The 112,373-nt window shown below is 52.2% G+C and carries 104 protein-coding genes, 1 tRNA gene and 1 pseudogene (1 of these 106 cut by a window edge); 41 read left to right on the top strand and 65 right to left on the bottom strand.

The window, feature by feature from the left end:
* Window positions 1-63, top strand: a 63-nt coding sequence (locus tag OGX92_RS01420) for an IS1 family transposase (RefSeq protein WP_071603212.1), incomplete at its 5' end; no start/stop codon positions are given.
* A 15-nt stretch (window positions 64-78) separates the two neighbouring features.
* Here the strand turns inward: OGX92_RS01420 and OGX92_RS01415 are convergent.
* From OGX92_RS01415 to apbC, 5 genes and pseudogenes are all read right to left on the bottom strand, one after another.
* Window positions 79-1,170 (bottom strand): annotated as a pseudogene (locus OGX92_RS01415) (fimbria/pilus outer membrane usher protein); the annotation flags it as partial.
* A gap of 13 nt (window positions 1,171-1,183) precedes the next feature.
* Window positions 1,184-1,867, bottom strand: coding sequence for a fimbria/pilus periplasmic chaperone (locus tag OGX92_RS01410; RefSeq protein ID WP_286586155.1), 684 nt, complete (start codon window positions 1,865-1,867; stop codon window positions 1,184-1,186).
* Window positions 1,868-1,922: 55 nt separating this feature from the next.
* Complete coding sequence (gene yehD, locus OGX92_RS01405; RefSeq protein ID WP_149335153.1) at window positions 1,923-2,450, bottom strand: fimbrial protein YehD; 528 nt, start codon at window positions 2,448-2,450, stop codon at window positions 1,923-1,925.
* A 284-nt stretch (window positions 2,451-2,734) separates the two neighbouring features.
* The gene (locus tag OGX92_RS01400; RefSeq protein WP_286586153.1) at window positions 2,735-3,016 is read right to left on the bottom strand and encodes a DUF2574 family protein; all 282 of its coding nucleotides are present in this window, start codon (window positions 3,014-3,016) and stop codon (window positions 2,735-2,737) included.
* 265 nt (window positions 3,017-3,281) lie between these two features.
* Entirely contained in the window at window positions 3,282-4,391 is a 1,110-nt protein-coding gene (gene apbC, locus OGX92_RS01395) for an iron-sulfur cluster carrier protein ApbC (RefSeq protein WP_003027343.1), read from the bottom strand.
* A 164-nt stretch (window positions 4,392-4,555) separates the two neighbouring features.
* On the opposite strand from apbC, the gene metG reads away from it, so the two are divergent.
* Together metG and OGX92_RS01385 are read left to right on the top strand one after the other, a co-directional pair.
* Window positions 4,556-6,589, top strand: a complete 2,034-nt coding sequence (gene metG / locus OGX92_RS01390; protein WP_286586152.1) for a methionine--tRNA ligase — start codon at window positions 4,556-4,558, stop codon at window positions 6,587-6,589.
* A gap of 205 nt (window positions 6,590-6,794) precedes the next feature.
* On the top strand, window positions 6,795-7,253 hold the full coding sequence (locus OGX92_RS01385) for a YehR family lipoprotein (protein ID WP_286586151.1): 459 nt from the start codon (window positions 6,795-6,797) through the stop codon (window positions 7,251-7,253).
* Between the two features lie 43 nt (window positions 7,254-7,296).
* Here OGX92_RS01385 and OGX92_RS01380 read toward each other — a convergent pair whose 3' ends face one another.
* The 3 genes from OGX92_RS01380 to OGX92_RS01370 are packed head-to-tail and all read right to left on the bottom strand — an operon-like array spanning window position 7,297 to window position 10,215.
* Window positions 7,297-7,767, bottom strand: coding sequence for a YehS family protein (locus OGX92_RS01380; protein WP_003834454.1), 471 nt, complete (start codon window positions 7,765-7,767; stop codon window positions 7,297-7,299).
* Between the two features lie 46 nt (window positions 7,768-7,813).
* Window positions 7,814-8,533, bottom strand: a complete 720-nt coding sequence (gene btsR / locus OGX92_RS01375) for a two-component system response regulator BtsR (RefSeq protein WP_003834456.1) — start codon at window positions 8,531-8,533, stop codon at window positions 7,814-7,816.
* Window positions 8,530-10,215: a sensor histidine kinase gene (locus OGX92_RS01370; protein WP_003834458.1), complete on the bottom strand. Its 1,686-nt coding sequence runs from the start codon at window positions 10,213-10,215 to the stop codon at window positions 8,530-8,532. Before OGX92_RS01370 ends, btsR begins: the two co-directional genes overlap by 4 nt.
* 225 nt (window positions 10,216-10,440) lie before the next feature.
* Here OGX92_RS01370 and mlrA point away from each other — a divergent pair, with 225 nt between their 5' ends.
* Both mlrA and OGX92_RS01360 read left to right on the top strand, forming a co-directional pair.
* Window positions 10,441-11,172 carry an HTH-type transcriptional regulator MlrA gene (gene mlrA, locus OGX92_RS01365; protein ID WP_003027351.1) on the top strand — a complete coding sequence of 244 codons (732 nt, stop codon included), beginning with the start codon at window positions 10,441-10,443 and terminating at the stop codon, window positions 11,170-11,172.
* 258 nt (window positions 11,173-11,430) lie between these two features.
* Window positions 11,431-11,538, top strand: coding sequence for a protein YohO (locus OGX92_RS01360; RefSeq protein ID WP_003027354.1), 108 nt, complete (start codon window positions 11,431-11,433; stop codon window positions 11,536-11,538).
* On the opposite strand, the gene OGX92_RS01355 is transcribed toward OGX92_RS01360, so the two are convergent.
* The 5 genes from OGX92_RS01355 to bglX form a co-directional block, all read right to left on the bottom strand.
* The gene (locus OGX92_RS01355; protein ID WP_149335150.1) at window positions 11,519-12,250 is read right to left on the bottom strand and encodes an ABC transporter permease; all 732 of its coding nucleotides are present in this window, start codon (window positions 12,248-12,250) and stop codon (window positions 11,519-11,521) included. The two genes, OGX92_RS01360 and OGX92_RS01355, sit on opposite strands and share 20 nt — an antisense overlap.
* Complete coding sequence (locus OGX92_RS01350) at window positions 12,234-13,181, bottom strand: ABC transporter ATP-binding protein (RefSeq protein WP_149335149.1); 948 nt, start codon at window positions 13,179-13,181, stop codon at window positions 12,234-12,236. The genes OGX92_RS01355 and OGX92_RS01350 overlap by 17 nt, the downstream gene beginning before the upstream one ends.
* A complete protein-coding gene (locus tag OGX92_RS01345) occupies window positions 13,174-14,340 on the bottom strand; it encodes an ABC transporter permease (protein ID WP_274605767.1) in 1,167 nt (388 codons plus the stop codon). The genes OGX92_RS01350 and OGX92_RS01345 overlap by 8 nt, the downstream gene beginning before the upstream one ends.
* Before the next feature lie 15 nt (window positions 14,341-14,355).
* A complete protein-coding gene (osmF, locus tag OGX92_RS01340) occupies window positions 14,356-15,273 on the bottom strand; it encodes a glycine betaine ABC transporter substrate-binding protein OsmF (RefSeq protein ID WP_125112588.1) in 918 nt (305 codons plus the stop codon).
* A 232-nt stretch (window positions 15,274-15,505) separates the two neighbouring features.
* Window positions 15,506-17,803: a beta-glucosidase BglX gene (gene bglX, locus OGX92_RS01335; RefSeq protein WP_286586150.1), complete on the bottom strand. Its 2,298-nt coding sequence runs from the start codon at window positions 17,801-17,803 to the stop codon at window positions 15,506-15,508.
* 232 nt (window positions 17,804-18,035) lie between these two features.
* Between bglX and dld the strand changes: the two genes are divergently transcribed.
* Complete coding sequence (gene dld, locus OGX92_RS01330; RefSeq protein ID WP_286586149.1) at window positions 18,036-19,745, top strand: D-lactate dehydrogenase; 1,710 nt, start codon at window positions 18,036-18,038, stop codon at window positions 19,743-19,745.
* 102 nt (window positions 19,746-19,847) lie between these two features.
* On the opposite strand, the gene pbpG is transcribed toward dld, so the two are convergent.
* Together pbpG and OGX92_RS01320 are read right to left on the bottom strand one after the other, a co-directional pair.
* The gene (pbpG, locus tag OGX92_RS01325; RefSeq protein ID WP_003027363.1) at window positions 19,848-20,795 is read right to left on the bottom strand and encodes a D-alanyl-D-alanine endopeptidase; all 948 of its coding nucleotides are present in this window, start codon (window positions 20,793-20,795) and stop codon (window positions 19,848-19,850) included.
* 180 nt (window positions 20,796-20,975) lie between these two features.
* A complete protein-coding gene (locus tag OGX92_RS01320; protein ID WP_286586148.1) occupies window positions 20,976-21,563 on the bottom strand; it encodes a Yip1 family protein in 588 nt (195 codons plus the stop codon).
* A 239-nt stretch (window positions 21,564-21,802) separates the two neighbouring features.
* On the opposite strand from OGX92_RS01320, the gene OGX92_RS01315 reads away from it, so the two are divergent.
* Window positions 21,803-22,372, top strand: coding sequence for a DedA family protein (locus OGX92_RS01315; protein WP_003834476.1), 570 nt, complete (start codon window positions 21,803-21,805; stop codon window positions 22,370-22,372).
* A 37-nt stretch (window positions 22,373-22,409) separates the two neighbouring features.
* On the opposite strand, the gene mdtQ is transcribed toward OGX92_RS01315, so the two are convergent.
* Entirely contained in the window at window positions 22,410-23,849 is a 1,440-nt protein-coding gene (mdtQ, locus tag OGX92_RS01310) for a multidrug resistance outer membrane protein MdtQ (RefSeq protein WP_286586147.1), read from the bottom strand.
* Window positions 23,850-24,018: 169 nt separating this feature from the next.
* On the opposite strand from mdtQ, the gene OGX92_RS01305 reads away from it, so the two are divergent.
* Together OGX92_RS01305 and yohP are read left to right on the top strand one after the other, a co-directional pair.
* The gene (locus tag OGX92_RS01305; RefSeq protein ID WP_125112591.1) at window positions 24,019-24,753 is read left to right on the top strand and encodes a class I SAM-dependent DNA methyltransferase; all 735 of its coding nucleotides are present in this window, start codon (window positions 24,019-24,021) and stop codon (window positions 24,751-24,753) included.
* A 70-nt stretch (window positions 24,754-24,823) separates the two neighbouring features.
* Window positions 24,824-24,907 (top strand): small membrane protein YohP, encoded by an 84-nt coding sequence (yohP, locus tag OGX92_RS23540; protein ID WP_015572324.1) that lies wholly within the window; start codon window positions 24,824-24,826, stop codon window positions 24,905-24,907.
* A 103-nt stretch (window positions 24,908-25,010) separates the two neighbouring features.
* Here the strand turns inward: yohP and dusC are convergent, their stop codons facing one another.
* The 6 genes from dusC to mhbT form a co-directional block, all read right to left on the bottom strand.
* Window positions 25,011-25,955 carry a tRNA dihydrouridine(16) synthase DusC gene (dusC, locus tag OGX92_RS01300; RefSeq protein WP_003834483.1) on the bottom strand — a complete coding sequence of 315 codons (945 nt, stop codon included), beginning with the start codon at window positions 25,953-25,955 and terminating at the stop codon, window positions 25,011-25,013.
* A 61-nt stretch (window positions 25,956-26,016) separates the two neighbouring features.
* Window positions 26,017-27,210, bottom strand: coding sequence for a 3-hydroxybenzoate 6-monooxygenase (locus tag OGX92_RS01295; protein WP_286586146.1), 1,194 nt, complete (start codon window positions 27,208-27,210; stop codon window positions 26,017-26,019).
* A gap of 14 nt (window positions 27,211-27,224) precedes the next feature.
* Window positions 27,225-27,869 carry a maleylacetoacetate isomerase gene (gene maiA / locus OGX92_RS01290; protein ID WP_003834489.1) on the bottom strand — a complete coding sequence of 215 codons (645 nt, stop codon included), beginning with the start codon at window positions 27,867-27,869 and terminating at the stop codon, window positions 27,225-27,227.
* 8 nt (window positions 27,870-27,877) lie between these two features.
* Window positions 27,878-28,579, bottom strand: a complete 702-nt coding sequence (locus OGX92_RS01285) for a fumarylacetoacetate hydrolase family protein (protein ID WP_063940516.1) — start codon at window positions 28,577-28,579, stop codon at window positions 27,878-27,880.
* Between the two features lie 15 nt (window positions 28,580-28,594).
* Window positions 28,595-29,632, bottom strand: a complete 1,038-nt coding sequence (gtdA, locus tag OGX92_RS01280) for a gentisate 1,2-dioxygenase (RefSeq protein WP_286586145.1) — start codon at window positions 29,630-29,632, stop codon at window positions 28,595-28,597.
* A gap of 11 nt (window positions 29,633-29,643) precedes the next feature.
* Window positions 29,644-31,002 (bottom strand): 3-hydroxybenzoate transporter MhbT, encoded by a 1,359-nt coding sequence (gene mhbT, locus OGX92_RS01275; RefSeq protein ID WP_267389122.1) that lies wholly within the window; start codon window positions 31,000-31,002, stop codon window positions 29,644-29,646.
* A gap of 126 nt (window positions 31,003-31,128) precedes the next feature.
* Between mhbT and OGX92_RS01270 the strand changes: the two genes are divergently transcribed.
* The 6 genes from OGX92_RS01270 (at window position 31,129) to OGX92_RS01245 (ending at window position 35,423) form a co-directional block, all read left to right on the top strand.
* Complete coding sequence (locus OGX92_RS01270) at window positions 31,129-32,037, top strand: LysR substrate-binding domain-containing protein (protein WP_003834495.1); 909 nt, start codon at window positions 31,129-31,131, stop codon at window positions 32,035-32,037.
* Window positions 32,038-32,168: 131 nt separating this feature from the next.
* Window positions 32,169-32,573: a CidA/LrgA family protein gene (locus OGX92_RS01265; RefSeq protein WP_003834497.1), complete on the top strand. Its 405-nt coding sequence runs from the start codon at window positions 32,169-32,171 to the stop codon at window positions 32,571-32,573.
* Window positions 32,570-33,265: a CidB/LrgB family autolysis modulator gene (locus tag OGX92_RS01260; RefSeq protein ID WP_003027380.1), complete on the top strand. Its 696-nt coding sequence runs from the start codon at window positions 32,570-32,572 to the stop codon at window positions 33,263-33,265. Before OGX92_RS01265 ends, OGX92_RS01260 begins: the two co-directional genes overlap by 4 nt.
* Before the next feature lie 148 nt (window positions 33,266-33,413).
* Window positions 33,414-34,298: a cytidine deaminase gene (cdd, locus tag OGX92_RS01255; protein WP_003834500.1), complete on the top strand. Its 885-nt coding sequence runs from the start codon at window positions 33,414-33,416 to the stop codon at window positions 34,296-34,298.
* Between the two features lie 163 nt (window positions 34,299-34,461).
* Window positions 34,462-35,181, top strand: coding sequence for an outer membrane permeability protein SanA (gene sanA, locus OGX92_RS01250; protein WP_003027383.1), 720 nt, complete (start codon window positions 34,462-34,464; stop codon window positions 35,179-35,181).
* Window positions 35,182-35,183: 2 nt separating this feature from the next.
* The gene (locus OGX92_RS01245) at window positions 35,184-35,423 is read left to right on the top strand and encodes a DUF2542 family protein (RefSeq protein WP_003834502.1); all 240 of its coding nucleotides are present in this window, start codon (window positions 35,184-35,186) and stop codon (window positions 35,421-35,423) included.
* A 51-nt stretch (window positions 35,424-35,474) separates the two neighbouring features.
* On the opposite strand, the gene mglC is transcribed toward OGX92_RS01245, so the two are convergent.
* The 6 genes from mglC to folE form a co-directional block, all read right to left on the bottom strand.
* Complete coding sequence (mglC, locus tag OGX92_RS01240) at window positions 35,475-36,485, bottom strand: galactose/methyl galactoside ABC transporter permease MglC (protein ID WP_003027393.1); 1,011 nt, start codon at window positions 36,483-36,485, stop codon at window positions 35,475-35,477.
* Between the two features lie 15 nt (window positions 36,486-36,500).
* The gene (gene mglA, locus OGX92_RS01235; RefSeq protein ID WP_003027396.1) at window positions 36,501-38,021 is read right to left on the bottom strand and encodes a galactose/methyl galactoside ABC transporter ATP-binding protein MglA; all 1,521 of its coding nucleotides are present in this window, start codon (window positions 38,019-38,021) and stop codon (window positions 36,501-36,503) included.
* 71 nt (window positions 38,022-38,092) lie between these two features.
* On the bottom strand, window positions 38,093-39,091 hold the full coding sequence (gene mglB, locus OGX92_RS01230) for a galactose/glucose ABC transporter substrate-binding protein MglB (protein WP_003027399.1): 999 nt from the start codon (window positions 39,089-39,091) through the stop codon (window positions 38,093-38,095).
* Between the two features lie 293 nt (window positions 39,092-39,384).
* A complete protein-coding gene (galS, locus tag OGX92_RS01225) occupies window positions 39,385-40,410 on the bottom strand; it encodes an HTH-type transcriptional regulator GalS (protein ID WP_032943995.1) in 1,026 nt (341 codons plus the stop codon).
* 144 nt (window positions 40,411-40,554) lie between these two features.
* Window positions 40,555-41,712 (bottom strand): DUF418 domain-containing protein YeiB, encoded by a 1,158-nt coding sequence (gene yeiB / locus OGX92_RS01220; protein WP_063940519.1) that lies wholly within the window; start codon window positions 41,710-41,712, stop codon window positions 40,555-40,557.
* A 14-nt stretch (window positions 41,713-41,726) separates the two neighbouring features.
* Window positions 41,727-42,395 carry a GTP cyclohydrolase I FolE gene (folE, locus tag OGX92_RS01215; RefSeq protein WP_003027410.1) on the bottom strand — a complete coding sequence of 223 codons (669 nt, stop codon included), beginning with the start codon at window positions 42,393-42,395 and terminating at the stop codon, window positions 41,727-41,729.
* Window positions 42,396-42,717: 322 nt separating this feature from the next.
* Here folE and fghA point away from each other — a divergent pair, with 322 nt between their 5' ends.
* Window positions 42,718-43,554 carry an S-formylglutathione hydrolase gene (gene fghA / locus OGX92_RS01210; protein WP_063940520.1) on the top strand — a complete coding sequence of 279 codons (837 nt, stop codon included), beginning with the start codon at window positions 42,718-42,720 and terminating at the stop codon, window positions 43,552-43,554.
* Window positions 43,555-43,833: 279 nt separating this feature from the next.
* The gene (locus OGX92_RS01205) at window positions 43,834-45,819 is read left to right on the top strand and encodes a ligand-gated channel protein (RefSeq protein ID WP_003834514.1); all 1,986 of its coding nucleotides are present in this window, start codon (window positions 43,834-43,836) and stop codon (window positions 45,817-45,819) included.
* Between the two features lie 65 nt (window positions 45,820-45,884).
* On the opposite strand, the gene lysP is transcribed toward OGX92_RS01205, so the two are convergent.
* Both lysP and yieE read right to left on the bottom strand, forming a co-directional pair.
* Window positions 45,885-47,354: a lysine-specific permease gene (gene lysP, locus OGX92_RS01200; RefSeq protein ID WP_003834517.1), complete on the bottom strand. Its 1,470-nt coding sequence runs from the start codon at window positions 47,352-47,354 to the stop codon at window positions 45,885-45,887.
* Window positions 47,355-47,547: 193 nt separating this feature from the next.
* Window positions 47,548-48,429, bottom strand: coding sequence for a DNA-binding transcriptional regulator YeiE (gene yieE, locus OGX92_RS01195; RefSeq protein ID WP_003834519.1), 882 nt, complete (start codon window positions 48,427-48,429; stop codon window positions 47,548-47,550).
* A gap of 244 nt (window positions 48,430-48,673) precedes the next feature.
* Between yieE and OGX92_RS01190 the strand changes: the two genes are divergently transcribed.
* Together OGX92_RS01190 and nfo are read left to right on the top strand one after the other, a co-directional pair.
* Window positions 48,674-49,723, top strand: coding sequence for a YeiH family protein (locus OGX92_RS01190; RefSeq protein ID WP_043016967.1), 1,050 nt, complete (start codon window positions 48,674-48,676; stop codon window positions 49,721-49,723).
* Between the two features lie 71 nt (window positions 49,724-49,794).
* On the top strand, window positions 49,795-50,652 hold the full coding sequence (gene nfo / locus OGX92_RS01185) for a deoxyribonuclease IV (RefSeq protein ID WP_286586144.1): 858 nt from the start codon (window positions 49,795-49,797) through the stop codon (window positions 50,650-50,652).
* A 32-nt stretch (window positions 50,653-50,684) separates the two neighbouring features.
* On the opposite strand, the gene hypT is transcribed toward nfo, so the two are convergent.
* On the bottom strand, window positions 50,685-51,596 hold the full coding sequence (gene hypT, locus OGX92_RS01180) for a hypochlorite stress DNA-binding transcriptional regulator HypT (protein WP_020996669.1): 912 nt from the start codon (window positions 51,594-51,596) through the stop codon (window positions 50,685-50,687).
* Window positions 51,597-51,948: 352 nt separating this feature from the next.
* Between hypT and cuyB the strand changes: the two genes are divergently transcribed.
* Both cuyB and OGX92_RS01170 read left to right on the top strand, forming a co-directional pair.
* The gene (gene cuyB, locus OGX92_RS01175) at window positions 51,949-52,668 is read left to right on the top strand and encodes a cysteate racemase (RefSeq protein WP_003834537.1); all 720 of its coding nucleotides are present in this window, start codon (window positions 51,949-51,951) and stop codon (window positions 52,666-52,668) included.
* A 75-nt stretch (window positions 52,669-52,743) separates the two neighbouring features.
* Window positions 52,744-54,042 (top strand): anaerobic C4-dicarboxylate transporter, encoded by a 1,299-nt coding sequence (locus tag OGX92_RS01170; protein WP_286586143.1) that lies wholly within the window; start codon window positions 52,744-52,746, stop codon window positions 54,040-54,042.
* 106 nt (window positions 54,043-54,148) lie between these two features.
* Here the strand turns inward: OGX92_RS01170 and fruA are convergent, their stop codons facing one another.
* From fruA to fruB, 3 genes are read right to left on the bottom strand one after another with little or no spacing between them, the layout of a single operon-like run.
* Entirely contained in the window at window positions 54,149-55,837 is a 1,689-nt protein-coding gene (gene fruA, locus OGX92_RS01165) for a PTS fructose transporter subunit IIBC (RefSeq protein WP_148361737.1), read from the bottom strand.
* Between the two features lie 16 nt (window positions 55,838-55,853).
* Window positions 55,854-56,792: a 1-phosphofructokinase gene (fruK, locus tag OGX92_RS01160; protein ID WP_003834544.1), complete on the bottom strand. Its 939-nt coding sequence runs from the start codon at window positions 56,790-56,792 to the stop codon at window positions 55,854-55,856.
* Window positions 56,792-57,922, bottom strand: a complete 1,131-nt coding sequence (gene fruB / locus OGX92_RS01155) for a fused PTS fructose transporter subunit IIA/HPr protein (RefSeq protein ID WP_286586142.1) — start codon at window positions 57,920-57,922, stop codon at window positions 56,792-56,794. The genes fruK and fruB overlap by 1 nt, the downstream gene beginning before the upstream one ends.
* Window positions 57,923-58,290: 368 nt before the next feature.
* Between fruB and setB the strand changes: the two genes are divergently transcribed.
* Window positions 58,291-59,472 (top strand): sugar efflux transporter SetB, encoded by a 1,182-nt coding sequence (gene setB / locus OGX92_RS01150; protein WP_286586141.1) that lies wholly within the window; start codon window positions 58,291-58,293, stop codon window positions 59,470-59,472.
* Here setB and OGX92_RS01145 read toward each other — a convergent pair.
* Window positions 59,469-59,723 carry a YkgJ family cysteine cluster protein gene (locus tag OGX92_RS01145; RefSeq protein ID WP_149335141.1) on the bottom strand — a complete coding sequence of 85 codons (255 nt, stop codon included), beginning with the start codon at window positions 59,721-59,723 and terminating at the stop codon, window positions 59,469-59,471. The genes setB and OGX92_RS01145 overlap by 4 nt on opposite strands.
* 157 nt (window positions 59,724-59,880) lie before the next feature.
* On the opposite strand from OGX92_RS01145, the gene yeiP reads away from it, so the two are divergent.
* The gene (gene yeiP, locus OGX92_RS01140) at window positions 59,881-60,453 is read left to right on the top strand and encodes an elongation factor P-like protein YeiP (RefSeq protein ID WP_003027452.1); all 573 of its coding nucleotides are present in this window, start codon (window positions 59,881-59,883) and stop codon (window positions 60,451-60,453) included.
* A 55-nt stretch (window positions 60,454-60,508) separates the two neighbouring features.
* On the opposite strand, the gene torD is transcribed toward yeiP, so the two are convergent.
* From torD to torC, 3 genes are read right to left on the bottom strand one after another with little or no spacing between them, the layout of a single operon-like run.
* A complete protein-coding gene (gene torD, locus OGX92_RS01135; protein WP_286586140.1) occupies window positions 60,509-61,141 on the bottom strand; it encodes a molecular chaperone TorD in 633 nt (210 codons plus the stop codon).
* Window positions 61,131-63,629 (bottom strand): trimethylamine-N-oxide reductase TorA, encoded by a 2,499-nt coding sequence (gene torA / locus OGX92_RS01130; RefSeq protein ID WP_284962055.1) that lies wholly within the window; start codon window positions 63,627-63,629, stop codon window positions 61,131-61,133. Before torA ends, torD begins: the two co-directional genes overlap by 11 nt.
* 9 nt (window positions 63,630-63,638) lie before the next feature.
* Window positions 63,639-64,772, bottom strand: coding sequence for a pentaheme c-type cytochrome TorC (torC, locus tag OGX92_RS01125; RefSeq protein WP_149335138.1), 1,134 nt, complete (start codon window positions 64,770-64,772; stop codon window positions 63,639-63,641).
* Window positions 64,773-64,937: 165 nt separating this feature from the next.
* Here torC and pdxR point away from each other — a divergent pair, with 165 nt between their 5' ends.
* The gene (gene pdxR, locus OGX92_RS01120; RefSeq protein WP_286586139.1) at window positions 64,938-66,410 is read left to right on the top strand and encodes a MocR-like pyridoxine biosynthesis transcription factor PdxR; all 1,473 of its coding nucleotides are present in this window, start codon (window positions 64,938-64,940) and stop codon (window positions 66,408-66,410) included.
* A 45-nt stretch (window positions 66,411-66,455) separates the two neighbouring features.
* Here pdxR and uxuA read toward each other — a convergent pair whose 3' ends face one another.
* Window positions 66,456-67,646 carry a mannonate dehydratase gene (gene uxuA / locus OGX92_RS01115; RefSeq protein WP_063940532.1) on the bottom strand — a complete coding sequence of 397 codons (1,191 nt, stop codon included), beginning with the start codon at window positions 67,644-67,646 and terminating at the stop codon, window positions 66,456-66,458.
* A gap of 202 nt (window positions 67,647-67,848) precedes the next feature.
* On the opposite strand from uxuA, the gene OGX92_RS01110 reads away from it, so the two are divergent.
* The 9 genes from OGX92_RS01110 to yejF all read left to right on the top strand — a co-directional run bounded on the left by OGX92_RS01110 (window position 67,849) and on the right by yejF (window position 79,504).
* Complete coding sequence (locus tag OGX92_RS01110; protein WP_286586138.1) at window positions 67,849-69,315, top strand: mannitol dehydrogenase family protein; 1,467 nt, start codon at window positions 67,849-67,851, stop codon at window positions 69,313-69,315.
* Window positions 69,316-69,434: 119 nt separating this feature from the next.
* Window positions 69,435-70,421: a CobW family GTP-binding protein gene (locus OGX92_RS01105; protein WP_003834563.1), complete on the top strand. Its 987-nt coding sequence runs from the start codon at window positions 69,435-69,437 to the stop codon at window positions 70,419-70,421.
* 33 nt (window positions 70,422-70,454) lie between these two features.
* Window positions 70,455-71,168, top strand: a complete 714-nt coding sequence (locus tag OGX92_RS01100; RefSeq protein WP_063940535.1) for a phosphatase PAP2 family protein — start codon at window positions 70,455-70,457, stop codon at window positions 71,166-71,168.
* A 413-nt stretch (window positions 71,169-71,581) separates the two neighbouring features.
* Window positions 71,582-72,151, top strand: coding sequence for a bifunctional murein DD-endopeptidase/murein LD-carboxypeptidase (gene mepS / locus OGX92_RS01095; RefSeq protein ID WP_003834567.1), 570 nt, complete (start codon window positions 71,582-71,584; stop codon window positions 72,149-72,151).
* Window positions 72,152-72,318: 167 nt separating this feature from the next.
* Window positions 72,319-73,878, top strand: a complete 1,560-nt coding sequence (locus OGX92_RS01090) for a cyclic di-GMP phosphodiesterase (protein ID WP_286586137.1) — start codon at window positions 72,319-72,321, stop codon at window positions 73,876-73,878.
* A 100-nt stretch (window positions 73,879-73,978) separates the two neighbouring features.
* Window positions 73,979-75,793, top strand: a complete 1,815-nt coding sequence (locus OGX92_RS01085) for an extracellular solute-binding protein (RefSeq protein WP_149335134.1) — start codon at window positions 73,979-73,981, stop codon at window positions 75,791-75,793.
* Window positions 75,794-76,888: a microcin C ABC transporter permease YejB gene (locus OGX92_RS01080; protein WP_003834575.1), complete on the top strand. Its 1,095-nt coding sequence runs from the start codon at window positions 75,794-75,796 to the stop codon at window positions 76,886-76,888. It begins immediately after the preceding gene.
* A complete protein-coding gene (locus OGX92_RS01075; protein WP_003834577.1) occupies window positions 76,888-77,913 on the top strand; it encodes an ABC transporter permease in 1,026 nt (341 codons plus the stop codon). Before OGX92_RS01080 ends, OGX92_RS01075 begins: the two co-directional genes overlap by 1 nt.
* A gap of 1 nt (window position 77,914) precedes the next feature.
* Window positions 77,915-79,504 (top strand): microcin C ABC transporter ATP-binding protein YejF, encoded by a 1,590-nt coding sequence (yejF, locus tag OGX92_RS01070; protein WP_149335133.1) that lies wholly within the window; start codon window positions 77,915-77,917, stop codon window positions 79,502-79,504.
* 3 nt (window positions 79,505-79,507) lie between these two features.
* Here yejF and OGX92_RS01065 read toward each other — a convergent pair whose 3' ends face one another.
* The 3 genes from OGX92_RS01065 to rsuA all read right to left on the bottom strand — a co-directional run bounded on the left by OGX92_RS01065 (window position 79,508) and on the right by rsuA (window position 82,099).
* Window positions 79,508-79,852 (bottom strand): YejG family protein, encoded by a 345-nt coding sequence (locus OGX92_RS01065; RefSeq protein ID WP_085951589.1) that lies wholly within the window; start codon window positions 79,850-79,852, stop codon window positions 79,508-79,510.
* Between the two features lie 333 nt (window positions 79,853-80,185).
* Window positions 80,186-81,376, bottom strand: a complete 1,191-nt coding sequence (locus tag OGX92_RS01060) for a Bcr/CflA family multidrug efflux MFS transporter (RefSeq protein WP_286586136.1) — start codon at window positions 81,374-81,376, stop codon at window positions 80,186-80,188.
* Window positions 81,377-81,391: 15 nt separating this feature from the next.
* Entirely contained in the window at window positions 81,392-82,099 is a 708-nt protein-coding gene (gene rsuA, locus OGX92_RS01055; protein WP_003834586.1) for a 16S rRNA pseudouridine(516) synthase RsuA, read from the bottom strand.
* A gap of 151 nt (window positions 82,100-82,250) precedes the next feature.
* Between rsuA and radD the strand changes: the two genes are divergently transcribed.
* The gene (radD, locus tag OGX92_RS01050; protein ID WP_032934604.1) at window positions 82,251-84,011 is read left to right on the top strand and encodes a DNA repair helicase RadD; all 1,761 of its coding nucleotides are present in this window, start codon (window positions 82,251-82,253) and stop codon (window positions 84,009-84,011) included.
* 124 nt (window positions 84,012-84,135) lie between these two features.
* Window positions 84,136-84,420 carry a 50S ribosomal protein L25 gene (gene rplY, locus OGX92_RS01045; RefSeq protein ID WP_003027502.1) on the top strand — a complete coding sequence of 95 codons (285 nt, stop codon included), beginning with the start codon at window positions 84,136-84,138 and terminating at the stop codon, window positions 84,418-84,420.
* A gap of 119 nt (window positions 84,421-84,539) precedes the next feature.
* On the opposite strand, the gene yejK is transcribed toward rplY, so the two are convergent.
* Window positions 84,540-85,547: a nucleoid-associated protein YejK gene (gene yejK / locus OGX92_RS01040; protein ID WP_003027504.1), complete on the bottom strand. Its 1,008-nt coding sequence runs from the start codon at window positions 85,545-85,547 to the stop codon at window positions 84,540-84,542.
* A gap of 134 nt (window positions 85,548-85,681) precedes the next feature.
* Here yejK and OGX92_RS01035 point away from each other — a divergent pair, with 134 nt between their 5' ends.
* From OGX92_RS01035 to narP, 4 genes are all read left to right on the top strand, one after another.
* A complete protein-coding gene (locus tag OGX92_RS01035) occupies window positions 85,682-85,909 on the top strand; it encodes a YejL family protein (RefSeq protein ID WP_003027506.1) in 228 nt (75 codons plus the stop codon).
* 31 nt (window positions 85,910-85,940) lie between these two features.
* Complete coding sequence (gene yejM / locus OGX92_RS01030; protein ID WP_286586135.1) at window positions 85,941-87,701, top strand: LPS biosynthesis-modulating metalloenzyme YejM; 1,761 nt, start codon at window positions 85,941-85,943, stop codon at window positions 87,699-87,701.
* 74 nt (window positions 87,702-87,775) lie between these two features.
* Window positions 87,776-87,852, top strand: a tRNA-Pro gene (locus tag OGX92_RS01025).
* A 208-nt stretch (window positions 87,853-88,060) separates the two neighbouring features.
* Window positions 88,061-88,708 carry a nitrate/nitrite response regulator protein NarP gene (gene narP, locus OGX92_RS01020; protein WP_003834605.1) on the top strand — a complete coding sequence of 216 codons (648 nt, stop codon included), beginning with the start codon at window positions 88,061-88,063 and terminating at the stop codon, window positions 88,706-88,708.
* 96 nt (window positions 88,709-88,804) lie between these two features.
* On the opposite strand, the gene OGX92_RS01015 is transcribed toward narP, so the two are convergent.
* The 15 genes from OGX92_RS01015 to napF form a co-directional block, all read right to left on the bottom strand.
* Window positions 88,805-89,854 carry a cytochrome c-type biogenesis protein CcmH gene (locus tag OGX92_RS01015; protein ID WP_286586134.1) on the bottom strand — a complete coding sequence of 350 codons (1,050 nt, stop codon included), beginning with the start codon at window positions 89,852-89,854 and terminating at the stop codon, window positions 88,805-88,807.
* Window positions 89,851-90,408 (bottom strand): thiol:disulfide interchange protein DsbE, encoded by a 558-nt coding sequence (gene dsbE, locus OGX92_RS01010; protein WP_003834613.1) that lies wholly within the window; start codon window positions 90,406-90,408, stop codon window positions 89,851-89,853. Before dsbE ends, OGX92_RS01015 begins: the two co-directional genes overlap by 4 nt.
* Entirely contained in the window at window positions 90,405-92,360 is a 1,956-nt protein-coding gene (locus tag OGX92_RS01005) for a heme lyase CcmF/NrfE family subunit (protein ID WP_286586133.1), read from the bottom strand. Before OGX92_RS01005 ends, dsbE begins: the two co-directional genes overlap by 4 nt.
* The gene (gene ccmE / locus OGX92_RS01000) at window positions 92,357-92,836 is read right to left on the bottom strand and encodes a cytochrome c maturation protein CcmE (RefSeq protein WP_003834619.1); all 480 of its coding nucleotides are present in this window, start codon (window positions 92,834-92,836) and stop codon (window positions 92,357-92,359) included. The genes OGX92_RS01005 and ccmE overlap by 4 nt, the downstream gene beginning before the upstream one ends.
* On the bottom strand, window positions 92,833-93,045 hold the full coding sequence (gene ccmD, locus OGX92_RS00995; RefSeq protein ID WP_048215892.1) for a heme exporter protein CcmD: 213 nt from the start codon (window positions 93,043-93,045) through the stop codon (window positions 92,833-92,835). Before ccmD ends, ccmE begins: the two co-directional genes overlap by 4 nt.
* A complete protein-coding gene (locus tag OGX92_RS00990) occupies window positions 93,042-93,779 on the bottom strand; it encodes a heme ABC transporter permease (protein ID WP_003027538.1) in 738 nt (245 codons plus the stop codon). The genes ccmD and OGX92_RS00990 overlap by 4 nt, the downstream gene beginning before the upstream one ends.
* 76 nt (window positions 93,780-93,855) lie before the next feature.
* Window positions 93,856-94,515: a heme exporter protein CcmB gene (gene ccmB, locus OGX92_RS00985; protein WP_003027542.1), complete on the bottom strand. Its 660-nt coding sequence runs from the start codon at window positions 94,513-94,515 to the stop codon at window positions 93,856-93,858.
* Entirely contained in the window at window positions 94,512-95,132 is a 621-nt protein-coding gene (gene ccmA, locus OGX92_RS00980) for a cytochrome c biogenesis heme-transporting ATPase CcmA (RefSeq protein WP_003834625.1), read from the bottom strand. Before ccmA ends, ccmB begins: the two co-directional genes overlap by 4 nt.
* Before the next feature lie 20 nt (window positions 95,133-95,152).
* On the bottom strand, window positions 95,153-95,755 hold the full coding sequence (gene napC / locus OGX92_RS00975) for a cytochrome c-type protein NapC (protein WP_003027548.1): 603 nt from the start codon (window positions 95,753-95,755) through the stop codon (window positions 95,153-95,155).
* Between the two features lie 9 nt (window positions 95,756-95,764).
* Window positions 95,765-96,214, bottom strand: a complete 450-nt coding sequence (gene napB / locus OGX92_RS00970; RefSeq protein WP_003834627.1) for a nitrate reductase cytochrome c-type subunit — start codon at window positions 96,212-96,214, stop codon at window positions 95,765-95,767.
* Window positions 96,211-97,074, bottom strand: a complete 864-nt coding sequence (napH, locus tag OGX92_RS00965; RefSeq protein ID WP_003027552.1) for a quinol dehydrogenase ferredoxin subunit NapH — start codon at window positions 97,072-97,074, stop codon at window positions 96,211-96,213. Before napH ends, napB begins: the two co-directional genes overlap by 4 nt.
* Window positions 97,061-97,756, bottom strand: a complete 696-nt coding sequence (gene napG / locus OGX92_RS00960) for a ferredoxin-type protein NapG (protein ID WP_003834629.1) — start codon at window positions 97,754-97,756, stop codon at window positions 97,061-97,063. The genes napH and napG overlap by 14 nt, the downstream gene beginning before the upstream one ends.
* A 6-nt stretch (window positions 97,757-97,762) precedes the next feature.
* Entirely contained in the window at window positions 97,763-100,249 is a 2,487-nt protein-coding gene (napA, locus tag OGX92_RS00955; protein ID WP_286586132.1) for a nitrate reductase catalytic subunit NapA, read from the bottom strand.
* Window positions 100,246-100,509, bottom strand: a complete 264-nt coding sequence (gene napD, locus OGX92_RS00950) for a chaperone NapD (protein WP_003834633.1) — start codon at window positions 100,507-100,509, stop codon at window positions 100,246-100,248. Before napD ends, napA begins: the two co-directional genes overlap by 4 nt.
* Window positions 100,499-100,990 (bottom strand): ferredoxin-type protein NapF, encoded by a 492-nt coding sequence (napF, locus tag OGX92_RS00945; RefSeq protein WP_286586131.1) that lies wholly within the window; start codon window positions 100,988-100,990, stop codon window positions 100,499-100,501. The genes napD and napF overlap by 11 nt, the downstream gene beginning before the upstream one ends.
* A gap of 413 nt (window positions 100,991-101,403) precedes the next feature.
* Between napF and eco the strand changes: the two genes are divergently transcribed.
* Entirely contained in the window at window positions 101,404-101,901 is a 498-nt protein-coding gene (gene eco, locus OGX92_RS00940) for a serine protease inhibitor ecotin (RefSeq protein ID WP_032934607.1), read from the top strand.
* A 96-nt stretch (window positions 101,902-101,997) separates the two neighbouring features.
* On the opposite strand, the gene mqo is transcribed toward eco, so the two are convergent.
* Complete coding sequence (gene mqo / locus OGX92_RS00935; protein ID WP_003834639.1) at window positions 101,998-103,659, bottom strand: malate dehydrogenase (quinone); 1,662 nt, start codon at window positions 103,657-103,659, stop codon at window positions 101,998-102,000.
* A 278-nt stretch (window positions 103,660-103,937) separates the two neighbouring features.
* Between mqo and OGX92_RS00930 the strand changes: the two genes are divergently transcribed.
* On the top strand, window positions 103,938-105,185 hold the full coding sequence (locus OGX92_RS00930; protein WP_286586130.1) for a SulP family inorganic anion transporter: 1,248 nt from the start codon (window positions 103,938-103,940) through the stop codon (window positions 105,183-105,185).
* Here the strand turns inward: OGX92_RS00930 and mgtE are convergent.
* The 6 genes from mgtE to OGX92_RS00900 form a co-directional block, all read right to left on the bottom strand.
* A complete protein-coding gene (gene mgtE, locus OGX92_RS00925) occupies window positions 105,148-106,584 on the bottom strand; it encodes a magnesium transporter (RefSeq protein WP_125112618.1) in 1,437 nt (478 codons plus the stop codon). The two genes, OGX92_RS00930 and mgtE, sit on opposite strands and share 38 nt — an antisense overlap.
* 105 nt (window positions 106,585-106,689) lie before the next feature.
* Window positions 106,690-108,333: a multidrug ABC transporter permease/ATP-binding protein gene (locus OGX92_RS00920; protein WP_284962061.1), complete on the bottom strand. Its 1,644-nt coding sequence runs from the start codon at window positions 108,331-108,333 to the stop codon at window positions 106,690-106,692.
* Between the two features lie 75 nt (window positions 108,334-108,408).
* On the bottom strand, window positions 108,409-109,059 hold the full coding sequence (alkB, locus tag OGX92_RS00915) for a DNA oxidative demethylase AlkB (protein WP_003834647.1): 651 nt from the start codon (window positions 109,057-109,059) through the stop codon (window positions 108,409-108,411).
* The gene (gene ada / locus OGX92_RS00910; protein WP_286586129.1) at window positions 109,059-110,123 is read right to left on the bottom strand and encodes a bifunctional DNA-binding transcriptional regulator/O6-methylguanine-DNA methyltransferase Ada; all 1,065 of its coding nucleotides are present in this window, start codon (window positions 110,121-110,123) and stop codon (window positions 109,059-109,061) included. Before ada ends, alkB begins: the two co-directional genes overlap by 1 nt.
* Window positions 110,124-110,202: 79 nt before the next feature.
* Window positions 110,203-111,255: an FAD:protein FMN transferase ApbE gene (gene apbE / locus OGX92_RS00905; RefSeq protein WP_155848034.1), complete on the bottom strand. Its 1,053-nt coding sequence runs from the start codon at window positions 111,253-111,255 to the stop codon at window positions 110,203-110,205.
* A gap of 115 nt (window positions 111,256-111,370) precedes the next feature.
* Window positions 111,371-112,373, bottom strand: the 3' portion of a protein-coding gene (locus OGX92_RS00900) for a porin OmpC (RefSeq protein WP_286586128.1). It continues 122 nt past the right edge of the window; 1,003 of the gene's 1,125 nt are visible here — the last part of the coding sequence; its start codon lies off the right edge, out of view; its stop codon occupies window positions 111,371-111,373.

Here is a 112,373-nt window from a genome sequence, read left to right as displayed (position 1 = left end):
AAATCGGTGGAGCTGCATGACAAAGTCATCGGGCATTATCTGAACATAAAACACTATCAATAAGTTGGAGTCATTACCGCTTGCCTGGGCAAAATCAGACTGATCACTGGCACCTTCAATATGACTGCGTCCGGCAACAACATCATATTTTGACACGCCTGGCTGCAACATATTGGGTACTGAAGCATACGGCACCAGATACGTTGTAACCGATCCGTCCGCTTCTCGTACGGTCACATCAAGATCTGCGCCCCCGCCTGCAAGTTGCAAATCAGCAATAGAAAAGGGACCGGGTGGAACCTCTTTCTGGTAAACAATAAAGCCATTCTGTTCGATGGTCACTAGTGCATTGCTCTGGGCAATCCCCTGCACCAAAGGCGTAAAATTTTGCTTAGAGTTAGGTAGCATTTGCATATCACGGAACAAGCGTATGCCTGTAAACCTCACGGAATCGAAGACATCCGAAGAGGAATACATATTCCCGGCACGCAACGTTCCCAGAATTTGGGCAAAACCACGCTCCAGGTACAGTGTATTGCTTTTCCATTCTCCACGACTGTCATCAGTTTTATTGAAGCTGGTATCCGCATGCGCTTGCCAACCCAGTATGTTCAAGCCGCTGTTAAACCGCACGTAAGTACTTTTGTTATTACCCGCATCTTTATAATCACTATAATACTGGCTGGCATAATAGGATGTATAAAAAGCGTTGATCCCACGCTCCCAGTTTTCAGGCAATACGTATCCTGATTCCACCTCAGTAACATATGCCTGTGGAACGCTCAGATCCAGACGGAAAACACCGATATCAAAAACATAACTGCCACTTCTGACAACACTCTTTAGTGTAATACAATGCCCTGCTGCCAGTGATTTCAGGCCATCGACCAGTACACCAAGCTTGCGCAATACCTCATCAGATATACATGTATCATCGGGTTCATCGCCTACTGTTATTTCATATTTACCGCGCCACTGTTTATTAACATAAATATCCAGATCATATTGCCCAGGAATTGGTTTATTTTCATCAAGTTGAAAATTTGATAATTTTTGATCTTTCATTCCACCCATCATAAAATGAGTATCGAATGTTTCTACTGCTACAGCCTGAGTCTGATATGCAAGCAGAACCAATACAGCCGATGCAACAGGCGTCATTCTTGGCATAATCAGCTCCTGTTTATTTTACATTGGTTTTACTGCTAATATAATTCCCGTTATCATCGATAATCGTTAATTCATATTGTTTTTCAGCAGCAGGTTTCATATCTACGCTCAGAGTAGATAATGGTGCCAACATAATTGTTTTATCGTTTATTTTTACCTGACCTGCCTTTACATCCGTGACGGTAATCCAGTTAGCAGTATCATTTTTCATTACCACTGCTCTATTATTACGAAAAACAGTAATGTGCTGAAAACTGTTTTTATTGACAGCAGCAATGCTCTTGGGACGCCAGATCAACTTTATTCTGTTCTGCATCGCAAATTTCAGTACGTTTTTACCGGCACTTTCAGGATTGTTAGGTGGAATATCCAGAACGTTTAGATAGAAAAGACTCTCTTTGTTCTCCGGCAGAGCGTTGAACATTTTTTTAATTTTAATTTGCTGACCAGACTCACCGGCAACACGCACCACAGGTGGTGTCAACATAAATGGGACCTGAATTTTTTCTGGTGGTAACGAGGTATCACCATCATCAATCCAGGACTGCACCAGTGATGCACTCCCTCCTTGGTTCATTAATTGTACAACAACTTCTTTTTTCTCTGCCGGGTAAATCACACGCGTACCATAAATCACAATACCAGCATGCGAGGGAAGAATTATGGTAGATAATAATATTACAGCTAATCGTTTCATCATTACGCGGCCTTACTCAAAAATAACCGGCGGCGAATGCCGCCGGTGTAATACATCAGTCAGTGACAACAGTTAAGGTCAGAGTCGAATTAACGTCACCAGCTGCTACTTCCCCTGCTAAACGCGCATAGCGGGCGGAAAAATTGAGATCGTATAGGCCCTCTGAATTGGAATCTAATTCAACACCATCCTGTGGGTTAACTTTCTCAGTAGAATCACCATAATATACTGCAAAACCTACACCAGTGGCAGTTCCGTTATTATAGGTAATATTATTACTATCAAATTGAGTTGATGAAAATGTAATGCGGGGTACTTTATCTGGATCACATTTAATCTTCAGAGGGATTTGAGTGCTGTTCATTACATCTGTATAAACTGCACCTGCTTGCAGATCGGATAACTTATCTTTACCAATTTCGTTCAGGCTAATTTCAGCTGTATTGCTCCCGACAAACTGACAGGTCGTTCCTACAACTTTACCGTTAATTTTCAGAACACCAGAATCATAATCAACAGCAAAAGCCCCGGCACTCATAAATACAGAAGACAGCACAGCAGCAGAAATAATTGAACGTTTCATAGTATCTTCCTTAATTAAGTAATTTCTATTTATTAAGAGTTGTTATCTCTTGAAATTAAATTCGCACAACAAAAACGTTATCGCAATGTGAACACGTTGTTTTGTTGATTTAAAACAAGTTACTAATTGCAATATAATTGCAACAAATAAGTGAAGATAAACACTATTTATATATTTAATAAATTAGCGTTATTAATTGTCGTTTTTATTTGTTAGAGAAATAGAAAAGCACTCATCATTCATATAAATGATGAGTGCTTAATATAAACACTGAGATTCTTAGTTTAATCGTAACGGTTTAACACTATCTGTCGCAAAGAATCCCCTGGTACAGAAACGATCTCGGTCACGACGCCCCTCGCTGGAACAGAATCCACATGACTGACATTTGAAAGATGAAGAGATTGACCGCATTTCTGTTGAACGTTGTTATTCACGACGTCAGCACTACAGGTTGGTTCAACGACTCGCCCACTGATTGTTAAGGTCGCAGTATCGGAAGCAAAGGTAGGGGCGCTCATTCCATAAGTCAGAGCTATAATTCCCATCAGTAAACTTTTTTTCATTTTAATCGTTATTCCTGTGGTTAGCATCAAATAGCATACAGAGGACCTGTTCAGCAGATTATGGGCATAACACCCTATTTGAACCAATTGAAATTGTAGATTAATGAGATAGATTTGATCAATTATAATGATGCATCGAGGTGATTTATTCGGAAAAAGGCATGAATTATAAACGCAGAATGAACAATATCGTAAGATTTTTAAATTTAATATATTCACCGCATCAATAATACATTGATGCGGTGAATATCTGTAATGCTATAAATTACACCGCGCGGAAGGCAATCTCGCCCGGAATAACTTCTCCTTGCCAGTAGAGCTGTGCAGCCACTCGTCCTGCCAGGTCGCGGTAAATAGCAGTAAATTCGCTATCAGGACGGCTGATCACCGTCGGCGTACCACGATCGAGGTCTTCACGCAGAGAAATATGCAGCGGCATCTGTCCCAGCAGTTGGGTGTGATACTGTTCCGCCAACTTCTGTGCCCCACCGGTACCGAAGATCGGTTCATGGTGACCGCAGTTGCTGCAAATATGCATACTCATATTCTCAACAATACCCAGTACCGGCACTTCGACTTTTTCGAACATCACGATGCCCTTTTTCGCATCGATCAGCGCGATGTCCTGCGGCGTAGTGACAACAACCGCGCCCGTTACCGGAATGTTCTGCGCCAGCGTCAGCTGGATGTCACCGGTGCCCGGCGGCATATCCAGTACCAGATAATCAAGATCCGGCCATAAGGTTTCCTGCAACATCTGCAGCAGCGCTTTACTGGCCATCGGGCCGCGCCATACCATTGCGTTATCGTCAGTGACCAGATAACCAATGGAATTCGTTGCCAGACCATGAGACATGATCGGTGCCATGTGGGTACCATCTGGCGAGGTTGGACGCTGGTTTTCCGCGCCAAGCATTGTCGGGATAGACGGACCATAAATATCGGCGTCCAGAATCCCCACCTTCGCCCCTTCTGCAGCCAGCGCCAGCGCCAGGTTCACGGCGGTAGAGGATTTACCCACACCACCCTTACCTGAACTGACGGCGATGATGTTTTTCACACCATTAATACCCGGCTGGTTTTTCACGCGTTTCAGCGTCGCGATGTTATGCGACAGTTTCCAGTCGATCGCTTTCGCACCGGTAATACGCAGCAGATCGGCGCTACATTGCTCTTTTAAGTCCTCAAACGCGCTATGCCAGACAAACGGCATGACCAGCTCAACGTGCAACGTGTCATCCATCCAGGCGACGTGGTGCAACGCTTTAAGCGTCGTCAGATTATGCTTCAGGGTTGAATGCTGAAAATTCGCCAGCGTCCCGGCAACCATGGCGCGCAGGGTCTCTGGTGATTTGGCCTGGGATTGTGCGTTCATCCCGACTCCTTTTTGTTGTTCTGAATATACAATAGTCACCAGGTAGTTTACTCCAACCGCAACAATTATTCATTTACGGATAAATGCCCTTATCGCTTGGCGCAGTAATTACCATTTTGGTACTATCAAAGCCCTTTTCACTACAAAAGAAGTAATTGCCCACTATGACTCAAGTCGCGAAGAAAATTCTGGTAACGTGCGCGCTGCCGTACGCCAACGGCTCAATCCACCTCGGCCATATGCTGGAGCACATCCAGGCTGATGTCTGGGTCCGTTACCAGCGAATGCGCGGCCACCAGGTTAACTTCATCTGCGCGGACGACGCACACGGTACGCCAATCATGCTGAAAGCACAGCAGCTTGGGATCACGCCAGAGCAGATGATCGGTGAAATGAGTCAGGAGCATCAGACTGATTTTGCAGGTTTTGACATCAGCTACGACAACTACCACTCGACGCACAGCGAAGAGAACCGTGAGTTGTCTGAGCTGATTTATACTCGCCTGAAGGAGAACGGTTTTATTAAGAACCGCACAATCTCCCAGCTTTACGATCCGGAAAAAGGCATGTTCCTGCCGGACCGTTTCGTTAAAGGCACCTGCCCGAAATGTAAGTCTCCGGATCAGTACGGCGATAACTGTGAAGTCTGCGGCGCAACCTACAGCCCGACCGAACTTATCGAGCCGAAATCCGTCGTGTCTGGCGCAACGCCGGTGATGCGTGACTCCGAACACTTCTTCTTTGATCTGCCGTCATTCAGCGAAATGCTGCAGGCGTGGACACGCAGCGGCGCGTTACAGGAGCAGGTCGCCAACAAAATGCAGGAATGGTTCGAATCCGGCCTGCAACAGTGGGATATCTCTCGCGATTCCCCGTACTTCGGTTTTGAAATCCCGAATGCGCCTGGCAAGTACTTCTATGTCTGGCTGGACGCGCCAATTGGCTATATGGGTTCATTCAAAAACCTGTGCGATAAGCGCGGTGACACCACCAGTTTTGACGAATACTGGAAGAAAGATTCCGACGCCGAGCTATATCACTTCATCGGTAAAGATATCGTTTACTTCCACAGCCTGTTCTGGCCTGCCATGCTGGAAGGCAGCAACTTCCGTAAGCCGACCAACCTGTTTGTACACGGTTATGTGACGGTGAACGGCGCGAAGATGTCCAAATCTCGCGGCACCTTCATTAAGGCCAGCACCTGGCTGAAGCACTTCGATGCCGACAGCCTGCGCTACTACTACACCGCGAAGCTTTCTTCACGTATTGATGACATCGACCTAAACCTGGAAGACTTTGTCCAGCGCGTTAACGCCGATATCGTCAACAAAGTAGTCAACCTGGCATCCCGTAACGCCGGCTTTATTGCTAAGCGTTTTGACGGCGTTCTGGCGGCTGAGCTGGCCGACCCAGCGCTGTATAAAACCTTCACCGACGCCGCAGCGGTGATTGGCGAAGCATGGGAAAGCCGCGAATTTGGTAAAGCGATCCGTGAAATCATGGCGCTGGCCGACGTGGCAAACCGCTACGTTGACGAACAGGCACCGTGGGTCGTGGCCAAACAGGAAGGCCGCGATGCCGACCTGCAGGCGATCTGCTCTATGGGTATCAACCTGTTCCGCGTGCTGATGACCTACCTGAAACCGGTTCTGCCAACGCTTGCTGAACGTGTTGAAGCTTTCCTGAACAGCGAACTGAGCTGGGATGCCATTGAGCAGCCACTGCTCGGCCACAAGGTCAACACCTTTAAAGCGCTCTACAATCGTATCGACATGAAACACGTTGAAGCGCTGGTTGAAGCGTCGAAAGAAGAAGTGAAAGCAGCTGCTGCACCGGTTACCGGCCCGCTGGCGGATGACCCGATTCAGGAAACCATCACCTTTGACGATTTCGCCAAAGTTGACCTGCGCGTAGCGCTGATTGAAAACGCCGAGTTCGTGGAAGGTTCCGACAAACTGCTGCGTCTGACGCTGGATCTCGGTGGTGAGAAACGTAACGTCTTCTCTGGTATTCGTTCTGCGTATCCAGATCCGCAGGTCCTGATTGGCCGCCAGACCATTATGGTTGCCAACCTGGCTCCTCGTAAGATGCGCTTCGGCATTTCCGAAGGGATGGTGATGGCCGCAGGTCCTGGCGGGAAAGATATCTTCCTGTTAAGCCCGGATGAAGGTGCAAAACCAGGCCAACAGGTGAAGTAAATCAAACATCTCAAGCGCTGCAACTGCAGCGCTTTTTTTTGCTACGCAAGTGCTTCCTCTAATCTCAACCCCAGCTCCATTTTCGGACTGCTTCGTTGTTAATATTAGATTTATTCTATACTGCTCTGGTATCAAGATAGTCTGAGCTCACCAGATTCGTGGACGTTATTATTTAACATCCGATATTCATGAAATGGAGTTTTACATGAAAGCGTTACAAAAATTATTTTTTCTCGCCGTGGCATCGATTGTGGTTTTTTCCCTGGCGGGATGTGGTGATAAAGAAGAGACAAAAACATTCAATGCCAACCTTAATGGTTCTGATATCACCGTCTCTTACACCTATAAAGGTGATAAAGTCCTGAAGCAAATCTCCGAAAGTAAAATTAGCTATGCGTCAGTCGGTGCCAGCAATAAAGAGGAGGCAGCAAAAGTATTCGACGCATTAAGCGCCAAATATCAAAACATTACTGGCATAGAAGAAAAACTCACCTATTCAGATACCTACGCGCAAGAAAATGTCACTATCTATATGGAAAAAGTTGATATAAAAGCGTTGCAGGCTATTTCAGGGATGAAGCTATCTGAAAACGCCGATAAAAACATCAGCATGAAGCAAATGCAAACGGTAATGGAATCGGCGGGTTTTAAAGAAGTGAAGTAAACCATCGGCGACCCGATGTTAATCGGCGTCGCCCATTTTTTCTTTATGGCTTCGCGTTATGTACCCGTGATGTCAAACCACGCAGAAAATAACGCAGGAACTGATCGCCGCATTCGCGATAGTTCTTATGATCAGGTGCACGCATCATGGCGGTAATTTCCGGCATCGACACACGGAATTTCTGCTCGGTCATAATAGCCAGAATATCGTCGGTTTTCAGCGAAAAAGCGATACGCAGCTTTTTCAGCACCGTATTGTTATTAACACGACGCTCCAGCGCCAGTTCCGGTGCAGAATCATCTTTACCACGCAGATGATAAATCAGGCCGTTTAAAAAACCGGAGAGAATGATATCCGGGCAACGAACAAACCCTGCTTCATCTTCTTTTGTCATCCAGGTATCGAAACCTGCGGAGGTGGATTCCATGTCAGCAAGCGCAAGAATACGCACCATGTCGTTATTGTTCGCTTTTAGGGTGTAGCGCAGGCTACGAAGAATATCGTTACTTAGCATAGAGCCTTCAACTGTCGGTGATGCAATGGCGCGCAGTGTATCAGTTTTACAGTCCAATCGCCTCTTTTAGACTTTTAAGATAACGACGACTCACCGGAACGGTCAGTCCGTTACGCAAAATCAGTTCCGCCTGACCGTTGTCTTCCAGACGGATCTCCTGCAATTGCGCCATATTCACCAGATATTGCCGATGACAACGCAGCAGAGGAGTACGGCTCTCCAGCGTCCTGAGCGTCAACTCAGTGAAGCCTTCTTTACCATCGCTGCTCGTCACATACACACCACTCATGCGACTGCTGATAAACGCCACATCATCCATTTGCAGCAAATAAATCCGACTATGGCCGCTGCACGGAATAAACTTCAGTGCCTGCTGATTTTCTGGTAGCAGTGATACATCCTGCTTGGTGCGCTCCTGACGCAAACGGATTAGCGTTTTTTCCAGCCGTGTTTCTTCAATCGGCTTGAGCAGATAATCAAACGCATGTTCTTCGAAGGCTTTCACCGCATACTCATCAAAGGCGGTCAGAAAAACAATGTATGGACGATGCTCAGGATCAAGCATACCAACCATTTCCAGGCCGCTGATTCGCGGCATCTGAATATCAAGGAACAGAACATCCGGACGCAATTTATGCACCGCGCCAATGGCTTCCACCGCATTCGAACATTCACCGACAATCTCGATGTCGCTTTGCTCTTGCAACAGGATCCGCAGATTCTCCCGGGCTAACGGTTCGTCATCGACAATCAGCACTTTGATCATGCCAGTTCCTCCAGAGGAAGTCGTAAAGTGATTCGGGTAAAGCGGTCAGGTTCACACGCTACGCTGATGCCAAAATCATCGCCAAACCGCTCGCGCAGTCGTTTATCGACCAGATTCATACCCAGTCCACTGGCTTCTGAGGTTGGCTGATACAGCCCAGCATTGTCTTCAATATCCAGCATCAGATATTGCCCTTCTCGACGGGCGGTAATCGATACTTCACCGGTATCCAGTAACTGAGAAGTGCCGTGTTTGATGGCATTCTCCACGATGGGCTGCAGAGTAAAGGCGGGTAATTGCTGATGCGAAAGTTCTTCTGGCACCGTCAAGGTCACCTGAAGACGCGACTGGAATCGTGCCTTTTCAATTTGCAGATAAGCATTAACGTGTTCAATTTCATCGGCCAGCGTCACAATTTCCGACGGGCGTTTTAAATTTTTACGAAAGAACGTCGACAGATACTGCACCAGTTGGCTGGCCTGCTCGCTATCGCGTCGGATCACAGCTTTGATGGTGTTAAGTGCATTAAACAGAAAATGGGGATTGACCTGGGCGTGCAGGAGTTTTATTTCCGACTGCGTGAGCATCGCTTTTTGCCGCTCATACTGCCCGGCCAGAATCTGTGCCGAAAGCAGTTGGGCGATCCCTTCCCCCAGCGTACGGTTGATCGAACTAAAGAGACGGTTTTTGGCTTCATACAGTTTGATGGTCCCCATTACCCGCTGGTTTTCACCTCGCAGAGGGATCACCAGCGTCGAGCCTAATTTGCATTGCGGGTGCAAAGAGCAACGGTAAGGAACTTCATTCCCATCGGCATACACCACCTCTCCGGTTTCAATCGCGCGTTGGGTATATGACGATGAAATAGGTTTTCCGGGTAGATGGTGATCGTCGCCAATACCGGTAAATGCCAGCAGTTTCTCACGATCGGTAATCGCCACCGCACCGATATCCAGCTCTTCATACAGCACCTGAGCAACCTTCATGCTGTTAACCTCGTTGAACCCCTGGCGTAAAATACCTTCCGTTGAGGCGGCAACTTTGAGTGCTGTGGCGGAAAAAGCGGAGGTATATTTTTCAAACATCGCCCGTTTATCGAGCAAAATACGCATAAACAAGGCAGCGCCCACGGTATTGGTTACCATCATAGGCGCGGCAATATTGCTGACCAACCGAAACGCATCGTCAAACGGACGGGCAATTAGTAAGATGATCAGCATCTGCACCAGTTCGGCGACAAAGGTAATCGCCCCCGCAGTCAGCGGACTAAAGACTTTATCGGTACGACCACGACGGGTGAGCACGCTGTGCACCAGCCCGCCGAGCAACCCTTCCACAATGGTCGAGATCATGCAGCTAAGCGCTGTCATCCCACCCATAGAATAACGATGCAAACCGCCGGTAAGACCAACTAAGCCACCGACCACCGGGCCGCCAAGCAGCCCGCCCATCACCGCGCCAATAGCGCGAGTGTTAGCAATAGAGTCATCGATATGCAGCCCGAAATAGGTGCCTAAAATGCAGAAAATGGAAAAAGTAACATAGCAAAGCAGTTTATGCGGGAGTCGGATAGTCACCTGCATCAGCGGGATAAACAAACGCGTTTTGCTCATGAGCCACGCGATAACGAGGAACACACACATCTGCTGAAGCAGCAGCAACACCAGATTAAACTCGTACATACCCGCCAACCACACATCACTTAAAAGCGCGTAACATACATGGGCTGCGTGTAACTTTCTTTGAAGTGTTGCAAAAAAAGACGAATTTGTGAGAACGATCACTCGAAAGCGCGAGCATGGTTACAAATTCACCCATTCATAGATCAAAAAACAGACAAAACTACCTGGTTCGCAAAAGAGCGTCTAAAGTAAAACTGGGACCTCGCGAGCAAGAGTGAGACGACGATGGCGCTTTACACAATAGGTGAAGTGGCTTTGCTTTGTGATATCAACCCTGTCACTTTACGCGCGTGGCAGAGGCGTTACGGATTACTTAAACCGCAGCGGACAGACGGCGGGCATCGCCTGTTTAACGATGCGGATATTGACCGGATCCGCGAGATAAAACGCTGGATAAACAACGGTGTCCAGGTAAGTAAGGTTAAAATGTTGCTCAGCAATGAGAGCATTGATGTGCATAACGGTTGGCGTGAACAACAAGAGACGCTGTTGAGCTATTTGCAAAGTAATAATCTGCATAGCCTCAGACTATGGATCAAAGAGCGTGGCCAGGATTATCCCGCACAAACGCTCAACACCCATTTGTTCATTCCGTTACGCCGACGTCTGCAATGCCAACAGCCGATCCTGCAGGCGTTACTGGGGATCCTCGACGGCGTACTGATCAACTACATCGCGATTTGTCTGGCCTCAGCACGTAAGAAACAGGGGAAAGATGCTCTGGTGGTTGGCTGGAACATTCAGGATACGACCCGCTTATGGCTGGAAGGTTGGGTCGCCAGCCAGCAGGGATGGCGCATTGACGTCCTTGCCCATTCGCTGAACCAACTGCGACCGGAGCTGTTTGAAGGTCGCACCTTGCTTGTCTGGTGCGGCGAAAACCAAACGCCCGCTCAGCAGCAACAGCTGAATGAATGGCGCGCGTTAGGTCACGATATTTATCCACTCGGTATTTAGAGCCTATCCCATTAGGGCTATTTTGCTTGCCATTTCGAACCAGGGCAGTGCTCAGACAACACTCAGAGAGTTTTGAACGCCCTTTAGGGCGGCCGGAGGGTGAGCGTAGCGAATAATCCTCACGTACTACGTGTACGCTCCGGTTCTTCCGCGCTGGCCGTGTTCAAACTGTCTGCGCCAATAACACCTACTGGTCCAGGCTCTTAATATTCTATTAACAAACGTGTACAATCCTTGAATTCACATAAGGAGTGCATAATGAGCGCAGCTAAAATCGGTGTCATTACCCTCTTCCTGCTGATGGCCATCGGCGGTATCGGCGGTGTCATGCTGGCAGGCTATACCTTTATTTTACGTGCCGGGTAAGATGTCTCGCTAATTTCTCAAACCCGCGGTCAACAATTACCGCCGCCAGCGCGACCAGCAGCGCCCCCTGAATCACATAGGCGGTATTGAACCCACTCAGCCCGATAATAATCGGCGTACCCAGCGTGTTCGCCCCAACGGTTGAGGCGATGGTTGCGGTGCCGATATTAATAATCACCGACGTGCGAATCCCGGCCAGAATCACCGGGGCCGCCAGCGGCAACTCGACTTTACGCAGCCGCTGCCCCTGACTCATGCCCATTCCGCTGGCAATATCCATCACGCTGGGTGAAATTCCGCCGAGTCCCGCCAGCGTTGCCTGCAAGATCGGTAATACGCCATACAGGATCAACGCGATAATTGCCGGTTCAGGACCAAATCCCATCACCGGTACGGCGATCGCCAGCACAGCAACTGGCGGAAAGGTCTGTCCCACGGCGGCGATGGTTTCCACCATCGGCCTGAATTCCGCGCCCCAGGGCCGGGTTACAGCTATACCGGCCCCGGTGCCAATAAGTACGGCAATCAGGCTTGAAATCCCCACCAGGCCAAAATGGCTCAGTGCCAGCACCGCAAAACTTTCCTGCTGATACACGGGACGCGGTAGCGCCGGAAATAGCGCACTGAACAAGGCCTGACTATGAGACAACCCAACTAACAGGACCAGAAACAGGACAATAAGCCATAACAACGGATCAGCAAGACGTTTCACGGGTCGGCATCTCCGAAAGCAAATCACGAAAATGAAGCGTCCCGCAGGACACCCCCTGCGGGGTCACGACCGGCAAGACGTCGCAACCGCGCGCTACGAACACCGACAACGCATCACGCAGCGTCATTTCATCTACCAACGGTTCACCGGCGGTGTGTTCACCGCGACGGATAAAATCCCCTACCGTGCGAAGCGACAACAGACGTACGCCCAGTTCACTACGGCCAAAGAATGTTTGCACGAATTCGTTCGCCGGTGCAGTCAGCATCGACAGCGGCGTGCCTTGCTGTACTACCTTTCCTGCATCCATCAGAACCAGATGCTCCGCCAGCCTTAGCGCCTCGTCGATATCATGCGTCACCAGCACAATGGTACGCCCGAGCAGACGATGAATACGCGTCATCTCCTGCTGCAGCGCACCGCGGGTGACCGGATCCAGCGCGCCAAAAGGCTCATCCATCAGCAGTACCTGCGGATCTGCCGCCAAGGCACGCGCCACGCCGACCCGCTGCTGTTGCCCGCCAGACAGCTGATGCGGATAACGATGGCGCAAACTTTCCTCAAGACCCAGCAGCGCCATCAGTTCGTCTGTTCGGTCATCAATACGTGAACGCGACCACTTTTGTAGCTGCGGCACCGTGGCGATGTTCTGCGCGACGGTCCAGTGGGGAAACAAGCCAATAGACTGAATCGCGTATCCCATGCGCCGCCTTAACTCCAGCACCGGCAGGCTGCGGATCTCTTCCCCGGCAAAGCGAATCTGTCCGCTGTCATGTTCAACCAGCCGATTGATCATTTTCAGCGTGGTGGATTTCCCGGAACCTGACGTGCCAATTAACACCGAAAAGCTGCCCTCCCCCAACCGCAGATTAAGGTCGTCAACGGCTGTTTGCTGACCATAGGTTTTACTGACATGGCGAAATTCAATCATTGTTTGTTACCTTCAACAGCGCGAGCCCTAAATCAAACAGCGCATCAATCAATACCGCCAGTACCACAACCGGGATCACGCCCAGCAACACTAAATCGACGGCGCTACTGAGCAATCCCTGAAAGACCAGCGCGCCAAATCCCCCTGCGCCAATCAGCGCAGCGATTACCGCCATTCCCACCGTTTGCACCATCACCACCCGCAAACTGCGCAAGAAGACCGGCAGCGCCAGTGGAAACTGCACCGAGACAAATCGCTGGAAAGTGCTCATCCCCATCGCTCGGGCGCTTTCCAGCACATCGCGTGGAACCTGATGCAATCCAGCTACTACGCCGCGCACCAGCGGTAACAGCGCATACAGCACCAACGCAATAAGCGCAGGCGTCAGGCCGGTTCCGGCGACGCCGAGTGAACCCAGCAAGGGAAAATGCTTCACCAGCCCGGCAAGGGGCGCAATCAACAGGCCAAACAGCGCGACGGAGGGAATGGTTTGGATGATATTCAGTACCGCAAATACCGGTCCCTGACGGGCGACAGAGAAAGCACACCAGATGCCCAGCGGCACGCCAATCACGAGTGCGGGCACCACGGTAGCGAACAGAATTGTCAGATGTTGTGCCAAGGCGTCGTTGAAGACATCCTGACGGTTGGCATATTCTTTTAGCAGGGAAAGATCGTTAAATGTGCCGGAGAACAAAAGCACCAGCGGAAAAATAAACATTTGCGCGTGCAACAGCCAGCGCCATGACGCCTGTTCGGTGATGCGACGAATGGCGTCACTGGCGGCCAGCAGCATCAGTCCTAGCCCCAACCAGAACCCGCTGCCCAGGCTGGTTCTGGCCAGTGGACTTCCCGTCTTGGCCAGATACGTTGCTGTTGTTCCTGCGGTTACCAGCGCTGCTATAACCAGCAACTGGCTAATAACAAGCGTCAATATATTGCCGGGCTTTCCCGGTACAAAGCACAGAAGAAACAGCAGCAAACAGGCTACTGCCAATCCCCACGCCATGTCGGGCCGGATATCCCAGAGTTGGCGCCCCTCACCAGAGACCAGGCGATTAGGCGCATAGCTAATGAAAGGCAGCGCTGCCGCCGCGAAGGTAAGAAGTACCAGTAACAACAGCACCCGATTAACTGAAATCTTTGACAAAACACCCACCTGCTGCAAACTCCGTTACTTCACCCATCCTTTTTGCTTCAGGTAGTCTGCTGCAACTTTTTTCGCATCCAGCCCCTCCACGGCAATACTGGCATTCAACTTCTGCAACGTTTTTTCATCCAGGCTGGCAAAAACCGGTTGTAGCCATTCTCCCATTTGCGGGTAGTCTTTCAGCACCGATTCACGCACAACGGGTGCTGGCGCATAAATGGGCTGGACACCTTTTGGATCGCTTAAAGTTTGCAGACCGAGCGCCGCAACCGGGCCATCGGTGCCATAAGCCATCGCCGCATTGACGCCAGAAGTCTGCTGCGCCGCCGCTTTAATCGTCACCGCGGTATCCCCTCCTGCCAGCGACAACAGCTGGTTTTGATTCAGTTTGAAATCATAGGCTTTTTCAAACGCAGGCAGCGCGTCAGCCCGCTCAATAAATTCAGCAGAGGCGGCAAGTTTGAACGTTCCCCCGTCTTTCAGGTAACGGCCTAAATCAGCAAGGGACTCAAGCTTGTTCTTTTGCGCGATATCCTGGCGTACTGCAATGGTCCAGGTATTGTTGGCAGGAGCAGGCGTTAGCCAGACCAGCTTATTTTGCTCTGCGTCCAGCTTTTTCACTTTCTCGAATCCGGCCTGCGCATTTTTCCACGCGGGATCATTTTCATCTTTAAAAAAGAATGCACCATTACCAGTATATTCCGGATAAATATCCAGCTCACCGGAGGTGATTGCCCCACGCACCACTGGGGTGGTACCCAGCTGTACTTTATTGACGGTTTTCACGCCATGGCTTTCGAGCACCTGCAAAATAATGTTGCCGAGCAGCGCCCCTTCGGTATCGATTTTTGAACCGACCGTGACGGGTGACGCGGCCTGTAAGGGCAGGCTTATCGCGGCTAACAGCGCCAGCGAACCCACCGATACTTTTGAGATTATCATGCTGTACTCCTCATCCTTTTGCGGCCCTTTTCAGAGACTTGAGGAAAAAGCATAGTCGAAAAATCAAGCCTTAACCTGGCTATTGGGTGGTAACGCTGAGAGTTATTAGCGGTAAAGCGATAATAAAATAAAAAAAATCCGGCAAACCCAATGTGAATTTGCCGGATGATACGATTTAGTCGGCCTGATAAGCATTGCGCCATCAGGCCTGCTGCATGAATTTACTCGTCAATTAAAGCAGTTCGAATTCGCCCTGCTTCACTCTGGCGGAATCCACACCGATAAAGACGTTAAACTTGCCAGGCTCTGCATCGTATTTCATCTGCTGATTCCAGAATTTGAGCGCTTCAATATCAATCGGGAAGCTGACGGTCTGGGTTTCACCTGGCTTAAGATTCACTTTTTCAAAACCTTTCAGCTGTTTTACCGGACGACTCATGGAGGCGGTCACATCCTGTAAATACATCTGAATCACCGTTGCACCTTCGCGCTTGCCGGTGTTGGTCACCTGCACGCTGGCCGTCACGGTTCCGTCACGTTTCATCGTCGGAGAAGAGAGCTTCACATCAGAAACCGTAAACGTGGTGTAGCTCAGGCCATAACCAAAGGGATACAACGGACCATTGGCTTCATCAAAGTAGCGCGACGTGTACTTGTTCGGCTTCTCGGCGTTATACGGACGACCGGTATTGAGATGGCTGTAATAGACCGGGATCTGTCCAACAGAGCGCGGGAAAGACATCGGCAGCTTGCCTGACGGATTGTAATCACCAAACAGCACATCGGCGATGGCGTTACCGCCTTCCGTCCCGGCAAACCAGGTTTCGAGGATCGCATCGGCTTGTTGATCTTCCTTAACCAGCGCCAGCGGACGACCGTTCATCAACACCAGAACCAGAGGTTTACCCGTGGCTTTCAGCGCAGCAATCAGGTCACGCTGACTTTGCGGAATGGTGATATCGGTGCGGCTGGATGCTTCATGCGCCATGCCCTGCGCTTCACCGACTACCGCGACAACCACATCTGATTGCTTCGCGGCGTTAACGGCTTCATCGATCATCGCCTGCGGCGAACGCGGGTCAACCTTCACCGCTTCTTCATACAGGTTGAGGAAATCGACAATGCCTTTATCGTTGGTGATATTCGCCCCTTTGGCGTACAGCACTTTGCCCTGATCGCCGACGGCATTTTTAATCCCCGTCAGTACCGTTACCGACTGATCGGCAACACCAGCGGCGGACCAACTGCCCATCACATCACGCTTGCTGTCGGCCAGCGGACCGACAACCGCCACGGTGGCGGATTTTTTCAGCGGCAACGTTTCCAGACGGTTTTTCAGCAGCACCAGGCTTTCGCGTGCCACTTCACGCGCCTCTTTGCGATGCAAACGGCTTTCTGCGTTGGTGTCCTGTGGGTCAGATTCTTTGGCTCCCAGATGGCTGTACGGATCGTTAAACAGCCCCATATCATATTTCACGTTCAGCACGTGGCGCGCGGCGTCGTCCAGCTCCGCCATCGTCACTTTACCGGATTTAATCAAGCCCGGCAGATATTTGCTGTAATACTCATCGCTCATACTCATGTTGATGCCGGACTTGATCGCCACACGCACCGCATCCTCAGGATCGGAGGCGGTACCGTGCTTAATCAGTTCCTTAATCGCGCCGTGATCGGAAACGGTAATCCCCTTAAAGCCCCATTCATCTCGCAGCACGTCTTTTAACAGCCAGGCGTCTGAGGTTGCAGGCGTACCGTTTAGCGAATTAAGACCCACCATCACCGCACCGCTACCGGCGTCCAGCCCGGCTTTATACGGTGGCATATAGTCGTTGAACAGACGCTGTGGGCTCATATCGACGGTGTTATATTCCTTGCCACCTTCAACCGCGCCATAGGCGGCGAAGTGCTTGACGCTGGTCATCACCGAATAGCGATCCGCCGGGCTTTTCCCCTGCATCGCTTCCACCATGGTTTTACCCATCGTAGCCGTTAAATAGGTGTCTTCACCAAAACCTTCTGAAGCACGGCCCCAGCGCGGATCGCGAGAGACATCGACCATTGGGGCCCAGGTCATATTCAGACCATCATCGGCAGCTTCATACGCGGAAATACGGCCAACGGTTCTGACCGCATCGAGATTAAAAGAGGATGCCAGGCCGAGACTTATCGGGAACACGGTACGCTGGCCGTGCAATACGTCGTAGGCAAAAAAGAGAGGAATTTTCAGGCGGCTGAGTTCCATCACCTGATCCTGCATTTTGCGGATATCCTGGCGCGTGACGGTGTTAAAAATTGCCCCAACCTGCCCGTCTTTGATCATCTCGCGGATGGCTTCTTTCGGGTTATCAGGCCCGACGCTTATCAAGCGTAGTTGCCCAATTTTCTCATCCACGGTCATCTGTTTAAGTAAATCGGTAACGAATGCATCCCGCGCTTCTGGCGTCAGAGGATGGTTACCAAACAGCGTGTCCGCCAGCGCTGGTTGCAACGCCAGACTCACCGCGACACCTACAGAACATAGCCATTTCATGTTGATTCTCTCTTTATTTTTTCCCGACCAGGCAGCGAAAATATAACAAAAACCGCAGTTTGCCGTAAGACTAAACGGGAGTGATAAAGAAAGCTAAGGTTATTCTCCTAATTTTCAAAACCAGCGCGAATCAGTAGAAGACGAACCAGAGACAATATGAATGAGAAAGCGTATTGTCATACAAAGCGCTATGCTTGTTCCTGATATTGAGTCCCACCACAAGGAGTGGAGAATGTCTTCCATTACAACAGATAATAAAGCTTTTCTGAATGAACTGACCCGTCTGGTAGGTCATTCACACCTGCTCACAGACCCTGCTAAAACCTCCCGCTATCGCAAGGGATTCCGCTCCGGTCAGGGCGATGCACTCGCCGTGGTGTTCCCTGGCTCGCTTTTAGAACTGTGGCGCGTCCTCAACGCTTGCGTCGCCGCAGATAAAATTATCCTGATGCAGGCCGCCAACACTGGTCTGACCGAAGGCTCTACGCCGAGCGGTAATGATTACGATCGCGAGATTGTCATTATCAGCACCCTGCGCCTTGATAAGCTGCACGTCATCGGCAAAGGCGAACAGGTGCTGGCCTATCCCGGCACCACGCTTTATTCACTGGAAAAAGCGCTCAAACCGTTTGGCCGCGAGCCGCATTCGGTGATCGGATCTTCCTGTATCGGCGCTTCAGTGATTGGCGGTATTTGTAACAACTCCGGCGGCTCGCTGGTTCAGCGCGGTCCGGCATACACGGAGATGTCGCTGTTTGCGCGTATTGACGAGCAGGGTAAATTACAGCTGGTTAACCATCTGGGTATCGAACTGGGCCAGACCCCGGAACAGATCCTTAGCAAACTTGATGACGACCGTATCAAAGATGACGATGTGCGCCACGATGGACGTCATGCACACGATCACGACTACGTTACCCGCGTCAGAGATATTGAGGCGGACACGCCCGCTCGCTATAACGCCGATCCGGATCGGTTGTTTGAATCATCCGGTTGTGCAGGCAAGCTCGCGGTTTTTGCGGTGCGTCTGGACACCTTCGAAGCCGAAAAAAACCAGCAGGTCTTTTACATCGGTACCAACCAGCCAGAGGTGCTGACGGAGATCCGCCGTCATATTTTGGCAAAATTTGAGCATCTGCCGGTCGCCGGTGAATATATGCACCGCGATATTTATGACATCGCTGAGCAATACGGCAAAGATACGTTTCTGATGATCGACAAGCTCGGCACCGACAAAATGCCGTTCTTCTTCACCCTGAAAGGTCGCACCGATGCGATGCTGGAAAAAGTGAAAATTTTCCGTCCGCATTTCACCGATCGGGCAATGCAGAAATTTGGCCATTTGTTCCCCAGCCACTTACCCGCGCGCATGAAAAGCTGGCGCGATAAGTATGAACATCATCTGCTGTTAAAAATGGCCGGTGGCGGCGTGGCTGAAGCGCAAAACTGGCTAAGCGAGTTTTTCAAAACCGCTGAAGGCGACTTCTTTGCCTGTACGCCGGAAGAAGGCAGCAAGGCGTTTTTGCATCGCTTTGCGGCGGCTGGCGCGGCTATACGTTATCAGGCCGTGCATGCCGATGAAGTGGAAGATATTCTGGCGCTGGATATCGCGCTACGCCGTAACGATACCGAATGGTACGAGCATCTGCCTGCAGAGATCGACAGCCAACTGGTGCACAAACTCTATTACGGTCACTTTATGTGCTACGTCTTCCATCAGGATTACATTGTGAAAAAAGGCGTGGACGCGCATGCGCTGAAAGAGCAGATGCTGGAACTCCTGCGCGAGCGTGGGGCGCAGTATCCGGCAGAGCACAACGTCGGGCATCTGTATCAGGCGCCGGAAACCTTGACCCGTTTTTACCGTGAGAACGATCCCACCAACAGTATGAATCCGGGTATTGGGAAAACGAGTAAGCAGAAGTTCTGGAAAGAGTCGTAAACCAAAAAAAAGATAAGCGCCACCGGACATGTTGCCGGGGGCGCTTCGCTTGCCCGGCCTACAGCCACATTAGTTTTGTGCAGGCCGGATAAGACGTCTTGTTTAATCGTTCTGTGCGGTTTGCTCGCCCGTCGCCGAACCTGCCGCCGCCATCTGCGCGGCTTTTTGCTTTTTATAGCTCAGCGCCGCCGCCGGAACCGGCATCACCTTGCCCGTTTCGATCCAGGTACGTAAACGGCTGGCATCGGCAAAGTGGGTATATTTACCGAACGCATCCATCACCACCAGCGCCACCGGTTTGTTATTGATCACCGTGCGCATCACCAGACAGTGACCTGCCGCATTGGTAAACCCGGTTTTGGTTAACTGAATATTCCAGTTATCGCGGTATACCAGATGGTTGGTGTTACGGAATGGCAGCGTATAAGCCGGGTTGGCAAAGGTCGCCATATCTTCACGCGTGGTGCTTAACTGGCCAATCAGCGGATACTGCTTGCTGGCGATCAGCAGCTTAGTTAAATCACGAGCGGTCGATACGTTATGAATCGATAAGCCAGTTGGTTCCACAAAGCGAGTCTGAGTCATGCCGAGCGCTTTCGCTTTGGCATTCATGGCCTTAATAAACGCGTTATAACCGCCAGGGTAATGATGCGCCAGGCTCGCCGCCGCACGGTTTTCTGATGACATCAGCGCCAGCAGCAGCATGTCTTTACGGCTAATTTCACTGTTCAGTCGCACACGAGAGTAGATGCCTTTCATTTCCGGCGTCTGACTGATATCAACTTTCAGTTTCTCATCCAACGGCAGTCGTGCATCAAGCACCACCATCGCGGTCATTAATTTGGTAATCGACGCAATCGGACGCACAAGGTCCGGGTGGTTCGAATAGATAACTTTGTTGGTATTCAGATCAACAATCATCGCGCTACCGGACGCTATCTCAGGCTGAGAAGCTGCTGCGGTAGTTGCCGTTTTAGCCACGGCTTGGGGTGCAAAAGGAACGGCCAGCACCAGGGCAAGGCTTAATAATGAAACTCGGAATTTCAGCATGATGAGATTTCTGATAATGGTTCACGCACGTCACAACGCACACCGCCAGAGACTAAGTATTATCTCAAGCTAGCTCAGGCATCATAGCGATCCAGCAGGTTTGCCGCCACAGGAGAATCGTCTCGAAATGCTGCGTTGCTGACTTTTACGTCAACAACGCAGCGCAGACAGGTTTATCCGTCAGAATAACCGATAGCCGTAACCCCACAGGATTACCGTAATCGCCAGCAGAACTTCCAGTACCAGCACACCGATCGCCAGCGTCGAACTGGAAAAGCTCAGGCCTTCCTCTTTAGAGATATCCAGGAACGTCGGTATGCCGAGATAAAGTAAATAGCCGGTGTAAAATAGCGCGATCGTTCCTACTAATGCACACAGCCAGACCAGCGGATAAAGTGCGACCAATCCGCTTAAAAACAGCGGCGTCGCGACATATCCTGCAAAGACCATACAGTGGGCCAACGACGGACGCTGCGGGTAATTACGTGCCATCCACCAGATAACCCGGCCCATGACAGCGACGCCTGCCAGCATGACCCCGTAAAACAGAATTGCCATCGCAAATCCGGTCAACAGAGATAACTTCAGGATATTGCCATCGCCAAAATTCCAACCGATTTGCGTTGTACCGATAAACGCGCAAACAACCGGGATTGCCGCCATCAGCAGTACATGGTGGGTATAGTGATGCGAAACACTTTCGTTTTCGCTGTTGATCACGTGCATTTCACGATCGGGATGGGAAAACAGCCCCCAGACATGGTTCATACCGCCCCCTTCTTGTCAGCTCCGGACCTCAACACTTCAAGTATAATTCAGCTTTTGATTATTTATGTACACATGAAAAATACCGAAGCGCCGGGTAAAAAGTGTGTAAGCCGCAGGCTTGATAAGCGAAGCGCCATCAGGCATTAGGGAACTGAACGACGTTAAGCGCTACTATGCGTCTTTTCCGGCATCAAGTATTCATTGGGTGTATGCTATGACCAGTGGAGGTCATACAACGTATGGATATAACGCATTATGTTGCGCAATACGGCTATGCTGCGTTAATCATCGGCAGCCTGGCAGAAGGTGAAACCATTACCCTGTTAGGCGGCGTCGTGGCGCATCAGGGAGTCCTGAAATTCCCGCTGGTGGTGCTCTCGGTCGCGCTGGGTGGGATGATTGGCGATCAGTTGCTCTATTTACTCGGACGTCGTTTTGGCGGCAAAATTCTGCGTCGTTTCTCGCGCCATCAGGCGAAAATTCATTATGCGCAGAAAATGATCCAACGACGTCCTTACCTGTTTGTTGTCGGTACTCGCTTTATGTACGGCTTTCGCGTTATTGGTCCCTTACTGATTGGCGCCAGTCACCTGCCGCCGAAGATCTTTTTACCGCTGAATATTCTTGGCGCGTTTGTCTGGGCATTGCTATTTACCACCCTCGGCTACGTCGGTGGTGAAGTGATCGCGCCGTGGCTGCACAGCCTCGACCAGCATATCAAGCATGGCATCTGGCTGGTGCTGGTTATCGGGATAGTCGCGGGCGTCCGCTGGTGGATGAAACGTCGAAGCACGCGTAAAGCGCAATGAAGATGGCCCGACAGCGGAACACCGGCGGGCCGAACAATCAGGATGCGTGATAACCGCCACCCAGCGCGCTGGTCAACTGGATTGAGGCATCCAGCCACTGTCCTTGTAAAAGCAGACCGTTGCACTGCTCACGTAATGCCGGGATCTTTGCCTCGCTGACCCTGGAACCCGCAATAATACCTGCATTAAAGCGCGCCTGCGCCAGCCCCACTACGCGCTGAGCGTCATGTTCAATCTGCTGCTGATGCTGATTTTTCTGCGCCAGTGTTTCTACCTGCGATGCCGCACGTGCCACGTCATTCACCGCATCCACCACAGCTTTGTTGTAATTCGCCACCGTCAGGTTACTTTGCGCTTTCGTAATATCGAGATTCGCATTCAGTCTGCCGCTGTCAAAGATAGGCAGCGTCAGCCCGGCGGTTACACCCATTTGCTGCGCGGAATGGCGGAACAGGTCACTCAGATGTAACGCATCCTGTTGTAAAAATGCCATCAGATTCACATCGGGATAAAACGCCGCTTTCGCCGCATCAATGCTGCTCAGCGATGACTCAATGTACCAGTGTGCCGCCTGCAAATCTGGTCGACGGGCCAGAAGCGAGTAGCCCAATTGGGATGGGAGCTGACTTTCAACCACGGGCAGTTTGGTCGAATGGAGCTTCAGGGCAACGGACTGCGAGTTGCTCAACGCGCTTAGGCGCGCCTCAATCACCTTCATTTTACCGCTGACATCGTTCAGCTGCTGCTCTGTTTTGCTGGAATCGATATCGGTTTCAACACCTTCCACCGAAGAAGTAAGGCCGTTTTGATATAGCTGACGATCGACGGTTATCACATTTTGCTGCTCGCTTTCGATTTGCGTCAACACGGTTTTCAGCGCGGCCTGCGTTTGCCATTCCCAGTACAGTCGAGACACGCCGCTCGCCAGCAGCTGTCGGGTTTGCTCGCGCTCAGCCTCACGCGCCTTAACGGTCCCTATACGCGCAGTCACTTCGGCCCGATTCTTACCCCACAGATCCAGATTCCAGCCTGCAGTTAAACCAAAGGTACCGTTGGTGTACCACGGCCCCGTGGTTCCTGCTGCGGGATCGGTTATGGCGAAAGGTCCCATCAGCCCTTCGGCTGACATTTTCTGACGCTCAACGTCTGCGGAGAAGTCGATCTCCGGGCCATCCTGCGCTTCCACGGCCTTAGCCTGCGCCTCCGCCAGTTGAATGCGCTGTTCCGCGACCTGCATATCAGGAGAATTTCGCAACGTGCTGTCAATCAACGCATTAAGCTGGGGGTCGTGATATGCCTTCCACCACTGGCTGTCCGGCCAGCCATTTTTTAACGCGGCAGGCAATGTGGTATCGACATTTGCGGCAGGCGTCTGCTGTGACAGAGACTGGCGGTCATCATGCATCGGCGCGCAGCCAGACATCAGAACAAAAAGCGGCAACAATGCCATCGTGACAAACACAGAATTACGATTCATGGAGATATACAGGTAAGAAAAGATGTGCAGAGATTACGACTTGTCGCTGTTGCTTTTTTAGTTACGCGTGGCAATACATCTTTGGCAATAAAAATATATAATCAGAAAAATATACACCTCGTGAATAATATAGATTAAATAATTTTAATAATTAATGGATGGAGATGTTATGTCACAGAATATCTATGACGATCCTGAGTTCTTTGCCGGATATGCCACGCTGGATCGTTCAGTAAAGGGACTCGACGGTGCGCCAGAATGGCCGACAATACAAGCGATGCTCCCCTCTCTTCAAGGCAAAAACATTCTTGATTTGGGCTGTGGATATGGTTGGTTTTGCCGCTACGCGCGCGATAATCAGGCAGCCAGCGTAATGGGACTGGATATTTCACAAAAGATGTTAACCCAGGCACACAGTATGACTCAGGGTAATGGCATCGTTTATCAGCGTGAAGATCTCGAAACGCTAACCCTGTCCCCAAATTCTTTTGACCTGGTTTATAGCTCGCTTGCCCTGCACTATTTGCACGATATAGAACGATTATTCGTAACCATTTACCAGTCATTAACACCAGGCGGTATGTTAGTTTTCTCTGCCGAGCATCCAATTTATACCGCACCGCTCAATCAGGGCTGGATAAAAGATAAAACTGGGCAGCAGTCCTGGCCGGTTAATCATTATCAGCAGGAAGGTGAGCGCATCAGTAACTGGTTTGCTGAAGGCGTCAAAAAACAGCACCGTAAGCTGGCGACCTGGATTAATGCGCTGATTGCCGCCGGATTCGAGATCGTTTGTCTCGATGAATGGGGACCTTCCGGGCAACAGATTGCTGAAAACCCGGCTTTAGATGAAGAAAAAGAGCGGCCGATGGTGTTTCTGCTCAGCGCACGTAAACCAGCATAACAACGCCCCCAGGCAGAATGATTGATACTTTCCTATACTCAATCTGAACTTACCAAAAAAAGGAAAGTTAATGAAAATTCTGCTGTGGGTAATTCTGATTATTTTTCTGATTGGGCTATTGGTGGTAACAGGCGTGTTTAAGATGATTTTCTGATGTCGTCATTTCGCCCAGGCCTGATAGCAGAAATCTCAGGCTATTATTCTCTCTGATGCCGGATGGCGGCGTAAACGCCTTATCCGGCCTACTGGAGCTGAGATCAGGCAGTAATCTCGATAGCCTGAATCGCTCGTGCGATATCCGGCGAATTATTTAACGCACGAATTTCCTGAAACAGTTCTGTTGCCTCTGAATATTCTTTGCGCAAATACCCTAACCACTGCTTAATCCGCGCTACATGATACAGCCCGGTGTCCCCCTGCTTTTCAAGGCGGGTATATTTTTGCAACAGCGTCACGACTTCAGGCCACGGCATACGCGGCTCGTTGTATTTCACCACGCGGCTCAGGTTCGGAATATTTAATGCGCCACGTCCGATCATCACCGCATCGCATCCGCTGATGGCCATACAATCCTGGGCGCTCTGCCAGTCCCAGATTTCGCCATTCGCAATAACCGGAATGGTCAGCCGCTGGCGGATCTCGCCAATCGCCTGCCAGTTAATATGTTCGGCCTTGTAGCCCTGCTCTTTGGTTCGGCCATGCACCGCCAGTTCGCTGGCACCGGCCTGCTGGACGGCATCGGCAATTTCAAACTGCCGGTCGCTGTTGTCCCAGCCCAGACGAACTTTCACCGTCACCGGAAGATGAGCCGGGACCGCCTCACGCATAGCTTTTGCACCCCGGTAGATAAGCTCAGGATCTTTCAATAACGTTGCGCCACCGCCGCTACCGTTCACCAGCTTCGACGGACAGCCGCAGTTCAGATCGACACCGTACGAGCCCAGTTCTACCGCGCGTGCGGCATTCTCCGCCAGCCACTGCGGATACTGTCCTAACAGCTGAATGCGAACCAACGTGCCGGATGGCGTCCGGCTGTTATTATGCAGTTCCGGGCAGAGTCGATGAAATACTTTTGCCGGCAGGAGCTGATCCACCACGCGCACAAACTCGGTGATGCACAGATCGTAATCATTCACTTCAGTCAGCAGCTCGCGCACCAGTGAGTCGAGCACGCCTTCCATCGGCGCCAGTAAAACACGCATATCGTCACCCGCAAAAAAAGAGGCGCTATGGTAGCGCCTCCGTTCGGGAGATTAAAGAGGCTCAGCGCGGCAACAGGCAGTTATCTTCTTTCCAACCGTACAGCCATTCCATACCGCGATAAAACTCCGCCTGCGATTTGTCTTTCCACAGCAGATTACGCACCTGCCGCTCGACGCCTGCGGCATGGTAGACACGGCCCATTTCACGCGTTGACCAGACGATGCGTGCGGTACGCGGAATACGCACCGACTCATACAGCGCAAAGGCAGCAGCCGCATCGCCATCACACTGCTGTAGCGCTTTACCGAGCGTTACCGCGTCTTCCAACGCCATACAGGCACCCTGCGCCATATATTGCGCCACCGGGTGCGCGGCGTCTCCCACCAGCGTGATGCGGTCAGTTCCCCATTTTTCTACCGGCTCGCGGTCGGCGGTGGACCAGCGCCGCCATGATGTCGGTTTATCCAGCATCTGGCGCGGGCGCGGATGGATACCCGCAAAATAGGAGAGCACTTCCTCTTTGCTGCCATCCTTCACGCCCCACTCTTCCTGCTGACGACTGTGGAAGGTCACCACCAGGTTATACTGCTTACCTCCGCGCAGCGGATAGTGCACCAGGTGACAGTGTGGTCCGGCCCACAGCACCGGTGCGTTAATGCGTAAATCTTCCGGCATATCATCACAATCAATCACGGCGCGATAGACCACGTGTCCGGTAACCCGTGGCGCATCGCCAATCAGAGACTGACGAACGACCGATTTTACACCGTCACAGCCCACCAAAATATCCGCCGTCCAGCTGTTGCCGTGCTCATCAAATACCGTCACGTCATTCTCTGTCTGGCGAATATCAACCACGTTAGTTGAAGTGCGATACTCAACGTTAGGATGCACCAGCGCCGCTTCCCAAACGCTGGCGTGAATATCAACCCGATGGATAACCGCATAAGGACCGCCAAAGTGATCGCGGAACGCCTGCCCGGTTTCAATGCGCACAACCTCTTTTGCGTTTACCGCATCCATCATCGTGATGTGATCGGTAAAAACAGCACGCTGACGGGCGACTTCCCCCACGCCAAGGCTGTCCAGAGCAGAGAATGCATTCGGCCCGAGCTGAATACCCGCGCCAATTTCACCAATCTCGAGCGCTTTCTCCAGCAACATCACTTTAATGCCCTGACGGGCCAGCGATAGCGCGGTTGCCGCGCCGCCAATCCCGCCACCCACGATAATTGCGCGTGTCACTTTAGCCATTGTCGTTCTCCTTATCAGGCTGGAATTTTATCTTGTTGATTCTCGGGCGCGGCGGCGATAAACGCCGGAAGCTGAGTACAGGCATCATATACCGCCTTACAGCGCGGATATCCGCTCAGATCGCAGCCCATACGTAACGCGTTCGCCCACTGTGGGATCAGACAGCAATCCGCCAGCGTCGGCGCATCACCCACGCAGAACTTACCCGAATGACTCTGGCGCAGCATCTGTTCCACCGCGCTTAACCCTTGCTGGATCCAGTGTGCATACCAGCGTTTTTTATCTTCTTCACTGACCTTTAACTCTTCGCTCAGGTAGCGCAGTACCCGCATGTTATTCACCGGGTGGATATCACAGGCGATGGCATAGACAATTTCCAGCACCTTACTGCGCACCGGGAAGTCGGCAGGCAGCAGCGGCGTTTGCGGAAAGTGGCCATCCAGCCAGTCAATTATTGCCAGCGACTGCCCAAGTGATTCTCCGTCATCGGTCACCAGCGTCGGCACCAGTCCCACCGGGTTCATCCGTCGGTAGGCCAGTTCGTTCTGCTGACCAATGCGAATGTTGACGCCCACCGTCTGGTAATCCAGCCCCTTCAGCGCCAGCGCAATGCGCACCCGATATGACGCCGAGCTATTAAAGAAACTGTACAGCTTCATCATCCACCTCAGACAATCTTCACGGCGATGGGGGTTAAACCGTCTACGTTTCCGGTGATCACATCCCCTTTCACTACCGCCCCCACGCCTTCAGGGGTACCGGTGTAGATCAGATCGCCCGGCTGCAGTTCGAAGAAGCCAGACAGATAGCTGATGGTTTCATTCACAGACCAGATGAGGTGGCGAATATCGCTACGCTGATGATCGTCGCCGTTGACCTGCAACCAGATTGGCGCATGGTTAACATCCACACTTTCGCTGGCTTTATGCAGCGGCGCGATGGGCGCGGAGAGATCAAACGCTTTGCCAATTTCCCACGGACGCCCCATCTGGCGCATCTCCATCTGCCGATCACGGCGAGTCATATCCAGACCGGTGGCATAGCCCCAGATATATTCGTGCGCTTTTTCCAGCGGAATATCACTGCCCTTTTTGCCAATCGCCACCACCAGCTCTATCTCATAGTGATAGTTATCGGTTTGCGATGGGTACGGCAGTTCGAGGGTCTGACCAGCCGCCACCGGGACTACCGCATCGGCAGGTTTACAGAAAAAGAACGGCGGTTCGCGATCCGGATCAAAGCCCATTTCACGGGCATGAGCGGCATAGTTACGGCCCACACAGTAAACACGGCGCACAGGAAATTGTTCATCACAGCCAACAACCGGAACGGTAACAGGCGCTTGTGGTTCAAATACGTATTGCGTCATTTTCTCTCTCCCAAATTAATAACGTGCTTCGCGGAACAACCCCAGTGCTTCCTGAACCGGTCTGTCCGAAAAACTGAATAAGACGGTATCTTCGCGGGTCTGGAACGACACGCCGTGCCAGGTCGGCACCACAAAGACATCTTTTGGCGAAAAGTTGAAGGTCTCATTGCCGATGCTGACCTGCCCACTTCCTTCCACCACGTGGTAGATAGTGCTGTCGGTGGTACGCGCCATTCGTGAGGAAAAGCCCTGCGGCAACAGTTGCAGGAAGGTTCCCATTGAAGGCAGGGGATAACCGCCGGTTACCGGGTTGACGTAACGCATCTTGTAACCGTCCCATTCATCGGCGTCACCCATGCGGGTCAGGTCATGCAGTGCCTCACGGCTGCGATCGTAGCGATAGTTAAAAATCGGCGATGAGTTACCTTTCTGATGACGCAGCGGCAGCATATTGGCCGCGTAGCGCGGTAAATAATCCCCTTCCTTGCGCGTGACCGGCTGCTGATCTTCCGGGTAGTCTTCCGCAAAGCCACAGCCCAGCAGGTTCACCAACGGCAGGTCCAGACCGTCCAGCCACACCACCGGTTCACTGCCCGGATTGCCGTGATCGTGCCAGCGCCACTGCGGCGTCAGAATAAAATCGCCTTCATGCATCTGGGTGCGCTCGCCATCCACGGCGGTAAATGCCCCTTTCCCTTCGACAATAAAGCGCAGCGCAGACTGGTTGTGGCGGTGACTCGGCGCAACCTCGCCCGGCATAATTAACTGCAATCCCGCGTACAGCGTTGGGGTGATTGAAGACTGTCCGCGCAGCATTGGGTTTTCCAGCACCAGCACGCGACGAATCGCCTCTTTCGCGCCAATCAGATTGCCACTTTCTAACAGTAGTGGACGGATCTCCTGATAGTTCCAGTACGCTGGCGCGCAATGTGCGTTCGGAGTTGGCGGCACCAGACGATGCAGCGACTCCCACAGCGGGGTCAGATTCTGCCCGGAAATATGCTGGTAAAACTGCTGACGGCTGTTCTTAACATCCTGATTCAGTTCAGACATAGGGATTCTCCTTATTCATTCACAACACCTGCGCGAGGCAGAGTATTCGAGGCAGAGGCCGACTGGCGGATAACAACCGTCAGCAGCGTAAGCATCACCGCGCTGATGGCCGCCGGGACGGCAATAATGAAAAACAGGTTATCGAATGAGAAATTCATCGCCATCATCACGCCGCCGGAAAGCGAGCCGACAATCGCGCCGCAGCGTCCCACCGCATTAGACCAGCTGACGCCCGTCGCCCGGCTTTGTGTCGGATAAAGCGTGGCGGTTAACGCATTAAGACCAACCTGAGAACCGCTGATACCAATGCCGGTGCCAAAAATGGCCAGCGCCATCAGCCACAGGCCGTTCTCACTCAGACCAATCATGACGATGCATACCGCGCCCAGCGCATAGCTCACGGCCAGCACGCGGAAAGGATTGTATTTATCCATCAGCACGCCCAGCGCCAGCGCGCCAAGCGTACCGCCAATCTGGAAGGCAGCGGTCACCCAGGAGGCATGCTGCAGATCAATTCCACGGTGGTTTAACAGCGTTGGCATCCAGCTGGAGAGCAGATAAATAATCAGCAAGCTCATAAAGAACACTACCCATAGCATCAGGGTAATGGGCAGCTGTCGCCCGACGAACAGCTGGCGAATGCTGCCTTTAGCAATTGCGGCGCCCTCGTTGAGATAAAAATGGGTATTGTCATAACGTTCCCGGGTGATGGCGCTAACGGTTCTGGCAATCACGTTTTGCGGCAGCTGACGACGAACCTGCCAGCGTGGGGATTCCGGTAGCGCAAACAGCAGGGCCACAAACAGCATCAGCGGTAGAACGCCTCCCAGCACCAGGATGCCGTGCCAGCCAATCACCGGCACCAGCTGCGCGCTGACGATGCCGCCCATTGCCGATCCCAGGGTGAATCCGCAGAACATCATGGTGACCAGTGCCCCACGCCGACGCGCTGGCAGGTATTCAGACGTCATGGTGATGGTATTTGGCATCGCGCCGCCCAGACCTAAACCGGTCAGGAAGCGCAAAATAACCAGCGTTTGTAGATCGGGTGAAAAAGCCGAGATCAGACTTAGCGCACCGAACAATACCACGCAGAGTTCTATCACCCTTTTACGGCCAAAACGGTCGGACAGCGGGCCACAGAGCAGCGCGCCAGCGGTCAGTCCCAGCAGACCTGCGCCAAACAGCGGGGCCAGATCGCCGGCAGTCAGCTGCCAGTGAGTGCGAATGTCGGGTGCGATAAAACCAATCGCCGCGGTATCAAATCCGTCGAGCATCACAACCAGAAAACAGCAGATGATAACGCGCCACTGGGTCTTACCGACGGGGGCGGAATCGATCAGCGCTTGTAGATCACGTTGTTGAGTCATAGTGAATGCCTCAGTGCAGGTAGAGTAGATGTCTGTTTTGTTTTAGGTATGTTGCGACTTTGTATGTTTGGAGATGAAATGTACAATGGCTTTTCATGCAGAGGTATAACCTGGAGGTTATAGCAAATGGCAAACTGGGCGCAGAAACTGAAGTTGCACCACCTGCAAACGCTTATTGCACTGGGCGAACAGGGAAATCTGACTCACGTCGCCCGGATGATGAATATCACCCAGCCCGCGTTGTCGAAATGGTTATCACAACTCGAAGATGAGATTGGCATCACGCTCTTTGAACGTCATAGCAAAGGCTTGCGTCCTTCCGAAGGCGGCAAACTGCTACTGCAGCATGCCCAACGCCTAATCAATGATATGGAACGTTCGCAGTATGAGATCGCCCGTTTTAAGCAAGGCGGCCTTGTAGGGAGTCTGAAGATTGGCTGCTCGCCAGTAGCGACCGACTGTGTTTCTCAGGCAATACTGGGGTTGCTTAAAGAGTTACCAACCCTGCATCTTAATATTGAAGAGAAAGTGATGACCCCGCTGCTGCACGATCTGCTCGCGGGTTCGGTGGATGTCGTCGTCGGTCGCGTCGGTGGCCGGGCGCTTCAGTTGCCGCTCAATTACCAGGTGCTGTATACCGAGCCGGTCTGTTTCGTCGCCCGTCCCGATCATCCCCTGGCAAAATATCCCCTGCTCACCTGGCACGATCTGGCGAACTGGCGCTGGATTGTCTGGCCGACAGGAACCCCTATCCGGATAAGCATTGATAACGCGCTGGTTGATAACGGTGTCATGTTGCCGGAAAACATCATTGAATCGGCATCGATCAACGTCAGCACCAATCTGCTGCAAAGTAGCGACATGATCTCTATTCTTTCTTTGCGTCTGGCACAAAGGTATGCCGCCCAGGGACAGCTGGCTATCCTGAATCTGCCGAAGATTGAACAAAAAGGCAGCGTCGGCGTATTCTGGCGCAACAACGAAACGCCGACTACCGCCCTGAATCGTTTTTTGTATTATCTGGCACAGGTTTAGCGCGGAGAGTTAGGGCCATCGCCCGATGTTCCAGATATCTATTTCCTCTATGCTTAGAATTCATGATGTGATCGGTAGCACGTTTTTAAGTTTAATTGTATGATGAATGAGTCTCGTCAAGGGTTTCAACTATGAGCAAAGCACTGAACGTTATCTGGCAATATTTGCGCGCATTCGTCCTGATTTATGCCTGCCTCTATGCAGGTATTTTTCTTGCATCGCTACTCCCTATCACCATTCCGGGCAGCATTATCGGCATGCTGATCCTATTTGTCTTACTGGCTTTGCAGGTGTTACCGGCAAAATGGGTTAACCCTGGCTGCTACGTGCTGATTCGTTATATGGCCCTGTTGTTTGTCCCGATTGGCGTGGGGATCATGCAGTACTTTGACCTGCTCCGCGCACAATTTGGTCCGGTAGTGGTGTCTTGTACCATCAGTACGCTGGTCGTTTTCCTGGTGGTGAGCTGGAGCTCGCACATTGTGCACGGTGAGCGCAAAATCGTTGGGCAAAAAGAGGCTAAAGCAAAAAAATGATGTCGTATATCTGGTGGTCGTTACCTCTTACGCTGGCGGTATTTTTTGGCGCACGTAAGCTGGCAGCTCGCTTTAAAATGCCTTTGCTGAACCCTCTGCTGGTGGCCATGGTGGTAATTATTCCCATTCTGCTGCTGACCGGTATTCCCTATGATCACTATTTCAAAGGCAGCGAAGTGCTGAACGATTTGCTGCAACCTGCCGTGGTCGCGCTGGCCTATCCGTTATACGAACAGTTGCACCAGATTCGCGCCCGCTGGAAATCAATCATTGCTATCTGTTTTGCCGGCAGCGTTGTGGCGATGGTTACAGGTACAACAATCGCCTTGTTGATGGGCGCATCGCCGCAAATTGCCGCGTCAATCATGCCAAAATCGGTCACCACGCCTATCGCTATGGCCGTGGGAGGCAGTATTGGCGGCATTCCGGCGATCAGCGCCGTATGCGTCATTTTTGTCGGTATTCTCGGGGCGGTATTTGGTCATACGTTACTCAATGCCATGCGTATTCGCACCAAGGCCGCTCGTGGGCTGGCAATGGGCACCGCGTCGCACGCCCTGGGCACCGCACGCTGTGCGGAACTGGACTATCAGGAAGGTGCGTTTAGCTCACTGGCGCTGGTCATTTGCGGCATTATTACCTCGCTGGTAGCCCCGTTCCTGTTCCCGATTATTCTGGCAGTGGTGGGTTAACCTTCATTTTTTAGCTATTTATTTGCGATGCGTTGCACATTTTTCATTTAAGTTTCATAAGTTGCATACACAATGAGATTTGGATCACATATAAAGCCATAACAGGCCCGTAAACTACGATTCCATTACATTGTTATGAGGCATCGCCATGCATCCACGTTTTCAAACTGCTTTTGCCCAACTCGCGGATAACTTGCAATCAGCCCTGGCCCCTGTTCTGGCGGATGCACATTTCCCCGCCATGCTGACTGCTGAGCAGGTCTCTTTGCTGAAACGCGAATCGGGACTGGACGAAGACGCGCTGGCATTCGCTCTGCTGCCGCTGGCTGCGGCCTGCGCACGTACTCCGCTATCCAACTTCAACGTTGGGGCAATTTCTCGCGGCATCAGCGGCAACTGGTACTTCGGTGGGAACATGGAGTTCCTGGGCGCGACCATGCAGCAAACCGTTCATGCCGAGCAAAGCGCCATCAGCCACGCCTGGCTGCGCGGTGAAAAAGGGCTCGCTGCCATCACCGTCAACTACACGCCGTGCGGCCATTGTCGCCAGTTTATGAACGAACTGAACAGCGGACTGGATTTACGTATTCATCTGCCGGGACGTGCACCACACGTGCTGCGCGACTACCTGCCAGATGCCTTCGGCCCGAAAGATCTGGAGATTAAAACGCTGCTGATGGACGATCAGGATCACGGCTTCGCGCTGCAGGGCGATACGTTGACTCAGGCGGCAATCACCGCTGCCAACAGATGCCATATGCCGTACAGCAAATCCCCAAGCGGCGTGGCGCTGGAGTGTAAAGATGGTCGTATTTTTAGCGGCAGCTATGCTGAAAATGCCGCCTTTAACCCGACCCTGCCACCGCTGCAGGGCGCGTTAAACCTGTTGAATCTCAACGGTTATGATTATCCAGATATCCAACGTGCTGTACTGGCTGAAAAAGCCGACGCGCCATTGATTCAGTGGGATGCAACCTCCGCCACGCTGAAAGCACTGGGCTGCGACAATATAGAGCGCGTACTTCTGGGTTAATCGACTCAATAACGCCAGTTCGTAGGCCGGATAAGGTGTTTACACCGCTATCCGGCACTATGCGCAATGCCTAAAATCCCCTCAATCAGACTGCTGTTTCTTGCGCTACGTCTTCCGGTACAGTAGCCTGATTGAAATTCCATCCAAATAACGAGTTTTCTGCATGTTAAAGCGCGTGTTTTACAGCCTGTTAGTCCTGCTAGGCTTGCTGCTTTTGACTGTGCTTGGACTCGATCGCTGGATGAGCTGGAAGACGGCTCCCTACATTTACGACGAACTGCAGGATTTACCCTACCGCCAGGTAGGTGTGGTTCTGGGCACGGCGAAGTATTACCGCACCGGCGTCATCAACCAATATTACCGTTACCGCATTCAGGGCGCATTGAACGCCTATAACAGCGGGAAGGTAAACTATCTGCTGTTAAGCGGCGATAATGCCCAGCAAAGCTACAACGAACCCATGACGATGCGTAAGGATCTGATTGCCGCAGGCGTCGATCCCGCTGACATCGTGCTTGATTACGCAGGGTTCCGGACACTCGACTCCATCGTGCGTACCCGCAAGGTCTTTGATACCAACGATTTCATCATTATTACTCAACGATTCCACTGTGAGCGCGCCTTGTTTATTGCGCTGCATATGGGTATTCAGGCCCAGTGCTACGCCGTACCTTCGCCAAAAGATATGCTCACCGTGCGGGTACGTGAATTTGGCGCCCGTTTTGGCGCACTCGCCGATCTCTACATTTTCAAACGTGAGCCCCGTTTTTTAGGCCCACTGGTGCCCATCCCTACCATGCATCAGGTACCGGACGATGCGCAGGGGTATCCGGCGGTCACGCCTGAACAATTACTCGAATTACAAAAGAAACAAGGAAAATAAGCATGGAAGGAAAAACGATCTTTATCGTTATTGGCGTACTGATGATTGTTCTCTGGACGTGCAGAGAAGGCCTGAAGGGACTGCGTTCCGGTATCGTCGAGAAAACAGTGAAAGGTTCGCAGACGCCAATGATCATTTCTCGCGCTAAAGAACCCAGCACTTACTGGAGCTATATCATCGTTTATTTCGGTATGGCCATTGGTGCACTGTTCACTGGTATCTGGTTACTCTTTATCAAATAAAAAAACCGATGCAGAACGCCTCTGCACCGGTTTTATTTTTCTCTTCCCAGATTACTTCTTACGCGCGTACTTCAGTGAGTCCAGCGCGACCGCGAAGATAATAATGCCGCCCTTGATAATATACTGCCAGTAAGGGTTCACGCCGATGTAGGTCAAACCGTAGTTGATGACGGTGAAGATGATCACACCGGTTACTACGCCAAACACGGTACCTACCCCGCCGCTGAACGACACGCCGCCAACCACGCACGCCGCAATCGCATCCAGCTCATACATAAAGCCGAGGTTGTTGGTCGCCGAGCCGATACGCCCGGCTTCGAGCAAACCGCCGAAGGCATAGAACACGCCAGACAACGCATAGATAATCAGCAGGTTCAGCGCAACGTTTACCCCGGACACTTTCGCAGCTTCCGGGTTTCCGCCGATGGCGAAAATGTTTTTACCGAAGCGGGTCTTGTTCCACAGCACCCACACAAAAGCCACCGCAATCAGCGCATAGAAAGTGATGTAGGAGAGTCGGAAACTGCCCAGTGCAATAAAGCCCTGCGCAAAGGTTGAGAATCCGCTGTCAAAGCCAGAAATTGGCGATGCGCCGACGAAGTCGTAGTACAGGGAGTTGATCCCGTAAACGATAATCATCGTACCCAGTGTGGTAATAAACGGTGTTACGTTCAGATAAGCAATGATAATACCGTTCACCAGACCGATAATGGCGCCAATCACGCAAACAATCAGCACCACTACAATGATTGGCATCGTCGCCATTTCCGGGAATACCTTGTTGGCATTCTCCATCGACTGCAACAGAGTTGCCGCCACCACTGCCGCCAGGCCAACCTGACGCCCCGCCGACAGGTCGGTCCCTTGGGTAACAATCAGTCCAGCCACACCCAATGCGATAATAATACGCACCGAGGATTGCGTGAGAATATTACTCAGGTTCAGTAAGCTTAAGAAAGTGGGATCCTGGAAAATAATAATCGCCAGCAAAACCAAAAGAACAACGTAAATTCCGCCTTCTTTCAGGTAAGTAAGAAAACTTTTCTTATTTAACGCACTCATGAGGAGCCCCTAATCTTAAAGGTGCAAAGACGCAAGACGGAGGATTTCGTTTTGCGTTGTTGTTTTAGTGTCAACAATTCCAGCAACGAGACCATTGCTCATCACCAGAATACGATCGGTAATACCCAGCAGCTCCGGCATTTCAGAGGAAATAATAATAATCCCCTTATCCTTTTTCGCGAGTTCGGCAATCAACTGATAAATTTCAAATTTCGCGCCAACATCGATTCCACGCGTCGGTTCATCCAGCATCAGAATTTCTGGCTGGGTTAATAACCAACGACCAATAACCACCTTTTGCTGATTACCGCCAGAAAGTGAACCGATTTGCGTACGATGACCCGGTGTTTTTACCCTCATGGAGTCAATTACCCACTGGGTATCACTCTTCATGCGGGAATTATCCAACAGACCAACTTTGTTTTTATAGTTTTGGATATTGGAGATTAACGAGTTAAAACCAATGTCCAGATATGCATAAATACCGGTTGAGCGGCGCTCTTCCGTGACCAGTGCAAAACCATGGTTGATGGCTTCATTTGCACTGTGGTTATTAATTTTTTTGCCGTGTAGCGTAATCGTACCTGATGATTTCTCACGAATACCAAAAAGCGTTTCAACGATATCCGTGCGTTTTGCGCCTACCAGACCTGCAATCCCAAGAATCTCCCCTTTGTGCAAATCAAACGAGATATCACGAATCGACGGCTGGCGCAGCGAGGTCAGGTTACGCACTTGCAGAATGACTTCACCAGGTTTGTTTTCTTTATCCGGAAAACGTTGGTTCAGTGAACGTCCGACCATCATGGCGATGATCTTATCCATATCCAACCCTTCCAGCGGCTGGGTCGCAATCCACTGACCGTCGCGTAGTACGGTAATTTCATCGCACAGCTGGAAGATTTCTTCCATTTTGTGAGAGATATAAACAATACCGCATCCACGCTCTTTTAGCTTACGGATGATGGTGAACAGATGGTTAACTTCTTTTTCAGTTAACGATGAAGTTGGTTCATCCATGATGACGATTTTGGCGTCATAGGAGAATGCTTTCGCAATTTCAATCATCTGCATTTGTGAAACGGATAATGTACCGACGCGCGCACGCGGATCGATATCAATATCCAGTTCATCAAATATCGCTTTGGTATCGCGGTACATTTTTTCCTGATCGACAAACATGCCTTTGGTGGGATAGCGTCCCAGCCACATGTTGTCCATCACAGAACGTTGTAATACCAGGTTTAATTCCTGGTGTACCATCGAAATACCATTTTCAAGCGCTTCTTTAGCAGAATGAAAATCGATTTCTTTACCCTGAAATAAAATACTGCCGGAATCTTTTTGATAGATGCCGAAAAGACATTTCAATAATGTTGATTTCCCCGCTCCATTCTCTCCCATTAGGGCGTGAATAGAATGCGGGCGAACTTTTAAATTGACATTATCAAGCGCCTTAACGCCGGGGAAGGACTTGTTGATGCCGGTCATTTCCAACAAGTATTCGCCTGACGACTGAGTATGTGTGCTGACCATAATTATACCTTGTTGGCCTTGCAGAGTGCATTATTAAGGGCGCAATGAAATTGCGCCCACATACGGAGTATTTATTTGTTGGTGAACTCTGCCAGATTATCTTTATCGACACCTACGTACGGAACGCGAACAATCTTGTTCTCAATTTTCCAGTTAGTGCCATCTGCCGCACCTTTGCCGTCAGCCAGGTTTTTCGCCAGATCGAAGGTGGCTTTCGCCTGGTTGTTGGCATCGTTCAGGACGGTACCGGCCATGGCGCCAGATTTCACCAGAGCCAGCGCTTCAGGCAGCGCATCCACACCAAATACCGGTACGCTGGTTTTGTTGTGCGCTTTCAGCGCTTCAACTGCACCCATTGCCATCGCATCGTTGTTAGCGATAACCACTTCAATTTTGTTCGCATTTGGACCAGACATCCACGCATCCATCTTATCTTTCGCCTGAGCGGTATCCCACATTGCAGTATCTAACTGCAGCTGCTCAGTTTTAATGCCCTTGTCGTTCAGCTCTTTAATCACGTAAGTGGTACGTGCTTCAGCATCCGGGTGTCCCGGTTCGCCTTTCAGCAGAACAAACTGAATTTTGCCGTCTTTGTTCAGGTCCCAGTTCGGGTTAGCTGCCCAGTGTTTGGCAATCAAATCACCCTGAATAATGCCGGACTCTTTAGAGTCGGTACCGACGTAATACGCTTTGTCATAGCTGTCCAGCGCTTTACGAGAAGGTTCTTTGTTGAAGAACACGATCGGTACGTTCTGTCCGCGTGCTTTTTCAATGACCGTGCCAGCAGCTGCCGGGTCAACCAGGTTAATCGCCAGTGCTTTAACGCCTTTTGCCAGTAGCACGTCGATCTGATCGTTTTGTTTGGACTGGTCGTTCTGCGAGTCGTTCATCAGCAGCTGTACATCTGGTGCCGCTTTGGCATCTTTTTCAATAGCCTTACGTACTACAGACATAAAGTTATCGTCATACTTATAGATAGTCACACCAATGCGGGTATCAGCAGCGTGCGCAGCCGCGCCGAATAACATGCTTGCCATTACAGCAGACAGGGTCAACACCTTCTTATTCATGGTATCTCCGGTTTTATTATGCAGGGTAGTACTTGAGATAAATGCTCGGCAGGCAGAACGTTACTGAAGTGTTACTGAACGCCGAAGCTCACTTTTAAAAAATATTTCTTCCGTGTCTGGCAACGCTCCAAAAACAGGCTTTAATTTTTGTTTAAGGCACCTATACCTCGATGAAAGTGATTATTCACCGTTACATAGTAGTTACAGCGCAACAAACAGTGTCATCATAGCTATCGCATTGTTAATATACTGTGAATTTACTCACATATTGAAAGCGGTTACATCGCGCAACGTTATGAGTTAGTGATCGGTGCCGCATTCTGCCGCAGCGCTACTGAATGGCGACGCACCAGCGTTGGCATAAAACAATGCGACGCCTGCGGATCCAACGTGCCAGCCGCCCCCTGTAGCGCAAGCTCCGTCGCCATTTTTGCCATTGAAGCAATGGGATAGCGCACAGTGGTTAGCTGCGGATCGGTGTAACGTGCGATGGGAATATCATCGAAGCCAATGATAGAAAGGTGTAATGGAATAGCGATGCCGTTATCTTTTAGCGCGGTCAGCGCGCCGGCTGCCATATTGTCGTTATAAGCGAAGACCGCCGTCAGTTGTAAGTTACGCCCCAGCAGTTCCACCATCGCGGACTCTCCGCCCTGCATATCGGGCGAACCGGTGCCGACCCAGCTTTCTGCCGCAACAATCCCCTGCTCTTTCAGAGCAGTTAACCACCCTTCTTTGCGCATGGCGTCATCTTCAATGCGGTGGCTTGATGCCAGATAACCGATGCGTTGATGACCATTATTTAGCAGCATTCGGGTAGCCATTTTGGCACCGCTGATGTTATCCAGGCAGACGCAACGGTGGGCGTAGCCAGGAACAAGGCGGTTGATCAGTACCATGCCGGGGATTTGATCCATAAACTCGGCCAGTTCCCGATCGCTCAGCGCTTTAGAGTGTACAATCAGCGCGTTACAGCGTTGGCGAATCAACACCTCAATGGCATGACGTTCTTTTTCCGCCTCATGGTAGCTGTTGCCAATCAGGACATACTTCTGATGCTGCTGAGCAACCATATCCACGGCTTTTACCAGCGCGCCAAAAAACGCATCTGATACATCCATGACGACAACACCAATCGTGTCGCTTACCTGCGTCGCCAGCGCTTGTGCGTTGGCATTAGGTCGATAGCCAAGCTGAGTGACTGCCTTCATTACCGCTTCACGCGTATCGGGACTCACCAGCGCACTGTTGTTCAGTACGCGGGAAACGGTCGCTACAGAAACGCCAGACTGCCGTGCCACATCACGAATGGTTACCATATTCACTGCCCTGTTTTAGATTGCGGCTGCCCGCAGACACCCCAGGCTGGGTATTTTGTCAGCACAATGAAACGGACTGCGTGAGTGATGTCACAGGAATGAAAGCGCTTACATCCATTTTGTTAATGAATGTGATCCAGATCGTTATCTGGATGTTCGTGGTAATGATGTCCCCGAAGCACGCAGGGTTAATTGACGCCACAGCCATTCCACCGGGCCCTGCCGGTAGAAACGCAGCCATATGACAGAGAAAAGTAAGTTAATCGCCCAGACCGGGATGACGAAAAGCAGCAGCTCCAGCCGGTCAAATTTCATAAATAAACCGGCCTGATAAAACAACGTGGTGCAGATTAAGGTCTGTAACAGATAGTTGGTTAATGCCATGCGACCCACACAGGCGACGGCAATGACCCATTTTAAGCGACTAAGCTGTGGCCAGAAACCAAACATCAGCGCGGCATAACCAATGGTCTGCAACGGCGCCCCCAGTTCTCGCGGAGCTTGCAACAGGAAGGCACACCAGCGGTAGGCCCAGTCCAGTTGCCACTGGGCGATGATAGCAGGCAGGTTAATCGCCATGCCGATAATAACCAGCAGAACGCCAGTGCGTCGATAATGCTGCAAACTGTACTGCCCTTTTAGCCAGCCGCTACGCATTAATGCCGCGCCGAGCAGCATCATCCCCGCCAGTTGCCAGCCATATTGCGCACCTAACGCCAGCAAGCTATTGGACATCATATCCACGCGATTACTGATTGCTTCCATTCCGCCGTTCACTTTCCAGTATTTTTCATACAGCAACGCTGAAGCATCCGGCGTCCAGGCCCGGCTGGTTTCGCTCCCGGAGATCACACCCAACAGCAGCAATACACCAACGCCCGCCAAATAAAGCACCACGCCGGTGTTAAACAAGCTTTTCACCGACGGCGCATCCCGGATCAGCCGCCAGCAAATCAGGCCGATCAAGCCATATGCCAGCAGGATATCGCCATCCCAGAAGAGTAAACCGTGAATGAATCCCAATAGCACCAGCAACGTAAGCCGCGACTGGATCCAGCGTTTACCACGCGGGAGCAGCATTTGCAGACCAGCACCAAACAGCAGAGCAAACAGGGTAAGGAATTTTACCTGCGCAAAGAGATCGAGCAGCGCCCAGGTCCAGGCGTCAGATAAGGTAATGTCGCCATACCAGGCGGGATTGAGGTATGCCGCCTTCGGCAGGCCAAAGGCGCTAATATTGAGAAGCAGGATACCAAGAATGGCAACGCCACGAATAAAATCCAGCGTGACATTACGCTCCATGGTTCCTGCCCTAATCAGTTGTGATGACGTACTGCGCGCAGGAATTCCTGACGCGTGTTCTGGCTGGACTTAAACAATCCGCCAAGAGACGTGGTGGTGGTCGCACTGGTCGCATCGCGAATGCCGCGCGCTTTCACACAGTAATGCACCGCATCAATCGATACCGCCACATTATTCGTCCCGAGCAGCGTTTGCAGCGCGGTGAGAATTTGCTGGGTCAGACGTTCCTGTACCTGCGGACGCTGTGCAAAGAACTGCACAATGCGGTTAATCTTCGACAGACCAATGACCGAATCTTTCGGAATATACGCCACCGTCGCTTTGCCATCGATAGTGACAAAGTGGTGTTCGCAGGTGCTGGTCAGCGTGATATCGCGGACCGTGACCATCTCGTCCACCTTCATTTTGTTTTCAATGACGGTGATTTTCGGGAAGTTGGCGTAATCGAGACCAGAGAAAATCTCATCGACATACATTTTCGCAATGCGATGCGGAGTTTCCATCAGACTGTCATCGCTCAAATCGAGATTGAGCAATTGCATAATCTCGGTCATATGGCCAGAGATAAGACGTTTGCGTGTTTCGTTATCCATCTCTTGCACAGGCGGGCGCAGCGGGGTTTCGAGACCACGCGCAACCAGCGCTTCATGAACCAGTGCCGCTTCTTTACTGAGTGATGACATTTCTTCTTCTCCTGCAGGTGGGGCGCCTCTGCCCTGCATGGGGCAAAGTTTTTAGGCTGTGTCACAGCCAGAACATTGTGCGTGAGGCGGCGCACATAATCCAGTATTCACCGTGATAATTATTGAAATTGGCACAGCCTTTCAGCGTCGCTGATTTCACTTGTCTTTCAGCCCGGTGACGTCGAGTGTTAATGTAAAGTTATATAGATGATGAAGTATGTTTGCTCAATGCGGAAGTGAAAGTTACTCACAGTGCTATGAATAATCTGTATTATGATGAGTTCGCAAACACATTCAGGTTCAACACAACAAGGAGCCACGCATGGAAATGCTTGAAGAGCACCGCTGTTTTGAAGGCTGGCAGCAACGCTGGCGTCACGACTCCACCACGTTAAATTGCGCCACGACCTTCAGTATTTTTCTTCCACCACCCCGTGATAACGCCGCGCCTCCGGTGCTGTACTGGCTGTCGGGCCTGACCTGTAATGATGAAAACTTCACCACCAAAGCAGGCGCGCAGCGCATCGCGGCTGAGCTGGGTATTGTTCTCGTGATGCCGGACACCAGCCCGCGCGGCGAGCAGGTTGCCAACGATGATGGCTACGATTTAGGTCAAGGGGCAGGATTTTACCTCAATGCCACCCAGCAGCCGTGGGCAACGCATTTTCGTATGTATGACTATCTGCGTGATGAGCTTCCGGCACTGATTCAGTCGCAGTTTAACGTCAGCGATCGCTGCGCCATCAGCGGACACTCCATGGGCGGCCACGGCGCATTGATTATGGCGCTGAAAAATCCCGGGAGATACACCAGCGTTTCCGCCTTTGCGCCGATCGTAAACCCTTGTCGTGTTCCGTGGGGTGAGAAGGCTTTTAGCGCTTATCTGGGCGAAGATAAAACACAGTGGGCAGAGTGGGATAGCTGCGCGTTGATGCTGGCCAGCAAACCCGCAGACGCGATCCCGACGCTAATCGATCAGGGAGACAGCGATCAGTTTCTTGCCGATCAGTTGCAGCCCGCGGTACTAGCCGAAACTGCCCGTCAGACCGCTTGGCCAATGACGCTACGCATCCAGCCTGGTTACGACCATAGCTATTACTTTATTGCGTCGTTTATTGAGGATCACCTGCGCTTCCACGCCCAGTATTTGCTGAAGTAATTTCTTAGTTGAGGGCGGAAGCCCTCTTCATTTCTCCATCATTCCTTCACTTTTTCTCCTTTTTTCTTCCCCCACTATCTTATTGATTAAAAAAGTATTTCACCCCAAACCATATCAAACACAAATGATTTCTATTATCATTTGTGTTTACAAATATTCATACTTTTGTACAATCCCCCCGCTTCTTTACTGAAAAGAGTCCTTAAAAGACAAATACATACAATTGTCATGGCCTTTCACATGACGCGCAGTTTGATTCATTTAAATGGAATGATACAAATGACTATACCTCACGTTAAGGCTGTAGCTGCCGCAGTATGCGTCGCCTGCCTCCCATCACTCGGCCATGCCGCTGAACAAGACACCGTGGTCGTTACCGCTACCGGTTTCGAGCAGAAAATTCAGGATGCCCCGGCTTCAATATCTGTTATTACCAAGCAGCAGATTGAGGACAAAGCCTATCGAGATGTCACCGATGCGCTAAAAGATGTCCCTGGCGTCGTCGTCACTGGCGGGGGGAGCAGTAGCGATATCAGTATTCGCGGTATGGCTTCACAATACACACTCTTCCTGGTCAACGGTAAACGCATCAGCACCCGCGGTACACGTCCTAACAGCGACAACTCAGGTATTGAGCAAGGTTGGCTGCCGCCGCTGGAATCCATCGAGCGTATCGAGGTAATCCGCGGCCCGATGTCATCCCTCTACGGCTCCGATGCGATGGGCGGCGTCATTAACGTCATCACCAAAAAAGTGTCGAATACTAAAGCCTGGACCGGCTCTTTGCACGGCGATGCCACTTTCCAGGAAGACAGAGACTCCGGCGATATTTACCAGACCAACGCCTATGCGTCTGGACCACTGATTGACGGATTACTTGGCGCGAAGGTGACCGGATTATTCTCCCACCGCGCGGAAGATGAAATCGTAAATGGCTACAATGAACAGCGTATGCGTAGCGGGGGATTAACCCTGAACTTTACGCCAGATGATAAAAACGACATCGATTTCGATTACGCACGTGAATTGCAGGATCGCGACAGTACGCCGGGCAAATCCATGGCCGAGGAAAACTGCCGCAACGGAAGCTGTAAGCCCAACAGTAAAAGCGAAAACAAGTATGTGCACACCACGTACTCAATAACCCACAGCGGTTATTACGACGACTTCAACTCCACCAGCTATGTCCAGCAGGAAGAGACCGACAACCCCGGTCGCCAGATGAAGTCCTACAACACGATTTTCAATAACCAGAACCAGGTATTCCTTGGGGCGCACACCCTGACGTTGGGCGGGCAATACCGTTATGAAAAACTGCGCGATAATGGCAACCAGCTGCAAGCGGCTGATGGACTGAACAAACTGACTCGCTGGAGCTGGGCGCTGTTTGCTGAAGATGAATGGGCCGTTACCGATACCTTCACGCTGACCGGCGGTCTGCGTATGGATAAGGATGAAAACTACGGTGACAACTGGACGCCGCGCGGCTATGGCGTATGGCATCTGAGCGATCAGTGGACCTTAAAAGGCGGCGTTTCCGCGGGCTATCGCGCACCGGATCTGCGCCAGTCTTCTGCCAGTTGGGGACAGGTCACCGGCGGCGGTCGTCTGAACGGAATCATTGTCGGCAACCCAGACCTGAAACCGGAGAAAAGCCTCAGCGAAGAGATCGGTTTACTGTGGGATAACGGCAACGACCTCAACGCAGGCGTTACGTTGTTCAATACCGACTTTAAAAACAAAATCACCGAAGTTCGCCGTTGTAACAGCAGTTCCGATCCGGCCTGCACCATCGGCGGCACCCATTATGACTTCGTCAGCGATCGCGTTAACGTCGATAAAGCCAATATGCGCGGCGTAGAATCCACCTTCGGCTGGAAAATAACCTCTGACGTCAACTGGACCGCGAACTACACCTACACAGAATCTGAGCAGAAAAGCGGTCAGTTCTCAGGCCAACCGTTGAACAAAATGCCGAAGCATATGTTTAACACGACACTGGACTGGCAGGCTACGCAGGATCTCGGTTTCTGGAGCCGTCTGAATCTGCGCGGGAAAACGTCTGAATACCTGAGCCGTACCTCCATGGCACAGGGCACCCCGTCCTATACTCAGGTCGACGTTGGTTTACGTTACTATGCTACCAAGGATCTGTTGATGACCGCTGGCGTGTATAACGTGCTGGATAAACAAATCGATTACGATACCTACGACACCGTCCTTGATGGACGTCGTTACACGGTTGGCATGACTTACAGCTTCTAAGTTAGGCGCAATAAAAAACCCCGGCACTCATCATGCCGGGGTTTTTGTTATGCTTTTTTATACTGTTACTTCTTTACGCGGCCCGGGAATTTCATTTCGCTGTAGCGAACAAAACGGGTTCCTTTGGTCAGCTTATAGCCAAACCAGATAATCAGGAACAGCGGGATACCGATATAGGTAGCCATCACGCCGCCCCAGTCAATGCTGTCTTTCAGGAACGCTTCGTAGTTCTGACCCAGGGTGATAATCAGGCACAGCACAAAGGCGAAGATCGGACCCAGCGGGAAGAAGCCAGAACGGTACGGCAGATCCTTCACATCGTGCCCCTGCAGTACATAACCGCGACGGAAGCGATAGTGGCTAATAGCAATCCCCAGCCAGGCGATAAAGCCCGTCATCCCGGAAGTATTCAGCAGCCACAGGTACACGGTCTGGTTGCCAAACATTGAAGTCAGGAAGCACAGCCCCGCCACCACGGTGGTCGCATACAGCGCGTTACGCGGTACGCCGCCACGAGACAGTTTGCCGAAAATACGCGGCGCTTTACCGTCACATGCCAGGGTGTAAAGCATACGCGTGGAGGCGTACATCCCGGAGTTACCTGCGGACAGCACCGCCGTCAGGATAACTGCGTTCATCACCGCTGCCGCAGACAGCAGACCCGCATGCTGGAATACCAGCGTGAACGGGCTAACGCTGATGTCTTTTACATCGTTACGCAGCAGGCTTGGATCGGTATACGGAATGATCAGGCTGATAATCAAAATTGCGAACACATAGAACAGCAGGATTCGCCAGAATACCTGACGTACCGCACGTGGAATGTTCTTTTCAGGATCTTCAGATTCGCCAGCCGCGATACCGATAAGCTCTGTCCCCTGGAAGGAGAAGCCGACTATCATCGCCACGCCAATCATCGCAGCAAAACCACCGGCAAACGGTGCATCGCCGGTCGTCCAGTTGCTCCAGCCCACCGGCTGAGCGCCTTTGAAGATACCGAAAATCATCATCACACCAACCACGATGAAGATAATGACGGTGGTAACTTTGATCAGTGAGAACCAATATTCCGCTTCACCAAACCCGCGAACGGAAATGTAGTTCAGCAGGAAGATAACGCCGAGGAACAGCGCACTCCAGATCCAGCCCGGCGTGTCCGGGAACCACCAGCTCATCACCAGCTGTGCGGCCACCAGGTCAACAGCAATCGTTACCGCCCAGTTGTACCAGTAGTTCCAGCCCAGCGCGAAGCCAAAGCCTTCTTCTACGTAGTTCTGACCGTAGGTGGAAAACGAGCCGGAAACCGGCATATAGGCAGCCAGTTCACCGAGGCTGGTCATCAGGAAGTACACCATCAGACCGATCAGAATATAAGAGAACAACGCGCCGCCTGGACCCGCTGCAGAAATAGTTGCACCAGATGCAACGAAAAGACCTGTACCGATGGAACCTCCAATGGCAATCATCGTCAGGTGACGCGCCTTCAGTTCACGACGTAGCGTGGGCGCTTCTGTGGTTTTAGTTTCGGAAACCATGTGAAAATGCTATCCATCCAAAAAATGAGGCGCGATTGTAGCAGACGAAATGGCATTCTTCCGGCACAAATACGCTGTTATAAGAGACCTTCATGACTGGCCGCGGATTATAAGTAAAGCAGAAAATATGCGGTGTAAGGCGGTTAAGTTATAACCGCCGTTCTACAGAGGTGACATTACGACAGTAAGCGCCCTATTCGCCCAGCTCGACCTGATCGCTGTAATGTAAAAAACGCGTAATGGCATTGGAGATGTGTTTTTGCCTGTGATGCACGCGCCAGAGAGTACGGACTAAACGCGGCAGCGGCACGGGAACTTCGCTCAGCGTTCCCGCCTGCAACTGCTCCGCAATAACCCGACGCGACAAGCAGCTGATCCCGAGACCATGACGCACCGCATGCTTAATGGCCTCGGAGTTACCCAACTCCATTGCCATCTGAAATCTCGGCAGATGAGACAGCAGCAGGTAATCCACCAGTTCGCGCGTACCCGATCCTCGTTCACGCAGGATCCACGGCGAAGCAGCCAGCTGTTCCAGCGTAACAGGCCCCTTTGTGAGCGGTGACGACGGTGCGGCAAACACCACCAGCTCGTCTTCCAGCCACGGTTCAGAAATAATTTCAGTACTGTGACAAGGCCCTTCGATCAGTCCGATATCTACCCTAAAATCCAGCACCGCATTAATCACATCCTGACTGTTACCCACGCTCAGCTCGAGCGGCAAATCAGGAAAATCCTGCCGATAGCGGGCGATCATAGCAGGCAAGATATAGTTACCAATGGTGCTACTGGCATAGACCCGAATGGCACCATTATCTTCGCGAAAAAGCTGTTCGATTTCGGTTGTTTGCTCAAGTAACGCCAACGCTCGTGGGTAGAGCAAACGCCCGTGCTCGTTGACCACCAGTCGTTTACCGACACGGTCAAACAGTTGCACGCCGAGTTGCCCTTCCAGATCGGTAAGTGCCGCACTCACCGCCGACTGCGACAATGCCAGCATGACAGACGCCTGGGTCGTTGAACCGCTTTTTAGTACCTCAGCAAACACTTCAAGTTGTCGCAGGGTGATATGCATAGTCGTTTTCCACCGGATATCCGTTACTTATACCCTAAATAATTCGAGTTGCAGGAAGGCGGCAAGAGAGTGCATCCCCGGGAGCGTACTTAAGTACGTGACTGGGGTGAACGAGCGCAGCCAACGCACATGCAACTTGAAGTATGACGGATATACCACTTATATAGATTAATTATAAATATATAATCAATTTTATTTTTAAACCACTTCGCCGTACTCTTTTACCCAGATAAAGGAGAAGGATATGACAGAACTCACCTTGCAGACTCATCGTCGTACAGCGTGGCATTTTATTCCGGGGCTTGCCCTGAGTGCAGTTATCACTGGGGTTGCCTTATGGGGTGGATCTATTCCCGCCGTCGCAGGTGCCGGGTTCAGCGCCCTCACCTTAGCAATCTTGTTGGGGATGGTCCTCGGCAACACCGTCTATCCGCACATCTGGAAAAGCTGTGACGGCGGCGTGCTGTTTGCTAAACAACATCTATTACGTCTGGGGATCATCCTCTACGGCTTCCGCCTCACCTTCGCGCAAATTGCTGACGTCGGCGTCAGCGGTATCGTGATTGATGTGTTAACGCTGAGCAGTACCTTTATGATTGCCTGTTTCCTAGGGCAAAAAGTGTTTGGTCTGGACCGCCACACCAGCTGGCTGATTGGCGCGGGGAGCAGCATTTGCGGTGCCGCCGCCGTGCTGGCAACCGAGCCGGTAGTGAAAGCGGAAGCCAGTAAGGTAACCGTCGCTGTCGCCACCGTGGTGATCTTCGGTACCATCGCTATCTTCCTGTACCCGGCAATGTATCCGCTGCTGGCACACTGGTTTAGCCCAGAAACCTACGGCATTTACATTGGTTCCACCATGCATGAAGTGGCGCAGGTAGTGGCTGCCGGGCACGCCATTAACCCGGATGCAGAAAACGCCGCGGTTATTGCCAAAATGCTGCGCGTCATGATGCTGGCACCGTTCCTCATCCTGCTGGCAGCTCGCGTTAAACAACTGTCTCCGGCTACGGGTGGTGAGAAAAGCAAAATCACTATTCCATGGTTTGCCATCCTGTTCATTGTGGTCGCGATTTTTAACTCGTTCCACCTGCTGCCGCAGTCGGTTGTGAACATGCTGGTAACGCTGGACACCATTTTGCTGGCAATGGCAATGGCTGCACTGGGGTTAACCACTCACGTTAGCGCACTGAAAAAAGCCGGTGCCAAACCGTTACTGATGGCCCTGCTGCTGTTTGTCTGGTTGATTGTCGGTGGTGCTGCGATTAACGTCGCTGTCCACGCCCTGATGGCATAAACGATCACGACTCACCTCCATTAACCCGCTATACTCTCCCTTTTTGTATTTGAGTATGGCGGGTTAAATTTATGAAATACATCGGAGCGCACGTAAGCGCCGCTGGCGGTCTGGCTAACGCCGCTATTCGAGCCGCAGAAATCGAAGCGGCCGCATTCGCCCTGTTCACCAAGAATCAGCGCCAGTGGCGTGCCGCGCCGCTGACCACCGAAATCATTGATGATTTCAAATCTGCCTGTGAGAAGTACCACTACACCTCTGCACAAATCCTGCCTCACGACAGTTACCTGATTAACCTCGGTCACCCGGTCAGCGATGCGCTGGAAAAATCGCGTGATGCGTTTCTTGATGAAATGCAACGCTGTGAACTGCTTGGCTTATCCCTGCTGAACTTTCACCCTGGCAGCCATTTGATGCAGATCCCGGAAGATGAATGTCTGGCGCGCATTGCCGAATCCATCAACATCGTCCTCGCTCAGACCCAGGGCGTTACGGCAGTTATCGAAAATACCGCCGGGCAAGGTAGTAATCTGGGATTCAAGTTTGAGCACCTGGCCGCCATAATTGACGGCGTCGAAGATAAGTCCCGCGTCGGCGTCTGCATTGATACCTGCCACGCTTTCGCGGCGGGTTACGATTTGCGTTCCGCAGAAGAGTGCGAAAAAACGTTTGCGGAATTTGAACGTATTGTCGGTTTCAAGTATCTACGCGGTATGCACCTGAACGACGCCAAGAGCGCGTTTGGCAGTCGCGTTGACCGTCATCACAGCCTGGGTGAAGGCAATATTGGCCATGATGCCTTCCGTTGGATTATGCAGGATAATCGTTTTGACGGTATTCCAATGGTGCTGGAAACCATTAATCCGGATATCTGGGCCGAAGAGATCGCCTGGCTGAAAGCCCAGCAAACAGAAAAAGCAGTGGCGTAACGATCTCCGCGCGCCAGACAAGCTGGCGCGTATCAAGTGAGCGTAACCAGATCCTCTGGCATATGGTTGTACAAAATCCGCCAGAAATGCTCAGCCGTTTTATTCAAACGGGTATCCATTCGGTAAATATAGGCCTGAATTGGCACCATCAACTCCGGCGTGTCCAGACAAACCAGGCGCTTATCGCGCAATTCGTTCACGATCGTCCACGCTGGCAGCCAGGCGATACCATGACCATCTAATGCCATATTCTTCAATAGCTCACTCATCGAAGACATAAACAGCGTACGCGCCGAAATACTGCCCACCTCCGCCAGGTGACGGTTAACCAATCTTCCCATGTAGGATGTGCTGGTGTAGTTCAGAATCGGCACCTGCGGCTGATAGATATCAAACAACGCCTTACCCTGTGCATCCGCAGCACAGACGGGATACAGTTCAGACTCAAAAACCTTCAAGCCGCAGAAAGGTGACTGCATTAAGTCTTCATCGCGAAAGGAGATAATAAAATCACTTTTCCCCTCGCGTAGCGTATTCACCGCCTGGACTACGTCAATCGCTTCGACGTGGTAAACAAACTCCTCGCCCCATGCCGACATTGAATGTACCAATCTGGGCAACATCGTCAGCGACAGAGAATGCGCTGCCGCTATTTTGATATTGGGAACGCCAAGCAGGTTGTGACCACTTAGCTCATCTAAATTGCATTCCAGTTGTTGCAGCAGGCTACGGGTTTGCGAATGGAACAACTTACCCTCCTCTGTCAGCTGCAGTGGACTCGTCGTACGGTCAAACAGCAGCACCCCAACGGCGGATTCGAGCGCCTTGATCCGCCGGCTAAATGCCGGTTGGGATAGGTTGCGCTCCTCTGCGGCCTGGGAAAAATGACGGCACGCTTCCAGCGTCAGAAAGTCATATAACCATTTGGTCTCGATATTTTTCATACCTGTCACGCGGATGTTTAAATATGTCGATTAGTCTTAAGCATCATGCCTGAATATTCCCGGAGATGATATTCAACATCAGTATCTGGTGATTCGTTTTTTGCATAACGCCTTCGTTTTTGACATTAACATGTTTCTTTACTCATCGACCACGACCGCTCACCCACCGCGTAACGTCGGGCCTCTGGCTGATTGCCGGCCAGCTGAGGTGGTAAAAGACATCACACTCATGCGTTTTTTGCATTGAACCAAACATTATTGCATTTCTCCTCACGACACTCTGCTGTTAAACATAAGCACCAGATAGACACCAGCTCTGAATATTAAATATCGGTAAATAGAGGTATATATCGTGAAAGGTTTAATTGGCGTACTTGGTGGTATGGGGCCTGCTGCAACCGTCGATCTTTTTAATAAATTCGTCACCTTTACCGCAGCGCAACGCGATCAGGAACATATTCCATTAATTATTTCATCCATCCCTGATATTCCAGACCGAACTGATGCGTTAATGCATCATGGTCATTCCCCACTTCCGGCAATGCGTGATTATATGCACAAACTGGAAGATGCTGGTGCGGAGTGTATTGTGATCCCCTGTAATACCGCCCATTTTTGGTTTAATGAATTAAAAGAGTGCTGTCATACAGAGTTACTCAGTATCGTTGAAACAACCATGAATGAGGTCAAAAACTGCGGAAAATCACGTATCGGTTTACTTGCTACTAACGCCACCCTTTACATGGGACTCTACCAAAAAGGCATAGAATCTCTTGGTTTAACCTGCATCAGTCCTGATTCATCCGATCAGGAAAAGGTCATGGAAAGTATTTATTGCTTAAAAGCCGGCGACCTTAAGCGGGCACAAACGCTGATGAATGAACAGGCTGAAGTGCTCTTCTCACGCGGCGCACAAATCATTGTACTGGGATGTACTGAAGTCCCCGTCATTCTTGCCGACGCAGTCAGAAAGTCTCCAGATAAATATATTGACTCAACCGGATCATTAGTTCGCGCCGGTATTAAATGGTACGAAAAACGAGTTGGAAAACATCATCTTCTGGCGCAATAACAGCCATTACCAGATAAATAAAGCATTAAACAACCACTTATTTTAATAACAAATTATTCTCTGGCGGAGGCCATTATGGTTTGGTTAGAAATTATCGTCGTGTTGGGTGCAATATTTTTTGGTATCCGCCTCGGCGGAATAGGTATCGGTTTATGCGGTGGTCTGGGGCTGGCTATTTTAACGTTGGGATTTGATCTGCAAATTGGCTCGCCACCCGTTGACGTTATCCTTATTATTATGACAGTTGTCGTGGCAGCATCGGCGCTACAGGCCGCAGGAGGTATGGATTATCTGGTTCGTGTTGCCGGTAATGTCATGCGGCGTAACCCTAAATATATCAATATTATTGCACCGATTATCACCTGGTCGATGACCATAATGGCCGGAACAGGGTTCATTGTATTTTCTACCCTGCCAGTGATTGCCGAAGTCGCCAAAGAGTCCGGTATCCGCCCTTCTCGTACGCTCGCCGGATCCGTAGTCGCCTCCCAGGTGGCGATATCCGGTTCGCCGATCAGTGCCGCAATGGCGGCGATGCTGACCATTATGGAGGGCAACGGTATCACCTTTATTCAGGTCATGGCGGTATGTCTACCAGCTTCGTTTGTCGCCGCGATGGTTGCCGCTTTTATCGCCTCACGTCAGGGATGCGAGCTTCAGGATGATGAAGTCTATCTGGAACGCCTGCAAAAAGGATTAGTGCGTAAATATGAAGGGCAAAACAGCACCACGCCGGGTGCCAAACTCTCGGTCGCCCTGTTTATGCTGGCAACGGTCGTCATCGTTATTCTTGCCGCCTGCCCGCAGCTACGCCCTGGATTCGATGCAGGCAACCCAATGAATACCCGGGATATCATCATTATCTGTATGTTGGCTGCCGCTTGCCTGATGGTGGTGTTATGCAAAACATCAACCGATGCTATTGTCCTGACATCCACGTTTAGATCAGGGATGAGTTCACTGGCGGTCATTCTCGGGATTGTTACACTGGGAACGACCTTCATTGATGCCCACTTAGCGGAGATTAAGGATATCGCAGGCGATATTCTACGGGCTTATCCCATGCTGTTGGCACTGGTGCTGTTTGGTACCTGTGCACTTCTCTACTCGCAAGGCGCCACCACGCCGCTGATCATCCCTCTGGCCGTTGCGCTCGGCGTGCCTACATGGGCAATTCTGGCCTCCTATGTGGCGGTAACCGGGGTGTTTGTTCTACCAACATACCCGACTTCGCTGGCGGCAATGGAGTTCGACACCACAGGGACAACGCGCGTGGGCAAGTATGTCTTAAACCATCCGTTTATGCTGCCAGGACTGGGTGGGATCATTGCTGGCGTTGCCTTTGGTTTTATCATCGCGCCAATGATTACCTGACCCGTTTTATTAAGGCTGGATGGATTATTGTGGCGATGCTGCAACGGTATAGGTAAAAGCATAAAAAAGGGGCAGAGAATTCTCTGCCCCTGGTATTGACGTTAAATCAGGCCGCCTTTGCCACAACCTCAGCTTCCGGGCGCTTCAGCACCGCGTAGGAGAGACCGGCTACCAGCGTACCGGCAATAATTGCCAGCAGGTATCCCAACACCGGCGTGATTGCACCTGGGATTAACAGGACAAACAGCCCGCCGTGTGGCGCCATCAGCTTCGCACCCACCGCCATCGAGATAGCCCCGGTAATCGCACCACCAACGATACAGCAAGGCAGAACGCGCATTGGGTCACGGGCAGCGAACGGGATTGCCCCTTCGGTGATAAAGCACAGACCCAGTACCAGCGCAGCTTTTCCGCCTTCCTGCTGCGCTTTGTCGAACTTACGACGCGCAACCAGCGTTGCCAGACCCAGAGCCAGCGGAGGTACCATACCCGCAGCCATGATGGCCGCCATCGGCGCATAAGTTTGTGTACTCAGCAGACCCACACCGAAAGCATACGCCGCCTTGTTAACCGGACCACCCATGTCGGTACACATCATGCCGCCAAGAATCGCGCCAAGCAGCACCGCATTGGCCGTACCCATGGTTTGCAGCCAGTGAGTCAAACCTTCCAGAATACCCGCCACCGGTTTGCCGATCAGGTAAATCATGGCCAGGCCAACCACCAGGCTTGAGAACAGCGGAATGATCAGGATCGGTTTCAGCGCTTCCATACTCTGCGGGAGTTTCAGCTTCGTGCTGATAAGCTTCGCCACATAACCGGCAAGGAAACCAGCAATAATCCCGCCAATAAAGCCGGAACCGGTGCTTACCGCCAGCATACCGCCGATAAGACCCGGCGTCAGACCCGGACGGTCAGCGATGGAAAACGCGATATAACCTGCCAGTACCGGCACCATCAGCGCGAAGGCTGAACCACCGCCAATCTGCATCAGCGCCGCCGCCAGCGTACCCTGCTCTTTAAACGCTTCGATACCAAAAGCGAACGAGAGTGCAATACACAGGCCGCCAGCAACTACCATCGGCAGCATATAAGAGACGCCCGTCAGCAGGTGACGATACGCCCCCGCGCTCTCTTTCTTACTTTCGGTTGCTGAAGTCTGCGCTTTACCGGTTGGCTGGTACGGTGTTGCTTCTTCCAGCGCTTTGTCCAGCTCCTGCTTTGTTTTCTTCAACGCAAGACCGGTAGAGGTGCGATACATCGGTTTGCCGGCAAACTTCGCCAGATCAACTTCAATGTCAGCTGCCACAATCACCAGATCAGCCTGAGCCACCTCTTCCGGCGTAATAGCGTTACCTGCGCCAACAGAACCTCGGGTTTCAACCTTCACCCACCAGCCACGTTTTTTCGCTTCAGTTTCAATCGCTTCAGCGGCCATAAACGTATGAGCAACACCGGTCGGACAAGCCGTCACCGCCACCACGCGTTTTGGACCACTGCTGGCCACAGCTGCTGTTGCAACCGGGGCACTGTAAGGTTTTGCATGGCCTTTAGCTTCGCTGAGGAAGAGTTCAGGATGCGCAACCGCACGACCAATGTCGCCCAGCCAGACTTTTTTGCCATTCAGCGAACTGTCGGCAGGAAGCGTATCGCCCAGAACAATTGCCAGTTCGGCATCATTCGGATTATCAATAATTTCCAGATGTGCTTTCTGTGCCGCCGCTCCAAGCAGGGTTTTCGCCATGTAAGCGCGAGCCTGGCCGAGATTAGCGTCAATAATCAGCAGCGTTTTCATTATGCCTCTCCTGCTGTCAGTTAAACGGTTTTAAGTCGACACGCGCCATCATTGCGGCCAACTGAGGACGATCGGTAATGCCTACATTACTTTGGCTTACCGCCAGGGCGGCAACAGCCGTCGCCAGACGCAGGGTATGTTCGCTGGACTCACGCATCAGCAGGCCGTAAATCAGACCGCCAACCATTGAATCACCCGCACCGACGGTGCTGACCACCTCAACTGACGGCGGTTTAGCAATCCACTCTCCTGAGGCGTTAACCCACAGCGCACCTTCCGCGCCGAGTGAAATCACCACATGAGCGATCCCCTGCTCGCGAAGCGCATGCGCCGCTTCAATCACATCTTTCATTTCCGGCAGCTTACGACCGGCCCAGATTTCCAGTTCGCGACGGTTTGGCTTCACCAGCCATGGCGCCGCTTTCAGACCTGCTACCAACGCTTCACGACTACTATCAAAGATAATGCAAGGACACTGACTACGCAGGCGCGTCATCCAGTCGGTGAAGGCTTCCGGGCTCACGCCGGTTGGCAAACTGCCGCTGACGCACACCATGTCGAACTGGCCCAGCCAGCTCAGCGAATCATTTACAAAGCGTTCCCAGTCAGCCGGGGTGACTTCAAAGCCGGAGAAGTTGAAGTCAGATACTTCACCGTCTTTTTCGGTCAGCTTGACGTTAATACGGGTACGGCCCTGCACGACCTGAAAACGGTTGGCAATGCCCAGCTCGCTGAACAACTGCTGAAAACCATCCTGGTTGTCTTTACCCAGGAAGCCACCCACAGTGACATCGATACCTAAATCCTTCAAAACCTTAGCGACGTTGATCCCTTTCCCTGCCGCATGCAGACCGGTGGTTTTAACCAGGTTCACTTCACCGCGTTCAATTTCCGGGCAGAAACCCACCAGGTCGTAGGCCGGGTTAAGGGTGATAGTAGCAACACGTCTGCTCATTACGCGCCCTCCCCAAGACCTGCTGCGATGGCTTCGCCAATCGCCTTCAGCGCCTGTTCAGCATCTTCGCCCTGTGCAGTAAAGCGCAGGTGATGTCCTTTCTTCACGCCTAACGCCACAACTTTCATCAGACTGCGTCCATTCGCCGGCTTGCCGGTTCCATCAAGATTTGTCACGGTAATTTCACTGTTAAATTGTTTAATCGTATTCACCAGCATGGTGCCCGGGCGGGCATGTAAACCATGCTCATTGCGCACAATAAATTCGGCGCTCAGTACATCATCAGTTAAGGCGTCATCGCTGGTCAGCAGCGCCAGCACCGTTGCCGCATCAGCTTTCAACAAACGGTCAGCTTTATTATTCAGCAGCAGATCGCCAAGGCGCTTCAGTACCGCAACCGGTTGATCGTCATTCATGGCGACGGTCACCAGCAAGGCTGCCGCTTCACCTTGTACATCGAACGCTGTTGCTGCACGACTAACCGCAACGGCGCTACGCACGTTACCTTCAGCACAGTCATTCAGCCAGATCCCCTGACCGAGATTCATCGGTTGCTCATTGATTGCTCTGGCCACAAAGGTGGCGTCAACCGCACCGACTTCTTTCAGCCGTGCCGCGTTGAGTGCCTGCAGCGTCACCAGCGAGTTGGCCACGACATCCAGCGACAGCGTTTCGTTATCAAGCTTCAGCTGTTCACTTTGCTTTTCACCCATCAGCAGCGCACGCAGTTCTTCCGCCGTGGTCGCAGATTTCAGCCGTTCAGCGACGGAGTCATCGCTCAGCACGTGTGTCAGCTGACGCAGTAAACCGAGGTGTTCATCAGAACTTGCGGCGATGCCGATTGCCACATAAGCAACCTGCCCTTCGCCCCAGGCCACGCCCTGCGGAAACTGAAATACCTGCACACCGGTTTTCAGTACCTGATCGCGCGTGTCCGTCGTACCGTGAGGAATCGCAATACCGTTGCCGAGGAACGTGGACGTCTGTTGTTCGCGCGCCAGCATGCCATCGACGTAGCCTTCCGCGACGTTACCCGCCTGCACTAAGGCAGCGGCAACCTGGCGAATAGCCTCTTCTTTATTCCCGGCCTGTTCGCCCGGGTGAATATCCTGAACAGATAACTGGAACATGATTCTCCTCTCCCGCTGAATTGAAACGATTCAGCCAACATGAGAAAAAAGGCGTCACCCGACTCCATCAGTTAAGGCAAGATGACGCTGAAACGTTTCAAGAAGTCTTGCTCTTTTTTCTTCAGCACACAAGTAAAGTTGACAAATTACTTGCTGAATTTAGAGATAACGCACATTTTCTCTGCGGAGGAGAAAAAATTGCTGACGCAAAAACGCCGTCAGCTTGTCAGATTCAGCAACGTCAGCAAGCAGCATTCTTTGACTGAAATGCTATTTTGATTTTTGATGCCGATTTTGATTTGGCTCCCTGTTTATTTTCTGACAAGCGGCGTAAACTCCGCGTCTCTTCACATCATTGATATCAAAACATGCATAACACCCCCGTAGCCGCCACACCCAAGGCGTTTGATTTAACGTCTTCGGCGTTCCTGCTTGTCGCATTTCTGACGGGTATCGCCGGTGCGTTGCAGACGCCAACGCTCAGCCTTTTTCTGACGGATGAAGTCCACGCCCGTCCCGGCATGGTCGGGTTCTTTTTTACCGGTAGCGCTGTGATCGGTATTCTGGTAAGTCAGTTTCTGGCCGGACGTTCAGATAGAAAAGGCGATCGCAAGAACCTGATTGTGTTTTGCTGCGTGCTGGGGATGCTGGCCTGCGTGCTATTTGCCTGGAATCGTAATTATTTTATCTTGCTGTTTGTCGGGGTATTCCTCAGCAGCTTTGGATCGACCGCCAACCCGCAAATGTTTGCTCTCGCCCGTGAACACGCCGACCGCACAGGTCGGGAAGCCGTCATGTTCAGCTCAATATTACGTGCACAGGTTTCGCTAGCCTGGGTAATTGGCCCGCCGCTGGCCTACGCGCTGGCCATGGGATTCAGCTTTACAGTGATGTATCTCAGCGCGGCGGTGGCGTTTGTTGTCTGCGGCGTAATGGTCTGGCTGTTTTTACCCTCAATGAGTAAAAACGTGCTTCTCGCGACAGGCGCAGTTGAGGCCCCGCGCCGCAATCGACGCGACACGTTGCTGCTGTTTGTTATCTGCACATTAATGTGGGGAACCAATAGTCTCTATATCATTAATATGCCGCTGTTTATCATCAACGAACTGCATCTGCCGGAAAAACTGGCTGGCATCATGATGGGCACCGCAGCCGGTCTGGAAATCCCGACCATGTTGATTGCTGGCTATTTTGCAAAGCGTCTGGGTAAACGTCTGTTGATGAGAATTGCCGTCGTTGCCGGATTCTTCTTTTATGCCGGTATGCTGCTGGCTCACTCTCCGGCGATATTGCTTGGCTTACAGCTGCTGAACGCGATTTACATCGGTATTCTCGGCGGGATTGGTATGCTCTATTTCCAGGACCTGATGCCGGGACAGGCGGGTTCAGCCACCACCCTCTATACGAATACCATTCGCGTGGGCTGGATTATTGCCGGATCGCTGGCGGGAATTGCCGCTGAAATTTGGAACTATCACGCGGTGTTCTGGTTTGCACTGGTGATGATCGTCGCCACCGTCGCGTGCCTGGCGCGCATCAAGGACGTTTAAGGCGCGGTTAGCGCTTCAAGCTCGATGAGATAAACCATGGCCTGGTGCGTCGTCCGCCCGCACATTTCCGCACTGGGCTGTAAACCGGCGCACACCTTTGGTCGTAGCGGCGACACAAAAATTTTGCAACGCAGGGATTCATCCAACTGAACGCAGGGCGTATTAGCGGGCTTGCCATCAGGCATACCGGGGATGGGACTGGAGATTGAAGGCGCGGTGCAGCATGCACCACAATCCGGACGGCATTCCATACAGTACTCTCTTTATCGTAAACCATCGGATTGTGCGGGAAGGGCACAGTACCACCTTTTTTGCACCAGCAAAAGCATGAATTCCGCTTGCCTGAATGCCCCGGCGCGAGTAGTTTTACGCGATATTTTAGACACTCCTCACTACAGGATTTTTTCGATGCCAAGAGCGAACGAAATTAAAAAAGGTATGGTACTGAACTACAACGGCAAACTGCTGATTGTAAAAGATATCGATATTCAATCACCGTCCGCACGTGGTGCTGCCACGCTGTACAAAATGCGTTTTTCTGATGTGCGTACCGGTCTGAAAGTTGAAGAGCGCTTCAAAGGCGACGATATCGTGGATACCGTCACTCTGAGCCGTCGTGGCGTTGATTTCTCCTACGTCGATGGCAACGAATACATCTTTATGGATAAAGAAGACTATACCCCATATACCTTCACCAAAGACCAGATTGAAGAAGAGCTGCTGTTCATGCCGGAAGGCGGTATGCCGGACATGCAGGTACTGACCTGGGACGGCCAACTGCTGGCGCTTGAACTGCCGCAGACTGTAGACCTGGAAATCGTTGAAACCTCACCGGGTATTAAAGGCGCTTCAGCGAGCGCGCGCAACAAGCCAGCAACCCTGAGCACCGGTCTGGTGATCCAGGTTCCTGAGTACCTAAGTGCGGGTGAAAAAATCCGTATTCATATCGAAGAACGTCGCTATATGGGCCGTGCAGATTAATTTTCTGCTGCGCAGTGACGGCAAGGGACAGCGCAGGCTGTCCCTTTTTTCATTTTCAGCACTGGCTGCTGAGATAAAAATCATCCATCAGCAATGACTCCAGATACTGTTCATCCTCTTGCATAAAACGCTCTATCAGATTAACCGCCTGAGGATAAAACCCCTCGTTATCCCGCACCAGACAAGCGTCGCGAAATAACGGTGCCCAGCACAGAATATGATGATGCAAAAAGTAATATTGCGCCGATAGCCTCTCCTCTTTAGCAACCATCCTCGCCATTAATGCCAACTGCACGGCAATATGATCGGAGGGCTCATTCTCTCTCGCTGCCAGACCTTGCTCAATCAGCAACACATTCATTTGCCGACGTTCTTCTGCCGCTGTCGTGTGTGGATAGTGCCCTGCATAGGGAGAAACACTAGCCGGCGGGGCCAGCAGAAACAGCGAGGCAAAATCTGCTGCCAGCTCCAGCTGTCGGGAGTCGCGCCGCAAAACCCGGCCCAGGCTACGCTCAAAACATTTAACCTCGGCAGATACTCCAGGAACCGCCGCCAGTGAGGCAATCCAAGCCTGGCTATCGCCGTTTTCCAGACTGGCGAGCTGTTTTTCATCCAGCTCACGAAATAACAGTTGCGAAAACCACTGGTACACAGCCGCCCGCTGCTGATGAATTTGCTTATGCTGCACTGGTCCCCTCCTCTTTCACAATCTGCGGACCACCGAAAGCCGTCACTTGCGGGGCTTTCTGCTGATAACGCTCGACCTCCACCAGCACGGTATGCGCTGAAGGCCCCTGGGCCAATTGTGAAGTACCTATATCCGCGCTCAGCACGTTCGGGTCGCCATAGGTGCATAATGTCCCGGCTTTCCCCCCTTCCTGCGGGGAATACCACGCGCCTTCATGAATACGAATCACGCCAGGGGAAAAATCCGGACTGACAACCACGCCAGCCAGTACCTGACCACGAGCGTTATAAACGCGGGCGATATCACCGGCTTTTAAGCCACGAGCGGTGGCATCCTGTTCACTGATATAAAGCGGCTCTCTTCCGGCAACCGCATAGGTGTTGCGAAACGCCTCGCTAGAGCACAGTTGGGAATGCAGACGTTTATCCGGATGGCAGGATTGCAGATGCAGCGGGTATTTATCTTTTTTGCCGCTATGGGTACGCTCAAAGGGTTCCATCCACACGGGATGCCCTGGACAATCCTCATAGGCAAAGCCCGCGATGGTTTTGCTGTAGATTTCAATCAGACCTGACGGCGTTCCCAGCGGATTCAGGTCTGGCTGGTCGCGAAACTCACCGTGCCGTACCCACGGCTGACCCGGCGGATATTCAATATATCCGTCACCCTGCCAGAACGTTGTGAAATCCGGTAATGAGACACCGAGCGACGCTCCCATCTTCACGCCTTCATCATAAAGCACCTGTATCCACTGCATTTCATCACGGTTTTCGCGGTACACCGCTTCCTTGTCAAAGCGCTTACACAGCCCGGCAAACACATCAAAATCATGTCGCGCTTCATATTGCGGTTTGACGATCTGATGCAACGCCATCAACCCTTTATTCGAATGCGTACCGAACTGCTCAATATCGTTACGTTCAAAGCGGGTGGTAACGGGCAGGACGATATCGGCGAATCGGCACGACGCGGTCCATTGATGATCCAACACCACCACGGTTTCCAGCTTCTTCCACGCGTCGATCATGCGATTCCTGTCCTGCTGCGCATGAAATGGATTTGCCGCACTGTAGATCGCCATTTTGATGTCAGGCCATGTTAACGTCTCGCCGTTAAAGGCAACTTTTTTGCCCGGCTCAAGCAGGCAGTCAACGATACGTGAAGTGGGGATATGCTCCGATGCGCCGCGAAAATCCGCGTTGTACTTTGCCTGCGGGGGATTCGTGATCCCTCCCAGTCCAGAGAGCACAGGCCCGGCGGATGTTACCGTACCTCCACCGTTGTAGTGCCAGCCAAATCCTACCCCGCCGCCGGGCAAACCAATTTGACCGACCATGCTGGCCAGCACCACCAGCATCCACGGATACTGCTCACCATGGTGCATGCGTTGTACGCACCAACCGCCCATAAACTGTGTCCTGCCTTTCACCAACAGGCGGGCGAAGTCTCGAATCTGCTCTGCCGTCAGGCCGCAGATTTCTGCCGCCCATTCGGCATTTTTCGGCTGTTTATCGGCTTCGCCCAGCAGATACGGCAAAAACTGCTCAAAGCCGACGGTGTAATCGGTAATAAACGCCGTGTCGTACAATTTTTCTTCGTACAAGGTATGCGCCAGCGCCAACATTAACGCCACATCGGTTTGTGGCCGCAACGCCAACTGCTCGCAGTCAAGAAAGTTTTGCGACTTGCTACGCACCGGATCGACACTGATAACGCGCATCTTACCCTGCGCTACCGCCTCTTTAATCTGCTGCCAGTAGCCAAACGCATCGTGATCGGGAACCAAAAACTCGATCTGCAGGTTCTTGATCGGATCGCAGCCCCACAGCACGATGGTATTGCTGTTTTCAATCACCAGCGGAAGCGACGTCTGCTGCTCATAAACTTCCAGCGAACCAATCACATGCGGTAAAATGACTTGTGCCGCTGCCGCAGAATAGTCGCCGACGGTTGTCACATAGCTACCATGCAGGCCAAGTCCCCGGTCCATCGCCCCGCCCGCTTTATGGTATTTGCCCACCATCTGCCAATCGGCAAGCCCGGTAAATACGCCTGATGAGCCATAGGTTTTTTGCACCCGCTCCAGCTCTTCGTAAAACAAATCCAGCGCCTGATCCCAACTAACCCGCACAAAACGGTTATCTCCGCGCTGGCTGCGATCCGACTTCTCACGCTTACGCAACCAGTCCAGACGCACCATTGGGTAGCGCACCCGCGACGGGTTGTAAACCACTTCACGCACCGCGTTCAGCATATCGCAGGGGTATTTGTCATGTTTGAACGGACGGGTTTCGGTCCACTCACCGTTGACCACTTTGGCTTCAAAAGCGCCATAGTGCGAACCAGATTGGATCCACTGTTCGGGATTTTCCCCCGCCGCCCACACTTTTGATATCAGCGGATTAGGCGCCAGTGCGCTGGCAGCCCCCACCGCCAGCATTCCGTTGAGAAAACGGCGGCGGGACGGATTAAAGTCATGAATATCCATACATTATCCTTACTTTTTGTTGGTTTCAGACACATCGCTGGCGTGGGTCTGGAGGTATTTCAACAACGTACGTTCCTCCACCGGATTAAGCCGGTAATAGGTCGACATGGCTTTCAGTCCGGCGATCCAGCCGTTAGCGGTATATCGGGTTGTAGGAGGAGTGCTATGACAGGCGCTACAGGTGGATTGCAGCATTTGATCTGAGTACTCCCAGATTGGCGCGAGCGTGTTGATAAAGTCCTGATCGGTGGTCCAGGCGGTGACGCTCACCTGCTGCCATTCCTGATGTGAGTCAGGATCGACCTGAGTTTGTAGCACTTTTACGTTCACCATCAGGGGCTCATCGAGAACGGCGGAGAAAACGCGTTTCCCCATATACTGGGTGATCACCCGTCCGCGTCCTTTGCTTTCACGCCAGCCCGTGATTTCGAGCTGCACGTTACGGCCTTCTTTTTTCAGCACCTTGACCTCGGTGGCGGGAAATAACAGCGCCTTCCCGACCGGACTCTCTGCCGTTGCCGCCAGTGATTTTTCGCTTAATGAGAACAGCGTGGTCGCATCCGTTGGCGTATCTCCTTGACGCTGTAGTTGCTTATAGCGATCGCGAAAACCGCTGCTCATATCGGGTTTGTGATGGGCAATTCCTTTGTGACAATCGATACAGTTACTGTCTTTTGCTGCCGCTGCGGTCATTTGCGCCGCCGCATTTGCCGATTGCTTGCCATGATCCATTGCCTCATAGCTATGGCAGGATTTACACGCCGCTGAATTATTCGCGCTCATGCGCGCCCACTCCCGCTGGGCCAGCTCCGGGCGTTTGGCAGCAAACTTTTCAGGAGTATCGATAGAAGGAGAAATAAAGGTGTGATAGAGGTCGTTTAAGGCTTCAGTTTTACGAATAAGCGTTGGAATAACGCCCGGTGGAATATGACAATCCTTACACTCAGCCCGCACGCCAGATGCGTTGCGAAAATGCACGCTGGTTTTATATTCCTCTCCAGCCGTGCGCATCGAGTGACACGATAAACAAAATTCGGTGGTACTGGTGTAATGAACGCCTTGCCACGTTCCCCAAATAGCCAGGGCCATTGCCACCGCCCCAGCCAATACGCACCACAATGCGTTCTTTCTTATCCACGACATGCTTGCCTCCATTTTTTTAATAGCGACACGCTAAGGGATAATAAAAACCAAAAATAGAGACAGCGATAGCAAGTTATAGGAACAGCCACTACTCCATGAGGTGTATCAAATAGTAAAAACGAGAAATTCGTAATATAGTGGCCATATATTAATAAGGAATTCCTCATGCTTACATTAACGCTCAATAGAGAACTCAGCACTCCGCTGCAATTACAAATTTTTCAATTTTATTTCCAGGCTATTCAGCGGGGAGATTTGCTTTGTGGCGATAAGCTTCCCTCTATTCGCGAGCAGGCTCAGGTATTGAACGTAGCCAAAATAACGGTAGTGATGGCCTATGATAAGCTTATGGCTGCAGGGTTAATCAAGAGCCGACACGGTATTGGCTATGAAGTGATATTCACAACGCCTGTACGTATAACACCAACACTTGTGCCCGTTACCCAGGGTTCTCCGCCCACAAAACCTAAAGCTGCCGGGGTCTCTACCGATGTTTACGCCGAGCCTGGACGAGAGTGCTACTGCCGGATGGGCGTCCCCGACCCCAACGCTTTTCCCTGGTCAAGCTGGCGGAAATGGAATAATGCTCCAAGCATACTTAAAGAACAATTATTTACCCGATATCATTCACCAAATGGATTATTTTCATTGCGTGAGCAATTGGTCAGATACCTTAATTTATCCCGCGGAATTAATACCCGAGCAGAGAACATCATCATTACCAACGGGATTCAGGAGGGATTATCACTGCTCAGCCAAATATTTATTATTCATCATGCTGTCAGTCAGCAAAAAAAGTGCCATATTGTGACCGAATCCCCTTGTTATTCTGGCGCATGGCATCTTTTCAATTATTACGGTGCAGACATTACGTCAATCGCCGTAGATAACCTCGGGCTGCAAACAGATAATTTACCCGAGTATGAAACCCAGCTTTGTTATGTTACTCCAGCGCATCAGTATCCGATGGGAGGTGTACTTTCGCTGGAGCGCCGTCAGTCATTATTAACGTGGGCGCAACGCGTCGGCGCTTACATCATTGAAGATGATTACGATGCCGTTTTTACCTATGGGGAAAATCCCCTTCCCGCGCTGAAAGCCATGGATTATCACAACCGGGTTATCTACATGGGGACATTTTCTAAAACGCTGGGGCCAGGCGCACGGCTTGGCTATCTAATTTGCCCTGATGAACTGCTTCCGGCGGTACAGAATATGAAAGCGCTCAATAACAACGGCAGTCAGTGGTTGTTGCAGCAATTTTTAGCCGAACTGATGCAAAATCAGGTGTTTTATACGCATATCAGCAAGCTGGCCTGCAGCTATGCGACGCGCCTCGCCCTGTTACGCGATGGCCTTTCCACTCTGTTTCCCGAAGGGAAAATCGCTGGCGCAACGGCAGGTCTGCACCTCTCGTTACGCATTGCCAGACATACCGAATTCATCGCCAGGCTGCAACAAAGCTGCCTGTTGGCCGGGATCCGTTTCGACACTCAGCCGGATATAGAAAATGGATCAGAAGCCGCATGGCGCAAAGAGAACAGCGATGCTGTTATGTTTTTTGGATTTGGTGGATTGCAGATACAGCAGATCAATAAAGTGCTGACAGTGCTGGAGCAGGCGCTTGCGCAGCCTTGATGAATAACAGGGATCGCGCCTGTCGCGCAATCCCTGTGGTTAGACTTACAGCAGGTCGCGGAACTGCGTTTGTTTCAGCGCCAGCTCAACGCCGCGGACTTCTGCCAGGCCTTTCAGGCGACCAATCGCAGAGTAGCCCGGATTAGTTTTCTTGTGCAGATCGTCAAGCATCTGGTGTCCATGATCCGGACGCATCGGGATAGGACGCAGGTCGCCCGCCTTTTTACGCCGCTGCTCTTCGCTCAAAATGGCAGCCACCACCGATACCATATCCACATCGCCCTGCAGGTGCGCACCTTCATGGAAGGTTTTCGGGTTATCTTCACGACAGGTTGAGCGCAGGTGTGTGAAGTGGATTCGATCGCCAAAGGTTTCGATCATTTTCACCAGATCGTTATCAGCGCGCACGCCGTAAGAACCGGTGCACATGGTAAAACCGTTATTAATGCTATCGACCGTTTCTTTCAGCCACTGCATATCTTCGATAGTCGAAACGATACGCGGCAGGCCGAGGATCGGGCGCGGCGGATCGTCAGGATGCACGGCCAGACGCACGCCGACTTCTTCTGCCACTGGCACAATCGCCCGCAGGAATACCGCCATATTATCGCGCAGATCGTCCTTGCTGATGCCGTCATATTCAGCGAGACGCGCACGGAACTGATCCAGCGTATAGCCCTCTTCTGCACCTGGCAGCCCAGCAATGATATTGCGGGTCAGCTTTTCAATTTCTGCATCACTCATGGCATTGAAGTAGTCCAGCGCCTGGCGTTGTTCTTCGGCGGTATAATCCGCTTCAGCTCCCGGGCGTTGCAGAATGTGAAGTTCGAAGGCCGCAAAAGCAATCTGGTCAAAACGCAGCGCTTTGGAACCATCCGGCAGCTGATATTCGAGGTCGGTACGCGTCCAGTCGAGGATCGGCATGAAGTTATAGCACACCGTATCGATACCACAGGTCGCCAGATTACGGATACTCTGCTGATAGTTGGCAATCCACGTTTGAAATTGACCTGAACGCGTTTTGATATCTTCGTGGACAGGGATACTTTCCACCACCGACCAGGTCAGCCCTTTTTCAGCCAGAATGGCCTGACGCTGTTGAATTTCTTCTACCGGCCACACTTCACCGTTAGGAATATGGTGCAAGGCGGTCACAACACCCGTTGCGCCAGCCTGACGCACATCATCAAGCGATACCGGATCGTTAGGTCCGTACCAACGCCAGGTTTGTTCCATTGTTTCACCTCACAAGTTGTTATACCAAATTAAATCATCTTAATGACGACTACCATACAGGCATCCGTCAACCGATCAACACATTGCCGATGATTGGTTGATCAAGCTCACATTCCCCGGATAAATGAGGCACACCAATTCAATTTGTTGTCATATAACTTTATACTGCCATTGTTAATTTATGGTTAATCAGGTGTATTAAATGAAAACTATTGCCTCAGCGCCACTGGCGGAAAATGTCATGATGCCGCAATACGACCGCCAGCAATTAAAAACGCGGATTGTGCATTTTGGTTTCGGTGCTTTTCACCGCGCCCATCAGGCGTTACTAACCGACAGGGTGCTGAATGCGCAGGGTGGAGACTGGGGTATTTGTGAGATCAGTCTGTTCAGCGGCGATCGACTGATGAGCCAACTGCGCGAACAGGATCATTTATTTACCGTGCTGGAAAAAGGGGCCAACGGCAACCAGCCAATTGTTATCGGCGCCGTCAACGAATGTCTCAACGCCAGGCTGGATTCGCTGGCGGCCATTATCGAAAAATTCTGCGAACCTCAGGTGGCTATTGTCTCGCTAACCATCACAGAAAAAGGCTACTGCATCGATCCGGCGACAGGCTCGTTAGACCTCAGTAATCCACGTATTGCTCACGATCTGCAAACACCGACTGAACCGCACTCTGCCCCCGGAATTATTGTTGAAGCCCTACACCGCCGACGTGAACGCGGGCTACAGCCGTTTACCGTCCTCTCTTGCGATAACATCCCGGACAATGGTCATGTGGTAAAAAACGCCGTCCTTGGAATGGCGGAGAAACGTTCACCATTACTGGCAACCTGGATTCAGGAACATGTCAGTTTCCCAGGCACCATGGTCGACCGCATTGTCCCTGCCGCCACTGAAGAGTCACTGGCCGAAATTGCCCGCGAGCTGGGGGTTGCCGATCCTTGCGCAATCAGCTGCGAACCGTTTATCCAGTGGGTGATTGAAGATAATTTTGTGTGTGGCCGCCCACAATGGGAAACGGCGGGCGTCCAGATGGTCGAAAATGTGTTGCCGTGGGAACAAATGAAACTGCGGATGCTGAACGGCAGTCATTCGTTTCTTGCTTATCTCGGCTATCTGGCCGGGTTTCAGCACATCAGCGACTGTATGCAGGACAGCGCTTTTCGTGAAGCCGCTTACCGCCTGATGCTCAACGAACAGGCACCTACGCTGCAAATTACCGATGTGGATTTAGACCAGTATGCCCTAAGCCTGTTGGAGCGTTTTGCCAACCCAGCGTTGAAACATAAAACCTGGCAAATCGCGATGGACGGTAGCCAGAAATTACCCCAGCGCATGTTGGAAGGGATCCGCCTACATTTAGCCCGCCAAAGTGAGTGGCCACTGCTGGCGCTCGGCGTCGCAGGCTGGATGCGTTATGTGAGCGGCGTGGATGATTCAGGCACCGCTATTGATGTTCGTGACCCGTTGAGTGAGAAAATTGCCGCTCTGGTTAAACAGAGCACAGAGTCAGAACGCGTCAACGCCCTGCTTTCGCTGCGCGAGATTTTCGCCACCGATCTCGTACAGAATCCGCAGTTTGTCGCGGCCATTCAGCAGGCCTGGCAACGCATTGCCCAATACGGTGCGCATCAGGCTGTCATTGAGACGTTAAAAAGTTAACGATTTCTGCCATTAAGCAGGACGAAGCGCCTCTTCGTCCTCTCCCCCCTTCTCTTTTTCCCCGTTTTTCGCCAGGATTGTTAAATGCCATTACGGTAATTTATGATTCTGGAGTAAATGTGACTAAAACCAATCTCATCACCGGTTTTCTCGGCAGTGGCAAAACCACCTCTATTCTTCATTTATTGGCAAACAAAGATCCTGCTGAGAAGTGGGCCGTGCTGGTTAATGAGTTTGGCGAAGTTGGCATTGATGGCGCGTTGCTGGCCGACAGCGGTGCGCTGCTAAAAGAGATCCCCGGCGGCTGTATGTGCTGTGTTAACGGCCTGCCAATGCAGGTTGGCCTCAATACGCTGCTGCGTCAGGGAAAACCCGACCGTCTGCTGATTGAACCCACTGGCCTCGGGCATCCCAAACAGATTCTGGATTTACTCACTGCACCGGTTTATGAGCCGTGGATCGATCTGCGCGCAACCCTCTGTATCCTTGATCCTCGCCTGTTACTGGATGAGAAAAGCGTCGCCAATGACAATTTCCGCGATCAGCTGGCCGCCGCTGATATCATTGTTGCCAACAAAACCGACCGTGCCACGACGGAAAGCGAAAACGCCCTGCAAAGCTGGTGGCAACACTACGGCGGTAATCGCCAGTTAGTTCATGCCGACCATGGGCAAATTGACGGACAGCTACTGGATTTGCCCCGACTAAACCTGGCGGAGCTTCCTGCAAGCGCGGAGCACGCCCATAGCCATGCCAACAAAAAGGGGCTGGCAGCGTTGAGCTTACCCGCACAGCAGCGCTGGCGTCGTAGCCTGAACAGCGGTCAGGGCCATCAGGCCTGCGGTTGGATTTTTGACGCCGATACAGTGTTCGATACCATCGGTCTGCTGGAATGGTCGCGTCTTGCTCCTGTTGGACGCGTGAAGGGGGTAATGCGTATTAAAGAAGGACTGGTACGCATTAACCGCCAGGGAGACGACTGGCATATAGAGACGCAAAACGTCGCACCACCCGATAGCCGTATTGAACTCATCGCCGATACCGAGACCGACTGGAATGCGTTACAGAGCGCGTTGTTGAGACTTCGTTTAGACGCTAGCGCGTAAGGTTGCCTTCGTTTTTAGCAATGGTAAACGACGATGAAAACCCGATACCCTTCAATCCTCCTGCTAAATATTGCGGGTCTGGCACTGTTTATGTCCTGGTATATTCCAGTCGGGCATGGGTTATGGTCTTCACTGGATACGGGCGTTTTCCGCTTCTTTAATCATAAACTGGTGGAAAGCCCACTGTTCTTATGGGTTGTTGCTATTACCAATAATCGGGCATTTGATGGCTGCTCATTGCTGGCTATGGGCGCATTGATGCTGCACTTTTGGCTCAAAGAGACGTCGGAAGGTCGCCGACGTATTGTGGCTATCGGTTTGGTTATGCTGCTCACCGCAGTGGTATTAAATCAGCTGGGCCAGGCGCTTATTCCCGTTAAACGCGCCAGCCCGACCCTGATGCTGGATAATATTTATCGCGTCAGCGAACTGCTGCATATTCCGACCAAAGATGCGTCGAGAGACAGTTTTCCTGGCGATCACGGCATGATGCTGCTTATTTTTTCCGCATTTATGCTGCGTTATTTCGGAAAAGTCGCAGGAATAATCGGCCTTATTATTGCTGTGGTTTTTGCCTTTCCACGCGTAATGATTGGCGCTCACTGGCTCACTGATATCGTGGTTGGTTCCATGACTGTGGTCTTGATTGGCCTTCCCTGGTGGCTAATGACGCCATTAAGTGACCGATTAGTCACTCTGTTCGTGAATTATCTCCCCGGCAAAAACAAACAATTTTTAAACAAATAACGCAGAGTAATTAACATCATCAGGGATACTTCTGATTCCCTGATGATGCCGGGCAATATTTCATCATTCTGATTGTCATTCCCTTGTCATCTTATTCATGTTTAAAATGAGTAGGTTGCGTATTTTTTACCCTGATTGTTCTTAATTTAGACAATGCCGTTTATTCACTTTCTGTATCAATTTTTCTTATAAGAAATCACGTAAAATCACTCGCATTGGCCGGAACGATCGGGTAATCTCGAACTCGTTTTGCCTCGCGGGATAATTATTCCCTTTCAGAATAAATTTGTGCGTTCTGCCACAGATTTGACCTTAAGGAATTGTCTCATCGTGCGATGGTAATTAGTCTCGTCACGTTTGGCATTTTTTATAACGATATTTATCGTTAAGGACTTCAAGGGAAAACAAACAAAATGGTCAAATCTCAACCGATTTTGAGATATATCTTGCGGGGCATACCCGCGATAGCAGTTGCGGTTCTGCTTTCTGCATGTAGCACAACGAACACCGCCAAGAATATGCATTCTGAGACGCATGCTGTGGGCAATGGAGATAACTCTTCACTGCAAGCCTCTCAGGATGAATTTGAAAATATGGTACGTAATATCGATGTTAAATCACGTATTATGGACCAGTATGCTGACTGGAAAGGCGTGCGTTACCGCCTTGGCGGCAGCACCAAAAAAGGTATTGATTGCTCAAGCTTCGTGCAGCGTACATTCCGCGAGCAATTTGGTTTAGAGCTTCCGCGCTCAACCTATGAACAGCAGGAAACGGGAAAATCCGTTTCGCGCACTAATCTGCGCACAGGCGATCTGGTTCTGTTCCGTGCTGGCTCTACCGGCCGTCACGTCGGTATTTATATCGGTAACAACCAGTTTGTACATGCCTCGACCAGCAGTGGCGTTATCATTTCCAGCATGAACGAGCCTTACTGGAAAAAACGCTACAACGAAGCTCGCCGGGTTCTGAGCCGCAGTTAGTTTCGTTTGGCAGCTATCCCTTGGCTATCCTGATGAGACATTCCAAAAGCACTGCTTCGGCGGTGCTTTTTTGTTTCCCCCTGCGACTAAGAAAAATCTCACAACATGAGTCATTTCAGGTTATATTCATACAGAGTAAGCGGTTAAATCAGGTAAAATAAGGATCTATGTTCAGACGCTCTTCTTCATCCGGTCGGAAAATCCTGCTTTCCTGTATGTTAACGGGGCTTATCGTCGCAATACTCGTGAGTACCCTGCAGTTTTTCGTCACCTGGCATAAACGAGAAGTTAAGTACGACACGCTCCTTGCCGATATCCAGAATTACGTCAGCAGCTACTTCACCGACCTCAAAACCACCACCGATGCCCTTCAGCCGCTGGTTGCCAACAGTTGCCAACAAGTCAGCGCTAAACTGACCTCCAGTGCAGCCTTTAGCCTGAACGTTCGCGCTTTCTTACTGGTAAAAGACGGCATCGCTTTCTGCTCTTCCGCAACAGGTTCCATGTTCACTCCGATTTTAGATTTGATCCCGAACCTCGATATCAGCAGAAATATTGATGTGGAATTACTTCCCGGTACGCCCATGATGCCGGACAAACCAGCGATCATGATTTGGCACCGAAACGCGTCGTTCAATGATAGCGGCGTATTTACCTCACTGAATATCAATCTGGCGCCTTACCTACTCTATACCGCCCGGCAGGATGATTTTGACGGTATTGCTATTATCGTCGGTAATACCGCAATTTCGACATTCTCATCGCGAATCATCGATGTCTCCGCTCTTCCTCATACCTCCTGGCGGCAGGCCACTCTTGAAGGGATCCCGCTTAAAATTCGCTTATACGCACAAGAGTGGAACTATACTGACGTCTGGTATTCTATTTTGTTGGGATGTATGGCCGGGATTATTGCCGCCCTTCTCCTCTGGTACTACATCTACAGCATCCGTTTACGCCCAGGCAAAGATATCCTCAACGCCATCAAACATAACCAGTTTTATGTGGTGTACCAGCCCGTCGTAGAGATGCAAACGCTGGAAGTGAAAGGCGTCGAGGTCCTGTTACGTTGGAATCACCCAACAACGGGCGAGATCCCACCGGATGCCTTTATTCATTACGCTGAATCACAGAAAATGATCGTCCCACTGACTCAGCATCTCTTTAAGTTGATCGCCCAGGATGCCCCGACACTGCAAAAAGTGTTACCCGCTGGGGCAAAATTAGGGATCAATATCGCGCCATCGCATCTGCATGGCGAGACGTTTAAAGACGACATTCGCCACCTACAGGCCTCGCTTCCCGCAAACTATTTTCAGATAGTACAGGAAATCACAGAACGAGATATGCTCAATCAGCACGAGGCCACAAAGCTATTTGAATGGCTGCATTCCGCAGGTTTTGAAATTGCGATTGATGATTTTGGCACCGGCCATAGCGCGCTTATTTATCTGGAACGCTTTACCGTTGACTACCTGAAAATCGATCGCGGATTTATTAACGCCATTGGGACGGAAACACTGACTTCTCCGGTACTGGACGCCGTGTTGACACTTTCTAAACGTCTTAATATGCTGACGGTTGCGGAAGGGGTAGAAACTCCTGAGCAAGCCCGTTGGCTGCGCGATCGTGGGGTGCATTTTTTCCAGGGGTACTGGATTAGCCGACCATTACAGCTTGCTGATTTTGTGCGTTGGATGGCACAGCCCAATAAGCCGACGTGGTGATCGCAGTATGCGATTCATATACTCTCACTCGCCGCTACATCCCTTATCTTTCAGGCATGATGCCCGTCGGGTTGTGGCAGGAAAAGGAAATCGCTTTTATATGATCCCTCGCGTACTGCTACTGTTTATTACCCTCATCGGGTTTAGCGCCCAGGCGCAATCCATCAAAGAAAGCTATGCTTTTGCCGTACTGGGTGAGCCGAAGTACGCATTTAACTTTAATCACTTCGATTATGTTAATCCCGCAGCCCCTAAAGGTGGTCAAATCACCCTGTCCGCCATTGGCACATTTGACAACTTCAACCGCTATGCGATGCGCGGTAACCCCGGCGCACGTACCGAAACGCTTTACGATACGCTGTTTACCACCTCTGACGATGAACCTGGTAGCTATTACCCGCTCATTGCCGACAGCGCACGCTATGCTGACGACTATTCCTGGGTAGAAATTGCCATTAATCCACGCGCGCGTTTTCACGATGGCTCACCTATTACCGCCCGCGACGTCGCATTCACCTTCCACAAATTTATGACTGAAGGCGTGCCGCAGTTTCGTCTGGTCTACAAGGGAACAACGGTAAAAGCCATCGCGCCATTAACCGTACGCATTGAATTAGCCAAACCGGGTAAAGAGGACATGCTCAGCCTGTTTTCATTACCCGTGATGCCAGAGAAGTACTGGAAAGATCATAAGCTCAGCGATCCCTTATCATCGCCACCGCTCGCCAGCGGCCCTTATCGCATTACCAAATGGAAGATGGGCCAGTATATTGTCTATTCGCGCGTCAAAGATTATTGGGCCGCTAATCTGCCCGTCAATCGTGGACGCTGGAACTTTGATACCATCCGCTACGACTACTATCTGGATGATAACGTCGCCTTTGAAGCGTTTAAGGCCGGTGCGTTTGATCTGCGCCTTGAAAATGATGCCAAAAACTGGGCGACGCGTTATACCGGGAAAAATTTCGCGAATCATTACATCATCAAAGATGAGCAAAAAAACGAGTCCGCGCAGGATACCCGCTGGCTGGCATTTAATATTCAGCGTCCGGTATTCAGCGACCGACGGGTGCGGGAAGCCATCACGCTGGCCTTTGATTTTGAATGGATGAATAAAGCGCTGTTCTATAACGCCTGGAGCCGGACCAACACCTATTTTCAGAATACCGAATATGCCGCGACAAAATACCCTGACGCGGATGAGTTGGTGATACTCGCGCCCTTGAAAAAGGATCTCCCCCCTGAGGTCTTTAGCCAAATCTATCAGCCGCCAAAATCAAGAGGCGATGGCTACGATCGCGACAATCTGTTGAAAGCCGATACCCTACTGGAACAGGCCGGGTGGGTACTAAAGGGTCAGCAGCGCGTAAATAGCGCCAACGGTAAGCCCCTGAGCTTTGAACTGTTGCTCCCGGCAGGCAGCAACAGTCAGTGGGTGCTGCCGTTCCAGCACAACCTGCAACGCTTAGGTATTACCATGAATATCCGCCAGGTGGATAACTCACAAATCACGAACCGCCTGCGCAGTCGCGACTATGACATGATGCCGAGGTTGTATCGTGCGATGCCGTGGCCGAGTTCGGACCTGCAAATTCTGTGGGCCTCTCAATATATTGATTCCAGCTACAACGCCCCCGGCGTACAAAGCCCGGTGATTGATAAACTGATCGACCAAATCATCGCGGCGCAAGGCGATAAAGCCAAATTGATCCCACTGGGCCGGGTGCTGGACAGGGTATTAACCTGGAACTACTACATGTTGCCTATGTGGTTTATGGCAGAGGATCGCATTGCATGGTGGGATAAATTTTCACATCCTGCTATTCGCCCAATTTATACTATTGGCCTCGACAACTGGTGGTATGACGTCAACAAAGCGGCGAAGCTGCCCGCAGCCAGGCGGCAGGGAGAATAAATGGGCGCTTATCTGATTCGACGTCTGCTGCTGGTGATCCCAACGCTTTGGGCCATCATCACCATCAACTTTTTTATCGTGCAGATAGCCCCCGGCGGTCCAGTTGAACAGGCCGTCGCCGCCATTGAGTTCGGGCAAAGCGGGGCATTACCCGGCGCGGGTAGCGAAGGCGTTCGTGCCAGCCACGCGCAAACCGGCGTGGGTAACATCAGCGACAGTAATTATCGAGGCGGCCGGGGTCTGGACCCGGAAGTGATCGCCGAAATCACTCGCCGCTATGGGTTCGATAAGCCCATTCATGAGCGTTACTTCAAAATGCTCTGGGATTACATTCGTTTCGATTTCGGTGACAGCCTGTTTCGTAGCGCCTCGGTGCTGACGCTTATCAAAGACAGCCTGCCTGTTTCCGTCACGCTGGGGCTGTGGAGTACGCTCATCATCTACCTGGTGTCGATACCGCTTGGGATCCGCAAAGCGGTGCATAACGGCAGCCGGTTTGATGTCTGGAGCAGCGCATTTATTATTATCGGCTATGCCATACCGGCCTTTCTGTTTGCCATTTTGCTGATCGTCTTTTTTGCCGGGGGAAGCTACTACGACCTGTTCCCGCTTCGCGGGCTGGTTTCCGCCAATTTTGACTCCCTGCCCTGGTATCAGAAAGTAACCGACTACCTTTGGCATATTACCCTGCCGGTGCTGGCGACGGTGGTTGGTGGGTTTGCCGCGCTGACTATGTTGACCAAGAACTCATTTCTGGATGAGGTGCGCAAACAATATGTCGTCACCGCACGCGCTAAAGGGGTCAGCGAGAAAAATATTCTGTGGAAACATGTGTTTCGCAATGCCATGTTGCTGGTGATCGCCGGCTTCCCGGCAACGTTTATCAGCATGTTTTTTACCGGCTCACTGCTGATTGAAGTGATGTTCTCACTTAACGGTCTGGGATTGCTGGGTTATGAATCCACCGTATCACGCGACTACCCGGTAATGTTTGGCACGCTTTATATCTTCACCCTGATCGGTCTGCTGCTGAATATCCTCAGCGACATCAGCTATACGCTGGTCGATCCTCGTATTGATTTTGAGGGACGCTAATGTCGCGATTAAGCCCCGTCAATCAGGCCCGTTGGGCGCGCTTTCGCCACAACCGTCGCGGCTACTGGTCGCTGTGGATTTTTCTGGTGCTGTTCGGCCTTAGCCTGTGTTCAGAACTGATTGCCAATGATAAGCCGCTACTGGTGCGCTACGACAATAGCTGGTATTTCCCCCTGTTCAAAAACTACAGTGAAAGCGACTTCGGCGGACCGCTGGCGACTCAGGCTGATTATCAGGACCCGTGGCTACAACAGCGCCTGGAAAACCAGGGCTGGATCCTGTGGGCACCAATACGCTTTGGGGCCACCAGCATTAACTTTGCCACCGATAAGCCCTTCCCTTCCCCGCCTTCCGCACAAAACTGGTTGGGAACAGACGCTAACGGCGGTGATGTACTGGCACGCATCCTCTACGGCACACGTATTTCTGTCTTGTTTGGTCTAATGCTCACCCTCTGTTCGAGCGTGATGGGCATTATGGCTGGCGCAATTCAGGGCTATTATGGCGGCAAGGTGGATCTGTGGGGGCAACGATTCATTGAAGTTTGGTCAGGAATGCCAACGCTGTTTCTCATCATTCTATTGTCGAGTGTGGTCCAGCCTAACTTCTGGTGGCTGCTGGGCATTACCGTATTGTTTGGATGGATGAGCCTGGTTGGCGTGGTGCGCGCGGAATTTTTACGTACCCGAAACTTTGATTACATTCGAGCCGCTCAAGCGCTAGGCGTAAGCGATCGCAGTATTATTCTGCGTCATATGCTGCCCAACGCGATGGTCGCGGCCCTGACTTTTTTACCGTTTATTTTATGCGCCTCGATAACTACTCTGACCTCACTGGATTTTCTTGGGTTCGGTTTACCGCTTGGCTCGCCATCACTGGGAGAACTCCTGTTGCAGGGTAAAAACAACCTGCAGGCACCGTGGCTTGGCATCACCGCGTTCATCTCCGTTGCCCTGCTACTATCGCTACTGATCTTTATTGGTGAAGCGGTACGCGATGCGTTTGATCCCAACAAGGCGATTTAAAATGACACAACCTCTGTTAGCCATTGAGAATTTATCGGTAGGTTTTCGTCAACAAGAGACCGTGCGCACCGTAGTCAATACCCTCTCACTACGGGTTGATGCCGGACAAACGCTGGCGCTGGTGGGTGAATCTGGCTCGGGTAAAAGCGTGACCGCGCTTTCTATCCTACGGTTGTTACCGTCCCCTCCGGTAGTTTACCCTTCCGGGGACATCCGTTTTCATGGTGAATCATTACTTCACGCCAACGAGCAGACGCTTCGCGGCGTACGGGGGAATAAAATCGCCATGATTTTCCAGGAGCCGATGGTGTCACTGAACCCGCTCCACAATCTGGAAAAACAGCTTTATGAAGTGCTGTCGCTGCATAGGGGAATGCGTCGGGAGGCGGCGCGGGCAGAAATCCTGACCTGCCTGGATCGCGTTGGCATCCGTCAGGCAGCCAAACGTCTCGCAGATTACCCGCACCAGCTGTCCGGCGGTGAACGCCAGCGCGTGATGATCGCCATGGCGTTGCTAACACGACCGGAGTTGCTTATTGCCGATGAACCGACCACCGCGCTGGACGTTTCCGTCCAGGCACAGATCCTGCAACTGCTGAGAGAACTACAGCGCGAGCTGAACATGGGATTACTGTTCATCACCCACAACCTGAGCATTGTGAAAAAGCTGGCCGATACCGTGGCGGTCATGCAAAACGGCCAGTGCGTTGAGCAAAATCGAGCAGCACAGCTGTTGGCTGCTCCAACGCATCCCTACACGCAGAAATTGTTAAACAGCGAACCTTCCGGCGATCCGGTGCCTGTACCTACTGGGCAAGCTCCGCTGCTGGAGGTAGAAAAACTCCGCGTCGCCTTTCCTATCCGCAAAGGCATCCTGAAACGCGTGGTGGACCACAACGTCGTCGTTAACGACGTCAGTTTTTCCCTCCGGCCCGGTGAAACGCTGGGGCTGGTTGGAGAGTCAGGCTCCGGAAAAAGCACTACCGGACTGGCGCTTCTGCGGCTAATCACCTCGCAGGGAAGCATTGTGTTCGATGGTCTGGCACTGCATACCTTAAATCGACGCCAGCTGTTGCCGGTCCGTCACCGTATTCAGGTGGTATTTCAGGATCCCAACTCCTCGCTAAACCCACGCCTGAGCGTGCTACAGATTATCGAGGAGGGGTTGCGCGTTCATCAGCCTACCCTGTCAGCCGAACAACGCGAGGCACAGGTGAAAGCGGTGATGGCGGAAGTGGGATTGGATAGCGAAACGCGACATCGTTATCCTGCGGAGTTTTCTGGTGGGCAACGCCAACGCATTGCTATTGCCAGAGCATTGATTCTCAAACCTTCCCTGATCATTCTGGATGAACCAACATCGTCGCTCGACAGGACCGTACAGGCGCAAATCCTGACGTTGTTAAAGTCCTTACAGGAAAAGCATCGGCTAGCTTATATTTTTATCAGCCATGATTTGCACGTAGTACGCGCGTTATGCCATCAGGTTATTGTGCTACGTCAGGGAGAGGTCGTGGAGCAAGGGCAATGCGAGCACGTATTTAACGCGCCACAGCAAGCCTATACGCGTCAGCTGCTCGCGCTAAGCTGACGCTCAAAAAGGATTGTTGTTTGAAAACGGTTCTGCGATAGCCACGCCGAAGTTTTTCAGTCTGCAGGTCGCGGCAAATTCGTCCTGGCGATTCACAAACAGGCACGGCTCCCCTTCACATTCCAGTACGGAACAAGGAACCTCGATATCACTGAGGGCCTGGCTGAGCTTATGCATGACTGACCACGCGCTGTCACCATCAGGGCTGAGCAATTTGAGTGCCACCAGGCTGTTCTCATTACTCTGACCGTTTTGCGGAATCGGTTCAACTTTCGAACCTGCGAAACCCACCGACCAACGATAGCTCTGCGGCAGACGATGAACGATTGAGAGTTGTAATGTCATCACTTTCTTTCCCTGGAAGCACAATCACTTCACAATTATTTTACATCAATATTAACACATCATTGACAATACGTCTTTAGACAGTTGGTAAACGTTTACATCCAGTACTTATGCTGCTTACAGAACCCAGTAATTAAATTTATTCAACGGTTCTGGCATATTTCCGGGCTATATGTACTCGTTTCTGCGATCTAACTCAACCTTTTTAACTACAATGATGTGACTTTTTACATAAATTGATTTTACATAAAATAAACATAAGCAGGGAAAATGATAGATTTGCGGTTGATGTACATCAACTCTGGAGACCTTATGGCCCCCAGGTTGTGTAATAGATCACCGTTTTTGAGCGCGACTGGCGTAAAGATAGAAGATAATTGAGCAGGTAGCGCAAAATGCGATCGACCATATCATTGGCCAGGCCGAGTTAAAGGTCGCCAGAGACAACAGGGCCCCGACAATGGCGCCAATGCCGAAGCGGAATGTCCCAGCCAGCGATGACGCCGTTCCCGCCATATGCGGAAATTCATCCAGGATAACCGCCATAGCGTTTGATGACACCATCGATACACAGCCAACAAACGCCGCAACGCCAACGACCAGAGCCCAGAACCCCAGCCCAAACAGTGCGCTAAAGACCATCCATCCCGCCATCACGAACTGGATCCACAGACCAGTACGGAACATATTCAATGCCCCAACCCGACGCACAAAGCGGCTGTTGATGATAGTCATCACGAACAGGAATACGATGTTAAGTGCGAAGTAATAACCGAAATGCTGCGGTGAAACGTGGTTAATCTCAATGTAAACAAAGGGTCCGGCGCTCAGAAACGAGAACATCCCGGCAAAGCTGAACCCGCTGGCCAGCATATAGCTCAGCACTCGTTTATGACGAAACAGCGAGGCAAAGTTGCCAATAGTGGTACGCAGGCGAAACGGCTGGCGACGCTCTACAGGCAGGGTCTCTTTGATTAGCGTAAAGATCATCACCGACGCCAGAACAGCCGCCATGGCGAGGATCCAAAAGATATAGTGCCAGCTAAGCCATACCAGCACCCAACCACCCACGATAGGTGCCAACAAAGGCGCAATTGTGGTCACCAACATGACGAATGACATCATGCGCGAGAACTCTTCCTTCGGATAGATATCGCGCATCAGGGCGTTGATAACCACGCTCGCCGCCGCGGCAGCCAGACCGTGGAAGAAACGCATCACGATCAGTTGATCGATAGTTTGCGCCAGGGCGCAGGCCACTGCCGCCGCCGCAAACACCAGCGTTCCGCCCAGAATCACCGGCTTGCGCCCAATGCTGTCAGCCATTGGGCCATAGAGCAACTGCCCCACTGCAAACCCCAGAATATAGGTACTGAGGGTCATCTGCGCGCTACCCGCAGGCACACCAAACTGTTCTGAGATAACAGGTAGCGCCGGAAGATACATATCAATCGACAACGGCATCAGCATGGCTAACAAGCCAAGGATAAAGACTATGGCAATTGATGAGTTCTGCCGGGTGGTCACATTTAGCTCCTGAAATTAACGCGGGGTTAAGTTAACGCTGGCGATTTCTTCTTCGGTCAATGGACGGTATTCACCCGGCTCCAGATCGTCATCAAGCCTGATGTCACCAATTCGTTCACGGTGCAGTTCCACAACGTGGTTACCCACCGCGGCAAACATACGTTTTACCTGATGATAGCGCCCTTCGCTGATGGTCAATCGCACCTGAGTTGGCGTAATGACCTCCAGAACAGCCGGTTTGGTCAGGTCTTTTTCATTATGCAACTGTACGCCACGGGCAAACTGCTCGGCGGTATCGTCTGCCACTGGCGACTCCAGCGTCACCAGATAGGTTTTCTCACAATGGTGACGAGGAGAGGTGATACGATGCGACCACTGTCCGTCATCGGTCATCAGTACCAGTCCGGTGGTGTCGATATCCAGACGCCCTGCCGCATGCAGTTTGTAGGCAACCGGTTCATCAAGGAAATAGAGCACCGTCGGATGATCCGGGTCATCCGTTGAGCAAACATAACCCTGAGGCTTATTCAGCATAAAATAGCGCGGGCCATTTTGTTGAACCAGGGAATTACCGTCATATTCGACGTCGTGTTCTGGTAGCAGCTTAAAGGCACTGTTTTTAACGATTTCACCGTCGACGGTAACGCGGTTAGCACGGATCTCACGCCCGGCAATAGCGCGGCTGACGCCGAGTTGCTGAGCGATAAATTTATCAAGTCGCATGAGTGTGATTTTTGCCTGTAAAAATACGAGAAGCGGGTTTACGCCCGAAAAGTGGGACTGTTATCCGCCCAGTATAGCGGTGTTACACCATCCCTCAAGGGAAATGATTCATGGCATACTATACATTGTTGCTGTTTACCTTAATGAGCTCATGATTTTTACTCTTCGCCCGTACCAAAAAGAAGCCGTGGACGCCACGCTCAACCATTTTCGCCACCACCGCACGCCAGCGGTTATCGTCCTGCCAACCGGCGCGGGCAAAAGTCTGGTGATTGCAGAACTGGCCCGCGTGGCACGTGGTCGCGTACTGGTACTGGCGCACGTCAAAGAACTGGTCGCACAAAACCATGCCAAATATTGTGCGCTGGGGCTGGAAGCCGATATTTTTGCCGCAGGCCTGAAGCGTAAAGAGAGCCACGGGAAAGTAGTCTTTGGCAGCGTACAGTCGGTAGCGCGTAATCTGGACGCCTTTCAGGGTGAATTCTCCCTGCTGATCGTCGATGAATGTCATCGTATTGGCGATGATGAAGAGAGTCAGTATCAGCAAATCCTCACTCACCTGACTAAAGTAAATCCCCACTTACGTCTGCTCGGGCTTACCGCCACACCTTTTCGTTTGGGTAAGGGCTGGATATATCATTTTCATTATCATGGAATGGTGCGCGGCGATGAAAAAGCGCTGTTTCGCGACTGCATTTATGAATTACCGCTGCGCTACATGATTAAACACGGCTACCTGACGCCGCCAGAACGCCTCGACATGCCGGTCGTGCAGTATGACTTTAGCCGCCTGCAGGCACAGAGTAACGGCCTGTTTAGCGAAGCGGATCTGAATCAGGAGCTGAAAAAGCAGCAGAGAATAACGCCGCATATCATCAGCCAGATTATCGAGTTTGCCCAAACCCGCAAAGGGGTGATGATTTTCGCCGCCACCGTTGAGCACGCCAAAGAAATTCTGGGCCTGCTGCCCGCTGACGACGCCGCGCTAATCACTGGAGATACGCCAGGCGCTGAGCGAGACGTGCTGATTGAAGAGTTCAAAGCCCAGCGCTTTCGCTATCTGGTGAATGTGTCGGTCCTGACCACCGGCTTCGATGCCCCGCACGTCGACCTTATCGCTATTCTGCGCCCAACAGAGTCAGTTAGCCTTTACCAACAAATTGTCGGTCGTGGGTTGCGCCTTGCACCGGGTAAAACCGACTGTCTGATCCTCGATTATGCCGGCAACCCGCACGATTTGTACGCACCGGAAGTGGGTGCTCCGAAAGGAAAAAGCGACAACGTTCCGGTACAGGTGTTCTGTCCTGCCTGCGGATTTGCAAACACCTTCTGGGGCAAAACCACGGCAGACGGCACGCTGATTGAACATTTTGGCCGCCGCTGCCAGGGATGGTTTGAAGATGATGACGGCCATCGCGAACAGTGCGATTTTCGTTTCCGTTTTAAAAACTGCCCACAGTGCAACGCGGAAAATGACATCGCCGCCCGCCGTTGTCGGGAGTGCGACGCGGTGCTGGTTGACCCGGATGACATGCTGAAAGCCGCGCTCAGGCTCAAAGATGCGCTGGTCCTGCGCTGTAGCGGTATGGTGTTACAAAACGGGCAGGATGATAAAGGCGAATGGCTGAAAATCACCTATTACGATGAAGATGGCGCTGACGTCAGCGAACGCTTTCGCCTGCACACTCCCGCGCAGCGTACGGCCTTCGAACAACTGTTTATTCGCCCGCACACCCGAACACCCGGTATACCCTTACGCTGGATAACCGCCGCCGATATCCTCAATCAGCAGGCGTTGTTACGGCATCCTGATTTCGTGGTGGCGCGTATGAAAGGTCAGTACTGGCAGGTCCGTGAAAAGGTCTTCGATTATGAAGGACGCTTTCGTCGGGCACATGAATTACGCGGTTAATCGTACTTTTGATTGATGTACCAGCCGTTTGAGTATAGAATCTCGCCCGCTTTTGCATACGCAAAGCAGATCACTTACCTGTTGCTGGGTCGCCTGTAGCAGGAATTATTAAAGAGAGATTTAAATGTTTACTATCAACGCTGAAGTACGTAAAGAGCAGGGTAAGGGTGCGAGCCGCCGCCTGCGTGCCGCTAACAAGTTCCCGGCAATCATCTACGGTGGCGCAGAAGCCCCGATTGCTATCGAACTGGATCACGATGCAGTTATGAACATGCAAGCTAAAGCTGAATTCTACAGCGAAGTTCTGACCATCGTTGTTGACGGTAAAGAAGTTAAAGTTAAAGCTCAGGCTGTACAGCGTCACCCGTTCAAGCCGAAGCTGTCTCACATCGACTTCGTTCGCGCGTAATCGCCAACAAGTTGAAGAAAAACCCCGCCTTGGCGGGGTTTTTTTATGGGATTTTGTTGGCGGTAAAGATGAAGCACGCTTGCCGGATAAGGCGTTTCCGCTCCATCCAGCAAACGGTTTTATTTCCCGCCCGACGTGCGGCGCTGCAGCTGGTCGCGCAGGTTCGGCGGCGTACCTTTGATGGTCAACGTATCTGTAGCCGGATCCCAGAAAATACGCTCACCCAATAACATAGCGTCGAAGTTAATGGTTAACCCACCGCCGCTGCCGGCAAATTTGGTTAACTGACGCAGCGTACTGCGATCCGCAGGGAAGCTCTCTTCCAGCTCGTAACCTTTATCAGCGGTAAATTCGCTGAAGCTAACTTCACTGACGCCGGAAAGCTCTTTAGACAGCGACTCCAGTTCGATCTCTTCACCAGCCTGCAGCTGCTCGTTACAGTAGCTATACACCTGCTGACGCACGTTCTGGCGTTCGGCTTTATCGAGTTGCGCCTCGGCAGTAAAGTCATCGACCGCCTGCAGCAGGCCACGGTTTTGCGCTTTGGCATTCAGACCTTCGCTGGCACCGAGGAAGTCCATAAAGAAATCGGCGACTTTGCGCCCTACCCGCCCTTTCAGGAACGTCAGATAGCGCGTGGACTCCGGGTTGGTTTCCCACTCGGTTAAATCAATGCGCGCCACGATGTCCGCATGATTGATATCCAGATAGTGCGTCGGATTGATATCCAGATTTTCATTGACGCGCATGCTGCTTAAATTGTTCAGCACAGCAACTAACAGATACTCTACCGCCAGATAGCGATAATGGCAGAACAGAACAATACCACCGTCGGCAAAAGGATATTTCGCCAGTTCGTCCCGCAAGCGTCCGGTCGCGGCACGACTAAATGCCAGAAAATCCTCTTCACCCTGACGCTGTAAACGCAGCGTTTGCGCCAGTTCACTCTCTTCGCTAAACAGGCCATAGGCTTTATTCTTGGCGCTATACACCCGATGCAACTCAGCCATCATATCGACAACCGTCGCTGTCGGTTCCAGTAATGAATCGCGCAAGACCAGCTCAAGGTTCTGCTCGTCACGTTTGATAAGCTGGTGCAGGGCAATCTGGTTGATATCCAGACTCATGATAAACTCTCCTTTTAGACCGGGCGGTATTCAACCACCTGCCGGGCAGTGACGCAATAGAAGATAAAAAAGCAGAAAAAAAACTGTCTGTACGGTAATATGTTGCCCTTTCATGAACAGACTGATTTCGATTTATGCCACAAATTTCCCGCTATAGTGACGAACACGTTGAACAACTGCTGAATGAGATGCTCAACGTACTGGAAAAACATAAGGCGCCGACCGACCTTTCCCTGATGGTACTGGGAAATATGGTGACTAACCTTATCAATACAAGCATCGCACCGGCCCAGCGCCAGGCGATTGCCAACTCTTTTGCCCGCGCATTGCAGTCTTCGGTAAACGACGACCAAGCGCATTAAGAGCCTGCTCCGGGGAAACGAACAACAGTTTATGGTAACTCATCGTCAGCGCTACCGTGAGAAAGTCTCCCAGATGGTTAGCTGGGGGCACTGGTTTGCCTTGTTCAACATTCTGTTGGCCATGGTTCTCGGTAGCCGTTACCTGTTTGTCGCCGACTGGCCGACAACCCTTGCAGGTCGTGTATATTCCTACCTGAGCGTTGTCGGGCATTTTAGCTTTCTGGTGTTTGCCACCTATCTGCTAATCCTGTTTCCCCTGACGTTTATCGTCATGTCCCAGAGGCTGATGCGATTCTTATCGGCTATTCTGGCGACGGCTGGCATGACGCTGTTGTTAATCGACAGCGAGGTTTTCACCCGCTTCCACCTGCACCTCAACCCGATCGTCTGGGAACTGGTCATTAACCCTGACCAGAACGAAGCGGCGCGTGACTGGCAACTGTTGTTTATCAGCGTGCCGGTTATCCTGTTAATAGAAATGTTGTTTGCGACCTGGAGCTGGCAAAAGCTGCGCAGCCTGACGCGTCGTCGCCATTTCGCCAAACCGTTAGCGGCATTCTTTTTCGTTTCTTTTATCGCCTCGCATGTGGTGTATATCTGGGCTGATGCCAATTTCTATCGCCCGATTACCATGCAGCGCGCAAACCTGCCACTCTCTTACCCGATGACGGCGCGTAAGTTTCTGGAAAAACATGGCCTGCTGGATGCGCAAGAGTATCAGCGTCGCCTGATCGAACAGGGCAATCCGGAAGCGGTTTCCGTGCAGTACCCGCTCAGCGAACTGCACTATCGCGATATGGGCACCGGCCAGAACGTTCTGCTGATCACCGTAGACGGCCTGAACTACTCACGCTTTGAAAAGCAGATGCCTGCGCTGGCTGAGTTCGCCGGGCAGAATATCTCCTTTACGCGTCACATGAGCTCAGGCAACACCACGGATAACGGGATCTTTGGCCTGTTCTACGGCGTTTCGCCAAGCTACATGGACGGCATTTTATCGACCCGAACGCCTGCGGCGCTGATCTCTGCACTGAACCAGCAGGGTTATCAGTTAGGGCTATTCTCCTCGGATGGCTTTACCAGCCCGCTTTATCGTCAGGCGCTGCTGTCAGATTTCTCCATGCCGAGCGTGCAAACGCAATCAGACGAACAAACCGCAAGCCAATGGATTAACTGGCTGGGACGCTACGCGCAGGAAGATAATCGCTGGTTCTCCTGGGTCTCCTTTAACGGGACAAACCTTGATGACAATAACCAGAAGAACTTTGCCAAACGCTACGCCAGCGCCGCTCAGGATGTGGATGCCAATATTAACCGTGTTCTTAGCGCCCTGCGCGACTCGGGTAAACTGGACAACACGGTGGTGATTATTACCGCTGGTAGAGGCGTGCCGCTGACGCAGGAAGAGAACAACTTTGCCTGGTCGCGCGGTCATCTGCAGGTTCCTCTGGTTATTCACTGGCCGGGAACACCTGCCCAGCGCATCAATAGCCTGACCGATCATACAGACCTGATGACGACGCTGATGCAGCGCCTGCTGCATGTCAGCACGCCGGCTAACGAATACTCGCAGGGGCAGGATTTGTTCAATGCTACACGCCGCCATTACTGGGTGACCGCCGCTGACGGCAGCACGATGGCAGTGACCACACCAGAGATGACGCTGGTACTGAACAACAACGGTAATTACCAGACCTATGATTTACGTGGCGAGAAAATTAAAGATCAGAAACCGCAGCTCAGCCTGCTGCTACAGGTTCTGACGGATGAGAAACGATTTATTGCTAACTGATTAATTATAAATCAGTTAGTGAGGCATCCTCTTGCATTCGTAGCGGAAAGCAGTAGTATTAGCAGCCATAGCGTCGGCACGTAGCGCAGCCTGGTAGCGCACCGTCATGGGGTGTCGGGGGTCGGAGGTTCAAATCCTCTCGTGCCGACCAAAAATCCCAGAAAAAACCAACCCTTGTGGTTGGTTTTTTTATGCCTGCGATTCCGCATTCCTGAGTTTTACATCAGCCTTCAGCACAGGTTTTACTACTTACCCATGCATAAATTGGGGTAAAATTTATCTTCTCATCAGCGCGATGAATCTGGACGATTGATGCGCTGAAAACAATAATGATACTAATAAAAGCTCAGGAGAATAGTATGCCTGAAGTAACGCCTTTTCGGGTGCTGATTGTCGACGACCACCCGCTCATGCGGCGGGGAATTAGTCAATTATTGCAACTGGATCCCGCATTTGACGTAGTCGCTGAAGCTGGCGACGGCGCAAGTGCTATCGATCTGGCAAACCGTCTGGACCTTGATGTGATCCTGCTGGATCTCAATATGAAAGGTATGAGCGGGCTGGACACCCTGAATGCGCTGCGTCGGGACGGCGTCACCGCGCAAATTATTATTCTTACCGTATCGGATGCCGCCAGCGATGTGTACGCCTTAATTGATGCCGGCGCGGATGGTTATTTACTGAAAGATAGCGATCCTGAAGTCTTGCTGGAAGCCATTCGTAACGGCGCCAAGGGGGGTAAAGCGTTTAGCGCTCGCGTTAGCGAATATCTGCGCGAACGTGACCTGTTTGGCGCACAAGAAGATCCGTTCAGCATTCTCACCGAACGCGAGCTGGATGTATTGCATGAACTTGCTCAGGGGCTGTCGAACAAACAGATTGCATCAGTGCTGAATATTTCTGAACAGACGGTGAAGGTGCATATTCGCAACCTGCTGCGCAAACTCAATGTGCGTTCTCGCGTTGCTGCCACCATCCTGTTTTTGCAAACGCGCGGCATGCAGTAATCAATGAGATGCCGGATGACGACGCAGCAGCGTCATATCCGGCCTACAAAGCTCGCACAGGCCCGAAAGCAGCACGCCTTCGGGTAATCTGGACTCTTACTTCTCCTGCGGCGTTAGCTGCTCCATCGCCTGCTTAATGCTGCGTTCTATCACCACCCGACGGGTATCATTGGCCGGTAATAATTTCAGCATCATCTCCCACGCCGCAACCGCCTCACCAAAGCGCTGCTGTTCAAAAGCGTTAAATGCGTACATGCTGAGAACCCGCACGTTGGCATGCTCGCCGCGCACCAGCTGGCGTAACAGCTCCCCGCCCCTGCGATTATCGTCAGGATCGGATGAACGGGTCAGTGCTTCCGCATAACCCAGCGCCGCATCGCTGTTTTTAGGATCCAGTCGATATGCATTGGCATAGGCTTCAGTGGCCGTACTGGCATTACCGAGTACCATGCCAATACGGCCAAGCATGATCCAACCTTCAACGTTTGTAGGATCGGCTTGTAAACGCGTGCGCAGCCCCAGCGCCAGACGTGTCATATCCTCTTCATTGAGCGGGTCAGCTTTCGGATCCAACGCACGTTCAAGCAGCGCCGGAGCCTGAGCGGTGGCCTGCTGCCAGACCTGAACCTGCTTATAGCTGCCGGTTTCATAATAGCTCACCGCGCCAACGATCAGCGCCACCACGATGCCGGGCACAAACAACCCAAATCCACCGCGCTTGCCATCCGGGATAACGTCATCAGGAAACTCTTCCAGCTTCACCCGGACGCGTCGGCGAGTACGGGCAAAAATAATCCAGCCGCCCAAACCAATCGCTACTACCGGCATCACCCACAAAAGCACTGTAAGCGGCGTCAACGGCGGATCGTAGGTGACGAAGTTGCCGTAGCGCGCCACCATATAATCAACAATTTCTTTCTGGCTTTTCCCTTCCTGCATCAGTTCGTACACTTTCTGGCGCAGGTCGGTGGCAATCATCGAGTTAGAATCAGCGATACTGTTGTTCTGACATTTAGGACAGCGCAACTGTTCGGTAAGCTGACGGAACTGCTGCTCCTGCGCTTCATCCTTAAACTGCATCACATCGATGGTCGCCAGCGCAGATCCCGAGATAACCAGCATCAGCAGGCCCAGTAAAAATCTCATTGCGCAGCCTCCTTACTGTACTTATCCCACAACGGTTTGATCTCGCTCTCCCACACCCTGGCATTCAAATCACCGGCATGGCGATAGCGAATAATACCTTTACCGTCGATCAGGAACGTCTCCGGCGCGCCGTACACACCAAGATCCAGACCGAGCATACCGTCACCGTCAAACAGGCTTAATGAGTAAGGATTGCCCAGCTCTTTCAGCCAGACAATGGCTTTCTGACGATCGTCTTTATAGTTCAGACCCACCACCCGCACGCCTTGCGCAGACAGCTGGTTCAGATACTGATGTTCGGCGCGACAGGTCGGACACCAGGTCGCCCAGACGTTCAGCAATACCGGTTTGCCCTGGGTCAGCACATCGGCCTGATAGTGCTGACCCGGATTCTCCAGCGACTCCAGGCGGAATGTCGGAACGGGTTTGCCGATCAACGCCGATTCCAGATTCGTGGGATCGTCCCCCTGAGCGTTACGCGCCAGCTGCCACAGCAGCGCCGCCGCAATGATCAGAAAAATAATAAACGGAATTAACAGTGCGTTGCGCTTCATACAGCCTCCGACGCATTTTTTTGCACCGCGGCGCGAGGACGCGCGCGCTGACGATAGCGTGGATCAAACAGGCAGAACAATCCGCCCAGCGCCATCAGCAATCCTCCGGCCCAAATCCAGCGAATAAACGGTTTGTAGTACAGACGCACAGCCCATGCGCCGTTATCCAGTTCTTCACCCAGCGCGGCGTACAGATCGCGCGTGAACCCGCCGTCAATTGCCGCTTCGGTCATCATCGAACTGGTGCTGTTATAGAAGCGTTTTTCCGCATGCAGCGTGGCCTCCGGTTTACCATCTCTGGTAACGCCAATAATGGCGACACCGCCCCGGTAGTTAGGTCCGGTAATATCTTTCACTTCGCGGAACGTGAACTGATAGTTATGGATACTGACGCTATCACCCGCTTTCATGCGGACATCGCGTTCAACGCTGTAGTTCTGGCTGAAGGCAATACCGACAATAGTAATCGCAAGCCCAACGTGGCCCGACACCATACCCCAATAGCTTGGTGTTAACTTCGTTCCGCGGGAAACACGCAGGAATGCTTCGGACATCGCCAGCACGAATATCCAGCATGCCATCGCCAGCCCTACCACCGTCATAGCGGCAATGCGATCCTCAAACAACCACGGCAGCAGCAGCGACAGAACAAGCGTGGTGACAAACGCGATAATCAGTAACGTTTTCAGTTTACGTGGTCGGTCACGGCCCCAGCGCACTAATGGCCCAATTCCCAGCAACAGCGCGAACGGCGCCATCAGCCAGGTAAACATGGTGTTGAAGAACGGTTCGCCAATCGAAATACTGCCCAGACCCAGTTGTTTGTGCACCAGCGGCAGCAGCGTGCCCAAGAGCACCACCAGCATGGCGGCAATCAGCAGAACGTTGTTGCCCAACAGCAGAGATTCACGCGACCACAGCGCGTTGTTTACCCGTGAACGGACCTTGTGACCGCGCACCGCAAACAGCAGCAGGGAGCCGCCAATCACCAATACCATAAAGGCCAGAATAAACATCCCGCGCGACGGATCGGAGGCGAAAGCATGCACCGATACCAACACGCCGGAGCGCACCAGGAAAGTACCTAACAGGCAAAGCGAGAATGCGCAGATTGAAAGCAGCAGCGTCCAGGCTTTAAAGCTGGCACGCTGTTCGGTTACCGACAGCGAGTGCATCAGCGCCGTTCCCACCAGCCATGGCATAAACGAGGCGTTCTCAACCGGATCCCAGAACCACCAACCGCCCCAGCCCAGCTCGTAATAGGCCCATGCCGAACCGAGCACAATACCCAGCGTCAGGAACACCCACGCCGCCAGCGTCCACGGACGCGAAAAACGGGCGAAAGTACTGTCCAGTCGTCCGCTCATCAGCGCGGCAATCGCAAACGCGAAGGCTACCGAGAAACCGACATACCCCATGTACAGCAACGGCGGATGGAAAATCAGCCCCGGATCCTGCAACAGCGGGTTCAGGTCGCGCCCTTCAATAGGGAAGTTGGGCAACGTACGGGAAAACGGGTTGGAGGTAAAAAGAATAAACAGCAGAAAGCCAACGCTTACCATCCCCATCACCGCCAGCACGCGGGCAACGATGTCCAGCGGCATACGCTGGCTGAATGCCGCAACGGCGAACGTCCAGCCGCTCATCAGCAGCACCCATAGCAACAGCGAGCCTTCATGAGCCCCCCAGGTTGCTGCCACCCGATACCAGACCGGGAGCTGGGTATTGGAGTTACTGGCTACATAGGTGACGGTAAAGTCATTAACCACGAAGGCGTTGACCAGAATCAGGAACGCCCCCATCACGCAGATAAACAGAACCCAGGCAAAAGGCCGCGCGGAGGCCATCATTCGCACGTCGCCGCGCGCTACGCCCCACAGCGGATAGACCGACAGTAGTAACGCCACGCCTAGCGCAAGGCACAACAGCGCATTGCCAATTTCAGGCATCATGACGTTTTATCCTTATAAACACTTTCCGGGCGACGATGGTTTTCCTGCATCGCTTTTTCGACTTCCGGCGGGGTGTAATTCTCATCATGTTTGGCAAGAACCTCTTTGGCCTGCACATGATTTCCCTCGTCCAGTTCGCCCTGAACAACAACACCCTGCCCTTCGCGGAACAGATCCGGCAGAATGCCTTCGTAGGTGACATCAACCACACCTTCGGCGTCATAGATACTGAAATTCACCTTCAACGACTGCGGATCACGCTTTACGCTACCGGGCATCACCATTCCGCCCACGCGCAGGCGCTGACCGACTTCGGGCATCTGCTGCGTTTCGCGCTTACCGTAGAGTATCTCTCCCGGCGTATAGAACAGGTCAATATTAGAACGCAGCGCATAAAGCACCAGCGTAATGGTCAACGCCAGACCCGCCAGTACCGCACAGGCTATCCATAACCGATTTTTACGTCGAATATTCACGCCGCCTCCCGTTGCACTTGCGCCGCACGCATACGCGCTTCTCTCGCCCGCTGCTGCGCCACACCGCGTAAAATTGCGCGATGTTGTAACGTGGAATGCAGTACCAGCACCACCAGCGGGATTACGCTCATCGCTACAGCAAGCCAGACATACAAGGCGTAACCGCCCATCGCGAAAAAATCACTCCATGATGCAAATGCAGGGGTCATTGGCGGCCTCTTTTTAAGATCAGTTCGCTCACCCACGGGCGGCGTTTTTCCATCATCAAAATCAGGTTACGCATGCGCATCAGCGCCAGCGTGACAAACAGTAACAGGTAGCCGACGATCGCCAGACGCAGCGGCGTACGCATCGCCGGATCGATGCTTTGCTGCATGCGGGTAGACCCCTGATGCAGCGTATTCCACCACTCAACCGAGTAGTGGATAATCGGTAAGTTGACCACGCCAATCAGCACCAGAATACCGGCGGCACGACCTGCCAGACGGCGGTCGTCAAAGGCATGCCACAGCGCAATGGCGCCCACGTAAAGAAACAGCAGCACCAGTTCAGAGGTGAGTCGGGCATCCCAGACCCACCAGGTTCCCCACATCGGTTTGCCCCATGCGGAGCCGGTCACCAGCGCAATAAAGGTAAACACTGCACCAATCGGCGCCATCGCAGCCAGCGCCAGATTGGCCATTTTCATCTGCCAGACCAGGCCGATAAACGCGGCAACAGCCATCGAGGCATAAATGCCCATCGACCAGATTGCCGCCGGAACGTGCAGATAAATAATGCGATAGCTCTGCCCCTGCTGATAATCCGCAGGCGCAAAACCAAAGCCCCAGACCCATCCCGTTATCAGTACCACCGCGCTGGCAATCGCCAGCCACGGGATAAACCAGCCACAGATCTGATAGAGCCGAGGGGGCATCGCCAATTGATGAAGTGTTTTCCACATAGTTCAGTCACCAGACTCCATAAATTAAAATCCGTTGTGCCAGAGCGCCTTGCCCGGCCTACACATCTAATTCTCGTTACTGCACGCTTATCCGTAACGCAGCGGCTGTGGCAAACGGGCTTAAAGTGGCGCTGCCGACCAACAACGCACCCAGAATTGCCATGTACCCTTCAACCGGTAAGTGCATAGAAGCCGCATCCATCGCGGCGGTTGCAAAAATCAGTAAGGGTATGGTGAGCGGGAGCACCAGCACGCTTAACAACACGCCGCCGCGCTTTAAGCCCACCGTCAACCCCACACCCGGCGCACCGAGGAAGCCCAGCGTCGGCGTGCCGAGTAACAACGTCAGCGCCATAATTTTCCAGCCGTACATATCCATGCCCAGCAGCAGCGCCACCAACGGCGAGAGGATCAACAGCGGCAGGCCGGTCACGACCCAGTGCGCCATCACTTTCGCCAGCACCACGGCCGGTAGCGGTAACGGCAGCAGCATCAGTTGCTCAAGGCTGCCGTCCTGCAGATCATCACGAAACAGGCGTTCCAGCGCCAGCAATGATGCCAGCAGCGCCGCAACCCAAATGATGCCCGGCGCAATGCGCGCCAGTAGCTGCGGCTCCGGCCCAATGCTCAGGGGGAACAGCGTAATAACAATCAGGAAGAACCATAAAGGATTGGCGATTTCCGCACTATGACGAAACGCAACTCGCAGTTCTAAACGGAAGATTCGCCACATCATTGCGTTACCCTCTCGCTGGTCAGCGCAATACGTCGCACTTTATCGGTTTCGACATTGAGCGGTTGGTGGGTGGTGAGAATAACAATACCACCCTGCTCTGTATGCTGCGCCATACGCTGAGTCAGTCGTTCAACGCCGTTCACATCAATGGCGGTAAAGGGTTCATCGAGGATCCACAGCCGGGCGCGGGTCAGCCACAAACGGGCCAGCGCCACACGCCGCTGTTGTCCGGCGGAGAGCTGGTTCACCGGGATATCTTCATATCCGGCAAGTCCCGCCTGCGCCAGCGCAGCCAGACACTGTGCAATGTCGCCGTCATGATGGAAGAAACGCAGGTTCTCCAACGCCGAAAGCCGGGTTTTTATCCCCGGCTGATGTCCGATCCACAGCAGTTGCTGATGGTAGTTGTCCCGCACGTGATGCAGCGGCTGCTCTTGCCAGCAAACCTCCCCTGCATCGGGACGCGCCAGCCCGGTAAGCAACCGCAGCAGAGTAGTTTTCCCTGCGCCGTTGCTGCCGGTAATTTGTACCCATTCCCCTGCGTTGACGCGAAATGACAGATTGCTGAACAGTATTCTGTCATCCCGCTCGCAAAGTAATTCTCTGGCTTCAAGCATACCTGGTTATCTACATCCTGTTAAAAGCCCGGTTTGACTTCGCGCATATCAGGCAGTTTGTGCGCTATCCCTTTATGACAGTCAATACAGGTTTGCCCGTCTTTCACGGCCTGGTCGTGCATTTTGGCCGCAACGCCTTTCTGGGCGGTTAAATCCATAAACTCGAAGTTGTGACAGTTTCGGCACTCTTGCGAATTATTATCTTTCATACGCCGCCACTCATTTTGCGCCATCGTCAGACGATGATCTTCAAATTTCTGCGGTGTATCTATCAGCCCCAGTGCTTTCGCGTACAGCTCTTTACTGGCCTTGATCTTACGAATCATTTTCGGGCCCCACTCATGCGGGACGTGGCAATCAGGGCAAGTCGCTCGCACACCACTGCGGTTGTTGTAGTGTACGGTTTCCATGTATTCCTGGTATACCGTATTGCGCATTTCGTGACAGCTAATGCAGAACTCTTCTGTATTGGCCTTTTCCATACCGGTATTAAAGCCGCCCCAGAAAATAATGCCGCCCACAAAGCCGATTAACAACAGCGTGCCGAGCGCCAGACGGCTGGGGCGACGCCACCATTGCCAGACGCGCTTAATCCAGCCTGGTTTACGGTTAGAATTTTCCATAATGACCTCTTATTTCCCGTAACCTTTCGAGGGGGTGAAGGTATTTTCAACAATCGGCGCGGCGTCAGCCTGCGGAACGTGACATTGCAGGCAGAAATAACGACGCGGCGCAACTTCAGCCAATACCTTACCGTCGCTGTCCATAAAGTGCGTCGGACTGATTCGCGGCGCACCGGTAGTGCGATAGCTTTCCACACCGTGGCATTGCAGGCAGCGGTTAGTGTTAGTCGTCACCTGATACCCTTCAACGCTATGCGGAACCATCGGCGGCTGATTCACATAGTTCAGCGGCATGCGCTCTTGTTCTTTCGGCATGCGAATCGCCCCTTCCTGTGTTCCTGAGACTTCCGGTGACTGGCTCAGATCCACTCCATTTGCAGCCCAAACGGCCCCACTGACGACCAGGGCAAGCAGGGCCGTCCATTGACACAGCGTCTTAATCAGGTCATGGCTTTTCATGATTTCGCTCCCGAACTCCATCGTGTTGTTATTGTAAAAACATCCTCAGAACAGACATCCACGCAACGACCGCAGGCCATGCAATCGCGGCTGGTTACCTGCACCGGACTTTGCTCATCCAGCACCGGCGCACGTAGCACATGCGGTTCCGGGCAAACATGAAAACAATCCATACAGCGGTTACATCTGTTACGTTCTTTTGCCGAAACGGTTAATGCCCCTTTGCTTCCCACCACGCTATACAGCGCACCCAGTGGGCAAAGATGCCCGCACCAGCCATGCTCAACGACCAGTAAATCAAATAAAAACAGCGCGAGGATCAGCAGCGCTCCGCTACCGAATCCCATTACCAGGCTCCGTCCAAGCAGAGAGACTGGATTTATCCACTCCCACAACAGCGTACCGGTCAGGGCGGAACCGACCAGGATAACCACCAGCAGGACGTACCGTATATGGCGCGGCAGGGTTGCGGACTGATTCAGGTCAAACCTTCTGCGCAACCAACTGGCTAAATCGGTAACCGGGTTCATGGGACAAACCCAACTGCAAAACAGTCGCTTACCGGCCAGGGCATACAGCACCGTGATGATAGCCGCCCCCGTTAACGCCACCGTCGCCGGCAGATGCCCGCTGGCCAGGCTTTGCAGAGTAATCAGCGGATCGGTGAACGGGATAGCGTCCAGCAACAGGCTGCTACTGTAGTTGCCATGCAGGATCCACACGCCAAGCCATGGGCCGCTGAGGAACATCGCCAGTATCAGAAATTGACTCAAACGACGCAGCAGCAGCCAGCGATGACTCTTCCACCATCCTTTTTTTGCCTGCGCTTCACGCCCGGCATCACGTTTACGATTTGCCATTGTTCCCCTCCAGCCAACCGAAGCGGTAATGGTGTCCTAACTCCCCTTTCGCCAGCGACAGCGGCAGCACTTTTATTGCTGGCTGTTCCAGTACGCAGACTTTTTCGCATTTCCCACAGCCGGTACAGGCATCGCTGTGCACGGTCGGAATAAACCGCGCATGCTTGCCGGTACGCATATTGCGGTCCAGCTCCAGGGTGATCGCCTCATCAATTTTCGGGCACTCGCGATAGCAAACGTCGCAGCGTAATCCCTGATAGTTGAGACAGTTTTCGTGATCCAGCAGTACCGCCAGCCCCATACGCGAATCGTCAATGGATTCAATTTCCCTGTCCAACGCGCCGCTCGGGCAGACTTTGGCACACGGAATGTCCTCACACATTTCGCAGGGAATATCACGGGCGACAAAATACGGCGTACCGGCCGCCAGCCCGGAGGCCAACGTTGCCAGTTTCAGCGTGTCATACGGACACGCCTGAACGCACTGACCGCAACGTACGCAGGCGCTGGCGAATGCCTCCTCGCTCAGTGCACCAGGCGGGCGCAACCGCACGCCGGTTGCGCGTGCGGTTTGTTGTTGCAACCCCAGCGCCACGCCAACGACGGCCAGCCCGCCCGCTGCGCGAACCATATCGCGCAGAAAGCGGCGGCGGCCATTTTGGGGTTTTGCTGACCGGGACATAACGCGTTACACCTTCGCCAGTTTCACGGCGCACTTCTTGAAATCCGTCTCTTTGGAGAGCGGATCCGTCGCATCCAGCGTCAGGTTGTTCACCAGCTGTGCGGCGTCGAAGAACGGCATGTACACCAGCCCCTGCGGCGGACGGTTACGACCGCGTGTTTCAACAATCGAAATCACTTCGCCACGACGGGAAATCACTTTGACCTTATCGCCACGGCGCAGATCGCGTGCTTTTGCATCCAGCGGGTGGATAAACAGCACGGCTTCCGGGAAAGCACGGTGTAGTTCAGGCACACGACGCGTCATACTGCCGGTATGCCAGTGTTCCAGCACACGTCCGGTAGACAGCCACAGGTCATATTCTTTATCCGGCGCTTCAGCAGCAGGCTCAAATGGCAGCGCGAAGATAACCGCTTTACCGTCCGGTTTACCGTAGAACTTGTAGCTTTCACCTGCTTTCACGTAAGGGTCGTTGCCTTCGCTGTAGCGCCACTGGGTCTCTTTACCCTCAACGACCGGCCAGCGTAAACCGCGCGCTTTGTGGTAATCGTCAAATGGCGCAAGGTCGTGCCCGTGGCCGCGGCCAAACCAGGCGTACTCTTCGAACAACCCTTTTTGCAGGTAAAAGCCCAGCTCACGGGATTCATCGTTCAGTTGATCTTCAGCCAGTTCAGTCACTGGGAATTTCGTTACTGCTGGCGTAGCAAACAGTACGTCATACAGCGTTTTGCCACGCAGTTCCGGTTTTTGTGCCAGCAGCTCTTCCGGCCACACTTCTTCTGTTTTGAAGCGACGAGAAAATTGCACCAGTTGCCACAGATCCGATTTCGATTCGCCCGGCGCTTTAATTTGCTGACGCCAGAACTGCGTACGGCGTTCCGCGTTCCCGTAGGCGCCTTCTTTCTCGACCCACATCGCGGTCGGCAGGATCAGGTCAGCCGACAGGGCGCTGATCGTCGGGTACGGATCGGAGACGATGATGAAGTTGCGCGGATCGCGCCAGCCCGGCATACGCTCTTCGTTGATGTTCGGACCAGCTTGCATGTTGTTGGTACACATCGCCCAGTAGACATTGAGCTTGCCATCTTTCAGCGCGCGGTCTTGCGCCACGGCGTGCAGACCAACTTTTGCCGGAATGGTCCCTGACGGAATGTTCCAGTGCTTCTCGCAGATATCGCGGTGTTTTTCGTTCGTCACCACCATGTCCGCAGGCAGACGGTGAGAGAACGTACCGACTTCACGCGCAGTGCCGCACGCGGAAGGCTGGCCGGTCAGAGAGAACGGGCCGCAGCCTGGCTGGGAGATTTTGCCAGTCAGCAGGTGCAGGTTATAGACCAGGTTGTTGGCCCATACGCCGCGGGTGTGCTGGTTAAAGCCCATCGTCCAGTAGGAGATAACTTTTTTCTTCGGATCGGCATACAGCTGCGCCAGCTGTTCCAGCTGATCTTTCGGTACGCCGGTCATTTCGGCCGTTTTATCCAGCGTGTACTCAGCAACGAAGGCTTTGTAATCCTCAAAACTCATCGGTTCAGAGGCATCGGATCCCGGGTTTTTCGCCGCTTTTTCCAGCGGATGGGTTGGACGCAGACCGTAGCCGATGTCCGTCACGCCTTTACGCAGGTTAACGTGCTTGCTAAAGAAATCCTGGTTAATCGCATTGTTTTGAATGATGTAGTTCGCGATGTAGTTGAGGATCACCAGATCGGTTTGCGGTGTGAAGACCATACCGTTATCCGCCAGCTCAAAGCTGCGGTGCTGGAAGGTGGAGAGAACCGCGACGTTAACATTAGGATCGGACAGACGACGGTTGGTGATGCGCGACCACAGGATCGGGTGCATCTCCGCCATATTCGCGCCCCACAAGACGAAGGCATCGGCATGTTCGATATCGTCATAGCAGCCCATCGGTTCATCCATACCGAAAGTACGCATAAAGCCGACTACCGCTGACGCCATGCAGTGACGTGCGTTCGGGTCGATGTTATTGGAACGGAAACCCGCTTTAAACAATTTGGCAGCGGCATAACCTTCCCAAATCGTCCACTGACCAGAGCCGAACATACCGATAGACTCCGGGCCTTTCTCTTTCATCGACGTTTTGAATTTCTCTTCCATCACGTTAAAGGCCTGGTCCCAGCTAATCGGGGTGAACTCGCCTTCTTTGTGATATTTGCCGTCTTTCATGCGCAGCATCGGCTGCGTTAAACGGTCTTTTCCGTACATGATTTTCGGCAGGAAGTAACCTTTGATGCAGTTAAGCCCACGGTTAACCGGCGCATCCGGATCGCCCTGGCATGCCACAACACGCCCTTGCTGCGTTCCGACCAATACGCCACAGCCCGTCCCGCAAAAACGGCACGGGGCTTTGTCCCATTTGATGGCTTCTTGCTGACCGACTACCGCGCGGGCAACGCCCGGCACGCTTAACCCGGCAGCCGCCGCAGCGGCCGCAACGGCGTTAGCTTTCATAAAGCTACGACGACTGAGTTTCATGGTGTTTCCTCACCTTGCTCATCCTGCTGGTGATAAACCAGCGACACCGCCAGTACGCCCGCAACGTTGCGTACTGACTCAATTGTTTTCATTAGCGTTTCACTTTGCTCAGCTTCTACCACCACAATCAACTGACCACTTTCCACATCACTGAGTGCAACTTCGCAACCGGGAAAGGAACGCAACTGCGTGGCGATATCGCTGATATGCTGGCTTTTGGCCTGAACGACCAGGCTGCAGACCTGCCAGTTATTGTCCATGGTTGTACTCCGCGTTAATGGCTGATACCGGGCAGATAGCGACACAGGCGCCACATCCGTTACAGTCCTGATTGTCGAGCTGCGGCTGATAAATGCCGGAAAGCGTGGGGCGAAAGGTTATTGCCATGGGCTCACAGCTATCCTGACAGCGGTGACATTCAACGGACTGATGTGCGAGACAGTTTTCCCCAATCGTAAAATTCAGATCCCATGCCCTGGTGTGGCGCGGAAGAAAAAGTGATTCGGGACAGGCTTCTGCGCAGGCATAGCAAAAGCTGCACTCGCCGTGTTTGAAATTTACGCTCGGGTAACCACCCTGGCCTCGCTGCAGGATGTCGGTTTCGCACGCCTGGATGCAGACGTCACAACGGAGGCAATGAGCCAGAAAGTGAGAGTCTTCCTTGCTCCACGGCGGACGGATCCCTGCGCTGGCGTTTCGCCAACTGCCTGTCAATATGCCTCGACGGGATAAATCAACCATGACATTGTCCTTCCATAATGACGCCCTCCCTCGGCGGGTTGAACGACATAAAAAACTGCACTATTTATGAGTAGTTATTTTTAGCCGTAAGATATTTCAGGATGTGTTAGAGGTGCATACCCCAATTGGGGTAAATGCTGTTGCCGGATCAAAAGAGTGTTGAGTTGGCGGGAAAAAATGCGCTTTTGCTCACATTTCAATGAGTTATATAACAATGTATATAACGATTTATTTAAAAAGACAAAGATCTCAATATTAGGATAATTCCTGGAATATATCGCTACCTTGATAGTAAACCTCTATCTAATACACTTTAAATATAAGTAAATCCAGATTAATAGATTATCCAAATATGTTAATCTGCTACAGACTCGTTCATAAGACAGAAGAAAGGAAACACTGTGAACAATAAGATGAAGACAATTGTCCCTGCCGTACTTTTCGCCGCCTTTGCCAGCACCTCTGCATGGGCTGCCAGTAACGAAACCGCCGCTCAGCCGCTGGAAAAAGTCGCCCCTTATCCTAAGGCGGAAAAGGGTATGAAGCGCCAGGTTATCCAGCTTACCCCTGAGAAAGATGAATCTACTCTGAAAGTAGAACTGCTGATCGGACAAACGCTGGAAGTTGACTGTAACCAACACCGCCTGGGCGGAGAACTGGACAGCAAAACGCTGGAAGGTTGGGGATATGACTACTATGTCTTTGACAAAGTTACGTCTCCGGTTTCAACCATGATGGCCTGCCCGGACGGTAAGAAAGAGAAGAAATTCATTACTGCGCATCTGGGTGATGACGGTATGCTGCGTTATAACAGCAAGTTGCCAATTGTGGTCTATACCCCGGAAAACGTGGACGTTAAATACCGTATCTGGAAAGCGGAAGACAAAATTCAGGACGCAGTCGCGCGCTAAGTGAGAATGTGCCGGATGGCGGCATACCGCCTTATCCGGCCTACAGACGCATGAACCATGCCGGATAAGCGCAGCAGCGCCATCCGGCATTTTATTTTACAGCGCGATATCCGCGACGGCTTTCTGTTCAGGCTGCGGTTGTGCCTGAGGTTTCAGCTGTGGTTTCGGCGCTTCATCAGCAACCTGCGGCTTGTCATATTTCAGACCCAGAACCTCACTGGTGTACTGCAGCTCTTGTTCCGTAGCCTCAACGTTACCGTTCAGCTTAGTACCATAAGACGGAATAATGGTTTTCAGCTTCGCCTGCCACTCGGGGCTGGCTACTTTATCTTTAAACACTTTTTCCATCAGATGCAGCATAATCGGTGCCGCGGTAGATGCGCCCGGAGAAGCTCCCAGCAGCGCAGCAATCGTGCCTTCTTTATCGCTAACGACTTCAGTGCCCAGACGCAGCACGCCGCCCTTCTCCGCATCGCTTTTGATGATCTGCACACGCTGGCCGGCCTGCCATAAACGCCAGTCTTCTTTTTTCGCCTGCGGATAGTACTCTTGCAGCGCAGCAAAACGGTCGTCGTCGCTGAGCATCACCTGGCTCACCAGATATTTCACCAGATCGAAGTTATCCAGACCCACGTTGACCATCGGCATAAAGTTTGAGGTGGTGGTCGAGCTGAGCAGATCCCACAATGAACCGTTTTTCAGGAACTTGGTGGAGAATGTCGCGAATGGCCCAAACAGCACAACGCGCTTGCCATCAAGGATACGAGTATCGATATGCGGTACAGACATCGGCGGCGCGCCAACGGAGGCCTGGCCGTACACTTTTGCCAGGTGGCGATTGACCACATCCGGGTTTTCTGCAACCAGGAACTGCCCGCCAACCGGGAATCCGGCATAGCCTTTCGCTTCCGGAATGTCGGTTTCCTGCAACAGCTTCAGCGCAGCGCCACCGGCACCGATAAAGACAAACTTCGCCTTGATATCATGTTCCGCTTCGTTATTTTTCAGATCGGCGACTGTGACAGTCCAGCTATTGTCGGCATTACGCTTAAAGCCACGCACTTCGGTGCTCAACTGCAGTGCAAAGTTGGGCTTTTTCTGCAATGAGGTAATCAGTTGGCGGGTGATTTCGCCGTAGTTCACGTCAGTACCAATCTCGGTACGCGTTGCTGCGACTTTCTGCTGCGGATCGCGACCTTCCATGACCAGCGGCGCCCACTCTTTGATCTGCGCGTGGTCTTCGGAATAGCGCATACCACGGAACAGCGTGCTCTGCTGCAGTGCGGTGTAACGGGCACGCAGGAAGTTCACGTTCTCGTCACCCCAGACAAAACTCATGTGCGGAACGGTGGTGATAAACGAGCGTGGTTCATGCATTACGCCATTATTGACCTGATAGGCCCAAAACTGGCGGGAAATCTGGAAGGCTTCGTTAATTTCGACTGCCTTTTCAATGCTGATGCTACCGTCGGCCTTTTTAGGCGTGTAGTTCAGCTCCATCAGTGCGGAGTGGCCGGTTCCGGCGTTATTCCAGCCGTTTGAGCTTTCCTGCGCTACACCATCCAGTCGCTCAACCATGGTCATTGACCATTGCGGCTCCAGCTCCTGTAAATAGGTTCCCAGCGTGGCGCTCATGATGCCGCCGCCAATCAACAGTACATCCGTTTCCTGCTCTTCCGCCGCTTTCGCTTTTGCCGCCATCGAGACAACATTCAGCCCAACGGCCATGGTGAAGAGCATGGCAGTCACTTTTTTCATAATGTTAATGCCTTACTTTTAGTATCGCTTTTTTGCTTTTAATGCAGGTGAAAATCGAGCGGCACCAACGGTAACACTTAAGTAAAAATAATTAAATAAAGTTTATAAATTATATTTAATTTTTAAAAATGTTATTAATACGTTGATAGTTTATGCGGTTATTGACAATCATTTCTGGAAACCGGTCCATCTGACGGGTACTATGCTGCGCTTTGCTATTCACCGCACGGATGCCTGTCGGTCTGCTGTATCAGGCCATTTTTGACCTGAGTGTAACTATGTCTGCAACTCAACATTCTTCTGCCGCAGTCGCTGAACACGCGACCCGTGCCGTGCTCCGCCAACCCCGTCTGCTGGTTCGCGAAACGCTGGCCGGTGTGGTAACCGCCCTGGCGCTGATCCCGGAAGTGATCTCGTTTTCCGTGATCGCAGGCGTTGATCCTAAAGTCAGTCTGATCGCCTCCGTCGTACTGTGCCTGGCGATGTCTTTTTTAGGCGGTCGTCCCGCAATGGTTACCGCCGCTGCAGGATCGGTCGCGCTGGTGATTGGTCCGATGGTGCATCAACACGGCGTGCAATACATCCTGCCTGCAGTGGTGCTGACCGGGATGATTCAGATCCTGTTTGGTGTATTGGGAATGGCACGTCTGATGCGATTCATCCCTACGGCCGTGATGACTGGCTTTGTTAACGCGCTGGGTATATTGATTTTCTTTGCCCAGGTCCCGCATTTCTGGGGCAAAAGCCCGCTCATCTGGGGGCTGTTTGTCCTGACGCTGCTGATTGTGCTGTGGGTTCCGCGGTTTATTAAAGCAATTCCCGCACCGCTTATCGCCATCGTGCTGCTAACCGTGTTCACTGTCACCAGCGGGCAACTGTTACCGACCGTCGGTGATGAAGGTTCAATGAGCGGCGGCATGCCGGGTTTCACCGAGTTGTTGGTTCCGCTCAACCTGCAAACGCTGGCGATTATCTGGCCCTGCGCGCTGAGTATCGCTTTTGTTGGTTTAATGGAGTCGCTGTTAACCGCCCGTCTGGTGGATGACCTGACGATGACGCCGTCGAATAAGAATCGCGAGAGTGCCGGGCTGGGGATAGCCAATATTCTGGCCGGATTTTATGGCGGCATCGCCGGGTGCGCGATGATTGGTCAAACCATCGTTAACGTCGAGATGGGCAAAGGACGCAGCCGCGTCTCGACAGTTGCCGCCGGACTGGTATTACTCCTGTTAGTCACTGGGTTAAGCGAAGTGATGGCAGAAATACCCATGTCGGTGCTGGCGGGAATTATGGTGATTGTGGCGGTAAAAACCTTCAGCTGGCACAGCATCCAACCCGCCACGCTGACGAAACTCCCCGTCACTGAAACGCTGGTGATGCTGGTGACCGTCGCTGCCACGGTCTCAACCGGCAACCTGGCGATTGGCGTGGTTGCCGGGGTGATGACGATGCTCATTCTGCCGCGTATCGTCAGACGCAAACGGGCGACTACATCAGAAACAGCGTTGCCAGACCGAGAAAAATAAAGAAACCACCAGTATCAGTGATAGCGGTTATCATGACGCTCGAGCCGACCGCCGGGTCGCGCCCGAGCTTCACCATCGTCATCGGAATGATAACCCCCATCAACGCCGCCATCAGTAGATTGAGCATCATCGCCAGAGTCATCACACCACCGAGCGCCATATCATCGTACAGCCACCAGGTAATGCCGCCCATAATCCCGCCCCACACGAGGCCATTGATTAGCGCCACGCCCATCTCGCGCAGGATGAGAAACGTCAGGTTCCCCGGCTGAATATTTTGCAGCGCCAGCGCGCGGACGATCATAGTGATAGTTTGATTCCCGGTATTGCCGCCGATACCCGCCACAATCGGCATCAACGAGGCCAGCGCCACCAGTTGCGAAATCGTATGTTCAAAACCGTCGATCACCCGCGAGGCGATAAAGGCGGTACAGAGGTTAACGGCCAACCACGCCCAGCGGGTTTTTACCGCTTTGGTAACAGGCGCAAAAACGTCCTCTTCGGCGCTTAAGCCCCCCATTCGACGCAGATCGGTGTCGGTTTCTTCATAGACCACATCGACGATCTCATCGATGGTTAAACGGCCCATCAGTTTACCGGAAGGGTCAACCACCGCGGCACTAACCAGGTTGTCGCGTTCGAAGGTACGCGCAGCGTTTTCGGCGATATCTTCAGGAGAAAAGGTGAGCGGGTCATTTTCCATCACCTCGCTGACTTTTCGCTGCACATCATTGAGCAAAATGCAGGTTAGCGTCAGTTCGCCAACCAGCACTTTATTGCGATCGGTCACGAAAAGTTTATCGGTGTTCTCCGGCATTTTCCCCAGCCGCCGCAGGTAGCGTTGCACCACTTCCAGCGTCACGTCCGGACGCACGGTGATGACTTCGAACTCCATGATCGCGCCGACGCTATTCTTCTCATAGTGCAGCACCTGGCGGACGCGCGTCCTCTCCTCTGCCGGTAACGTCGCCAGCAGACGACCGGTAAGGTTACGAGGCAAATGTTGAACAAGGTAAATCTGTTCATCAATATCGAGGTATTGCAGCGCATCCAGCAGCTCGCGGTCGCTCATCTCATCGATCAGGTCGTCCCAGACGTTTTCAGACGCCTCAAGCAAGACGTTACCGCGCTTTTCATTTTCGACCAGTCGCCACAGGGCGTGGCGCTCTTCTGAGGGCAAAGCTTCGAGGGTATCGGCAAGGTCAGGCGGTGGCAGGTGAGCCACCAGCGCCCCTACCTCAGCAATATCGTCGGCTAACGTACCGACGTCATATTGCTCAGCCAGGGTAAGCTTGCCCAACAGCGTTGAAATAATGGCTTTATCAGTGGTCAGCAGCCAGATGAGGCGCGCACGCTCTTCATCACGCAGTCTGGCGCTGTTTTTGTTTATTACGGACATTAATCATAAATCCATGATATGAAATATCATTAATCATGATGCCGATTTATGTAAATAACAATAAACAGTGCCGCCGGGTGGCTAAAAAACCGGCGGCACGAAGGTTCAGGCTGTGCGAGCCACCGCGTCGCGCGAGGCGGCGTCACGTTCATCGCCCAACAGTTCACTCAACTGTCCGTTACGCATTTCCAGCAGACGATCGGCGTGAATAAAATAGTGATCGTCGTGGCTGATGGCGAAAATGGTTTTCCCCATTTCCTGCATCAAAGGCAATAGCACCTGATAGAACTCCCGGCGGAAATGGGGATCCTGATCGGCAGCCCATTCATCCAGCAGAATGATGTCGCGCTCCTCCGCCAGGGCCAGTAGCAGCGCCACGCGTTTCTTCTGCCCTTTCGACAGCTTCAGATTGAGGATACGACCATCGCTCAGCTCCAGCTTATGACCCATCTTCAGATGTTCCAGCCACTTCGCGACCAGCTGCGGATTAGCCTCTTTACCTTCCGGCCCCAGCAGTTTGTCGAACAGCCAGACGTCGGTAAACACGGCAGAGAATAGCTTGCGGTAGTCTTCCGGTTTTTCAACGGCAACGGCCTTACCATCAAGCAATATTTCGCCTGACTGCGGCTGGTATAGACCGGTCAGTAACATCGCCAGCGTAGATTTCCCGCTACCGTTGCCGCCAATCAAGAAGATCAGTTCACCGCGATGAATCGTCAGATTCACCGGCCCTACGGAAAACGCATTATCCTGATAGTGGAAAACCACGTTGCGCAGCTCCAGCGTTTGCCAGTTGGGAAACGCGGTTGGGCGTGGGAATTCGGCCTTAAAAGGTGCCAGTGCGAATTTATTCAGTTTGTTGAACGCCACCTGCGCGGTAAGCAGCGTCGGCAGCGCGCCAACGGCAGAGAGCAGCGGCGTTCGCAGGAATAACAGCGTCAGAGAATAGGTCGCTGCCACGGCGGTATCAGCCCATCCCAGACTGTTAGCCATCCAGAACACCAGGCCAATGGCACCCAGCATCATAATGTTCGACCAGTTAACCGCGCTCAGGTGGAAGGTATCGGCACGGATAATATGGTGGCGATACTCTTTGGCATCCGGGACGTACATCTGATTAAAGATATGCTCGGCGCGCTCGCGGTTAAGCGTCAGCTCTTTGCGCCCTTCCAGCACCGTCTGATAATCGTTGTACAACTTGTCTTCAGTTTCGCGCAAGGTGGCCATGTGTTTATACACCCGCGCCACCAGCACAAATCCGCCCCAGATGGTGATTGCCATCCAGATTGCCGTTACCAGCAGCATTTTGGTCGACAGCATCGCCAGATACGCCGCCGATCCGATGGTCAGGATAATCCCCTGTACCAGTTCAGGCAGACGAACAAAGGCGATGGTGATGTTGCGGATATCACTGGTTAAACCGGCCAGCAACGAGGCGCTGCCAAGCTGTTCAATACGCTCGACGTGAGTATCCAGAATTCGTTTGATAAATTCGCTACGCAGGCGGTAGACAAAGTGGTGACCCAGCGTGGTCAACGCCAGCTGAGAACCGAGGGTGACAATCATCAACAACAGCAGCAGGCCAAGAAACTCCGGTAGCACCATCAGCGTGGTGTCGACCGTTTCGATCAAGCGCTGGTTGATAAACGCAATCAGCCCAATCCCCAACGCGGCGCTGGCGAGGCTGAGCGCCATCACGCTGATAAATGGCCAGCGATACTGCCGCCAGACAAGAAGTAAAAGTTCCATGCACACGACCCGGACAAGTAATAACAGCCCGCAGTTTAAACATCTCTTCGCTGACAGCAATAATAATTCTTATTTTTATTCTTTTTTACCCGCCAGACGAAACGTCAGGTTGTAACGACAGTCTCCGGTTAATGGGTGATACCCTGTTTTAAGCGGCTGGATCCCATGATAAAACAGCCGCGAATTACCGCCCCACACCACGACATCGCCGTGTTCCAGCAGTAAACGCTTTAAAGGGTCATTACGGCGCAAGCCGCCAAATTGAAAGATGGCTGGTAGCCCCAGCGATACAGAGACAATCGGCGCCCGCAGGTCGGGCTCGTCTTTATCCTGATGTAAGGACAGTTTTGCCCCTGGCGTGTAGCGGTTAATCAGGCAGGCATCGGGTTGAAAATCAGCATAGCCCGCCGCCGTCGCCGCCTGTTGGCACAGATCAGCGAACGCATCCGGCAGTGGCGGCCAGTGCGTGCCGGTGAGTGGATCAAACGGAGAATAAAGATAGCCATGCTGATCCGTCGTCCAGCCCAGATGGCCGCAGTTGGTCATCGCCACCGACATTGTATAGCCGCCGGGCGTCACCATCTGGCGAAACGGCGACTGTCTGGCGACAGCCGCTATCGCCTGCAGTAAAGAGGGCGCAGAGTCAAAAGCGAAACGTCGCAGAATAACCGCACCTGACGCCAGCGGCTCCTGCCAGGGTTTCGCATCCGCAAAGAGATCGAGCATTATGTTTCCTCGCCAGTAGTTTCCCGTTGCAGTAACTGCGCCTTGCGCGCAATACCCCATCGGTAGCCCGAAAGTGCGCCATCGCCACGGATCACCCGGTGACACGGAATAACAATCGCCAGTTTGTTGGCCCCACAGGCACTGGCCACCGCGCGCACCGCCTTCGGTTTGCCGATGGCGCTGGCCAGCTGTTGGTAGCTCACTGTTTCGCCGCACGGAATTGTGCGCAGCGCCTGCCACACCTGCTGCTGAAATGCGGTGCCCCGGATATCCAGGGGTAGCGATAGCGACGCGTCACGCGAGTTGATCGCAACGATCACTTCGCGCACGCGCTGCTGAAAATTGGCCTCTGCAGGAACATCCTGCGCAGCGGGAAACAGCGCATGAAGATCCGCAACCAACGTAGCGTCATCATCGCCAAGCAAGATCGCGCAGATACCCCGCTCGCTTTCCGCCACCAGACAACGGCCCAGAGCGCAATCTGCGAGGGTATAGCGTACAGAAACGTTGTCGCCACCTTTACGAAATTGCTTTGCCGTCATGCCTAATGCTTGATCGGTTTTGCGGTAGTAGCTGCTGCTGTCGGGGAATCCGGCATTGAGAATCGCCTGTGTAACCGGAACACCTTTCGCCAGGGCATCACGCAGACGGCGAGCACGCCATGATTGTTGCCACACTTTCGGGGTCATGCCCGTCGTGGCTTTGAACAGACGATGCAAGTGATACGGGCTCATTGCCACCTGCTGTGCCAGCTCGTCCAACGTAAGAGGTGACTCTTGCTCCAACAACTGACAGGCGCGGGCAATTTTATCCAGCCGATGCTGTTGCGCGCTGTCTTTATCCGGCTGGCAGCGCTTACAGGGGCGAAACCCGGCATCCTGTGCCTGGTGGGCATCGGCGAAAAAACGGACATTTTTGCGCAGCGCATGTTTTGCCCGACAGGACGGACGGCAGAAAATACCGGTAGTCTGGACGGCAAAAACAAACTGACCATCGGCGTCAACGTCGCGATCCACAACGGACTGCCAACGGTCATCGTCAGTGATGCGTAAACGATTTTTCATTTCGGACTCCTTTGTTAAGCATAGCGCTTAGCCTCAGTGTGTCCCCATCGTCGGGCATAAAAACCCGCAATCTTGCTTTTTAATTATTTTCGCTGACCAGAAAGCTATTAAACTGCGGCGACATCCAGGTTTTAAACCCCTCACCCTCTTTCACAATCATATAGACCGCCAGCCCTTCACGACGCACGACTTCTTTGGCCTTTTCCGGGCCGAGCACCATCAATCCTGTATCCCAGCCATCGGCTTCCAGCGCCGTTGGCGCAATCACCGTTACGGATACCAGATTATGTTCGATCGGGCGACCGGTTTGCGGGTCGATAACATGGGAAAGGCGCTTACCGTCCAGCTCATAATAGTTCCGGTAGCTGCCGGAGGTGCTAATGCCATGCCCATTAATGTCGACAATCGCCTGCACCGCGTTTTCACGATCGGTGGGTTTCTGGATTGCCACTCGCCACGGATGCCCTTCAGCATTCATTCCCCTGCTGTTCAGCGCACCACCAACGGAAACCAGATAACGGGCGATCCCCTCTTGCTCCATCAATCGAGCCAGATGATCGGCGGCGTACCCTTCGCCAACGGTTGAGAGATCAACATACAGATCCGGCAAGTCTTTTTGCAGGTAGTTCTGATGCGCTTCATTCACGACTTTCAGATGAGAAAGCCCGGTTTGCGCTTTTGCAGCGTCAATTTGCCCCTGGGTGGGAATATGCAACGGCTGCTGATCCGGGCCAAAGCCCCACAGGTTGACTAACGGCCCCACGGTGATATCCATGGCCCCATCGGTTTTTGCACCAATGCGTAGCGCCGAAGTCACGATATCCGCCATGGCGTCATTAACCGGCCACGGCGACAGACTTTTCGACAGGTTAAAGCGCATTAACGCAGAATCGTTTTTATAGGTGGAGAGCAGTTGATCATCGGCATCAAGCTGAGTCTGGATCTTAGCCTGCAGTTCCCTTGCGCGTTTGGCATCTACGCCTACCATACTGACCCGCCAGAAAGTGCCCATCGTTTTACCTTCCAGAACCGTGGCAGGAATTGTGGTCTGAGCAGGTTTCGAGGCCTCATCGCACCCGACAAAAAAGATGGTCACAGCCAGCAGTGCTGCGCGATAAAAATTCATTTCCATACGTAATTATCCTCATGCGAACGGGCGCAAGAGTACACCAAAAATCGTTGTTTGTACGGCGGAAAAACGACATTAAAAAAGGCCCCGCAGGGCCTTTTAACGACATGAGCGCAGATTAGAACTGGTAAACCAGACCCAGCGCTACGATGTCATCGGTAGCAATACCTGCTGCCTGGGTAAACGCATTGTCATCCAGCAGGTTGATTTTGTAATCAACATAGGTAGACATATTTTTGTTGAAGTAGTAGGTTGCGCCAACATCAACATATTTCACGATATCCTGGTCACCGTAGTTGGTGAAACCATTGCTGATGTCTTTACCTTTTGACTGCAGGTAAGCGACGGATGGACGCAGACCGAAATCGAACTGGTACTGTGCCACAACTTCAAAATTCTGTGCTTTATCCGCGAAGCCATATGCAGCAGTCGGGTTGCTACCATTAGAGGTACCGAAACGGGTTGCGTTATAGGACTGGGAGTACTGTGCTGCCAGGTAAACGTTGTTAGCATCGTATTTCAGACCACCGGTATAAACCGTTGCACGGTCACCGCTACCGTACACGCCAACAGCATTCTGATCAGCAGTACGTTTAGACGTCGTGATAGCACCACCGACACCAAAGCCAGCGCCGATATCATAGGTCACAGATCCGCCGTAACCGTCGCCATTCTGGGTCAGCAGGCTACGACCACCTACGTTTTCACCGCTTACGCTGCCGTTTTTACCCTGGTACTGCAGGGCAAAGTTCAGGCCATCAACCAATCCGAAGAAGTCAGTGTTACGGTAGGTCGCATAACCGTTACCACGCTGCTGCATGAAGTTATCAGCACCGTAGGTGTCGCCGCCGAACTCCGGCAGAACGTCGGTCCAGGACGTTACATCATATGTCACGCCATAGTTACGACCGTAGTCGAAAGAACCTGCATCAGCGAATTTAAGACCCGCGAATGCCACACGCGTCCAGGCGTCGTTGCTCGCTTCACTCTGGTTACCCTGAATCTGGTATTCCCACTGGCCGTAACCGGTCAGTTGGTCGTTAACCTGAGTTTCGCCTTTGAAGCCGATACGCATGTAAGTCTTGTCACCATCATCACCTTTGTTGTCGGAGAAATAGTGC

Source organism: Citrobacter sp. Cpo089 (assembly GCF_030332695.1).
In the GTDB taxonomy this organism is placed as follows: Bacteria; Pseudomonadota; Gammaproteobacteria; order Enterobacterales; family Enterobacteriaceae; genus Citrobacter; species Citrobacter portucalensis.
The sequence above is the reverse complement of the archived record's forward strand: the minus strand, read 5'-3'. Positions and strand labels throughout refer to the sequence as shown.

Coding starts and splice junctions, on each gene's coding strand:
- mgtE (WP_125112618.1), bottom strand. CDS start 106,584: ATGTCCGTAATAAACAAAAACAGCGCCAGACTGCGTGATGAAGAGCGT.
- mlrA (WP_003027351.1), top strand. CDS start 10,441: ATGGCGCTTTACACAATAGGTGAAGTGGCTTTGCTTTGTGATATCAAC.
- ccmD (WP_048215892.1), bottom strand. CDS start 93,045: ATGACCCCTGCATTTGCATCATGGAGTGATTTTTTCGCGATGGGCGGT.
- OGX92_RS01305 (WP_125112591.1), top strand. CDS start 24,019: ATGTCACAGAATATCTATGACGATCCTGAGTTCTTTGCCGGATATGCC.
- nfo (WP_286586144.1), top strand. CDS start 49,795: ATGAAATACATCGGAGCGCACGTAAGCGCCGCTGGCGGTCTGGCTAAC.
- OGX92_RS01110 (WP_286586138.1), top strand. CDS start 67,849: ATGAAAACTATTGCCTCAGCGCCACTGGCGGAAAATGTCATGATGCCG.
- yejF (WP_149335133.1), top strand. CDS start 77,915: ATGACACAACCTCTGTTAGCCATTGAGAATTTATCGGTAGGTTTTCGT.
- napD (WP_003834633.1), bottom strand. CDS start 100,509: ATGGACAATAACTGGCAGGTCTGCAGCCTGGTCGTTCAGGCCAAAAGC.
- ccmA (WP_003834625.1), bottom strand. CDS start 95,132: ATGCTTGAAGCCAGAGAATTACTTTGCGAGCGGGATGACAGAATACTG.
- rplY (WP_003027502.1), top strand. CDS start 84,136: ATGTTTACTATCAACGCTGAAGTACGTAAAGAGCAGGGTAAGGGTGCG.
- apbE (WP_155848034.1), bottom strand. CDS start 111,255: ATGGAAATGAATTTTTATCGCGCAGCACTGCTGGCTGTGACCATCTTT.
- radD (WP_032934604.1), top strand. CDS start 82,251: ATGATTTTTACTCTTCGCCCGTACCAAAAAGAAGCCGTGGACGCCACG.
- fruA (WP_148361737.1), bottom strand. CDS start 55,837: ATGAAAACGCTGCTGATTATTGACGCTAATCTCGGCCAGGCTCGCGCT.
- lysP (WP_003834517.1), bottom strand. CDS start 47,354: ATGGTTTCCGAAACTAAAACCACAGAAGCGCCCACGCTACGTCGTGAA.
- torC (WP_149335138.1), bottom strand. CDS start 64,772: ATGTCGTGGATAAGAAAGAACGCATTGTGGTGCGTATTGGCTGGGGCG.
- napA (WP_286586132.1), bottom strand. CDS start 100,249: ATGAAACTCAGTCGTCGTAGCTTTATGAAAGCTAACGCCGTTGCGGCC.
- torA (WP_284962055.1), bottom strand. CDS start 63,629: ATGGATATTCATGACTTTAATCCGTCCCGCCGCCGTTTTCTCAACGGA.
- OGX92_RS01005 (WP_286586133.1), bottom strand. CDS start 92,360: ATGATGCCTGAAATTGGCAATGCGCTGTTGTGCCTTGCGCTAGGCGTG.
- alkB (WP_003834647.1), bottom strand. CDS start 109,059: ATGCTCGATCTCTTTGCGGATGCGAAACCCTGGCAGGAGCCGCTGGCG.
- napG (WP_003834629.1), bottom strand. CDS start 97,756: ATGTCCCGGTCAGCAAAACCCCAAAATGGCCGCCGCCGCTTTCTGCGC.
- btsR (WP_003834456.1), bottom strand. CDS start 8,533: ATGATCAAAGTGCTGATTGTCGATGACGAACCGTTAGCCCGGGAGAAT.
- OGX92_RS00990 (WP_003027538.1), bottom strand. CDS start 93,779: ATGTGGAAAACACTTCATCAATTGGCGATGCCCCCTCGGCTCTATCAG.
- ada (WP_286586129.1), bottom strand. CDS start 110,123: ATGAAAAATCGTTTACGCATCACTGACGATGACCGTTGGCAGTCCGTT.
- OGX92_RS01245 (WP_003834502.1), top strand. CDS start 35,184: ATGGAAGGAAAAACGATCTTTATCGTTATTGGCGTACTGATGATTGTT.
- OGX92_RS01205 (WP_003834514.1), top strand. CDS start 43,834: ATGACTATACCTCACGTTAAGGCTGTAGCTGCCGCAGTATGCGTCGCC.
- dusC (WP_003834483.1), bottom strand. CDS start 25,955: ATGCGTGTTTTACTGGCGCCGATGGAAGGCGTGCTCGACTCACTGGTG.
- yehD (WP_149335153.1), bottom strand. CDS start 2,450: ATGAAACGTTCAATTATTTCTGCTGCTGTGCTGTCTTCTGTATTTATG.
- OGX92_RS01100 (WP_063940535.1), top strand. CDS start 70,455: ATGAAAACCCGATACCCTTCAATCCTCCTGCTAAATATTGCGGGTCTG.
- OGX92_RS01170 (WP_286586143.1), top strand. CDS start 52,744: ATGGTTTGGTTAGAAATTATCGTCGTGTTGGGTGCAATATTTTTTGGT.
- OGX92_RS01075 (WP_003834577.1), top strand. CDS start 76,888: ATGTCGCGATTAAGCCCCGTCAATCAGGCCCGTTGGGCGCGCTTTCGC.
- OGX92_RS01085 (WP_149335134.1), top strand. CDS start 73,979: ATGATCCCTCGCGTACTGCTACTGTTTATTACCCTCATCGGGTTTAGC.
- napB (WP_003834627.1), bottom strand. CDS start 96,214: ATGAAAAGCCATGACCTGATTAAGACGCTGTGTCAATGGACGGCCCTG.
- OGX92_RS01145 (WP_149335141.1), bottom strand. CDS start 59,723: ATGGAATGCCGTCCGGATTGTGGTGCATGCTGCACCGCGCCTTCAATC.
- OGX92_RS01370 (WP_003834458.1), bottom strand. CDS start 10,215: ATGTACGAGTTTAATCTGGTGTTGCTGCTGCTTCAGCAGATGTGTGTG.
- mglB (WP_003027399.1), bottom strand. CDS start 39,091: ATGAATAAGAAGGTGTTGACCCTGTCTGCTGTAATGGCAAGCATGTTA.
- yeiB (WP_063940519.1), bottom strand. CDS start 41,712: ATGGAGCGTAATGTCACGCTGGATTTTATTCGTGGCGTTGCCATTCTT.
- OGX92_RS00930 (WP_286586130.1), top strand. CDS start 103,938: ATGTCTGCAACTCAACATTCTTCTGCCGCAGTCGCTGAACACGCGACC.
- dsbE (WP_003834613.1), bottom strand. CDS start 90,408: ATGAAGCGCAACGCACTGTTAATTCCGTTTATTATTTTTCTGATCATT.
- OGX92_RS01080 (WP_003834575.1), top strand. CDS start 75,794: ATGGGCGCTTATCTGATTCGACGTCTGCTGCTGGTGATCCCAACGCTT.
- OGX92_RS01410 (WP_286586155.1), bottom strand. CDS start 1,867: ATGAAACGATTAGCTGTAATATTATTATCTACCATAATTCTTCCCTCG.
- yejM (WP_286586135.1), top strand. CDS start 85,941: ATGGTAACTCATCGTCAGCGCTACCGTGAGAAAGTCTCCCAGATGGTT.
- narP (WP_003834605.1), top strand. CDS start 88,061: ATGCCTGAAGTAACGCCTTTTCGGGTGCTGATTGTCGACGACCACCCG.
- fghA (WP_063940520.1), top strand. CDS start 42,718: ATGGAAATGCTTGAAGAGCACCGCTGTTTTGAAGGCTGGCAGCAACGC.
- pbpG (WP_003027363.1), bottom strand. CDS start 20,795: ATGCTGAAATTCCGAGTTTCATTATTAAGCCTTGCCCTGGTGCTGGCC.
- OGX92_RS01260 (WP_003027380.1), top strand. CDS start 32,570: ATGATGTCGTATATCTGGTGGTCGTTACCTCTTACGCTGGCGGTATTT.
- napC (WP_003027548.1), bottom strand. CDS start 95,755: ATGGAAAATTCTAACCGTAAACCAGGCTGGATTAAGCGCGTCTGGCAA.
- setB (WP_286586141.1), top strand. CDS start 58,291: ATGCATAACACCCCCGTAGCCGCCACACCCAAGGCGTTTGATTTAACG.
- uxuA (WP_063940532.1), bottom strand. CDS start 67,646: ATGGAACAAACCTGGCGTTGGTACGGACCTAACGATCCGGTATCGCTT.
- OGX92_RS01015 (WP_286586134.1), bottom strand. CDS start 89,854: ATGAGATTTTTACTGGGCCTGCTGATGCTGGTTATCTCGGGATCTGCG.
- dld (WP_286586149.1), top strand. CDS start 18,036: ATGTCTTCCATTACAACAGATAATAAAGCTTTTCTGAATGAACTGACC.
- mglC (WP_003027393.1), bottom strand. CDS start 36,485: ATGAGTGCGTTAAATAAGAAAAGTTTTCTTACTTACCTGAAAGAAGGC.
- hypT (WP_020996669.1), bottom strand. CDS start 51,596: ATGAAAAATATCGAGACCAAATGGTTATATGACTTTCTGACGCTGGAA.
- OGX92_RS01360 (WP_003027354.1), top strand. CDS start 11,431: ATGAGCGCAGCTAAAATCGGTGTCATTACCCTCTTCCTGCTGATGGCC.
- bglX (WP_286586150.1), bottom strand. CDS start 17,803: ATGAAATGGCTATGTTCTGTAGGTGTCGCGGTGAGTCTGGCGTTGCAA.
- OGX92_RS01035 (WP_003027506.1), top strand. CDS start 85,682: ATGCCACAAATTTCCCGCTATAGTGACGAACACGTTGAACAACTGCTG.
- OGX92_RS01295 (WP_286586146.1), bottom strand. CDS start 27,210: ATGGCTAAAGTGACACGCGCAATTATCGTGGGTGGCGGGATTGGCGGC.
- OGX92_RS01265 (WP_003834497.1), top strand. CDS start 32,169: ATGAGCAAAGCACTGAACGTTATCTGGCAATATTTGCGCGCATTCGTC.
- mhbT (WP_267389122.1), bottom strand. CDS start 31,002: ATGACTCAACAACGTGATCTACAAGCGCTGATCGATTCCGCCCCCGTC.
- osmF (WP_125112588.1), bottom strand. CDS start 15,273: ATGATAATCTCAAAAGTATCGGTGGGTTCGCTGGCGCTGTTAGCCGCG.
- yieE (WP_003834519.1), bottom strand. CDS start 48,429: ATGCATATCACCCTGCGACAACTTGAAGTGTTTGCTGAGGTACTAAAA.
- ccmB (WP_003027542.1), bottom strand. CDS start 94,515: ATGATGTGGCGAATCTTCCGTTTAGAACTGCGAGTTGCGTTTCGTCAT.
- OGX92_RS01400 (WP_286586153.1), bottom strand. CDS start 3,016: ATGAAAAAAAGTTTACTGATGGGAATTATAGCTCTGACTTATGGAATG.
- yeiP (WP_003027452.1), top strand. CDS start 59,881: ATGCCAAGAGCGAACGAAATTAAAAAAGGTATGGTACTGAACTACAAC.
- galS (WP_032943995.1), bottom strand. CDS start 40,410: ATGGTAACCATTCGTGATGTGGCACGGCAGTCTGGCGTTTCTGTAGCG.
- rsuA (WP_003834586.1), bottom strand. CDS start 82,099: ATGCGACTTGATAAATTTATCGCTCAGCAACTCGGCGTCAGCCGCGCT.
- apbC (WP_003027343.1), bottom strand. CDS start 4,391: ATGAACGCACAATCCCAGGCCAAATCACCAGAGACCCTGCGCGCCATG.
- OGX92_RS01285 (WP_063940516.1), bottom strand. CDS start 28,579: ATGACGCAATACGTATTTGAACCACAAGCGCCTGTTACCGTTCCGGTT.
- mqo (WP_003834639.1), bottom strand. CDS start 103,659: ATGAAAAAAGTGACTGCCATGCTCTTCACCATGGCCGTTGGGCTGAAT.
- mdtQ (WP_286586147.1), bottom strand. CDS start 23,849: ATGAATCGTAATTCTGTGTTTGTCACGATGGCATTGTTGCCGCTTTTT.
- folE (WP_003027410.1), bottom strand. CDS start 42,395: ATGTCATCACTCAGTAAAGAAGCGGCACTGGTTCATGAAGCGCTGGTT.
- fruK (WP_003834544.1), bottom strand. CDS start 56,792: ATGAGCAGACGTGTTGCTACTATCACCCTTAACCCGGCCTACGACCTG.
- pdxR (WP_286586139.1), top strand. CDS start 64,938: ATGCTTACATTAACGCTCAATAGAGAACTCAGCACTCCGCTGCAATTA.
- maiA (WP_003834489.1), bottom strand. CDS start 27,869: ATGAAGCTGTACAGTTTCTTTAATAGCTCGGCGTCATATCGGGTGCGC.
- mglA (WP_003027396.1), bottom strand. CDS start 38,021: ATGGTCAGCACACATACTCAGTCGTCAGGCGAATACTTGTTGGAAATG.
- OGX92_RS01350 (WP_149335149.1), bottom strand. CDS start 13,181: ATGATTGAATTTCGCCATGTCAGTAAAACCTATGGTCAGCAAACAGCC.
- OGX92_RS01190 (WP_043016967.1), top strand. CDS start 48,674: ATGACAGAACTCACCTTGCAGACTCATCGTCGTACAGCGTGGCATTTT.
- OGX92_RS01320 (WP_286586148.1), bottom strand. CDS start 21,563: ATGAACCATGTCTGGGGGCTGTTTTCCCATCCCGATCGTGAAATGCAC.
- gtdA (WP_286586145.1), bottom strand. CDS start 29,632: ATGTCTGAACTGAATCAGGATGTTAAGAACAGCCGTCAGCAGTTTTAC.
- OGX92_RS00920 (WP_284962061.1), bottom strand. CDS start 108,333: ATGGAACTTTTACTTCTTGTCTGGCGGCAGTATCGCTGGCCATTTATC.
- napF (WP_286586131.1), bottom strand. CDS start 100,990: ATGGTTGATTTATCCCGTCGAGGCATATTGACAGGCAGTTGGCGAAAC.
- fruB (WP_286586142.1), bottom strand. CDS start 57,922: ATGTTCCAGTTATCTGTTCAGGATATTCACCCGGGCGAACAGGCCGGG.
- yohP (WP_015572324.1), top strand. CDS start 24,824: ATGAAAATTCTGCTGTGGGTAATTCTGATTATTTTTCTGATTGGGCTA.
- OGX92_RS01270 (WP_003834495.1), top strand. CDS start 31,129: ATGGCAAACTGGGCGCAGAAACTGAAGTTGCACCACCTGCAAACGCTT.
- metG (WP_286586152.1), top strand. CDS start 4,556: ATGACTCAAGTCGCGAAGAAAATTCTGGTAACGTGCGCGCTGCCGTAC.
- mepS (WP_003834567.1), top strand. CDS start 71,582: ATGGTCAAATCTCAACCGATTTTGAGATATATCTTGCGGGGCATACCC.
- napH (WP_003027552.1), bottom strand. CDS start 97,074: ATGGCAAATCGTAAACGTGATGCCGGGCGTGAAGCGCAGGCAAAAAAA.
- cdd (WP_003834500.1), top strand. CDS start 33,414: ATGCATCCACGTTTTCAAACTGCTTTTGCCCAACTCGCGGATAACTTG.
- yejK (WP_003027504.1), bottom strand. CDS start 85,547: ATGAGTCTGGATATCAACCAGATTGCCCTGCACCAGCTTATCAAACGT.
- eco (WP_032934607.1), top strand. CDS start 101,404: ATGAAGACAATTGTCCCTGCCGTACTTTTCGCCGCCTTTGCCAGCACC.
- OGX92_RS01315 (WP_003834476.1), top strand. CDS start 21,803: ATGGATATAACGCATTATGTTGCGCAATACGGCTATGCTGCGTTAATC.
- OGX92_RS01385 (WP_286586151.1), top strand. CDS start 6,795: ATGAAAGCGTTACAAAAATTATTTTTTCTCGCCGTGGCATCGATTGTG.
- OGX92_RS01380 (WP_003834454.1), bottom strand. CDS start 7,767: ATGCTAAGTAACGATATTCTTCGTAGCCTGCGCTACACCCTAAAAGCG.
- OGX92_RS01090 (WP_286586137.1), top strand. CDS start 72,319: ATGTTCAGACGCTCTTCTTCATCCGGTCGGAAAATCCTGCTTTCCTGT.
- sanA (WP_003027383.1), top strand. CDS start 34,462: ATGTTAAAGCGCGTGTTTTACAGCCTGTTAGTCCTGCTAGGCTTGCTG.